Origin of the sequence: Actinomycetospora sp. NBRC 106375 (assembly GCF_030269665.1) — a bacterium.
GTDB lineage: Bacteria > Actinomycetota > Actinomycetes > Mycobacteriales > Pseudonocardiaceae > Actinomycetospora.
The window spans coordinates 1-113,591 of the sequence record NZ_BSTS01000014.1 but is presented as its reverse complement, the minus strand read 5'-3'; the positions used below and the strand labels follow the sequence as shown (position 1 = coordinate 113,591).

General features: G+C 74.3%; 111 protein-coding genes (1 of these 111 running past the window's edge). 53 read left to right on the top strand and 58 right to left on the bottom strand.

The annotated features are described in order from the left end of the window. The 3 genes in view from QSK03_RS22720 to QSK03_RS22710 are tightly spaced (at most 39 nt apart) and all read left to right on the top strand, a layout consistent with a single transcriptional unit that may run on beyond the window. Positions 1-273 carry the 3' end of a chemotaxis protein CheB gene (locus tag QSK03_RS22720; RefSeq protein ID WP_285657041.1) on the top strand. It extends 651 nt beyond the left edge of the window, so only the last 273 of its 924 coding nucleotides appear in the window; its start codon lies beyond the left edge, outside the window; the stop codon is at positions 271-273. Then, a complete protein-coding gene (locus QSK03_RS22715) occupies positions 270-2,168 on the top strand; it encodes a CheR family methyltransferase (protein WP_285657039.1) in 1,899 nt (632 codons plus the stop codon). Before QSK03_RS22720 ends, QSK03_RS22715 begins: the two co-directional genes overlap by 4 nt. A 39-nt stretch (positions 2,169-2,207) precedes the next feature. After that, on the top strand, positions 2,208-2,651 hold the full coding sequence (locus QSK03_RS22710; protein ID WP_285657036.1) for a hypothetical protein: 444 nt from the start codon (positions 2,208-2,210) through the stop codon (positions 2,649-2,651). Here QSK03_RS22710 and QSK03_RS22705 read toward each other — a convergent pair. The 5 genes from QSK03_RS22705 to QSK03_RS22685 form a co-directional block, all read right to left on the bottom strand. Beyond that, complete coding sequence (locus QSK03_RS22705) at positions 2,648-3,376, bottom strand: helix-turn-helix domain-containing protein (protein ID WP_285657034.1); 729 nt, start codon at positions 3,374-3,376, stop codon at positions 2,648-2,650. The two genes, QSK03_RS22710 and QSK03_RS22705, sit on opposite strands and share 4 nt — an antisense overlap. Positions 3,377-3,466: 90 nt before the next feature. Beyond that, on the bottom strand, positions 3,467-4,756 hold the full coding sequence (locus QSK03_RS22700) for a metal-dependent hydrolase family protein (RefSeq protein WP_285657032.1): 1,290 nt from the start codon (positions 4,754-4,756) through the stop codon (positions 3,467-3,469). A gap of 103 nt (positions 4,757-4,859) precedes the next feature. Beyond that, a complete protein-coding gene (locus QSK03_RS22695; protein WP_285657030.1) occupies positions 4,860-5,495 on the bottom strand; it encodes a GAF domain-containing protein in 636 nt (211 codons plus the stop codon). 155 nt (positions 5,496-5,650) lie between these two features. Further along, a complete protein-coding gene (locus tag QSK03_RS22690; RefSeq protein ID WP_285657027.1) occupies positions 5,651-6,613 on the bottom strand; it encodes an AraC family transcriptional regulator in 963 nt (320 codons plus the stop codon). Between the two features lie 55 nt (positions 6,614-6,668). Further along, complete coding sequence (locus tag QSK03_RS22685; protein ID WP_285657024.1) at positions 6,669-7,061, bottom strand: rhodanese-like domain-containing protein; 393 nt, start codon at positions 7,059-7,061, stop codon at positions 6,669-6,671. Between the two features lie 244 nt (positions 7,062-7,305). Here QSK03_RS22685 and QSK03_RS22680 point away from each other — a divergent pair, with 244 nt between their 5' ends. Genes QSK03_RS22680 through QSK03_RS22670 form a run of 3 tightly spaced genes read left to right on the top strand, consistent with a single transcriptional unit; the run spans position 7,306 to position 9,766 of the window. Further along, on the top strand, positions 7,306-8,472 hold the full coding sequence (locus QSK03_RS22680; protein ID WP_285657022.1) for a hypothetical protein: 1,167 nt from the start codon (positions 7,306-7,308) through the stop codon (positions 8,470-8,472). A 14-nt stretch (positions 8,473-8,486) separates the two neighbouring features. After that, positions 8,487-9,308 carry an LLM class F420-dependent oxidoreductase gene (locus QSK03_RS22675; protein ID WP_285657020.1) on the top strand — a complete coding sequence of 274 codons (822 nt, stop codon included), beginning with the start codon at positions 8,487-8,489 and terminating at the stop codon, positions 9,306-9,308. A gap of 50 nt (positions 9,309-9,358) precedes the next feature. Beyond that, positions 9,359-9,766 (top strand): ester cyclase, encoded by a 408-nt coding sequence (locus tag QSK03_RS22670; protein WP_285657017.1) that lies wholly within the window; start codon positions 9,359-9,361, stop codon positions 9,764-9,766. Position 9,767: 1 nt separating this feature from the next. On the opposite strand, the gene QSK03_RS22665 is transcribed toward QSK03_RS22670, so the two are convergent. Genes QSK03_RS22665 through QSK03_RS22655 form a run of 3 tightly spaced genes read right to left on the bottom strand, consistent with a single transcriptional unit; the run spans position 9,768 to position 11,305 of the window. Further along, entirely contained in the window at positions 9,768-10,181 is a 414-nt protein-coding gene (locus QSK03_RS22665; protein ID WP_285657011.1) for a VOC family protein, read from the bottom strand. Continuing rightward, positions 10,178-10,744, bottom strand: coding sequence for a dihydrofolate reductase family protein (locus QSK03_RS22660; protein WP_285657009.1), 567 nt, complete (start codon positions 10,742-10,744; stop codon positions 10,178-10,180). Before QSK03_RS22660 ends, QSK03_RS22665 begins: the two co-directional genes overlap by 4 nt. Before the next feature lie 57 nt (positions 10,745-10,801). Beyond that, positions 10,802-11,305 (bottom strand): MarR family winged helix-turn-helix transcriptional regulator, encoded by a 504-nt coding sequence (locus tag QSK03_RS22655; protein WP_285657007.1) that lies wholly within the window; start codon positions 11,303-11,305, stop codon positions 10,802-10,804. A 101-nt stretch (positions 11,306-11,406) separates the two neighbouring features. On the opposite strand from QSK03_RS22655, the gene QSK03_RS22650 reads away from it, so the two are divergent. Further along, positions 11,407-12,351: an NADP-dependent oxidoreductase gene (locus QSK03_RS22650; RefSeq protein WP_285657004.1), complete on the top strand. Its 945-nt coding sequence runs from the start codon at positions 11,407-11,409 to the stop codon at positions 12,349-12,351. A gap of 6 nt (positions 12,352-12,357) precedes the next feature. Here QSK03_RS22650 and QSK03_RS22645 read toward each other — a convergent pair whose 3' ends face one another. Then, positions 12,358-13,989 carry a class I adenylate-forming enzyme family protein gene (locus QSK03_RS22645; protein ID WP_285657000.1) on the bottom strand — a complete coding sequence of 544 codons (1,632 nt, stop codon included), beginning with the start codon at positions 13,987-13,989 and terminating at the stop codon, positions 12,358-12,360. A gap of 107 nt (positions 13,990-14,096) precedes the next feature. Between QSK03_RS22645 and QSK03_RS22640 the strand changes: the two genes are divergently transcribed. After that, a complete protein-coding gene (locus QSK03_RS22640) occupies positions 14,097-15,134 on the top strand; it encodes a hypothetical protein (protein ID WP_285656994.1) in 1,038 nt (345 codons plus the stop codon). Here QSK03_RS22640 and QSK03_RS22635 read toward each other — a convergent pair. The 11 genes from QSK03_RS22635 to glxA all read right to left on the bottom strand — a co-directional run bounded on the left by QSK03_RS22635 (position 15,082) and on the right by glxA (position 28,581). Beyond that, positions 15,082-15,852 carry an alpha/beta hydrolase family protein gene (locus tag QSK03_RS22635; protein WP_285656991.1) on the bottom strand — a complete coding sequence of 257 codons (771 nt, stop codon included), beginning with the start codon at positions 15,850-15,852 and terminating at the stop codon, positions 15,082-15,084. The two genes, QSK03_RS22640 and QSK03_RS22635, sit on opposite strands and share 53 nt — an antisense overlap. Positions 15,853-15,879: 27 nt before the next feature. After that, on the bottom strand, positions 15,880-17,016 hold the full coding sequence (locus QSK03_RS22630; protein ID WP_285656988.1) for a cobalamin-independent methionine synthase II family protein: 1,137 nt from the start codon (positions 17,014-17,016) through the stop codon (positions 15,880-15,882). A 24-nt stretch (positions 17,017-17,040) separates the two neighbouring features. After that, entirely contained in the window at positions 17,041-17,295 is a 255-nt protein-coding gene (locus QSK03_RS22625) for a hypothetical protein (RefSeq protein ID WP_285656983.1), read from the bottom strand. A 4-nt stretch (positions 17,296-17,299) separates the two neighbouring features. Further along, on the bottom strand, positions 17,300-19,243 hold the full coding sequence (locus QSK03_RS22620; RefSeq protein ID WP_285656979.1) for an acetoacetate--CoA ligase: 1,944 nt from the start codon (positions 19,241-19,243) through the stop codon (positions 17,300-17,302). A 47-nt stretch (positions 19,244-19,290) separates the two neighbouring features. Next, entirely contained in the window at positions 19,291-19,953 is a 663-nt protein-coding gene (locus tag QSK03_RS22615; protein ID WP_285656977.1) for a helix-turn-helix domain-containing protein, read from the bottom strand. 53 nt (positions 19,954-20,006) lie between these two features. Further along, positions 20,007-20,750 carry a PIG-L deacetylase family protein gene (locus QSK03_RS22610; protein ID WP_285656975.1) on the bottom strand — a complete coding sequence of 248 codons (744 nt, stop codon included), beginning with the start codon at positions 20,748-20,750 and terminating at the stop codon, positions 20,007-20,009. Between the two features lie 58 nt (positions 20,751-20,808). Continuing rightward, the gene (locus QSK03_RS22605) at positions 20,809-21,495 is read right to left on the bottom strand and encodes a nuclear transport factor 2-like protein (RefSeq protein WP_285656973.1); all 687 of its coding nucleotides are present in this window, start codon (positions 21,493-21,495) and stop codon (positions 20,809-20,811) included. A gap of 91 nt (positions 21,496-21,586) precedes the next feature. Beyond that, positions 21,587-24,682 (bottom strand): ATP-binding protein, encoded by a 3,096-nt coding sequence (locus QSK03_RS22600; RefSeq protein WP_285656972.1) that lies wholly within the window; start codon positions 24,680-24,682, stop codon positions 21,587-21,589. 29 nt (positions 24,683-24,711) lie between these two features. Continuing rightward, positions 24,712-26,103: a chloride channel protein gene (locus QSK03_RS22595; RefSeq protein ID WP_285656970.1), complete on the bottom strand. Its 1,392-nt coding sequence runs from the start codon at positions 26,101-26,103 to the stop codon at positions 24,712-24,714. After that, positions 26,100-26,579 (bottom strand): MarR family winged helix-turn-helix transcriptional regulator, encoded by a 480-nt coding sequence (locus QSK03_RS22590; RefSeq protein ID WP_285656967.1) that lies wholly within the window; start codon positions 26,577-26,579, stop codon positions 26,100-26,102. The genes QSK03_RS22595 and QSK03_RS22590 overlap by 4 nt, the downstream gene beginning before the upstream one ends. Before the next feature lie 46 nt (positions 26,580-26,625). Further along, positions 26,626-28,581, bottom strand: coding sequence for a radical copper oxidase GlxA (gene glxA, locus QSK03_RS22585; protein ID WP_285656965.1), 1,956 nt, complete (start codon positions 28,579-28,581; stop codon positions 26,626-26,628). A gap of 253 nt (positions 28,582-28,834) precedes the next feature. Here glxA and QSK03_RS22580 point away from each other — a divergent pair, with 253 nt between their 5' ends. The 3 genes from QSK03_RS22580 (at position 28,835) to QSK03_RS22570 (ending at position 30,057) form a co-directional block, all read left to right on the top strand. After that, entirely contained in the window at positions 28,835-29,026 is a 192-nt protein-coding gene (locus tag QSK03_RS22580) for a hypothetical protein (protein ID WP_285656963.1), read from the top strand. After that, positions 29,023-29,463, top strand: a complete 441-nt coding sequence (locus QSK03_RS22575) for an MmpS family transport accessory protein (RefSeq protein ID WP_285656961.1) — start codon at positions 29,023-29,025, stop codon at positions 29,461-29,463. Before QSK03_RS22580 ends, QSK03_RS22575 begins: the two co-directional genes overlap by 4 nt. A gap of 93 nt (positions 29,464-29,556) precedes the next feature. Then, a complete protein-coding gene (locus tag QSK03_RS22570; protein ID WP_285656959.1) occupies positions 29,557-30,057 on the top strand; it encodes a nitroreductase family deazaflavin-dependent oxidoreductase in 501 nt (166 codons plus the stop codon). Between the two features lie 8 nt (positions 30,058-30,065). Here the strand turns inward: QSK03_RS22570 and QSK03_RS22565 are convergent, their stop codons facing one another. The 5 genes from QSK03_RS22565 to QSK03_RS22545 form a co-directional block, all read right to left on the bottom strand. Then, a complete protein-coding gene (locus QSK03_RS22565) occupies positions 30,066-30,422 on the bottom strand; it encodes a hypothetical protein (protein ID WP_285656957.1) in 357 nt (118 codons plus the stop codon). An 85-nt stretch (positions 30,423-30,507) separates the two neighbouring features. Further along, on the bottom strand, positions 30,508-30,669 hold the full coding sequence (locus tag QSK03_RS22560; protein ID WP_285656955.1) for a hypothetical protein: 162 nt from the start codon (positions 30,667-30,669) through the stop codon (positions 30,508-30,510). After that, entirely contained in the window at positions 30,666-32,051 is a 1,386-nt protein-coding gene (locus tag QSK03_RS22555) for a HAMP domain-containing sensor histidine kinase (protein WP_285656954.1), read from the bottom strand. The genes QSK03_RS22560 and QSK03_RS22555 overlap by 4 nt, the downstream gene beginning before the upstream one ends. Further along, positions 32,048-32,749: a response regulator gene (locus QSK03_RS22550; RefSeq protein ID WP_285656953.1), complete on the bottom strand. Its 702-nt coding sequence runs from the start codon at positions 32,747-32,749 to the stop codon at positions 32,048-32,050. The genes QSK03_RS22555 and QSK03_RS22550 overlap by 4 nt, the downstream gene beginning before the upstream one ends. A gap of 95 nt (positions 32,750-32,844) precedes the next feature. Then, positions 32,845-34,074, bottom strand: coding sequence for an FAD-dependent monooxygenase (locus QSK03_RS22545; RefSeq protein ID WP_285656952.1), 1,230 nt, complete (start codon positions 34,072-34,074; stop codon positions 32,845-32,847). Between the two features lie 49 nt (positions 34,075-34,123). Here QSK03_RS22545 and QSK03_RS22540 point away from each other — a divergent pair, with 49 nt between their 5' ends. The 4 genes from QSK03_RS22540 (at position 34,124) to QSK03_RS22525 (ending at position 37,143) form a co-directional block, all read left to right on the top strand. After that, positions 34,124-34,981 carry a helix-turn-helix domain-containing protein gene (locus QSK03_RS22540; RefSeq protein ID WP_285656950.1) on the top strand — a complete coding sequence of 286 codons (858 nt, stop codon included), beginning with the start codon at positions 34,124-34,126 and terminating at the stop codon, positions 34,979-34,981. After that, positions 34,978-35,928 carry an NAD-dependent epimerase/dehydratase family protein gene (locus QSK03_RS22535; protein ID WP_285656948.1) on the top strand — a complete coding sequence of 317 codons (951 nt, stop codon included), beginning with the start codon at positions 34,978-34,980 and terminating at the stop codon, positions 35,926-35,928. The genes QSK03_RS22540 and QSK03_RS22535 overlap by 4 nt, the downstream gene beginning before the upstream one ends. 10 nt (positions 35,929-35,938) lie before the next feature. Then, positions 35,939-36,538, top strand: a complete 600-nt coding sequence (locus tag QSK03_RS22530; RefSeq protein WP_285656946.1) for a dihydrofolate reductase family protein — start codon at positions 35,939-35,941, stop codon at positions 36,536-36,538. 77 nt (positions 36,539-36,615) lie between these two features. Continuing rightward, positions 36,616-37,143 carry a hypothetical protein gene (locus tag QSK03_RS22525; protein WP_285656945.1) on the top strand — a complete coding sequence of 176 codons (528 nt, stop codon included), beginning with the start codon at positions 36,616-36,618 and terminating at the stop codon, positions 37,141-37,143. A 185-nt stretch (positions 37,144-37,328) separates the two neighbouring features. On the opposite strand, the gene QSK03_RS22520 is transcribed toward QSK03_RS22525, so the two are convergent. The 7 genes from QSK03_RS22520 to QSK03_RS22490 form a co-directional block, all read right to left on the bottom strand. Then, positions 37,329-37,802, bottom strand: a complete 474-nt coding sequence (locus tag QSK03_RS22520; protein WP_285656943.1) for a hypothetical protein — start codon at positions 37,800-37,802, stop codon at positions 37,329-37,331. A gap of 24 nt (positions 37,803-37,826) precedes the next feature. After that, positions 37,827-38,591, bottom strand: a complete 765-nt coding sequence (locus QSK03_RS22515; RefSeq protein WP_285656941.1) for a DUF899 family protein — start codon at positions 38,589-38,591, stop codon at positions 37,827-37,829. A gap of 67 nt (positions 38,592-38,658) precedes the next feature. Continuing rightward, positions 38,659-39,018 (bottom strand): ArsR/SmtB family transcription factor, encoded by a 360-nt coding sequence (locus QSK03_RS22510; protein ID WP_285656940.1) that lies wholly within the window; start codon positions 39,016-39,018, stop codon positions 38,659-38,661. A gap of 4 nt (positions 39,019-39,022) precedes the next feature. Then, complete coding sequence (locus QSK03_RS22505) at positions 39,023-39,463, bottom strand: SRPBCC domain-containing protein (protein ID WP_285656938.1); 441 nt, start codon at positions 39,461-39,463, stop codon at positions 39,023-39,025. A 77-nt stretch (positions 39,464-39,540) separates the two neighbouring features. Beyond that, positions 39,541-39,855 (bottom strand): hypothetical protein, encoded by a 315-nt coding sequence (locus tag QSK03_RS22500; protein ID WP_285656936.1) that lies wholly within the window; start codon positions 39,853-39,855, stop codon positions 39,541-39,543. Between the two features lie 40 nt (positions 39,856-39,895). After that, positions 39,896-41,230: a PP2C family protein-serine/threonine phosphatase gene (locus tag QSK03_RS22495; RefSeq protein ID WP_285656935.1), complete on the bottom strand. Its 1,335-nt coding sequence runs from the start codon at positions 41,228-41,230 to the stop codon at positions 39,896-39,898. Further along, positions 41,227-41,388: a hypothetical protein gene (locus QSK03_RS22490; RefSeq protein WP_285656934.1), complete on the bottom strand. Its 162-nt coding sequence runs from the start codon at positions 41,386-41,388 to the stop codon at positions 41,227-41,229. Before QSK03_RS22490 ends, QSK03_RS22495 begins: the two co-directional genes overlap by 4 nt. 296 nt (positions 41,389-41,684) lie before the next feature. Here QSK03_RS22490 and QSK03_RS22485 point away from each other — a divergent pair, with 296 nt between their 5' ends. After that, positions 41,685-42,692 carry an adenosine deaminase gene (locus QSK03_RS22485; RefSeq protein ID WP_285656933.1) on the top strand — a complete coding sequence of 336 codons (1,008 nt, stop codon included), beginning with the start codon at positions 41,685-41,687 and terminating at the stop codon, positions 42,690-42,692. A 6-nt stretch (positions 42,693-42,698) separates the two neighbouring features. Here the strand turns inward: QSK03_RS22485 and QSK03_RS22480 are convergent, their stop codons facing one another. After that, the gene (locus QSK03_RS22480; protein WP_285656931.1) at positions 42,699-43,307 is read right to left on the bottom strand and encodes a TetR/AcrR family transcriptional regulator; all 609 of its coding nucleotides are present in this window, start codon (positions 43,305-43,307) and stop codon (positions 42,699-42,701) included. 56 nt (positions 43,308-43,363) lie between these two features. Here QSK03_RS22480 and QSK03_RS22475 point away from each other — a divergent pair, with 56 nt between their 5' ends. From QSK03_RS22475 to QSK03_RS22460, 4 genes are all read left to right on the top strand, one after another. Next, positions 43,364-44,533: a thiolase family protein gene (locus QSK03_RS22475; protein WP_285656929.1), complete on the top strand. Its 1,170-nt coding sequence runs from the start codon at positions 43,364-43,366 to the stop codon at positions 44,531-44,533. Positions 44,534-44,536: 3 nt separating this feature from the next. Next, entirely contained in the window at positions 44,537-44,905 is a 369-nt protein-coding gene (locus QSK03_RS22470; protein ID WP_285656927.1) for a Zn-ribbon domain-containing OB-fold protein, read from the top strand. Between the two features lie 266 nt (positions 44,906-45,171). Continuing rightward, on the top strand, positions 45,172-45,522 hold the full coding sequence (locus tag QSK03_RS22465) for a hypothetical protein (RefSeq protein ID WP_285656925.1): 351 nt from the start codon (positions 45,172-45,174) through the stop codon (positions 45,520-45,522). Next, entirely contained in the window at positions 45,519-46,673 is a 1,155-nt protein-coding gene (locus QSK03_RS22460; protein ID WP_285656924.1) for a CaiB/BaiF CoA transferase family protein, read from the top strand. Before QSK03_RS22465 ends, QSK03_RS22460 begins: the two co-directional genes overlap by 4 nt. Before the next feature lie 1,148 nt (positions 46,674-47,821). On the opposite strand, the gene wsfD is transcribed toward QSK03_RS22460, so the two are convergent. The 3 genes from wsfD to zwf are packed head-to-tail and all read right to left on the bottom strand — an operon-like array spanning position 47,822 to position 54,076. Then, positions 47,822-49,300 (bottom strand): glycan biosynthesis hexose transferase WsfD, encoded by a 1,479-nt coding sequence (gene wsfD, locus QSK03_RS22455; RefSeq protein ID WP_285656922.1) that lies wholly within the window; start codon positions 49,298-49,300, stop codon positions 47,822-47,824. 48 nt (positions 49,301-49,348) lie between these two features. Next, on the bottom strand, positions 49,349-52,699 hold the full coding sequence (cydD, locus tag QSK03_RS22450) for a thiol reductant ABC exporter subunit CydD (protein WP_285656920.1): 3,351 nt from the start codon (positions 52,697-52,699) through the stop codon (positions 49,349-49,351). 6 nt (positions 52,700-52,705) lie between these two features. Further along, complete coding sequence (gene zwf / locus QSK03_RS22445) at positions 52,706-54,076, bottom strand: glucose-6-phosphate dehydrogenase (RefSeq protein ID WP_285656918.1); 1,371 nt, start codon at positions 54,074-54,076, stop codon at positions 52,706-52,708. Between the two features lie 216 nt (positions 54,077-54,292). Here zwf and QSK03_RS22440 point away from each other — a divergent pair, with 216 nt between their 5' ends. From QSK03_RS22440 to QSK03_RS22425, 4 genes are read left to right on the top strand one after another with little or no spacing between them, the layout of a single operon-like run. Continuing rightward, positions 54,293-56,125 (top strand): glycoside hydrolase family 15 protein, encoded by a 1,833-nt coding sequence (locus QSK03_RS22440; protein ID WP_285656917.1) that lies wholly within the window; start codon positions 54,293-54,295, stop codon positions 56,123-56,125. A gap of 11 nt (positions 56,126-56,136) precedes the next feature. Beyond that, entirely contained in the window at positions 56,137-57,525 is a 1,389-nt protein-coding gene (locus QSK03_RS22435; RefSeq protein ID WP_285656916.1) for a cytochrome ubiquinol oxidase subunit I, read from the top strand. A 9-nt stretch (positions 57,526-57,534) separates the two neighbouring features. Then, positions 57,535-58,581: a cytochrome d ubiquinol oxidase subunit II gene (cydB, locus tag QSK03_RS22430; protein WP_285656914.1), complete on the top strand. Its 1,047-nt coding sequence runs from the start codon at positions 57,535-57,537 to the stop codon at positions 58,579-58,581. Further along, positions 58,578-59,579, top strand: a complete 1,002-nt coding sequence (locus tag QSK03_RS22425) for a DUF389 domain-containing protein (RefSeq protein ID WP_285656911.1) — start codon at positions 58,578-58,580, stop codon at positions 59,577-59,579. Before cydB ends, QSK03_RS22425 begins: the two co-directional genes overlap by 4 nt. Positions 59,580-59,583: 4 nt before the next feature. On the opposite strand, the gene QSK03_RS22420 is transcribed toward QSK03_RS22425, so the two are convergent. The 5 genes from QSK03_RS22420 to QSK03_RS22400 all read right to left on the bottom strand — a co-directional run bounded on the left by QSK03_RS22420 (position 59,584) and on the right by QSK03_RS22400 (position 65,000). Next, entirely contained in the window at positions 59,584-60,909 is a 1,326-nt protein-coding gene (locus tag QSK03_RS22420) for a DUF1254 domain-containing protein (protein WP_285656909.1), read from the bottom strand. Between the two features lie 63 nt (positions 60,910-60,972). Further along, a complete protein-coding gene (locus QSK03_RS22415; RefSeq protein WP_285656907.1) occupies positions 60,973-61,707 on the bottom strand; it encodes a DUF4386 domain-containing protein in 735 nt (244 codons plus the stop codon). Continuing rightward, positions 61,704-61,949, bottom strand: a complete 246-nt coding sequence (locus tag QSK03_RS22410) for a DUF8691 family protein (protein ID WP_285656905.1) — start codon at positions 61,947-61,949, stop codon at positions 61,704-61,706. Before QSK03_RS22410 ends, QSK03_RS22415 begins: the two co-directional genes overlap by 4 nt. Before the next feature lie 60 nt (positions 61,950-62,009). Continuing rightward, positions 62,010-64,703 carry a winged helix-turn-helix domain-containing protein gene (locus QSK03_RS22405; RefSeq protein WP_285656903.1) on the bottom strand — a complete coding sequence of 898 codons (2,694 nt, stop codon included), beginning with the start codon at positions 64,701-64,703 and terminating at the stop codon, positions 62,010-62,012. A 27-nt stretch (positions 64,704-64,730) separates the two neighbouring features. Further along, positions 64,731-65,000: a DUF2277 domain-containing protein gene (locus QSK03_RS22400; protein WP_285656900.1), complete on the bottom strand. Its 270-nt coding sequence runs from the start codon at positions 64,998-65,000 to the stop codon at positions 64,731-64,733. A gap of 86 nt (positions 65,001-65,086) precedes the next feature. Here QSK03_RS22400 and QSK03_RS22395 point away from each other — a divergent pair, with 86 nt between their 5' ends. From QSK03_RS22395 to QSK03_RS22370, 6 genes are all read left to right on the top strand, one after another. Then, on the top strand, positions 65,087-65,914 hold the full coding sequence (locus tag QSK03_RS22395) for an SCO6745 family protein (protein ID WP_285656897.1): 828 nt from the start codon (positions 65,087-65,089) through the stop codon (positions 65,912-65,914). Between the two features lie 159 nt (positions 65,915-66,073). After that, complete coding sequence (locus tag QSK03_RS22390) at positions 66,074-67,630, top strand: acetolactate synthase large subunit (protein WP_285656893.1); 1,557 nt, start codon at positions 66,074-66,076, stop codon at positions 67,628-67,630. An 80-nt stretch (positions 67,631-67,710) separates the two neighbouring features. After that, a complete protein-coding gene (locus QSK03_RS22385; protein WP_285656890.1) occupies positions 67,711-68,100 on the top strand; it encodes a hypothetical protein in 390 nt (129 codons plus the stop codon). Between the two features lie 31 nt (positions 68,101-68,131). Further along, on the top strand, positions 68,132-70,549 hold the full coding sequence (gene hrpB, locus QSK03_RS22380; protein ID WP_285656888.1) for an ATP-dependent helicase HrpB: 2,418 nt from the start codon (positions 68,132-68,134) through the stop codon (positions 70,547-70,549). A gap of 103 nt (positions 70,550-70,652) precedes the next feature. Next, positions 70,653-71,246, top strand: a complete 594-nt coding sequence (locus QSK03_RS22375) for a dihydrofolate reductase family protein (protein ID WP_285656885.1) — start codon at positions 70,653-70,655, stop codon at positions 71,244-71,246. 77 nt (positions 71,247-71,323) lie between these two features. After that, a complete protein-coding gene (locus QSK03_RS22370; RefSeq protein WP_285656882.1) occupies positions 71,324-72,349 on the top strand; it encodes a 6-phosphofructokinase in 1,026 nt (341 codons plus the stop codon). 18 nt (positions 72,350-72,367) lie between these two features. On the opposite strand, the gene QSK03_RS22365 is transcribed toward QSK03_RS22370, so the two are convergent. Both QSK03_RS22365 and QSK03_RS22360 read right to left on the bottom strand, forming a co-directional pair. Continuing rightward, on the bottom strand, positions 72,368-73,558 hold the full coding sequence (locus tag QSK03_RS22365; protein WP_285656880.1) for an acyl-CoA dehydrogenase family protein: 1,191 nt from the start codon (positions 73,556-73,558) through the stop codon (positions 72,368-72,370). Then, positions 73,555-74,535: a VOC family protein gene (locus QSK03_RS22360; protein ID WP_285656879.1), complete on the bottom strand. Its 981-nt coding sequence runs from the start codon at positions 74,533-74,535 to the stop codon at positions 73,555-73,557. Before QSK03_RS22360 ends, QSK03_RS22365 begins: the two co-directional genes overlap by 4 nt. A gap of 147 nt (positions 74,536-74,682) precedes the next feature. Between QSK03_RS22360 and QSK03_RS22355 the strand changes: the two genes are divergently transcribed. The 4 genes from QSK03_RS22355 to fucP all read left to right on the top strand — a co-directional run bounded on the left by QSK03_RS22355 (position 74,683) and on the right by fucP (position 78,681). Next, positions 74,683-75,645, top strand: coding sequence for an AraC-like ligand-binding domain-containing protein (locus QSK03_RS22355; protein WP_285656876.1), 963 nt, complete (start codon positions 74,683-74,685; stop codon positions 75,643-75,645). Beyond that, a complete protein-coding gene (locus QSK03_RS22350) occupies positions 75,642-76,298 on the top strand; it encodes an alpha/beta hydrolase (protein WP_285656873.1) in 657 nt (218 codons plus the stop codon). The genes QSK03_RS22355 and QSK03_RS22350 overlap by 4 nt, the downstream gene beginning before the upstream one ends. 27 nt (positions 76,299-76,325) lie before the next feature. After that, positions 76,326-77,219, top strand: coding sequence for an NAD(P)H-binding protein (locus tag QSK03_RS22345; RefSeq protein ID WP_285656871.1), 894 nt, complete (start codon positions 76,326-76,328; stop codon positions 77,217-77,219). Positions 77,220-77,304: 85 nt separating this feature from the next. Next, positions 77,305-78,681, top strand: a complete 1,377-nt coding sequence (gene fucP / locus QSK03_RS22340; RefSeq protein ID WP_285656870.1) for an L-fucose:H+ symporter permease — start codon at positions 77,305-77,307, stop codon at positions 78,679-78,681. A 6-nt stretch (positions 78,682-78,687) separates the two neighbouring features. Here the strand turns inward: fucP and QSK03_RS22335 are convergent, their stop codons facing one another. Together QSK03_RS22335 and QSK03_RS22330 are read right to left on the bottom strand one after the other, a co-directional pair. Beyond that, positions 78,688-79,221, bottom strand: a complete 534-nt coding sequence (locus tag QSK03_RS22335) for a glutathione peroxidase (RefSeq protein ID WP_285656868.1) — start codon at positions 79,219-79,221, stop codon at positions 78,688-78,690. Between the two features lie 100 nt (positions 79,222-79,321). Continuing rightward, positions 79,322-79,648, bottom strand: coding sequence for a DUF3040 domain-containing protein (locus QSK03_RS22330; protein WP_285656865.1), 327 nt, complete (start codon positions 79,646-79,648; stop codon positions 79,322-79,324). A gap of 204 nt (positions 79,649-79,852) precedes the next feature. Here QSK03_RS22330 and betT point away from each other — a divergent pair, with 204 nt between their 5' ends. From betT to QSK03_RS22285, 9 genes are all read left to right on the top strand, one after another. Next, entirely contained in the window at positions 79,853-81,895 is a 2,043-nt protein-coding gene (gene betT / locus QSK03_RS22325; protein ID WP_285656863.1) for a choline BCCT transporter BetT, read from the top strand. A 248-nt stretch (positions 81,896-82,143) separates the two neighbouring features. After that, positions 82,144-83,442 (top strand): enolase C-terminal domain-like protein, encoded by a 1,299-nt coding sequence (locus QSK03_RS22320; RefSeq protein WP_285656860.1) that lies wholly within the window; start codon positions 82,144-82,146, stop codon positions 83,440-83,442. Next, positions 83,439-84,155 carry a FadR/GntR family transcriptional regulator gene (locus QSK03_RS22315; protein WP_285656857.1) on the top strand — a complete coding sequence of 239 codons (717 nt, stop codon included), beginning with the start codon at positions 83,439-83,441 and terminating at the stop codon, positions 84,153-84,155. The genes QSK03_RS22320 and QSK03_RS22315 overlap by 4 nt, the downstream gene beginning before the upstream one ends. Beyond that, the gene (locus QSK03_RS22310) at positions 84,155-85,471 is read left to right on the top strand and encodes an MFS transporter (RefSeq protein WP_285656854.1); all 1,317 of its coding nucleotides are present in this window, start codon (positions 84,155-84,157) and stop codon (positions 85,469-85,471) included. The genes QSK03_RS22315 and QSK03_RS22310 overlap by 1 nt, the downstream gene beginning before the upstream one ends. Then, the gene (locus QSK03_RS22305; RefSeq protein WP_285656851.1) at positions 85,468-87,174 is read left to right on the top strand and encodes an IlvD/Edd family dehydratase; all 1,707 of its coding nucleotides are present in this window, start codon (positions 85,468-85,470) and stop codon (positions 87,172-87,174) included. Before QSK03_RS22310 ends, QSK03_RS22305 begins: the two co-directional genes overlap by 4 nt. Positions 87,175-87,194: 20 nt before the next feature. After that, positions 87,195-87,956, top strand: a complete 762-nt coding sequence (locus QSK03_RS22300) for a dihydrodipicolinate synthase family protein (protein WP_285656848.1) — start codon at positions 87,195-87,197, stop codon at positions 87,954-87,956. A 9-nt stretch (positions 87,957-87,965) separates the two neighbouring features. Further along, a complete protein-coding gene (locus QSK03_RS22295; RefSeq protein ID WP_285656845.1) occupies positions 87,966-89,429 on the top strand; it encodes an Nramp family divalent metal transporter in 1,464 nt (487 codons plus the stop codon). After that, positions 89,426-89,872, top strand: a complete 447-nt coding sequence (locus QSK03_RS22290; protein WP_285656843.1) for a hypothetical protein — start codon at positions 89,426-89,428, stop codon at positions 89,870-89,872. Before QSK03_RS22295 ends, QSK03_RS22290 begins: the two co-directional genes overlap by 4 nt. Before the next feature lie 76 nt (positions 89,873-89,948). After that, entirely contained in the window at positions 89,949-90,890 is a 942-nt protein-coding gene (locus QSK03_RS22285; protein ID WP_285656840.1) for a cytochrome c oxidase assembly protein, read from the top strand. 12 nt (positions 90,891-90,902) lie between these two features. On the opposite strand, the gene QSK03_RS22280 is transcribed toward QSK03_RS22285, so the two are convergent. Then, positions 90,903-92,327 (bottom strand): DUF1996 domain-containing protein, encoded by a 1,425-nt coding sequence (locus tag QSK03_RS22280; RefSeq protein WP_285656837.1) that lies wholly within the window; start codon positions 92,325-92,327, stop codon positions 90,903-90,905. 728 nt (positions 92,328-93,055) lie between these two features. On the opposite strand from QSK03_RS22280, the gene QSK03_RS22275 reads away from it, so the two are divergent. Both QSK03_RS22275 and QSK03_RS22270 read left to right on the top strand, forming a co-directional pair. Further along, positions 93,056-94,246: an FAD-binding domain gene (locus QSK03_RS22275; protein WP_285656834.1), complete on the top strand. Its 1,191-nt coding sequence runs from the start codon at positions 93,056-93,058 to the stop codon at positions 94,244-94,246. A 3-nt stretch (positions 94,247-94,249) separates the two neighbouring features. Further along, the gene (locus tag QSK03_RS22270) at positions 94,250-94,867 is read left to right on the top strand and encodes a TetR/AcrR family transcriptional regulator (protein WP_285656832.1); all 618 of its coding nucleotides are present in this window, start codon (positions 94,250-94,252) and stop codon (positions 94,865-94,867) included. Here the strand turns inward: QSK03_RS22270 and QSK03_RS22265 are convergent. Continuing rightward, complete coding sequence (locus QSK03_RS22265) at positions 94,821-95,330, bottom strand: methyltransferase family protein (RefSeq protein ID WP_285656829.1); 510 nt, start codon at positions 95,328-95,330, stop codon at positions 94,821-94,823. The genes QSK03_RS22270 and QSK03_RS22265 overlap by 47 nt on opposite strands. Before the next feature lie 442 nt (positions 95,331-95,772). On the opposite strand from QSK03_RS22265, the gene QSK03_RS22260 reads away from it, so the two are divergent. Together QSK03_RS22260 and QSK03_RS22255 are read left to right on the top strand one after the other, a co-directional pair. Next, positions 95,773-97,539: a BCCT family transporter gene (locus tag QSK03_RS22260; protein ID WP_285656826.1), complete on the top strand. Its 1,767-nt coding sequence runs from the start codon at positions 95,773-95,775 to the stop codon at positions 97,537-97,539. A gap of 83 nt (positions 97,540-97,622) precedes the next feature. Continuing rightward, positions 97,623-97,799, top strand: a complete 177-nt coding sequence (locus tag QSK03_RS22255; protein ID WP_285656823.1) for a hypothetical protein — start codon at positions 97,623-97,625, stop codon at positions 97,797-97,799. Between the two features lie 205 nt (positions 97,800-98,004). On the opposite strand, the gene QSK03_RS22250 is transcribed toward QSK03_RS22255, so the two are convergent. The 3 genes from QSK03_RS22250 to QSK03_RS22240 form a co-directional block, all read right to left on the bottom strand. Then, on the bottom strand, positions 98,005-100,314 hold the full coding sequence (locus QSK03_RS22250) for an MMPL family transporter (RefSeq protein WP_285656821.1): 2,310 nt from the start codon (positions 100,312-100,314) through the stop codon (positions 98,005-98,007). 9 nt (positions 100,315-100,323) lie between these two features. Next, entirely contained in the window at positions 100,324-100,449 is a 126-nt protein-coding gene (locus QSK03_RS22245) for a hypothetical protein (protein ID WP_285656818.1), read from the bottom strand. A gap of 61 nt (positions 100,450-100,510) precedes the next feature. Continuing rightward, positions 100,511-101,218, bottom strand: a complete 708-nt coding sequence (locus QSK03_RS22240) for an OBAP family protein (RefSeq protein WP_285656817.1) — start codon at positions 101,216-101,218, stop codon at positions 100,511-100,513. 948 nt (positions 101,219-102,166) lie between these two features. Here QSK03_RS22240 and QSK03_RS22235 point away from each other — a divergent pair. Continuing rightward, positions 102,167-103,441, top strand: coding sequence for an MFS transporter (locus QSK03_RS22235; protein WP_285656814.1), 1,275 nt, complete (start codon positions 102,167-102,169; stop codon positions 103,439-103,441). Positions 103,442-103,449: 8 nt separating this feature from the next. Here the strand turns inward: QSK03_RS22235 and QSK03_RS22230 are convergent, their stop codons facing one another. Both QSK03_RS22230 and QSK03_RS22225 read right to left on the bottom strand, forming a co-directional pair. Further along, positions 103,450-104,292, bottom strand: a complete 843-nt coding sequence (locus QSK03_RS22230) for a YhjD/YihY/BrkB family envelope integrity protein (protein WP_285656812.1) — start codon at positions 104,290-104,292, stop codon at positions 103,450-103,452. Between the two features lie 27 nt (positions 104,293-104,319). Further along, positions 104,320-106,419, bottom strand: coding sequence for a transglycosylase domain-containing protein (locus tag QSK03_RS22225; RefSeq protein WP_285656811.1), 2,100 nt, complete (start codon positions 106,417-106,419; stop codon positions 104,320-104,322). A 155-nt stretch (positions 106,420-106,574) separates the two neighbouring features. On the opposite strand from QSK03_RS22225, the gene QSK03_RS22220 reads away from it, so the two are divergent. The 3 genes from QSK03_RS22220 (at position 106,575) to QSK03_RS22210 (ending at position 107,914) form a co-directional block, all read left to right on the top strand. Further along, positions 106,575-107,237 (top strand): MmpS family transport accessory protein, encoded by a 663-nt coding sequence (locus QSK03_RS22220; RefSeq protein ID WP_285656808.1) that lies wholly within the window; start codon positions 106,575-106,577, stop codon positions 107,235-107,237. Positions 107,238-107,400: 163 nt separating this feature from the next. After that, on the top strand, positions 107,401-107,619 hold the full coding sequence (locus tag QSK03_RS22215; RefSeq protein ID WP_285656805.1) for a hypothetical protein: 219 nt from the start codon (positions 107,401-107,403) through the stop codon (positions 107,617-107,619). 64 nt (positions 107,620-107,683) lie between these two features. Continuing rightward, positions 107,684-107,914 carry a putative type II toxin-antitoxin system PemK/MazF family toxin gene (locus QSK03_RS22210; protein WP_285656803.1) on the top strand — a complete coding sequence of 77 codons (231 nt, stop codon included), beginning with the start codon at positions 107,684-107,686 and terminating at the stop codon, positions 107,912-107,914. Positions 107,915-107,924: 10 nt separating this feature from the next. Here QSK03_RS22210 and QSK03_RS22205 read toward each other — a convergent pair whose 3' ends face one another. From QSK03_RS22205 to QSK03_RS22185, 5 genes are all read right to left on the bottom strand, one after another. Beyond that, positions 107,925-108,221 carry a putative quinol monooxygenase gene (locus QSK03_RS22205; RefSeq protein WP_285656801.1) on the bottom strand — a complete coding sequence of 99 codons (297 nt, stop codon included), beginning with the start codon at positions 108,219-108,221 and terminating at the stop codon, positions 107,925-107,927. Positions 108,222-108,307: 86 nt separating this feature from the next. Then, positions 108,308-108,871 (bottom strand): DUF305 domain-containing protein, encoded by a 564-nt coding sequence (locus QSK03_RS22200; protein WP_285656798.1) that lies wholly within the window; start codon positions 108,869-108,871, stop codon positions 108,308-108,310. Positions 108,872-108,975: 104 nt separating this feature from the next. Then, a complete protein-coding gene (locus QSK03_RS22195; RefSeq protein WP_285656795.1) occupies positions 108,976-109,416 on the bottom strand; it encodes a DUF6153 family protein in 441 nt (146 codons plus the stop codon). A gap of 52 nt (positions 109,417-109,468) precedes the next feature. Next, positions 109,469-110,428: a cyclase family protein gene (locus tag QSK03_RS22190; protein WP_285656792.1), complete on the bottom strand. Its 960-nt coding sequence runs from the start codon at positions 110,426-110,428 to the stop codon at positions 109,469-109,471. A gap of 36 nt (positions 110,429-110,464) precedes the next feature. After that, entirely contained in the window at positions 110,465-111,085 is a 621-nt protein-coding gene (locus tag QSK03_RS22185; protein ID WP_285656789.1) for a TetR/AcrR family transcriptional regulator, read from the bottom strand. A 102-nt stretch (positions 111,086-111,187) separates the two neighbouring features. Here QSK03_RS22185 and QSK03_RS22180 point away from each other — a divergent pair, with 102 nt between their 5' ends. Beyond that, entirely contained in the window at positions 111,188-111,802 is a 615-nt protein-coding gene (locus tag QSK03_RS22180) for a hypothetical protein (RefSeq protein WP_285656786.1), read from the top strand. 52 nt (positions 111,803-111,854) lie between these two features. Next, entirely contained in the window at positions 111,855-112,367 is a 513-nt protein-coding gene (locus QSK03_RS22175; RefSeq protein WP_285656783.1) for a DinB family protein, read from the top strand. Positions 112,368-112,439: 72 nt separating this feature from the next. Here the strand turns inward: QSK03_RS22175 and QSK03_RS22170 are convergent, their stop codons facing one another. Further along, complete coding sequence (locus QSK03_RS22170) at positions 112,440-113,321, bottom strand: EthD domain-containing protein (protein WP_285656780.1); 882 nt, start codon at positions 113,319-113,321, stop codon at positions 112,440-112,442. Between the last annotated feature and the right edge of the window lie 270 nt (positions 113,322-113,591).

Here is a 113,591-nt window from a genome sequence, read left to right as displayed (position 1 = left end):
GACGGTCCCGGGTCCGCGGCGGAGCAGGACGGCGCGGTCGAGGGGGCCCTCGCGGTGGCGCTGCGCGCGCTGGAGGACAAGATGGCGCTGGCGCGCCGCGTCGCCGCGTCCGCCGAGGCCGTCGGTGCCGCGACGGTGGCGGCGAGGTCGCGACGGTCGGCGGACGAGGCCCTCCGGTCGGCGAGGGTGCTGCGGCACCTCCTGACCGGCCGCGAGGAGGCCGCCGACGACGCGGCGGGTGGGACCGGGACCGACGACGGGAGCGTGCGGTGAGCGAGGGAGTCGACCCCGACTTCGAGAGCCTGCTGGAGTTCATCAAGGAGAGCCGCGGCTTCGACTTCACCGGCTACAAGCGTTCCAGCGTGCAGCGACGGGTCGAGCGGCGGATGCAACAGATCGACGTCACGAGCTTCGCCGAGTACCTCGATCGGCTCCAGGTCGACCAGGACGAGTTCACGCAGCTGTTCAACACCATCCTCATCAACGTCACCGCCTTCTTCCGTGACCCCGAGGCGTGGCGGGAGCTGCAGCAGGAGGTGGTGCCCGGGCTCCTGGCGCCCAAGACACGCGGGGAGAGCATCCGGATCTGGTCGGCCGGCTGCGCCAGCGGCGAGGAGGCGTACGCCCTGGCGATCCTGCTGGCCGAGCAGGTCGGGCCCGAGGAGTTCCGCCGGCGGGTGAAGGTCTACGCCACCGACGTCGACGAGGACGCGTTGAGCGCGGCGCGCCATGCGACCTACGGGGAGAAGGATCTCCAGGCCCTGCCCGAGGACCTGCGCGCGAAGTACTTCGAGCGCAACGGCACCCGCTTCAGCTTCCGCGGCGACCTCCGGCACAGCGTGATCTTCGGGCGGAACGATCTCGTGCAGGACGCCCCGATCGGCCGTCTGGACCTGCTCGTCTGCCGCAACACCCTCATGTACCTCAACGCCGAGACCCAGGCGCAGGTCCTGCGCCGGTTCCACTTCGCCCTCAATCCCACCGGCGTGCTGTTCCTCGGCAAGGCCGAGATGCTGCTCAGCCACTCGCGGCTGTTCCTGCCGATCGACCTCAAGCGGCGGTTCTTCCGCAAGGCCGAACAGGTCGATCCGGGCCAGCGGTTCGCCGTGGCGCACGGCCGCCCCGAGGACGGCCCTCCCGGGCACGAGGTGCGGCTCGAGGACGAGACGCTGCTCCACAGCCCCCTGGCGACGATCGTCGTCAACGCCGACGAGGTCGTCGCCACGACCAACCAGCGCGCCGAGGCCCAGCTCGGTGTCACCAAACGGGAGATCGGCCGAATCTTCACCGACCTCGATCTCTGCCAGCGCGTCGGCGGTCTCCGCAGCGCCTACGACGACGTCCGCCGCAACCGCAGCCCGATGTGGCTGCACGAGGTGCAGTTCTCCCGCTCGGCCACCGAGACGCTCTTCTTCGACATCCAGCTCGTGCCGCTGGACGGCGAGGGGAGCGGCCGCCCGTCGGTGGCGGTGTTCTTCTCCGACGTCACCCGCTACCAGCGCCTCAACGGCGAGCTGCAGACCGCGCAGCGCCAGGTGGAGACGGCCTACGAGGAGCTGCAGTCCACGGTGGAGGAGCTGGAGACCACCAACGAGGAGCTGCAGTCCACGGTGGAGGAGCTGGAGACCACCAACGAGGAGCTGCAGTCCACGGTGGAGGAGCTGGAGACCACCAACGAGGAGCTCCAGTCCACCAACGACGAGCTGCAGTCCATGAACGACGAGCTGCGGGAACGCACCGTCCAGCTCGACGAGGCCAACGACTTCCTCGAGTCGGTCCTGGGCAGCCTGCGCACGGCGGTCGTGGTCGTGGACACGGAGCTGATCGTGCGGGCGTGGAACGGGCAGGCGGATGACCTGTGGGGCCTGCGTTCCGACGAGACCATCGGCCAGCACCTGCTCAACCTCGACATCGGGCTGCCCACCGAACGCCTCCGCCCGCTCGTGCGCGGGGCGCTGAACGGCGACGGCGACGGCGCCCTGCGGATCGAGGCGATCAACCGCCGCGGCCGGACCGTCCGCCTCGCGGTGTCGGCGTCGCCGTTGCGGCTGCGCCACAGCGGGCCGACGGGCGCGATCGTCCTGATGGACCAGGCGGGTGAGACGACCGAGGCGGAGGCGGATCCCCCGGATCCGAGCGACCCCGCGGGCCCCGCACCGACGCCTTGAGCAGTGACACCACACGGTCCGTGTCCGTAGAGTCCAGGCATGCGTGACACCACTCCGGCGGTGCCCGGACGTGGTGAGGACGACCCGCTCCGGCGGCGCCAGCAGCTCATGGACGAGCAGGAGGCGCGCGCCGATGCCCGCGACCAGGCGGCGGACCGCCGCGAGCTCCTGGCCGACCGGCGCGAGACCGACGCGGACCTCCGGGAGCACGCGGCCGACGACCGCGACGCGCGGGCCGACGAGCGGGAGGCCCGGCTGAACGCCACGGCCAGGGCGATCGGGCTGAACGTCTCCGGGCTTGTCGAGCAGGCCGAGCAGGTGCTCGAGCGGGATCAGCAGGCCATCGGTCGCGCCCACGACCGCATCGCCCGGTCACGGGAGATGCTGCGCCGCTTCCGGGACCTGGGCGACCGGGAACAGCGTGAGATCGATCAGCAGGCCGGCGCCAGTGCCCTGGCGAGTGAGGACGAGGCCGAGCTCTAATCCGGCACGGGGGCAGTGTCCTCCGCGGCCGCGCCCGATGCTCCGAGCATCAGGTACAGGCGGGCCTCGGTGGACGGCGAGAGGGCGACGCTCCGGGCTCCGTTCCGGGCGAGGAGGGCCTGAGTCGTCGCCTCGGACGCCAGGTCGGTGAGCAGCTCGGCGCGGCGTCGCGCCTCGTCGACGCGGGCGAGGACGGCGGAACGGTCGTCCGGTGCCGCCTCGTGACCCCGGAGGGCCTCGCCGGGAGAGGTCCCGTGAATCTGCCGGTACTCGACCGCGAACCTCCCGGGGCTCTTGAACCCCCAGCGCACGGCGATGGCGCCCACGGTGTCCCTACGGGCGGGGTCGCCCGTCACGAGATCGCGGTGCGCGCCCTCCATCCGGACCTGGCGCAGGTAGCTCATCGGTGTCTGGTGACGGTGCCGGCGGAAGGCGTGCTGCAGCCCGCGGACCCCGATCTGGGCGGCCCCGGCGATGTCGGCGATCCCGATCGGGCGGTGGGCGTTGGCATGGATGAACGCCACGGCGCGGGCCACCACGGACGGTTCCGCGCCGGCGGTCCCCTCGGGGGCGTCACTCAGCAACCCCCCCGCGAACTCGGCGACGTCGCGCCCGCTGTTCTCGGCCAGCTTCCGCAGCATCGTCGAGGCCGCGTCCAGGTCCTGGTGGTAGCGCTCCATGAGCACGCCGGTCGCCACGTCCACGGGATCCGGAGGTGCCGTCATGTCACCCTCCTCACGTCCGACGACCTGGATCGACCCTGACACACCACGCCCCCCGCTGTCAGGCCCCGCAGCGATCGGCGTGGCTGCGATTCAGGGACACAGCGGGGGCAGCGCCCCGCCGAGGACACCGCCGCGGTCGATGGCCACACGGCCGTCCCTGACGACAGTGAGGACGTGCGCGGGATCCGCCAGCGCGGCGATGTCGGTCAGCGGGTCGACATCGGTCACGACGAGGTCCGCGGCCTTCCCGGCCTCCAGCGTCCCGGTGACGTCGCCGACCCCGCACAGCTCGGCGGCGTTCCGCGTGCCCGCGGAGATCGCCTGCAGCGGTGTCAACCCGCCGAGCCGCACGAGCAGGTCCAGCTCCCCGAGGTTGGTCCCGTGGTCGGGGGTGATCCCCGCGTCCGTGCCGAGCACGATGCGCACGCCGGCCTCGACCGAGCGCGCCGCCGACTCGTGGGCCACGCGGTGCCAGCGCACCGCCTTCTCGTAGGTGCCCGGCGCGCTGCGGGCGGGGTCGGGCTCGGTCATCGTCTCGAGCAGCGTGGGCGCGAGGAACTGCCCACGCTCGACCATCTCGGCACGCAGCTCGTCGTCGAGGGCGTAACCGTGCTCGATGCTCGACACCCCGGCGCGCACGGCCGCCTCGATGCCCGGTCGCCCCATCGCGTGCACGGCCACCGGCAGCCCGCCGTAGGCCTGCGCCTCCTCGACGGCCGCGCGGATCATCTCCGGCCGCAGCCCCAGCCACTCGGGCTGGTCGTGGGGCGAGGTGACGCCCCCGCTGGAGGCGAGCTTGATGCAGTCCGCGCCGCTCGCGACGAGCTCGCGCACCCGCAGGCGCATCGCGTCGACCGAGTCGACGAGGTTCGAGGGGCTCCCGGGGAACGCGACGGCGGCGGCCAGCCCGTCGATGCCCGACGGGGTGGTGAAGTCGCCGTGGCCGCCCCGCTGGCTGAGCATCGCGATCGAGACGAGCAGGCGGGGGCCGGGGATGCGGCGCTCCGCGACCGCGCGCCGGAACCCGGCGTCGAGGCCCAGGAGGTCCCGGGCCGTCGTCACGCCGTTCTCCAGCGTCGTGCGCAGCCGCTCCAGCACCTTCAGCACCCGGTAGCTCGGCGGCTCCTGCAGCCCCTCCAGCGGGCTGCCGTGCCGGCCCGGCAGGGCGAAGTGCACGTGGGCGTCGATGAAGCCCGGACACACGGTGCGGCCGGCGAGGTCCAGGCGACGGACGCCCTCGTGGTCGGCCGGGAGCTCGGTGGCGGGGCCCACCCACGACACCCGGGTCCCGTCGACGAGCAGGGCGGCGTCCTCGACGGGGTCGCCGCCCCTCCCGTCGATCAGCCGTGCGTGGTCGAGCACGACCTGTCCCTCGGGCACGTGGAACTCCTCGCTCGTCGACCGCGGCTTCCGGCTCGACCTTGGCCGACGTCGGCGGCCGGCGACAGGGGACGAAGGTCACCGGCGGGCCGGAGGCCCGGCGCTAGCGTGTGGTGGGGGCGTCGGTGACGCCGCACTGCTCGTCGACCCAGCGCGCCGTCCCGGCGAGCGGGTTCTCGATCCGGGGTGGGGCCTCGACGCGCCGGCTCGGCGGAGCGGTCTGCTCGGCGGCCAGGAGCAGCATCCCGGCCGTCACGGCGAACAGGCCGCCCGCCCGGCGGGCCTGCGCGCCGAACATGCGAGGCTCCCGGCCGTACAGGTTCAGCGCGGCGCGGGGCACGCCGCCGACCTCGAGCAGGATCGACAGCATCGAGCGGTACCCGGCGTCGAGCGCGTGCGCCGAGAACGCCGGCCACCGGCGCCGGTCGTCGCCGGCGAAGTCGTCGACCACGACGAGGCCGTCCAACGGCGCCCGCGCCAGCACGGTCATGGCCGGGCCGTCGCCCAGTTCGGCCTGGAGGGTGTCCAGCGGGCCGACGACGGCGGGGGACGCGGGGTCCCCGGCGGCGCCATACCGGCCGTCGGCCAGGCTCAGCCCCGCGGACGCCGCCGCCGGGACGGCCGTGAGGGCGGCGGACACGATGCGCGTCAGGGCGCTCTCGTGATGGCGGACCAGCGTGGCGTCGTTCAGGGCGGTGCCGCTGCGACGCAGGTGGGCGACGAGAGTGTCCACGGTCATGGCGACCCTCTCCGACCGCGGGGAGCGGTGATCGGGACGTGCTCGTCCATGGTGGTCAGGACGGATGCCGACGGAACTGTCCGAACTGCGACCACGCACTGTCCTCTGTCGGCGACGCTCCGGTCAAGGAGCCGAGCTCCCCGCCCCCGTCCCGGTCACCGGCGCAGGGTGTCGCTCGGGGAGCGCCCGTGGACGCGGCGGTAGTCGACCGCGAACCGGCCGGGATTGGCGAAGCCCCACTTCGCGACGATGGCCCCGACGGTGTCGCCGCGGGTCGGGTCGGCATCCTGCAGGTCACGGTGGGCGGCGTCCATCCGCACCATCCGCAGGTACTCCAGCGGGGACTGCCCGCGGTGGCGGCGGAACGCGTGCTGGAGTCCGCGCGGACCGATGCGGGCGGCCGCGGCGATCTGCGTGATGTCGATCTCGCGATGGGCGTTGGCGTCCATGAACTCGATCGCCCGGCGGACCGTGGCCGGGTCCCCGTTCCCCGGCGGCGGCCCGAGAGGGTCGTGGAGGGCGTCGAGAGCGCTGTTCGGGAACGCCGCCAGCGCGGCCGTGGCGAGCTGGCGGAACGCCTCGGCGCGCACCAGCGGCGAAGCGACCACCTGCTCGTCGACGAGGACGTGGTACCGGACGTGGTCGACGGTCCGTGCCCAGTACGACCGGAGCGCGCCGTCGAGGGGCTCGCACAGCCCGAACCGGACACGATCGGCCGGCAGCCCGCTCAGCTCCGCGCCCACCACCTGCACACCTCGCAGGTCGAGGGCGACCGACTCGAGATCGATGGGATCCCATGCGGACGTGCCGGCACGACACGGATCCATCAGGCTGATGTCCCCGGCCCGGCAGGTCGTCGAGCGCGATCCCATGGCCGTCCGGGAGCAGCCGGACCGCACCCGGTGGACGACGAGGCTCTGGTAGGGCGCGGTATCGGTCTCGCCGCGCATGGTGTGCACCAGGTCGTCGATCCGGAACCGGTCGGTCACCAGGGAGGTCACACGCATCCGGAAGTCCGCAAGGTCGCCCGAGAGCCGCGGTGCGACCTCGGTGTAGGCGTCGGCGATCCACTGGCGGGCCATGTCGGGGTCGGTGGTGTCGAGCTCTGTGCGCCTCACGGACGCGACGTCCAGCACGGCTACCTCCCTTCCGGTGTCGGCGCTCTCCTCGGAACTAGCCGTCCACCGTCGGGCGACCCATCCGTTCGGCGGGGTCCTCGACGTCGATCCGGCCGCGGTTGAGGGGCCGCCCGGCCCGGCTCCACGCGACGACCTCGCCGGTCACGCCGACGGCCTCGACACCGATCTCGGCGAGAAGCGCCCGCGCGGCGGCGAGCCGGCCCTCGTCGCCGGCGACCAGGGCGACGAGGGCCGCGGAGGTCCGCAGCCGGACCTGGAGCGGGTCGTCGACGTCGCGGAGACGCAGGGGCAGGACGGCCAGGGCGACGGGCCACGAACCGGGGATGTGCCCCGCGGCGACGTCCTCGACCGGTCGGACGTCGAGCAGGACGACGGAGCGGGCCTCGAGGCCGGCCGCCAGGTCGGCCACGGGCAGGTCCTGGATCACCTTCCACCTCGACTCGGGTCGATGCGCTCCCCACGATCGTCGTGAACGTCGGCGTTCAGCACAGGTAGATGCCCGGCGCCCGGACCTCGGACACGCGGAGAGCCAGCACTGGTCGTCATCCGACTGGTCCTGTCGTGCGACGCACATCACCCGAGGGCGGCAGTGCCGCGGCAGTCTCATCCGCGCCGGGTGATGCGAGCGCCGCCCGACCCGTCTTCTCTCGACGCCGACGGGAGGAGTCGCCATGTCCGCGGTGGAGGATCTGAGCGAGCTGGTCGAACGTGCGAGTGCCGCGGAGCGCGCGGCGCTCGCCTCGAAGTGGAAGGAACGCGACGACGTCGACGCGCTGCGCCGTCACGTCCAGCGCCTCATCGACGACCAGCGGGAGATGGACCGCCTCGCCCCCGCGACCGTGGGGCCCCCGGACCCGTCCGCGGAGGGGTTCGCCGCGGCGGCGCACGCCGAGGCCGAGGCCGCCGCCGCGGTCACCGTGGCGCGCCGCGCTCTGCTCGACGCGCACCTCGCGGTCCTCGACGCCCGCCTCGCGCTCATCGACGCCGGCGAGACCGATCCCGAGGCATCCGCGGCGAACGGCCTCACCCCGCTGGCCGGGCGCAACGCGGTGAGTAGGCACGGGCCTGCGCTGGCCCACGGGCTCAGCGGCGAGGTCCGGTACATGCTCTCGCGCAAGCCGCGCTCGATCGTCAAGAGCCTGGCGGTCAGCCTGGCCCTGGGGCTGCTCTACCTCGGCGTCATCCGGGTCTTCCAGTGGGACCGGATGCAGCACTGGCTGCCCTACCTCGGGCTGTGGGCGATCTCGGTCGTCATGGGCGGCGCGGTCGTGCTCAACGCGATGAGCTTCGATGCCATGCGGGTCCGGGCCGCTCTCGACAGCGGCGCCCGCCTGTGGCACCTGCTGGTGACCAAGAACCTCGCGATCGCGTGCATCGTCGCCCCGATCGGCTTTCTGCTCAGCGGCCTGCTGGCGTGGCGGGCCGGCAACCTCGACGCCTTCTTCAAGGCCTGCGCTTTGATGATCTCCTTCATCCTGCTGTGGCTGGGCGTCGGCAACGTGCTGTCCATCCTGTTCCCGATCCGCGACGAGCCGATCTGGCACCGGCGCAAGGACGGCACGCTCAAGCAGTTCGCCGTGGTCTTCGCCGTGTCCTACGTGATCGGCTATCTCGTCAACATCATGCTGGTCTGGCGGGTGTTCGCGGCCCAGGAGTGGGCCGAGCGCCTGGGCAGCTCGGTGCTCCCGGCGATCTTCGTGATCATCAGCAGCATCGGGATGTGGATCCTCCTGACCGTCCTCGCGGTCGCGCTGTCCCAGCAGCCCAAGGTCCGCCTGGCCCTGATGCGGGAGCTCGCCGATCACCGCCCGGACGAGGCGCGCGCCGTCGCCGTGTGAGCGATCATCACGGTGTGAAGTACGGCGTCGTGCTCTTCGTCACCGACGAGACCATCGCTCCGGCGGTGCTCGGACCCGCGCTCGAGGAGCGGGGGTTCGACGCGCTGTTCGTGCCCGAGCACTCGCACATCCCCGCGAGCCGCGAGAGCCCCGCACCCGGGGGCGGTGATCTGCCGCGGCACTTCTACCGCACCGTCGACGTGTTCGTGACGCTCGCGGTGGTCGCCGTGACCACCGCGCGGCTCGCCCTCGGCACCGGGGTCGCCCTGCCGGCCGAGCGCGACGTGTTCCACACCGCCAAGCAGGTCGCCAGCCTCGACCTGGTGTCGGGAGGGCGCGCGCTGTTCGGCGTGGGCGTCGGGTGGAACCGGGAGGAGGCCCGCGACCACGGCATCGACCCCCGGCGGCGCGGCCGGGTGCTCGACGAGAAGCTCGCCGCGATGGCGCGCCTGTGGAGCGAGGAGCGCGCCGAGTTCCACGGCGAGCACGTCGACTTCGACCCGGTGTACTCGTGGCCCAAGCCCGTGCAGTCGCCGCACCCGCCGATCTACGTCGGCGGCGGCAGCGACGCCGCGCTGGCGCGCCTGCGCGACCACGGCGACGCGTGGCTGCCCGACACCGTCGACGTCGAGGACTACCGCCGGGTGCGATCGTGGCTGGCCGACCAGGGCCGTCCCGACGTGCCGTTCACGGTGTTCGGTGCCGACCCCGACACCCTCGACGTCGCCGGGTTCGACGAGGTCGGGGTCGAGCGGATCGCGTTCTGGGTGGACCCCGGCGGTGAGCGCGACGTGCTGACGCGCCTCGACGCGATCGCCGACCGCTGGATGCGCTGAACCGCCGGGGCGCACTGGTCACGCGTCGTCGGTTCCACGACATTGACGGGATGAGCGAGCGCAGCGCGAAGGACGTCGTCGCGGAGATGTTCCGGCGGCAGCAGGAGGGGGACGAGACCGTTCTCGACGACCTCGTCGCGGAGGACATGCTCAACCACGCCGCCGGTCCTCAGGGCCGCGAGGGGCTCCGACGCATCCTGGGCATCATCGACGAGGACCTCGGGCCGGTCACCGCCGAGCAGCACCACCTCATCGGGGACGGCGACCTGGTCGCCCAGCACCTCACGCTCCACGGCACCCACCGGGCGTCGACGATGCCGCTGCTCGCCGGCGAGGGCGTCTCCGGTCGACCGGCCGCCTGGACGTTCATCCACCTCTGGCGGGTCGCCGACGGCGTGATCGTCGAGCACTGGGCGTGCCGCGACGACATGGGTCTGCTCGAGCAGCTGCGCGAGTGACTCAGCGTGGGAAGTCGGCGGCGCCCATCCCGACGGCGTGGCCGGCGGGCCACTGGACCAGCTCGATGCGGTGGCCGTCCGGGTCGGCGATCCAGGTCGTGCGGAAGTCGGCGGACCCGTCCGGCGAGGTGGGCGGCTCGGCCTCGATGCCGCGGGCGGCCAGCGCGGCCAGGACGGCGTCCATGGACTCGACGTGGATGACGAAGTGGCTCGGGCCGCTGCTGGGAGCCGGCGGAGCGTCGGGATCGTGGACGAGCTCGATGGTGACGAACTCGTCGCCGGGGAGGCCCAGCATCGTCAGGTCTCCGAGCCCGGTGCCGGGAACGGCACCCACGACCTCGTAGCCGACGGCGGTGTAGAAGGCGAGCGAGCGGTCGATGTCGGCGACCCGCAGCCCGAAGTGCAGCGTCCTCACCGGACCACGTCCAGGACGCGGGGCACGTACTCGAGCATCTGCAGCCGCCCGTCGAAGGTGCGGTGATCGACCAGGTCGAGGGCGACGTCGGGGTAGCCGTCGAAGAAGCGGTCTCGCCCGGTGACGCCGGTGATCACCGGGAAGACGACGACGCGCAGGCGGTCGACCAGCCCCGCGGTGAGCAGCGACCGGCCGAGGCTCAGGCTGCCGATGGTGCGCAGCGGCCGGTGGTCGCGCTGCTTCATGTCCCGCACGGCCGCGACGGCGTCGCCGGCGACCAGCTCGGTGTTGGCCCACGACAGCGGCCCCTCGACGGTGGAGGAGAACACGACCTTGGGCATGGCGGTGAGGGCGGCGAAGCCGGGGTCGTCGCCCATCGCGGCCGCGAACCCGGACATCAGCCGGTAGGTCGTCGCCCCCAGGAGTGCGACGTGCTGCGTCTCCGACGTCTCGCCGATCCACGCGAGGTACTCGGGCCCCTCCATCCCCCAGTACCCGGGCCAGCCCTCGGCGGCCCCGTACCCGTCCAGGGACATGATCAGGTCCACCATCAGGCTCGACATCGCTCGACCTCCTCAACTCATCGGTTGAGTAATTCGTAGCGTTCTAGGACTGACTAGTCAAGAACGAGGACTTCGCCGTCGGGGTGCCGCGGAGCGCGGGGGTGCCGCGCGCATGTGGTCGCGCACCGGGGTCAGGAGGCCGGCGAGGGTCCGGGCGTCGTCCCGCGAGAGCGGCTCGAAGAGCAGGTCGCTCACGACCTCCTCGTGGCCGGGGAGGACCCGCGCGATCAGCGCGCGGCCGGCGTCGGTGATGGTGACGGCGACGCCGCGCTCGTCGTCGGGGGAGGGCGCGCGGGTGACGAGGCCGGCCTTCTCCAGCAGGCCCACCTGGTAGGTCAGGCCGCTGCGGCTGTAGACGATGGCGTCGGCCAGGTCGGTCATGCGGTGGCTGCCGGTCGCGGTCTGGTCGAGCCGCATGAGGACCTGGAAGCGGACGAACGTGAGGTCGCCGTCCTCGCGGAGCTGTTGCTCGATCCCGTGCTGGAGCAGGGCGGACACCTCGACGAGCGCGAAGTACGCACCCAGCTGGACGGGGTCGACGGCGTGCGAGGGGTCCGGCATCGGCCGAGTCTACTTGCTTCGAATTCGAAGCACGGTTAGCGTCGTTCCCAAGGTGCTTCGAGTTCGAAGCACACGGGTGCGGACGAAGCGAGGCTCCTCCGATGAAGGCAGTGCGGTTCCACGCCTACGGCGGTCCCGAGGTCCTGCGGTACGAGGACGTGGAGCAGCCGGTCCCCGGCGCCGGGCAGGTGCGGCTCCGTGTCGCCGCGTCGGCGTTCAACCTGGTGGACGACGGCATCCGCGGGGGCTACCTGCAGGAACCGTTCCCGGTGGCCCTGCCGCACGTCCCGGGGATCGAGGTCAGCGGGACCGTGGACGCCGTCGGTGAGGGTGTCGACGGCCTCCGGGTCGGTGACGACGTGATCGGCTTTCTACCGATGGTGGCCGACGGCGCGGCCGCGGAGTACGTCGTCGCGCCGGCCGAGGTCCTGGTCGCGGCGCCGCGCACCGTCCCGCTGACCGACGCCGCCGCGCTGCCGATGGTGGGGCTCACCGCGTGGCAGGCGCTGGTCGACGACGCGAAGGTGGTGGCCGGCCAGCGCGTCCTGATCAACGGCGCGAGCGGTGCGGTCGGCGGCTACGCCGTGCAGCTCGCGAAGAACGCCGGGGCGCACGTCATCGCCACCGGCGGCCCGCGCAGCAGCGAGCGCCTCCGGGCGCAGGGCGCCGACGAGGTCGTCGACCACATCACCACCGACGTCGTGGCCGCGGTCGAGGAGCCGGTCGACGTCCTGCTCAACCTCGCCCCGGTCACGCCCGAGCAGCTCGCCGCGCTCGTGACCCGGGTCCGCGACGGCGGCGTCGTCGTGAACACCGTGCCGCGGACGCCCGCGCCCGCCGACGAGGCGCGCGGCGTGCGCGCCGTCGACGTCTTCGTCCGCAACGACGCCGAGCTGCTGGCGCGGCTGGTGGGCATGGTCGACCGCGGGGAGCTGCGCGTCGACGTCGACCGGCGGGTGGCGCTGGCCGACCTGGCGTCGATCCACGCCGAGGCGACGGCCGGCACGCTGCGGGGCAAGGTCGTCGTGCTCGCTCCGACGGGCTGAGCCCGGTCACCGTGGCGCGAGATCGTCCTCCAGCATCGCCCGCAGGCGGAACTTCTGGATCTTCGTCGCCGACATCGGCCAGCTGGTGACGAAGCGGACCTCGCGCGGCACCTTGTACGAGGCGAGGCTGCCGCGGCAGAAGGCGATGAGCTCGTCCGCCGTGCAGTCCGCGCCGCCGGACAGCTCGACGAAGGCCACCGGCTCCTCGCCGTACCGCTCCGACGGGCGACCGACGACCTGGGCCATCCGCACCGCCGGGTGCGTGCTCAGGTAGGCCTCCACCTCGAGCGGCGAGACGTTCTCGCCGCCGACCTTGAGGACGTCCTTCGTGCGCCCGAGGAACAGCAGGGAGCCGTTGGCGTTCACGCTCCCCGAGTCGCCGGTGCGGACCCAGCCGCCGGGCAGGATCGTCTCGGCCGTCGCCTCGGGGTCCCGGTAGTAGGCGCGGAAGGCGTTCACGCCCCGGAACTGGATCTCGCCGGGTGTGTCCACGGGGACGACCGTCGCGGGCTCCCCGGGGTCCGTGATCCGCACCTCGATGCCGGGGATCGGGCGCCCGTTGCGCCCCAGGCGATCGCGCTCGGGCTCGTCGAGGGTCGTCGTCGTGATCATCCCGGCGCCCTCGGTCATGCCGAAGTCGGTGAGCAGGACCGCGGTCTCGGGCAACAGCTGCTGGATCATCTCCTGGGTCTCGCGGGGCGCCACGTTGAGCACGGTCCGCACGGCGCGCAGCCGGTCCCGGTCGTAGCCCGGGGTGCGCAGCAGACCGAGCGTCAACGGCGGGAACGCCGGGAAGAGGTGCTCGGCGTGCCGGCGCTCGAGGTGGTCGAGGGCGACCTCGGGATCGAAGTGGCCCATCGACATCACCTCGGCGCCTCGCACGAGCGCTGACACGGTCGGGCCGATCCCGCCGACGTGGAAGAAGGGGCACGGGGTCCACATTGCCTCGCCGCCCCGCAGGCCAACGACGTCGGCGAAGGCCGACCAGCTGCCGATCAGGGCCCGGTGCGTGAGCTCGCAGCCCTTCGGGTCGGCGGTCGTCCCGGAGGTGTAGAGCAGCACGGCGGGGTCCTCGGCCGTCCGGCCGGCGGACGCCGCGACCACGGCGTCGTCGGGCACGTCCCGCCCCGCCGCGACCAGGGCGGTCAGGGGCGCCGCGAACGGGACGTCCTTGTCGCCGTCGAGGTGGATCCGCCGCAGGCGCGGTGCGCCCGGCGCCACGACCGCACCGGCTGCGCCCTCCGTGTGCTCCGCGAGACGCAGGCCCGGGAGCGACGCCGCCACGAGCGCGGTGAAGTCGGTGTGCTCGTCGACCGCGTCGGTGGTCACCAGGATCTCGGCGTCGCAGCGCCCCAGGACGTAGCTCAGCTCGCGGCGCTTGAACCGCGCGTTGAGCGGGACGACGACTCCGCCGGCGAGCTGCACCCCGAACACGAGCTCGACGTAGGTCGGGGAGTTCGTCATGAGGACCGCGACGTGCCCGCCGGGCCGCAGCCCGACCGCGATCAGCCCCTTCGCCAGCGCGACCGCGCGCCGGTGGAACTCCGCGTAGCTCAGGTCGAGGTCCGGGAAGGACACGAACGTGCGGTCGGGGTGCTCGCCGGCCCGGAGTCCCAGCTCGCCCGCCAGCGTGCCCATCGCGACCTCCGAGGCCCGACCGCCAAACAAACGGCAGTTTGACAACGCTGGGGGCCGGTGTCAACGTCGTCCCCACCTGCTGGGGAGCCCGGAAGGACCGGCCGCTGATGCGCTACCACGTCTACCTCGAGGGCGAACCGACGCTGGAGTCCTACCGGCTGAGCCACTGTCCGCGGGAGGACTACGCGCCGGTGTTCATCTGCCCTTTCGTGGTCCTCACCGACGCGGCCGGCGGGATCTACAACGCCATGCGGGGCATCCAGGGACAGAACAAGAACGAGACCCTGAACATGGGCGTCTACCGGCTCGACGGGCGGCTCGACGCCCAGTGCCCCGTCCTGTTCCCCTACGCCGACAACCCGATCGCCGAGCGGTACCGGGTCACCGAGAGCGCCGACGCGGTCAGCTACGTCGGCGACACCTGGCGGTACGACTTCGGCGTCAGCGACTACCGATGGGTCGACGGCTCGGGACGGCTCGACCTGACCGCGCGGCGGCTCGGCCAGGTCTGCACGTTCTGGGTTCCCTCGCAGGAGGGGTACGAGCACCCGCAGATGCTGCGCTCACACCTCGGGAAGGCCACCGGCACCCTCGACGGCGAGCCCGTCGAAGGGCTGTTCATGCTCGACTTCATCTACAGCCGCCCGGACGCGATGTGGTCCGAGATGGGCATGCTCACGAAGCTGCACAACCTCTGGCTGAACTGGCTCGTCGAGTACGAGGACGGCACCTACGAGGGCGGCTACGCCTGGCGCGGCCGGCCCGGGACGGGCTTCGCGGCGGCGCACCACGTCGCGGACGGGGTCAGCACCGCCCGCAGTGACGCGTCGGTCGCCACCCACTTCACGGAGCGCGGCACGGTGCACAAGGTCGACCTCGCCCTCGGCGCCGACACCTCGCTGGTGCTCGAGCAGTACGGGTCCACCGACTGGCCGCTGCACACGTGCGGCACCGTCAGCTCCACGAACCGGGGCAAGAAGATCGCCCGGAGCTGGAACTACACGGAGTTCTTCCCGCTGAACTGGAGCGCCGTCGCCGACTACCAGGTCGCCCACCACGCCCTCTACGGCCGCCGCCCGTCGTTCGCGCGGCTCATGCGGGGCGCGCGGGTCGTCGACCAGCGTCTGGTGTTCGACCAGGGCTGACCGCCGTCGCCGCGACCCACGCGACCGCTCGGTCGACCGTGGCGCGTGCGTCGGCGTCGAAGGGATGGACCTCGAAGCCGTGCACGGCGTGCTCGATGGTGAGGACCTCGAGCGCGGCGCCGGCGTCGTGCGCCGCGGCGACGAAGGCGTCCTGGGTCCCGGCGATGCCTGCGATCTCGTGCCCGACCCGGACGAGGAGCTTCGGCAGCGCGGGGTGCTCGCCGACGGCGTCGACGGCGTCGAACCGACGGACGTCGCCCGGCCAGTCGGGCGGCGGCGCGAGCACCGGGTAGGTCCAGGCGATCCCGCGCAGCCACTCCGGCGGGTCGCGCAGCCACGCGGCCGCCAGGACGCCGCCCCCGCTGAAGAACCACGGGACGACGCGGTCCGGGTCGACCTGGTCGAGCGCGCGGGTCCGTTCCACCACGGCGTCGAGGGTCGCGGCCGACTGCGGGTAGTGCTGGTCGGTGTACAGGGGATGGTCGAAGGTGATCCCGACCAGCCCGGCGTGGGCGGCGAGCGCCCCGTAGCCGCGGAAGACGGCCGAGTCCCGGGGGCGCGGGGTGTGGCCCTCCGGGACGGGACCACCGTGGATGAAGATCACCGCGGGGCGGCGCCCGGCGTGATCGGAGCGCACGTGGACGTCGAGCACGTCCTCCCGGAACCGCGTCACGGGGTCGACGTCGTGGAAGAACGGCGGTCCCTCGGGCGCGGCCATGTCGACCATCGCAGCAGAACCGGGGGGTCAGAACCAGCGGTCGCTCGCGAGGCGGGCGCCTTCGGCGAGGGCGGCGAACTTGGCCCAGACGACCTGGGGGTCGACGGCGGCCTGGCCGACCCAGGTGCCGTAGCCGCAGTCGGTGCCGGCGACGACGTTCTCGGCGCCGACGCGCTCGGCGTAGCGGGCGATGCGCTGCGCGACGAGCTCGGGGTGCTCGATGACGTTGGTCTTGGACTCGAGCACGCCCGGGACGAGGACCGTGCCGTCGGGCAGGGCGACGTCGTCGAACACCGTGAACTCGTGGGCGTGGCGGGGGTTCGCCGCCTCGAACGCGATCGCGGCGGGGCGGGCGCGCAGGACGTCGCGGACGATCGTGGCGAACGGGATGTCGCGATGGTGGGGGCCGTCGTAGTTGCCCCAGCACACGTGCAGGCGCAGCAGCTCGGGATCGATGCCGGCGGTGGCGTGGTCGATGGCCTCGAGGTTCTGGCGCAGCCGGGCGAGGAACTGCTCGTCGGAGAGGTCGGCGTAGCGGACGTGGCGCCCCATCGCGAGATCCGGGCAGTCGAGCTGCACGGTGATGCCGGCGGCGGCGATGGCCTCGTACTCCGGGCGCATCGCGTCGGCGATGGCGAGCAGGTAGTCCTCGTAGGACCCGTAGTGCTGGTCGTCGAAGAACAGCGCGACCAGCCCGGGCGACGCGGCGGTGAGGAACCGGCCGGTCGGGTCGCCGTCCGCGGCGAGCAGGTTCGCGACGTCGTGCTGCACGGCGTCGTCGCCCGTGGGCGCCACCGGGCCGGTGCAGGCCGGCGTCTTCCGCCGCGAGCGCCCCGGGTCGGACATGACCCGCTGCGCCATCGACGGGAAGTCGTCGAGGTCGCGGTAGGAGAAGGTCACCGACTCGCCGTCGAACCCGGTGAGCCGGTACTTCGGGTAGGAGGCGTAGCTCGGCTTGCTCATCTCCCCGTCGTTCACGAGGTCGATGCCGGCGTCGAGCTGGTGTCCGACCACCTCCGCCACCGCGGCGCGGACCCGCTCCGCCAGCGCGGCGCGGTCGACGGGCACGCCCTCCTCCTGGGCGAACATGGTGCGGACAAGGTCGTCGGGCCGGGGCAGGCTCCCGACGTGGGTGGTCAGGAACCTCTCGGTGCTGCGCTGCACGCGATCAGCCTGTCACCACAGCGGTCACCACCGCAGGACGCGCCGGCGGCCCGGGTGCCACAGCCACGACCGACGGGGACGCGACGCGTGGCGGTCGGGGTGGCCCCGCTCACGAACGCAGGCCACCTCCGTGGGGTAGTGGGCGACCCCGCCGAAGGTGTTCCAACGGCGCCAGAACCAGGCGCGGTCCCCGCAGCGCCGGTCCTCGGGCGCCACCGCGACCGGCTCCGCGGTCCACTCCTCGACCGCGGCGGCGGGCTCGGGTCGGCGTCGGGGCACGGCGCTACCGCAGGGAACGGTGGGCGTCGCGGAAGGCGGGCACCGCGTCGGCCCCGCTGACGGCGTCGGCGCTGATCACCTCGTCGACCGCCCGCCCGCGCAGCACCTGCTTGATCGGGCGTTCGAGCTTCTTGCCGGTGAGCGTGCGCGGCACCGCCGGGACCGCGGCGATGAGGTCGGGCACGTGCCGCGGGGACAGGTTGCGACGCAGGCCGTCGGCGATCCGCTTCCGCAGGTCGTCGTCCAGGTCGGCGTCGGACGCGAGGGCGACGAACAGGAGCAGCTCGCCCGAGCCGCCCTCGTCGTCCTCGAGGTGCACGACCAGCGAGTCGGCCACCTCCGGCATGTCCTCGACGACGTCGTAGAACTCGGCGGTGCCCAACCGCACCCCGCCCCGGTTCAGCGTCGCGTCGGAGCGCCCGGTGATCACGCAGCTGCCGCGCTCCGTGAACCGCACCCAGTCGCCGTGGCGCCACACGCCCGGGAAGGCGTCGAAGTAGGCCTCGCGGTAGCGCTCGCCGTCGGGGTCGTTCCAGAACCCGACCGGCATCGAGGGCATCGGGGCGCGCACGACGAGCTCCCCGAGCTGCCCGACCACGGTGTCGCCGTCCTCGTCGAAGGCGGCGACGTCGTGCCCGAGCCCGGGCCCGGCCATCTCGCCGCGGTACACCGGCAGCCACGGCCCGCCGCCCACGAAGCCGCTGCAGACGTCCGTCCCTCCGCTGAACGGGTTGAGGACGACGTCCGGCCCGAGGTGGGCGTAGACGTAGTCGAACGCCTCCGGCGGCAGCGGCGCACCGGTCGTGCCCAGCTGGCGCAGCTCCGGCCACCGCGGCGGCACGACGCCCTCCTTGCGGCACGCCGTCAGGTAGCCCGGGCTGGCCCCGAGCAGCGCGACGCCGGTCTCGGCCGCGAGCTGCCACTGCGCCTCGAGGTCGGGCCACAGCGGGTTCCCGTCCAGCAGCACGAGGACGCCGCGGTGCAGCAGCACCGAGATCGTGATGTTCCACATCGCCCAGCCGGTGGTGGTGAACCACAGGGTCCGGTCGCCGGGGCGGATGTCGAAGTGCAGGGCGAACAGCCGCAGGTGCTCGAGCAGGATGCCGCCGTGGCCGTGCACGATCGCCTTCGGCAGGCCGGTGGTGCCCGAGGAGAACAACACGTAGAGCGGGTGGTCGAACGGGAGGTCGGCGAACTCCAGCGGTCCGGTCTCGGCCAGCAGCTCGTCCCACGTCAGCGCGTCCGGCACCGGGTGCGGGCCGTAGTCCAGCCCGACGACGTGCTCGACGGTCGGGAGGCCCGCGCGGATCCGTGCGAGCTCGTCGCGCTGGTCGATCTCCTTGGCCCCGTACCGGTAGGAGGCGACGGCCAGCAGCACCGTCGGCTCAAGCTGGCCGAGCCGGTCGACGACGCTGCGGGCACCGAACTCGGGTGCGCACGACGCCCAGATCGCGCCCAGGCTCGCCGCGGCCAGGAACACCACGAGCGTCTCCGGCACGTGGGGCAGGTAGCCGACGACGCGGTCGCCCTCGGTCACCCCCAGGCGCGCCAGCCCGGCGCGGGCCCGGGCGACCTGGTCACGCAGCTCGCCGTACGTGAGCTCGCGGGACTCGCGCGTCTGCGAGCGGGCGATGAGCGCGGTGCGGTCGGTGTCGTCGTCGGTGCCCATCATGTGGGCGGCGTAGTTCACGCGGGCGCCGGGGAACCACCGCGCCCCCGGCATCGCCGACGACCCGAGCACCCGCTCGTAGGACCCCGGCACGCCGAAGTGGTCCCAGATCGACCCCCAGAACGCCTCGGGCTCGGCCACCGACCACCCGAACAGGCCCCAGTAGTCGTCGAACGTCAGTCCGCGGGTCGACGACAGGTGGGCGAGGTAGGCCTCGAGGCCGGTGCCCTCGATCGGACCCGCCGGGCGCATCAGGGCCGGTGCCTCGGGAGCGTCCATGACCCCGATCGTGCCGTGACCGGCGTCTCACCGCGAGACCGGACCGATCAGCCGGAGTCGGGGTGCGCGACCACCGAGAGGAAGCGGATCGGGAGCTCGACCAGCTCCGTCGGGCCGTGGACGCCCTCGCCGTCGAGCTGGAGCGCGTCGCCGGGCCGCATGTCGTAGCTGGCGCCGCCGTGGCCGTAGACCATGTGCCCCTCGAGCATGTAGAGCAGCTCCGTGCCGGGGTGCTGGAAGAGAGGGAACACTTCGCTGCGCTCGGTGAGCGTCACGAGGTGCGCCTCCATGCGGTTGTGCTGGCCGCGCAGCCCCCCGAGCAGGGTGTAGTCGTGCCCGACGCGGGTGCCGCGGGCGACGATGCGGGCCCCGGCCCCGGACGCGGTGTGGACCGCCTCGCGCTCGACGTCGGCGCCCCGGAAGAAGGCGGTCACCGGGATGTCGAGGGCGTCCGCGAGCCGCGCCAGCGTCGTGAGGCTGCACGAGATCTGCGCGTGCTCGATCTTCGAGAGCATCGGCTTGGAGATCCCGGTGCGCACCGCCATCTCGGCCAGCGTGGCGCCCGAGGCCCGGCGGCGCCGGTGGACCTCCGCGCCGATCGCCCGCTCGAGCCTGCCCTCCTGCGAGGCCGGGCGCTCGACCTCCCGTGCCGCGGGACCCCGGTCGGATACGTCGGCGACGTCGGTGCCCGGTGGGTCCTCCTTGCTCATCGGGACTCCTCGCGTCGACACCGTGCCCGTCAGGAGTATGCCGTCACCGCTCCTCAGGAGGTGTCGACGACCTGGAAGGCCTCGACGTACTGCGCCCCGGCCGGGATGACGTCCGCGAACCGCGCGGCGTTGCGGGCGAGCAGGCCGCTGACCAGGGATTCGAGGTCGTCGCGGTGGGCGGTCTGCGAGCGGTGCGCGCGCAGGGCGGCGAGCTTCGCGGCCAGCGTCGGGCCGACGTCGACGGCGTGGTTCACCCGCTCGGGCGGGCAGCCGGCCACCCACGTCTCGGGCACGGTCCAGGCCTCGAGGCCCTCGTCGGCGAGCAGCTCCGGGTGCGCGAACGGGTTGCGGGCGTCCGGGTAGACCGCGGCGAGGGCGGCCTCGCCCGTGGCCCGGTGGTCGGGGTGGGAGACGCCGAGGCGCTCCCAGAAGTACTCCGGCGACTGCGTGAGCACCCGCTGCGGGCGGACCCGCCGCACGACGCGGCTGATGTCGCGACGCAGAGCCAGGCTCGGGGTCACCTCGCCGTCGGCGTAGCGCAGGAAGGTCAGGTCCGTGACGCCGAGCTCCGCGGCCGCGGCGCGCTGCTCCTCCTCGCGCAGACCGGCCATCTGGTCGCGGGGCGTGTCGTCGAACCCGCCGGCGTCGCCGGAGGTCACCAGGCAATACGACACCGCGATGCCCGCGGCGGTCCAGGAGGCGACGGTGCCGGCGGCCCCGAAGTCGACGTCGTCGGGGTGCGCGACCACGACCAGGGCGCGGGTGACGTCGGAGCGGACGGCGGCGGGCTCGGGCACGGAGCCGGAGCCTAGATCAGCCCCGGCCGTCCGTGCCCTCCGGTGATCCCGTCCCGGATCACGCCTCGACGGCCGCGAGCTGCTCGGCCTGCGTGGCCGCGTCCCAGTCGCCGCTGCAGTAGATCGTCAGGGCGCGGACGCGGCCCGCGGTGAGCTCGAGCAACACGAGGTTCCGCGAGTAGGTGCTCTCCGGCCGGTCGGGACCGGTGACGGTGCGCGCCGCGAACTCGAGGACGACACCGGTCTCGGTGGGGACGGCCCGGTCGGCGACCACGTCGCCACCGTACGGGAAGGCGTCGCGCAGCAGCCGGGCGAGCTCGTCGGTGCCGTGGCTGCGGACCAGGCCGAACGGCACGTTGAGCTCCACCGCGACGTCGTCGGTGTACCAGGAGCGGTCGAGCCGGCCGGTCCGGACCGCCGCGAGGAAGCCCTGCGCGACGTCGCCGCGGTGGTCGAGCGGCACGTCGAGCAGGTCCAGGTCGGTGAACCCGACACCTCCGGTCGCGAGGGCCGCGATCTCGGCGGCGACCGCGTCGGTCTCGGGGAGCGCCGAGTTCGCCATGGCGCTGTCGTGGTCGTCGAACTCGCAGATCGCGAGGTAGCGGTTCGGCGTGTGGTGGTCGGCGTAGACCGCCTCCCGGCGCAGGGTGTTCCGTCCCCGCGTCGCGGCGAGCCAGCGTGCGTCGGCGGCCCGCAGGGCCTCCGGGTCGTCGGTGGTGACGTCGATGATCTGGACGAAGGTCATGGCTGCTCTCCCTCGGGACGGTCGAGGCCCTCGTGGCCTCGCTCCACCCCTGGAGGCGTGAGGGAGCTCCGCACGATGTGCGGCGGCGGCCTCACAGCAGCCAGCGACGGGGCTGCTCGGGGGCGTAGACGCAGTAGGTGCCGGTGCGGACCGAGGCGCGCAGGTGCTTGCCGAGCCCCGGGGCGACCGCCTCGATCCGCGTGATCGCGTCGCGGATCCGCCAGGTCACCGCGGTGCGCGCCCGCTCGGCCGAGCTGCCGGCGGGTCGCGCGCGTCCCCCGAGTCCGTAGGCGCGCGAGAGCTCGGCCACGAGGTGGTCGCGCTCGCGTTCGGCGGCGGGGTCGCCGTCCTCGATCCGCTCGTCCAGGTCGGCGAGGCGGCGTCGGTAGGCCTGCCGTGCGGCCTCGTCGAGGGTGTCGCCGGTGCCGGGGAGCTCGGCCGCGGGCGGTCGGTCGCCCCCGACGAGGTCGAGCGCGTGGAACTCGCGGTCCGGCGCGGCCACCAGCCGCGCCAGGTCCGCCAGGCCCTTCACGTGGCGCAGCGTCACCCGCTCGCCGGCCTCGCCCACGGTCCACGTCTCGCCGTCGCGACGCAGGACGCCCTCGGCGCCGGCGGCCGGCCCGGCCTCGCCGATCGCCGCGCAGCGGGCCGCGAGGAGCGGGAGGTCCAGGCGCACGTAGAGCTCCCGCGCCGTCGCGGCGGACGCCGCCGCGCCCGGCAGGCCCGCGCGGGCGCGCACCTCGGCCAGGACCCGGTGGGTGTGCGCCACCGGGAGGGCGGCCCCGGCGCGGGTGTTGCGCTCGAGGGCCACCGCCAGGTGGGCCTCGGCGTCGGCGGCCTGACCGAGCACGGCCGCCACCATGCCGAGGTGCCGCCGGACCGAGCCCAACCAGGCGGCGTTGATCCCCTCCACGCCGCACCGGTCGCGGTACGGCGCGAGGAGCTCGTGGACGCGCGCCGCGACGTCCGGGTCCGGCGCGTCGTGGAGCACCTCGGCGGCCGTGCACAGCAGGGGGAGCCACTCGGAGTCCCGCGGCACGGTCGCGAGCGCGCGCGGCAGGTCGGCCAGCGCCGCCGGGCCCGCGCCCGCCGGATCGACGCGAGCGAGGTACACCTTCGTCACCGGGCTCCCGTCGCCCCACCCCGCCTCCGGGAGGTCCGCGAGCATCGCGCGGTAGCGGGCCGCCAGGTCGTCGAGCCGCCCGGCGTCGGTCAGGGCGTTGAGCCGCAGGACCTCCGCGAGCATGCGCGCGTTGCGGCTCCCGACACGCTCGCCGTCCGCGGCGGCCGCGTCGGCCTGGTCGAGGGCGTCGGCGAGGCGTCCCTCGCGCAGCGCCCGCGATCCCGCCCAGAGGGCCGGGTACCAGGTGTAGATCGGCTGGCGCGTGGGTTCGGCGAGCCGGGAGTACGCGGCGACCTCGGCGTCGAGCGAGGCGGTGTCCCCGAGCTCCGCGACCGCGACCACCCGCAGCCGGCGCCCCAGCAGCTCGCCGGCGACGTCGCCGGACGCGGCCGCGAGGTCGACGATCTCCGACGCCACGGCGAGCCGCGACTCCGTGTGGTCCGGGCCGGCGTGGGCGTCGGCCCACGCCACCAGCCCCTGCACGACGGCCGCGCTGTCCCCGAGTCGCCGGGCCATCGCCAGCGACTCCTCGGCCAGAGCGGCCTGCCGGTCCGGCGCGGCCGTGTAGGTGACCGCCACGGAGAGGCGGGCGAGCAGCGCCACCCGCAGGGTCGAGTCCCCCGCCGGCAGCGCGGCGAGTGCCTCCTCGAGGAGGTCGAGCTGTGCGGGGTCGAGCAGACGGACCTCGAAGCCGCCGAGGCCGGCGGCGTCGCCGAGGGCCGCCCGGGCGAGGAGGTCGCCGCGGCGCAGGCCGCGGGCGCCCTCGGCGGCGGCGGAGAACGCGGTGCGGGCGTCGTCGGCGCCCCGCAGTGCCGAGCGCGCCGCACCGAGCGCGAGCAGGGTCTCGACGTGTTCCGCCGACCCTGCCGACCGCAGACCGGCAGCGCGCTCGAACGCGGCCGCCGCGTCCTCGAACGCCAGGGCCGACGCGGCGCGGCGCCCGGCCGCCTCGACCGCGGCGGCCGCGACTCCGGGCTCGACCACCGGCACGGCCAGGGCCAGGTGGTCGGCGACGACGGCGACGTCGGCGTCGGGCCCGAGGGCCTCGGCGACCGCCCGGTGCGTCTCGGCCCGCGCCGGGCTCGAGAGCCCGGCGTCGAGCGTGTCGCGGACCAGGGCGTGCACGAAGGCCCACGTCGACGGCGGCCCGACCGGCGCGGCGAGCCCGGCCGCCGCCGCTTCCTCGAGCAGGGTGCCCGCCGTCGCCCACGTCGTCCCGCCGGCGGCGGCGACCACACCGAGGTCGAAGTCGACGCCCACGACGGCGGCGACGCCCAGCAGCTCGCGGCACGCGACGCTGAGCCGGCTCAGCCGGCGGGTGAGCACGGCCCGGATGCCGCCGGGGACCGTGACACTCGGTCGAGCCGCCGGGTCGGACGACAGGGCGGCGAGCTCGCGGACGAAGAGCGGGTTCCCCCCGGTCCGCCGCGTGACGGTGCGGGCGGTCTGCTCGTCGGGGGTCGTGCCGGTCGTCGACGCCATCAGCGCGGCGACCTCGCCGGAGCCCAGGCCGCGCAGCGCGATGAGCTCGCCGCGGTCGAGGAGGGGCACGGCCTCGGGGTCCAGCTCGGCGTCGCGGTAGGCGGCCAGCAGCAGCACGGGATCGGCGGCCACGTGTGCCGCCACGAAGGCCAGGGCGCGGACCGAGCCCAGGTCGGCCCAGTGCAGGTCGTCGACGGCGATCACGAGCGGTTGGCAGCGCGCCTCGGCCGAGATCGCCGCCGCGAGGGCGTCGAACAACGCGAACCGCGCGTGGTCGGACCCGGGGACGGCAGCGCCGCGCAGGTCGGCGAGCTCGCGGCCGCAGGCGCGCAGGACCTGGGTCCAGGGCCAGAACGCCGGGACGCCGTCGCCGCTCCAGCAGGTGGCGTGGACCACGGCCATCCCCCGGTCCCGGCAGCGGGCGGCCACCTCGCGGAGCAGGCGTGTCTTGCCCATCCCGGGCTCGCCGGTGACCAGCAGCAGTCGCGACGTCCCCGCGCCCGCGTCGCGGGCGGCGGCGAGGACGACGCCGAGCACGTCGTCCCGACCGATCATCGTCGACCCCGAGGGCGCGTCGATCATGACGCCTCCCGTGCTCGCCGGTCCCGGCGTCAAGCGTGGTGCGCCGTCGGGGTCCTGTCGACCTCGGCGTCGCGGTCGATGTCGATGCCGCGGCGCAGGAGCTTCAGCGTGTAGATGGTGCGGGGCGAGACGAGGTGGCTCAGGCCGGTCGCGAGCACGACGGCGATCATGAGCGGCAGGATCACCGAGTAGTTGCCGGTCAGCTCGAACACGATGAGCACGGCGGTGATCGGCGCGTGCGCCGCGCCGGCGAACACCGCGGCCATGCCGACCAGGCCGAACGCGCCGGGAGCGAGGTGCAGGCCCGGGAACATCGCCGCGGCGAGCGAGCCGAACGCGGTGCCGGCGAGCCCACCGATGAACAGCGACGGCGCGAACACCCCGCCGGAGCCGCCGATGCCGATGGTCAGGCTGGTCGCGAGCATCTTGCCGACGACGAGCAGCAGCAGGAGCCCGACCGCGTACTGCCCGGCCAGGCCGTCCTCGAGGACGGGGTAACCGACGCCGTAGAGCTGGGGCAGCGCCAGCAGCACTCCGCCGAGCAGGACGCCGCCGACCGCCGGACGCAGCCACTCGGGCCCGCGCCAGACCGCGTCGCAGGCGTCCTCGATCGCGTAGAGCACGCGGGCGAAGCCCCAGCCCAGCAGCCCGGCGAGCAGGCCGAGCAGCGCGTACAGCGGGAGCTCCGCGCTGGAGCCCAGGGCGTAGTGGGGGAGGTGCAGGATCGTGTCGTCACCCACCAGCAGCCGGGCGACGACGTTCGCGGTGACCGACGAGATCACCAGCACGCCGAAGGTCTGCGCGGCGAAGGCCCGCAGGATGATCTCCAGACCGAACACGACGCCGGCCATCGGGGCGTTGAAGGTCGCGGAGATCCCGCCGGCCGCGCCGCACGCGACCATGAGCGTGAGCCGGCCCGCGGGGACGCGCAGCGCCTGGCCGATCGACGAGCCGAGCGCGGACCCGATCTGGACGATCGGTCCCTCGCGCCCCACCGATCCGCCGGTGCCGATGCAGATCCCCGAGGCGAGCGCCTTCACGCCGGCCACCTTGGCGGGGATGCGGCCGCCGCGTTCGGCGACGGCGAGCATCACCTCGGGCACGCCGTGCCCGCGGGCCTCGGGGGCGAACCGCGTCACCAGCGGCCCGTAGACCAGACCGCCGACGACGGGGGCGAGCAGGAGGAACCAGGGCCCGAGCGCGGAGAGGTGGGTGCTCGCGACGCGGCCGGCGTCGGAGAAGTCCTCGCGACCGGTGACGAGCCAGGTGATGCCGATGATCAGATAGCGGAACACCACGGCGCCGAGGCCGGCGCCCAGCCCGATGATCAGGGCCAGCCCGACGAGGCCGGGCCGGCTGTCGGTCAGCCACCGGTGCAGGCGGCGCCCGGCGGGCGCCACCCGGCGCCACGGGCGGATCACGGGGTCACCCGGCCGAGGGCCCACTCCGGTTCGGGCACCTCGCCCGCGGCGTCGGCGAGGGAGCGCAGGCCCTCGACCACCGCGGCCCGGCGCGCGGGCGGCACGTCCGCGAGCAGGGTCCGCAGCTCGTCGCGGCGCCGGCGGCTGACGTCCTCGACGAGGTCGCGGCCCGCCTCCGAGAGCGACACGTCGACGGCGCGGCGGTCGTCGGCCGGGCGCTCGCGGACGACCAGTCCCTTGGTCTCGAGCCGCCCGCACATCCGCGTGCACGTCGGTGGCGTGACCGCCAGCGCGGTGGCGAGCTCGGCCGGGCGCATCCGGCCCCGTTGGGCCAGCACCACCAGCGCCCGGTACTGCGGCAGCGTCACGTCCTCGTCGACGGCCGCCAGCGAGCGGACGACCACGGCGAGCAGGGCCCGGCTCGCGGTCATCACCGCGTCGACGAGCTCGTCGGCGGGCTCCTCGGAGGATTGCACACGGCAATGATTGCCTTGGGCAATGTTCCGCGCAACGGGGTCTTCGTCACTCCGTGCGGGTCGGCTCTCCGCCGTCGACGCGCAGGATCCGGCCCGTGGAGGGCACGCCGCGGTCGTCGACGAGGAAGAGCATGTAGAAGCCGGTCGGCACCGTCCGGACGGCGTCGGGGACGTCGACGCGGACCCCGGTCGCCGTGCGCGTCACGCCGAGGGCCACGGACCGCTGGTCGACGCTCGTGACGTGGGTGGAGCTCGCCAGCCGCACGAGCCGCGCGCGCTGGACGCGGGCGGCGTCCGGGGTGGCGATCGCCAGCTGCTCGCCGCGCTCGGCCGTGTCCGGTGCCGTCTCGATCTGCGGCCGACGTCCCTGGAACAGGTAGGGCGGCGAGTAGATCTCCAGCCGTTGCTCGAACGTCCCGGGCACCGTGTCGTGCTCGTCGTCGAACAGCGGGTCGGAGCCCGCGGTGAGGACACGGCCGTCGGGCAGCAGGAGGCCTTCGGTGTGGTAGTTCCGCCCCACCACGGGGTCAGCGGCCGCGGTCAGGGTCCCGCCGCCGGGGCCCGGGTGGTAGAGCCGGGCCTGGAGGAGGTCGGACGCGCCCTTGCCGCGGTAGTCGCGGGAGCCGTTGCTGATCAGCATCGTGTCGTCGGGCAGCGTGACGAGGTTCGGGTAGCGCGTCGGCGCCGGGAGCTCGGGGCCGGGCGTGAAGTGAGGTGCCGGGTCGTCGAGGTCGACGAGGTCGATCCGCGCGGTCGACCGCGGGCTCTCGCCGATGCCGCCGCCGCCGACGACGGCCATGCGCTGGTCCTGGACGGGGCCGACCCAGGCGGACCCGGACGTCTCGAGCAGGTCGGGATCGCGCAGCCCGGGCAGCGGGGTGAAGGCGTTGTCGTCCAGGTCCCACAGGCCGGGGACGCGGCCCTGCTCGGCGGGCCCGTAGCCGGCGGTGGTGCCGGTGTAGAGCAGCTCGTCCGGCCGGGCGGTGGTGAACAGCCCGGGGTAGGTCGGGAAGTAGTGGGTCAGGTCCTTGCGCTCGGTCCACGTGTTCGTGACCGGGTCGAACTCCTCGGTCTGGCCGTTGAGGACCTCGCCGACGCCGTCGAGGCCGGCCGTCGCGAGGACGCGTCCGTCGACCATGGGGGTCAGCGTCGGGTACCACCGCGCGAACACCATGTCCCCGACCGGCGACCACGTCTCGGTCACGGGATCGAACGTGAACGCCTTGTCCGTCCCCTGGTAGTCCTGCTTGTCCAGGGTCATGGGGTCACCCAGCCCGTAGAGGTCGCGGCTCTGGTCCGGCGGCAGCCCGGCGACGGCGTACTGAGCCCGGTCCGGGGCCACCGCGCCCGGTCCGGGCGTCACGGCCTCGACGAACACCGTCACCTCGCTCGCGGTGACGGTGGCGCCGGTGCGCGTCGCGGTCTTGGCTGCCGGCGGCACGACCGCGTCGCGGGCGCTGCGGTAGCGCTGACCGGACGGCGCGACGAACTCGGTCCCCGCCGGCAGGGGCCGGGCGACGTCCGGGTCCTCGTTCTTCACGCGCATCGCGCCGGCGGCGTGGGTCACGGCGCCCGCGAGCTTCTCGTAGCGCGCGGTGCCGCCGGCGACGAGCAGCCGGCCGTCGGGGAGCAGGGTCTGGCCGCCGCAGAACATGTCGTCGGGCACCGGGATCATGCGCGTCGAGCCGTCCCGGGGGTCGTAGAGGAGGCTCTTGAGCGCCTTCGTGGCGAACAGGTCCTCCTTGTTGCCCGAGCCCGCGATGAGCAGGACCTTCCCGGTCGGCAGCAGGGCGGCGTGGATCGCGTTGACGCGGTCGGCCGGTGGCACGTCGACGACGTCCCACCGGCCGTGCTCCTGCAGGTAGGGCTGGCTGTTGATCAGCTGCTCGTGGCGCCACCGGCTCACGTAGGCCAGTGCGGGCGGCAGGTTGACCGCGAGCAGCACCGCCGCGGCGAGCGTGCCCAGCAGCATCGTGGATCGGCGGCGCGAAGGGCGCGGCACGTGGGGATCGCTCCTCGGGGTGGGGCCGGTTCAGGGGGCGCCGCGTGGACCGCCCCCTCGCCGACCGCGCGTCGCCCCTCGGGATGAACGACACGCGGCGTCCCGATGTGAGCCGGCGACGCCTTGCGATCGGCTGACGGCGGCCGGATCGGGGCGATCGTCAGGCAGTCGTCAGGCGGGGATCGGCATCTCCCCGGCGCGCCGGCGGGTTGGTCCCCGTGAAGCCGTGCTCGACGATCGGAGGACGTTCACCATGCAGGACCACGACGGGCCGTCGGGGAGCGAGACCGAGGCGGACCCCGCCGTCGAGCCGCCGGTGCCGTTCGGCACCGCGAGCGGGGTGCCGGCGGGCTACCGCCCCGGCTCGGTGGCGTTCGGGTCCGACGAGCCGGCGGGTCGGGCGCGAGGCCGACGTCGAGGTCCCCGCCGCGGGTGCGGGCGGTGACGGAACACCGCCGTGCGCGGGGGGACCGGCGCCGGTGGCCGTGGGCGGTCGGGGCCGTCGTGGTCGGCTTCGCGATCGGCGGCGGCCTCGCGCTCGCCGGGTCCGGCGCGCCGGCCGCGACCCCCGTGTCGCGGTCCGGGCCCGCATCTCCCACCGCGGGAGTCGTCTACGAGCTCAGCGGGGACGCGGCCCGGGTGCTGGTCACCTCCGGGCCGATCGGCGGCGTCGCGCGCGAGAACGGGGTGGGCCTGCCGTGGCGCCGGACGGCGTCCCCGGCCCGCGCGCCGGCGACCTACACGCTCACGGCGCAGTCGTCGTCCGCGGGCGCCGGACAGATCACGTGCCGGATCACCGTGGACGGACGCGTGGTCGCCGAGCAGACGTCGACCCTGCCGTACACGGTGGCCTCCTGCGTCGGCCGCGTGTCGGGACAGTGAGCTTGCGATCGGCTGACGTCTCCGGCGACCCGTGGCGTCGCCCGGGGTCGGGCGAGTGCACTGGGCTCTCCTCTCGACCGTGAGGAGGGCCCGATGCGCACCGCGTCACCGGCTCGGCGGAGGCTCTCCCGCGCCGTGGTCCGCGCGCCGATCCTGGTCTACCGCTGCGGCCTGGGCGGGCTGTTCGGGCGCCGCCTGGTGCTGCTGACCCATGTCGGGCGCCGGACGGGACGTCCGCGCCAGGTCGTGCTCGAGGTCGTCGGCCCGGGCGCCGACCCCGGGTCCTGGGTCGTGGCGTCGGGCTACGGCCCCCGTGCCGCGTGGTTCCGCAACGTCCTGGCTCACCCGGAGGTCAGCTATCAGGTCGGATGGCGGCGCCGGGACGGCTGGGCCCGCCCGCTGCCCGCCGCCGAGTCGGGACGCCTGCTCGCCGGGTACGCGGCGCGGCGTCCCCGCACGGCCGCGGCCCTCATGCGGCTGCTCGACCACGACGTCGACGGTTCCCCGGAGGCGTACGAGCGGATCGGTGCCGACGGGGAGCACGGCGTGCCGCTGGTCCTGCTCACGACCCGTCCCGACCCCGCACCGGCCTGACCCGCGGCCTACCCGGGACCCGGACGGGCCTCGTCGTCCAGCCCGACGAGGGTGAGCGCCGCGCAGAGCGCGAACGAGTCCGAGCGCATCGTCGCCTCGTGGACGAGACGCGCCTGACGGGCCGGGTCGAACCCGCTGTCCGTGCTGCCGCCGTCCCCGAGCTCCAGCGCGAGCACGCCGGTGAGGACGCGCACGTCCTCGATCATCGCGAGCCGCCGGGCGGTGGTCTCCGCCGTCTCCGTGGTGCTCGCCTCCGCCCCGAGGTGGTCCCGGGCGATGATCGCGCTGACGGCGGCCTCGCGCGCCGTGACGCCCGTGTCCGGGCAGACCACACCGGAGAGATCGACGAAATCGGGTTCGTCCACCGCGGCGTTCTCCTCCCGTCGGTCGCGGTCACCGCCCCCAGACAACGCCCGATCGGCGCCCGTCGGAAGACGTCGCGGCTTGCGGTCACCTGACGGTCGGCGGCGGTGCCGGCTCCTGGGTCACCGAGGGCGTCAGGACCACCGGCGTGGTCGGTGGCAACGGCTCCGGATCGCTCTCGGCGTCGACGCCACAGCCCGCCACGGCGAGGAGCAGCACCGCCAGCACGCCGACACCGGCCCGCCTCACGGGGTCACCTCGCGCAGCGCGACGACGAACCGGGCGCCGCCGCCCGGCCTGTCCTCGACCCAGACGCGCCCGCCGAGGCCGTGGATGTGCTGCGCCACGAGGGCGAGTCCCAGGCCGGTGCCGCCGGTGTCCGCCCCGTCCCGTCCCGTCCTGGGGCCGCGGGTGAAGCGCTCGAAGACCCGGTCGCGCAGCTCCTCCGGGACCCCGGGCCCTTCGTCGTCGACCTCGATCGCAGCCCACCCGTCACGGCGCCGAACCCCGAGGCGCACGACCCCGCCGCCGTGGTGTCCGGCGTTCTCGCACAGGTTGGCCAGGACCCGGTCCAGTCGCCGTCGGTCGGCCGACACCAGCGGCGCGGGGCGCTCGATCTCGAGGACGCCGCCCGGCGTGAGCGCGGCAGGTACGTTCTCGGCGACGACCGCGAGGTCCACGGGCTCCAGATCGTGCCGGTCCGGGGCCTGGATACCACGGGAGATCTCCAGGAGGTCCTCCACCATGCGATGGAACCGGCGGACATCGGCGACGAGCAGGTCCACCGCACGCCGCGCGGCCTCGGGCAGCTCGTCGCGCCGGCGCCGGAGCACCTCGCCCGCATTGATCATGGTGGTCAGCGGCGTCCGGAGCTCGTGGCTCACGTCGCCGGCGAACCGGGCGTCGCGCTGCACGCGCTCGGCGAGGGCGTCCGCGGTGTCGTTGAACCGCGTGGCGAGCGGGGCGAGATCCGCCTCGTGGCGCGTCGGGAGCCGGGCGCGCAGATCGCCCTCGGCCATACGGGCCGCCGCATCGGTGAGATCGGTGAGGGGGCGGAGCGCCCGCCGCGCCGTCCACCAGCCCAGCAGCACCCCGAGCAGCCCGGCGAGCGCGGTGCCGGCGACGAGCACGGCGGAGACGTAGCGCAGGGTCCGGTCCAGCTCGGTGAGCGGCGCGAGCCGCACGAAGAGGTCGCCGGTCGGTGTCACCGCGACGGCCACGGCCAGGACCGGGGCGCCGCTGATGCGCAGGCGCTGGCGGGACGGCGTCCCGGCTGCCGCGGAGGCGAGCAGCACGGTGGGCACCTGCTCGACCTCCACCGGCTGCCCGGCCATGGTCCACGCGCCGCCGCGTTCGAGGAGCACCGTCGTCCCCGGCTCGCCGGTCAGCCCGACGAGCAGCGTGGGGAGGTCGTCGGACCCCCGCCGCAGGCTGTCCGCCACGAGCCGGGCGTCGACCACCGCCTGGCTGGTCGCCCCGCGTTCCCGCTGCTCGAGCATGTAGCTCGACGCGAGCTGCCAGGTCGCGACGGACAGGAGGCCCGCCAGCGCGGTGGTGACGAGCCCGAACGCGAGCGCCACCCGCCAGCGCAGCGACACCGCGCGCCAGCGGCGGAGCAGCGCCGTCCTCACCGCGCCGCGCGGTAGCCCGACCCGCGGACGGTCAGGACCAGCGTCGGTGCGTCGGGGTCGGGCTCGATCTTGCGTCGGAGCCGGCGCACGTGGACGTCGAGCAGCCGGGTGTCGCCGAAGTAGTCGTAGCCCCACACGCGCTGGAGGAGCTGCTCGCGGGTCACGACGTCCCCGCCGGCGGACACGAGCTCGGAGAGCAGGCGGAACTCGGTGTGGGTCAGGTGTACCGGGACGCCGTGGCGCTCCACCGCCTGCCGGCCCGGATGGATCGTCAGCTCGCCGAGGCGTACCTCCGGGGGGCCGGGGGCTCCGTCGTCGGCGTCGGGCGATGCGGCCGGCCGGCGTCGTCGCAGCAGCGCCCGGATGCGCGCGGAGAGCTCACCGGCCACCAGCGGCTTGGTCACGTAGTCGTCGGCGCCCGCCTCGAGCCCGGCGATGACGTCGGCGGTGTCGGTGCGGGCGGTCGCGATGATGATCGGTAGGTCGCCCCGCGAGCGCAGCGTCGAGCAGACCTCGATGCCGTCGATGCCGGGCAGCATGAGGTCGAGGAGCACGACGTCGAGGTCGGGGTCGACCACGTCGAGCGCCTCCTCGCCGGTGGCCGTCTCGACGACGTCGTAGCCCTCGTCGGCCAGCGCGAGGCCGAGCGCCTGACGGATGCGCTCGTCGTCCTCGACGAGCAGCACGCGCGTCGCCATCGCAGGTCCTCCCGCCGGTCGCGGCCGACGCTACCCGGCGCGGGTGTCCTCGGCGCCGCCCATCACGGTGCGCCCCGGGGGTCGTCAGGGGATCGTCAGGTCGCCGTCGCGCGCAGGGCGGGGTAGTCGCGCAGCGCGACCGACTCGTGCAGCCCGAGGTCGCCGCTGCCCATGCTGACGAGTCGGCGACCCAGGGCCGTGGGGAGCCGGGCGACGGTCGCGGCGCCCGTGGCCAGCGCCCACCCACCGAGGCGCGAGCCCGGGACGAGCCGGGTCGCCATCTTCTGCGCGAAGGCGCGGCTGCGGACCACGTAGTCGCGCATCGCGTCCTCGTAGGCGGGGAAGGCGACGGACGTGTCGCCCGCGGCCTGTGCGATCTCGCCGGCGAGGGTGTGGGCGCCGACCACGGCGAGGCTGGTGCTGCCACCCACGGCGGGCCCGGGACAGTAGGCGGCGTCGCCGACCAGCGCCACCCGCCCCCGGGTCCAGCGGTCCAGGACCAGCTGCGTGATCGCGTCGAAGTAGAAGGTCGCGCTGCGGTCGACCTCGTCGAGCAGCCCGGGGACCTCGCCGCCGACGTCGGAGAACGCGTCGCGCAGCAGCTGCTTCTGCCGCGGGACGTCGCGGTGGTCGTAGCGCAGCTCGGTATCGGGACGGAACAGGAAGAACGCGCGGGCGTCGTCGGTGTGCCGCGCGCCGTAGACCCCGACCATCCGCCGGACCCCGAGCACCGTCGTCATGTGGCCCGGGATCTGGCGGTCGGCCGGGATCACCGCGACGGCGATGTGACCGCCGAGCCATCGCGTGGTCCCGGAGTCGGGGCCGAAGACGATCCGGCGGACCCCGGAGTGCAGGCCGTCGGCGCCGACGACGACGTCGAAGCGTCGCGGGGCGGAGCGTTCGAAGGTGACCCCGCCGTCGTCGGCGACGGCGGTGATGCTGTCGTCGAAGATCCATTCGATATCGTCGCAGGCCGCGCACAGGATGCGGCTGAGGTCGTCGCGCATGATCTCGACGTGCCGGCGGGCGACCGCACTCATCAGGCGGCGCATGTCGACGGTGACCTCCCGGCGCGCCGACTCCCGCCGGATCGTCATCCGCTCGGTCCCGGTGGCGTGGTCGCGGATCGCGTCGAGCACGCCCATCCGCTCGACCACGTCGATGGCGGGACTGAAGAGGTCGACCGCGTGGCCGCCGCTGGTCCGGGACCGGGGCGAGCGTTCCACGACCGTGACCCGGTGCCCGGCGCGGCGCAGCCAGTACGCCGTGACCGGCCCGGCCACGCTCGCCCCGGAGACCAGGATGTCGAGCGCGGGCGGCGCCATGACGGGGACTCTAGCCCCGTCCCCGCGGTGAACCGGGGAAGATGCCGGGGTGATCGCGGGATCGTCGTACCGGGATCGGCCGCCGGCGCCGGTGCTCGCCGCGCTCGCGTCGTCGGTGTGGGTCCAGCAGGTCGGCGCCGCGCCGGTCGCGCAGCGCCACGTGCCCCACGGCGGGGCGGAGATTCGCTGTGTCCTCGGGGAGGAGCCCCGACTGCTCGGGACGCTGACCGCGGCGACCCACCGCGACATCCCGGCGGGCGCCACGGTGGTCGGTGTCCGGCTCCGTCCCGGCGTGCTCGGCGGCCTCGCCGGGATGCCGGCCGACGAACTGGCCGACGAGGACCTGCCCGGCTCCGCGCTGTGGCGTGGTCTCCCGCGCCTGACCGACGTGCTCGGCGACGCGCCGACCCCGCAGCGCGCGCTCGACCACCTGCAGGCGTTCGTCGGGCGCTCGGTCGGCACTCCCGATCCGCTCGTGGACGAGGCCGTGCGGAACCTGATGCCGTGGCGCGGCGGGACGGCCGCACTCCCGGACCTGCTGCCGGTGTCCGAGCGCCAGCTGCGCCGACGCTGCCGTGCCGCGGTCGGGGTGGGACCGAAGGAGTTGCAGCGCGTCCTGCGCTTCCACGGCTTCACCGCGCGCGTGCATGCGGCGGTGGACCGGGGCGCGCCCGCCGATCTCGCGGGCTGGGCGGTCGATGTCGGCTACCACGACCAGGCGCACCTGACGCGGGAGTGCCGGCGGCTCGCGGGCGCGACGCCGTCGGAGTTCGTCGCGCAGTACCGCGCGGCGTGCGGGGGCGCCGACGACCACGACCACGCCGCGGCGTACCTGCCGATGCTGCGGGCACATGGCCGTTCCGTACAAGAACGGGCGGACGACCCGGCCTACCGTCCGCGAGCATGATCCTCGTGACCGGCGGCCTGGGCTCGATCGGGTCGCACACCGCACGGGCGCTGCTCGACCTCGGTGAGCCGGTCGTGCTCACCGCGCACCGCTCGACACGGCTGCCCTCCTTCCTCGCCGACGAGCCCGGCGACCGCGTCGTCGTCGAGCACCTGGACACCACCGAGGGCGCGGCCTTCCTCGACCTCGGGACGCGACACCCGATCACCGGCATCGTCCACCTCGCGGCGGCCCCGCACGACGCGCCCGACCCCGTCGCCTACCTGCGGGCCGAGTGCACGGCGCTGCTCAACGCGCTCGACGCCGCGCGCGCGTGGGGCGTGCGGCGGTTCGCCGTCGCGAGCACGATCGCGGCCTACCTGGGCGTGGACGATCCGCCGTGGCGCGAGGACGCCCCGCTGCCGGGCGTGGCCGCCCACCAGATCCCGGTGTTCAAGAAGTCGGCCGAGCTGTTCAGCGGCCTGGTCGCCGCCCACGCCGGGTTCGAGGTGGTGAACCTGCGCATCGGCACGGTCTGGGGGCCCCTGGGGCTGCCCGACTCGCCGTTCTTCGCGCTGCCGCGGCTGCTCAGCGCCGCGGTGCGCGGCGAGGACCCCGACCTCGCGCCACCCCGCCCGCCGGCGCACGCGGAGGACGCCACCGACCTCTGCTACGTCAAGGACTGCGGTCGCGCCATCGCGCTGCTCATGCTCGCCGACCGGCTGGAGCACAGCGTCTACAACGTCTCGAGCGGGCGTCTCGTGCCGTACGCGGAGGTGGTGGCCGCGATCAACGCCGCCGTCCCGGGCGCGGCGCTCACCCTGCCGCCGGGCCACAGCACGGGCCGTCCCCCGGAGGGCCACCTCGACACCACCCGCCTGCAGCGCGACACCGGCTTCGTCCCGGAGTACGACGTCGACCGGGCCGTGCCGGACTACGTCGCCTGGCTGCAGGACCACGAGGCGTGAGGAGCACCCGATGGCGCGCGTCGTGATCCAGGCCGTCGTGTCGGTCGACGGGTTCATCGCCCGCCCCGACGACAGCGTCGGCCCGCTGTTCGACTGGTACTTCAACGGCGAGAACGAGTTGATCGCCCGGCCGAGCGGCTGGACGTTACGGGTCTCGCGCCCCTCGTACGACCATCTGCAGCCCTTCTGGGACGACGTCGCGGTCACCCTCATCGGCCGTCACCTCTTCGACACGACGAACGGCTGGGACGGCAAGCCCGCGGCGGGCGACCAGCTGGTGGTCGTGACCCACCGGCCCCTGCCCGACGAGTGGCTCGCCGCGCACCCCGACGCCCCGTTCCACGTCGCCGACTCGGTCGAGGCCGGCGTGGCGCTGGCGAAGGAGCTCGCCGGGGACGGGCTCGTCTGCGTCACCGCGGGCGACCTGGGCGGTCAGGCGTTCGCCGCGGGCCTGGTCGACGAGGTCGCCATGGACGTCGTCCCGGTGGTCCTCGGCGAGGGCGTGCGCTTCTTCGGCGCCCACGCCGGGACCGTGCTGCTGGACGACGCCGACCGGGTCGTGCAGGGCGACCGCGTCCTGCACCTGCACTACACCGTTCGCCGGTCGTGAAACTCGGATGCCCTCCCGGACCGGCTCGCGCCATGGTGTCGAGGCATCGCGTCGAGCCGGGACGGGAGGGGATCACGATGCTGCGGCTGCGGACGCGTCGGCACAGCCGGCTCCCGACGCTCACCGACCACGTGCGCGCCCTGCGGTCCCGCCTGCACACCACGCCGGGGGACCGCCTGGCGAGCTTCGAGCTCGAACGGCTGCTCGACGCGCTCGACCGTCAGATGACGGCCGGCGACCGAGCGGACCCGCGGGTCGCCGAGGTCCTCGCCCGGGTGCTCACCGGCGCCGGTGCCCCGACCGCCGAGCTGGTGCTCGACCACGTCGGCCGGTTCGGCGAGGTCCTGCCCACGGTGCTGCTGGCCGAGGCCGCCCGCTGGTACGTCGCCGCGGTGACCGGGCCGCTGGCGGGCTCCCGGGCTGTCGCCGACCGGGTCGGGGTGGCGCTGGCGGAGGAGTTCCGCCGGGGCGACGCGACGATGCGCGCGGTCATCGCGACGGGCTTCCTGGACGCGCTCCCGCGGCCCGGGGAGCTGGGCCACGAGGTCGTGACCCGGCTGCCCCGGCGCCTCGGGCGCGAGCTGGCCGTCATGCAGCACGCGTGACGGCGCGGCTCACCGGCGGAAGCTGCCCGCGACGTGGGTCTCGGGGAGTCGGCCCGCGGGAGGGGGCATCGACGTACGGGAGGCGGTCGGCTCTCCAGAATGATCTCCCGAGGATGTCAGCAGGCACGCCTCGGGCGACGTCCCTGGTGACACTTTCGGGAGATCGGCCCGGAGAGCTGCCGCGGTCACCGCCCCAGCGCGAGGAGCTGCTGCGTGTGTCCGGGGAGCTCGACGGTGGTGAGGCCGTCGAGGATGTCGGCGAGGGTCAGCGTCCGGTCCACCAGCAGCTCGCCGTGGGACAGCAACCGCGTCGGGACCCCGGTGGCGAGCTCCGCGTCGGTCAGCGTGTCCGCGCCGAGGAGGCACAGCGCGTCCCCCTGGCGCCGGATGCGCTCCCGCAGCCCCCGGCCTCCGCCGCAGAGGGCGGCGAGGTTTCCGATGGTCCACGGGTCGAGAGCGAGCCGGTTGTCGTAGGTGGTGTGCGCGCCCGCCGTCACCGCGGCGACGGCGTGGAGCGTCGCGCCGGTGACGAGGGCGACGTGGGCGAGGATCTCGTCGGCGTCCCACTCCCCGTCGGGCGGGGACGCGGCCGCGCCGTCCACGGTGGCGGCGGCGTCGAGCAGGGCGTCGTAGGCGTGCCGGAGCGCGTCGTCGAACATCGGGTCGTCCTCTCGGGTCGGGCGTCAGGAGGCGGTGAGGTCGTCGGAGCGCCCGGCCGCGAGGCGGGGCCAGTGGGGGATGGGGCGTCCCTCGGGCCACACGGGGACCGGCGGCCAGTCCGGTGCGCCGGCGTCGGTGCGGGTGTGCGTGCACCGCTCGGGCCAGCCCGGCGGCGAGTCCTCCCACGGCTCCTGGCGGCCGTAGACCGTGAGGTCCATCAGGGCAAGGCTCGTGTCCGCCGCCTCGACACCGCGGAAGGTCGTCCACCAGGTCTCGAACACGCGCTCGCCCGCCCGCAGGTAGCACACGAGGTGCATCAGCCCGGGCTGCTTCGGTGGGCGCAGGAGGCTCGCGAGCGACTCCTGGGCCGAGTACCAGGGCATGTCCCAGCCCATGAAGTCGCGGTAGCGGGCGCTCTCGGCGTAGGGCCCCTGGCAGAACGTCGCGTAGGTGATGTCGCGGGAGTGCAGGTAGGACGGCTCGGCGAACTGCGTCGTGACCCAGGTGCAGCCCTCGCACTGCTGCCGCGCCGGGGCGCCGTCGTGCCACATGAAGTAGTAGGCGATGAGTTGCCGACGTCCTTCGAAGGCGTCGAGCAGGGTGAGGCCGCCCCGGGGTCCGGTCAGGGGCGTGGCGGCGTCGACCTCGATCATCGGCAGCCGCCGGCGGGCCGCGGCGATCGCGTCGCCCTCGCGGGTGTGCGCCTTCTCGCGGACCCGCAGCCGGGCGATCTCGTCGTCGTAGGTGGCCCGGTCCGTGGTGGAGGGAAGGGGTGCGTCGTCGAGCACGGTGGTCTCCTGGTGGCGTGACGTGGGCAGGGGGCATCGCCGCGAGAGCTCGCGGGATGGAGGGGATCTACGGAGTGTCGGTCCCGGAGATCTCGGAGGCCTCGGCGAAGCGCCGGATCCGGGCCAAACGCCGGTCCCAGTCGGCGGCGAGGGCGGTCATCCAGCGCGCGGTGGCGTCGAGGGAGTCGGGCCGCACGGTGTAGCGGACCTCGCGCCCGACCTTCGTGGCCTCGACGAGCCCGGCGTCGTCGAGGACGACGAGGTGCTTGACCACGGCCTGGCGGGAGACGGGCACGTGCTGGGCGAGGGTGCTGGCGGTGGCCTGCCCGTGGCCGGAGAGCAGGTCGAGCAACCGGCGCCGGGTCGGGTCGGCGAGCGCGGCCAGGACGCCGTCGACCACCGCGGCGTCGGCCTCCGGCAGGCTCATCGGCTCAGGCCGCGTCGGCGCGACGAGCGAGCGTGGCGACGCACTGCTCCCAGCCGCCGGTGTGGTCGGAGATGACGTTCTCGCGGTTGTCCTCGGAGGTCGCGAGCGAGGCGAAGCCGCTCTCCACGACCCGCAGCCGGGTGCCCGAGCCCTCCGGGGACAGGAAGAACTCCACGAGGGTCGAGTTCTCGTCCCGCAGGTCCTCGCCGGGGAACGCGCTCACCCAACGGTAGGCCAGGTAGGTCGGCGGGTCGATCTTCTCGACCCGCATCGGGAACTCGCCGTGCTCGGAGTGGCGGGCGACCAGCGGACCGGTCTCGGTGACCTGGGTGCCGCGCACGCCCTCGTCGTCGGTCGCCCAGAACCCGGGCTCGGCCACGAGCGGCCACACCCGCTCCGGCGGTGCGGCGATGACGATCTCCCGCTCGATCCGATCGATGCTCACGCTGGCTCCTCGGCTTGGTTGCAACTTCATAGTTGCACATCGAGCCGAGTCGTTGCAACCCTGGAGTTGCGGGTTGTTCAGCGCTCCCGCTCCAGGTGCGCCTGGACCGCGTCACCGGCCTCGTTGAGCCACCCCCGCTCCCGGGCCTTCGTGAGCATGCCGTCGAAGTCGGCATCCCATCCCTCGGACACCCGCCCGGCGGCGAGCCGGCGCAGGGCAGCGACCGGGATCATCACGTGCTGCCGATCATCGGAGAGCTCGCCCGCGTCGTTCTCGGCCAGGACCCGGGTGATGGTGTCCGGCCCGAGGCGCTCCCAGTAGGACGCGTAGAGGTCGGTCACGACCTCGGGCTGCTTCAGATCGACGCCGTCACTGGCGATCTCGAGGTACACGGTGCTCCTCCGGAGGGTGGGGTGATCGACCGGGATCGTGTCAGGGCGAGGGCGCCCGGAACCCTTCGGCTGCGGGTCCGGGTACGTGCTCGGGGCTCCGCGTGGGTGGGCCGTCGAGGGTGTCACGGGCGACCGAGGGGAGCAGCCGCTCGTGGCCGGTGGTCGACCAGTCCACCATCACCAGGGTGGCGTCGTCCTGGAGCAGCCCGCCCTGGTGGGCGAGGACCGCGGCGGCGAGCCGCCGGAGCGTCTCCGGGGCCGAGACCTCGTCGAGCTCGGCTCGCTCACTGAGATCGGCGAGGCGCCGCTCCCCGAAGAAGGCACCGTCGGCGTCGCGTGCCTCGACGATCCCGTCGGAGTAGAACACCACCCGGTCGCCGGGCTCGAGCCACTCGACCGCGACGGTCTCGGCGTCGGTCCGGTGCCCGCCGTCCTGGCGAGCCACGCCCAGAGGGTATCCGGGAGTAGCGCCGAAGGCCTCGACGATGTGCCCGCGCCGCAGCAGGAGCGGGGGCGGGTGGCCGGCGACGAGGTAGCGCAGCTCGCCGGTCACGAGATCCAGCCGCGCCAGAACGGCGGTGACGAATCGCGGTCCGACGCCGGCGTCCTGCATCTGAGCGTCGGCCTCGGTGGCGAGCCCGACGAGATCGTCCACGCCACGACGGCGGGCGTTGCGCATCGCGCTGACGGCCAGGGCGGTCGCGCTGCCGGCCGCCAGGTCGTGCCCGACGCCGTCGAACACCGCGACGTAGGCGGTCTCCGCGTCGACGACGTAGTCGTAGGCGTCGCCCGCCACCCGGTCGTAGGGCTCGAGCAGCGCGGTGACGACGACGTTGTCGGTGGCGAAGGTCCGGGGCGGGACCAGGTGCCAGAGCAGCTCGGCGGCGACCGAGAGCGGTCGAGGTGCCCGGATGCGCCGGACACGGTCGCTGTAGGGCAACTTGCCGATCGCGATGTGGCCCATACACCCGGACAGCGTCCAGCACCGGCGACGGAACTCCAGGTCGTCGACCACGTCCGGCCCGAGCTCGAGGCGCACCACCCCCGCCCGCTCGGTGCCGTCGAGCATCGGCACCCACAGCACACGGGCTCCGTCGTCGCCGAGCCCGGCGACGAACTCGCCGTGCTGGAACGCCCGTCCGGCGAGCGTGCCCTCCACCGCGATCGGGGTCGGTGGGTCCGCGCGCACCGAGGTCAGCACCTCCTGGCCCAGGTCCACGAGCAGGACCTCCGCCCGCAGCCCCAGCGGCGCGACGGCTTCGTCGACCATCGCCGACAGGCCCTCCCCGACGATGAGGTGCGACCGGTCGGTCAGAGCCGTGAGGACGTCGCCCCACCCGCGCGCCTCGGTCACCACGAGGGAATCCTCCCTCACGGGACCTCGTCCCTGGAGCACGGAGCGACGGCCACGACGACGTCGGCGAGGTCGGCGGCGTCCAGGTCGCGGCGGCGGCGGTGGGCCTCGGCGCGGGCACGCGCGGCGTCGGCGTAGGGCCCGTAGCAGTCGGTCTCGCCGGTCTGCGGGTCGCCCACCAGGACGACATAACCGTCCGGGGCAGTGCTCGCGGCCGACCGGACGAGCTTCGGCCTCGATGGCCGTTGCGGTGCGTTCCTCGAGCTGGTCATGGGGGACAGCGCTCCCTGGAGCCCTCCCGAGCGTGCGGCTCCACTCCTCGGGTGCTCCACCCGCACCCACTGGGTCCCCGACCCGTCGTGAGCGTGACTCCGCGATGCCGGGAGGTCACGCTGACATCACGGTCATACCCCCGGTCCCCGCCGAGCACACCGGTGTTCCGGGGGCGGACAGCCCGGACGCCTAGGCTGCCGCGGTGATCACCGATCCGGGACGGACACCGCCGTCCGTCGAGCTGCACGTCCACGTCGAGGGCACGCTCGAGCCGGAGCTGATCATGGAGCTGGCCGGGCGGAACCACGTGGAGCTGCCCTTCCGCGATCTCGACGACCTGCGCGCGCGGTACGCCTTCGACGATCTCCCGCACTTCCTCGCGCTCTACTACGCGAACATGGCCGTGCTGCGCACCGCGGACGACTTCGCGGCCATGACCCGGGCCTACCTGGAGCGCGCGGCCGTCGGCGGGGTCCGCCACGTCGAGCTGTTCGTCGACCCCCAGGCCCACGTCGCCCGCGGCGTCGCGCTCGAGGCCGTCGTCGACGGCGTGGCGGGGGCGCTGGGCGACACCGCGCCGGGGCTCGGCATCACCACCGGGCTGATCGCCTGCTTCCTGCGCGACCGCCCCGCCGACGAGGCCCTCGACGTGCTGCGGGCCCTGCTCGCCGCGGGGGCGCCGCTGCTCGGGGTGGGGCTCGACAGCGCCGAGGTCGGCCACCCGCCCGGCGCCTTCGGCGAGGTGTTCGCGCTCGCGGCCGAGGCCGGACTGCGGCGCGTCGCGCACGCCGGGGAGGAGGGGCCGCCGGCGTACGTGTGGGAGGCGCTGGACGTCCTCGGGGCCGAGCGGATCGACCACGGCATCCGCAGCCTCGAGGACCCGGCGCTCGTCGAGCGGCTCGTCAGGGACGCCGTGCCGCTGACGGTGTGCCCGCTGTCCAACGTGCGGCTGCGCTGCGTCGACGACCTCGGGGCGCACCCGCTCCCCGAGATGCTGCGCCGGGGCCTGCGGGTCAGCATCCACTCCGACGACCCCGCCTACTTCGGCGGCTACCTCGACGACAACTACCGCGCGGTCACGGCGGCGCTCGGGCTCTCCCGTGACGAGCTGGCGCGCCTCGCCCGTCACGGCGTCGACGCGGCGTTCGTGTCCCCGGCGCGCGCCGCCGAGCTCCACGCCGGGATCGACGCGTGGCGGGGGGCGGGCTGAGCGGGGCTACCGGGCCCGGATGCCCGCGAGGACCGTGTCGACGATCGTGACGACGTAGTCGTGCACGTGCTCCGCCGACCGCTCGAGCAGGTGCTCGGGCGTCGCCGCGACGTGGTTGCGGACGGCGCCGGCGACGAGGTCGGCCACCAGCGCGACCGACGTCGCCGGCGGGAGCTCGCCCCGCGCGATCCCGCGGCGGATCATCGCGCGCGTCGCCCGGACGTGGTCCGGGTAGGCGTCGTCCGCGAGCGCGGCGCGGATCTCGGGCACCCGGTGCGCGTCGGCGATCATCCGCTCGGTGAGCCGGCCCTCCGCGGTGGTCGCGAAGCGCATCCAGCTCTCGCCGAAGGTGATCAGGTCGGAGCGCAGGTCGCCCGTGTCGATGTCGGCGACGAAGCGGGCGCGATCACGGACGGCGGCGACGAGCAGCGCGGCCTTCGTCGGCCAGCGCAGGTAGAGCGAGCCCTTCCCGATCGACGAGCGCCGCGCGACCTCCTGCAGGGAGAGCCCCGACCAGCCCCGCTCGGCGTAGACGTCGCGGGCCGCGGCGAGCGCCCGGCGGTCGACGTGCGGGTCGCGGGGCCGCCCCGATCGGCGTGCTGCGGCCCGGGTCACCCGCCCATCCTGCCAGCGGGATTACGGACGGCAACAGTCCGGAATAGGGTGGTGGCATGACGCGGCTCGACGTGGCCATCGCCGGCCTGGGCATGACCGAGACGGGGAAGGTCTACGGGCGCAGCGCCGCCGACTTCGCGGCCGAGGCCGTCACCGCCGCCGTCGCCGATGCGGGCCTGGGGCTCGCCGACGTCGACGGGCTGCTGGTCAACCCGGGGATCGGTGGTGGCCTCGATCTGCGGCTGGCCAAGGCCCTCGGGCTGGGCGACCTCGCGCTCGCCGCGCAGGTCCAGTCCTTCGGGGCGAGCGCGGCGGTGATGGTGCAGACCGCGGCGCTGGCGATCGCCGCCGGCGCGGCCGACGTCGTCGCCTGCGTGTTCGCCGACGCGCCGCTGCGCGAGGACCGCGGCGCCGGCGCCGCGTACGCCGACCCGACCATACGGCGGCGACCGGGCCTCGAGGGCATCCCGGCCGCCGCGGGGCTCGTCGGCCCGACACCGCACTACGCGCTCGCGGCCCGCCGGCACATGGACCACTACGGGACGACGTCCGAGCAGTTCGGCGCCGTCGCCGTGAGCACCCGAGCGTGGGCCGCGCGCAACCCCCGCGCCCAGATGCGCGAGGCGATCACCGTCGCCGACCACCAGGCCTCGCGCTGGATCGTCGAGCCCCTGCACCTGCTGGACTGCTGCCTGGTGTCCAACGGGGCGATCGCCGTCGTGGTGACCGGCGGCGAGCGGGCGCGCGGCGGACCCCGGCCCGCCGTGCACGTCCACGGGTTCGGCCAGTGCCACCCCGGCTACACCGAGCGCGCCGGCTCGGCGTTCGGGCTGGTCACCGGGGCGGCGGCCTCGGGGCGGCGCGCGTTCGCGATGGCCGGGGTCGGACCGTCCGACATCGACGTGCGGGAGATCTACGACTGCTACACGTACACGACGCTGGTCTCCCTCGAGGACTACGGCTTCTGCGCCAAGGGAGAGGGCGGCGCGCTCGCCGAGTCCGGCGCGCTGGGCCCGGGCGGCGACCTGCCGACCAACACCGGCGGGGGCCAGCTGTCGGGCTACTACCTGTGGGGCATGACGCCCCTGTCCGAGGCCGTGCTGCAGGCCCGGGGCGAGGCCGGCGAGCGCCAGGTCGACCGGCACGACCTCCTCCTCGTCTCCGGCAACGGCGGCGTCCTCGACCACCACGCCACGCTCGTGCTGAGCCCGCACCCGAGGAGCTGACCGATGAGCTTCCCGTTCGCCCTGTCCCGCGACGACCGCTCCGCGGCCTTCTTCGACGCGCTCGCCGACGGCCGCCTGCTGCTGCGCCGGGACCCGGCGTCGGGAACCCTCCACGGGCCTGCCGCGAGCGACCCCGCCTTCACGTGGGCCGAGGCGGACGGCGAGGGGACGGTCGCGTCGTGGGCGGTCGTGCACGCCCGCGACGCCGACCCGGTGCTCGTCGGCATCGTCGAGCTCGACGAGGGCCCGTGGCTGCGCACGCAGCTCGTCGGCGTCGACGCCGACGACGTCCGAGCGGGCCTGCGCGTCCGCGTCACCCCCGTCGTCCCCGGTGCGGGCTCGGAGCCGATCCCGGCGTTCACGCCGGTCTGAGGACGCCTCCCACTTCCGGACGCTTGCCGTCAGGAATACGCTCGCATGCGTCGGGAGACCTCCACCACCAGGGGCGTGCTGTGATCCAGACCAAGCTGACCGACCCGCTCGGCGTCGAGCACCCGAGGGCCGCGGGGACGAGGTCGTCGCCGGCATGAGCCGCGCCGGAGCAGAGGCCCAGCTCGACGTCGTGTTCTCCCACCGTCCGACGCTGGTCGCGAACGCCCTCGGCGCCCCGCCGCCGCACCTGGTGGAGCGCGCGCAGGGTGCCGGGATGGCGGTGGCGTCCCTGGTCGGGGAGCGCCGGCATCGGCAAGCCCGCCCGGCAGCTGCGCACCGCGTGGCACGACGCCTGGGAGGTCGACGGTGCGCCCGCTCCGCTGCCGATGCCGCTGCAGCCGCTGCTGACCCAGCGGGCGTTCACGAGCATCGACGCCGCCGCCGAACGGGGCCACGAGGGCGCCGGGGCGCTGCAGTCGTTCTTCGTCGGGCAGGTCGTCGGCGCGCTCGCCGAGCTGCGGGGCGCCGGCGAGATCACCCGGGACATGGCGCGCGGCTGCGAGGAGTGGATCGCGGCCCTCGCGACCCTCGTGCGGGCCGGGGCGCCGTCGTCGTGACCGCGCAGGGCCCGCTGGCGGACGTGCTGGTCGTCGAGCTCGGCCAGGCGATCTCCGCGCCGCTGGCGGCGCGCCACCTCGCCGATCTCGGGGCGCGCGTGGTCAAGGTCGAGAACCCGGCGATCGGCGACACCTCCCGGCACTACGACGAGGCGGTGCACGGGCTGGCCGCGCACTTCGTGTGGCTCAACCACGGCAAGGAGTCCGCCGCGCTCGACCTGACCGACCCGGCCGACCGCGCCGTGTTCGACGCGCTGCTCGAGCGCGCCGACGTGCTGGTCAGCAACCTCGCCCCGGGCGCCCTCGGGCGCCTCGGGCTGGAGCCGGACGCCCTGGCCGACCGGCTGCCGCGCCTGGTGGTCGTGGACATCTCGGGCTACGGGGTCGGCGGCCCGATCGACCACAAGCGCGCCTACGACCTGCTCGTCCAGGCCGAGGGAGGGTCGTGCGCCCTGACCGGGCGCCCCGGGGCGCCGGCGAAGTCCGGCATCCCCGTCGCGGACATCGCCACGGCGCTCTACGCCTACTCGGCGGTCCTCGCTGCCCTCTACGACCGCCGGCGGACCGGGCGGGGGACCGTCGTGCCCATCGCGATGCTCGACGTCGTCGCCGAGACCATGGGGTTCGCCCTGAACCAGGTCCTCTACGGCGGTGCGGAGCCCGAGCCCGTCGGCATGGGGTCGCCGATGGTCGCCCCGTACGACGCCTACGCCACCGCCGACGGCCACACCGTGGTGCTCGGCACCTCGAGCGACCGCGAGTGGCAGCGTCTCGCGCACGACATGCTCGGGCGTCCCGACCTCGCCGCCGACCCTCGCTTCGCCCGCAACGCCGACCGGGTCGCGCGACGCGCCGAGCTCGACGCCGTCCTGTCCGCGTGGTGCGAACGCCTCGACCTGGCGGAGATCCAGCGGCTGGCGGACGCCGCGGGGATCGGCAACGCCCGCCTCAACGGCGTCCGGCACCTCGCCGCGCACCGGCAGCTGAGCGAGCGCGGGCGGTGGCGGGAGGTCGGGTCACCGGTCGGACCCGTGCACGCGCTGGTCCCGCCGGCGCTGGGCCGGGGATGGCCCGTCGCCGGCGGGCCCGTCCCGGCGCTCGGCGAGCACACTGGGGCCGTCCGCGCCGAGTTCGGCCGCGACGACGGGTGAGCCGCGGCGCGGGCCCGGGGACACCGCCGGCGGCGCCGAGGCCACCGCCCACACCGCGAACGGCACGGCCGCTGCGCCCAGGGTCAGGTCCAGGTCGGTCGCGGGCCCCTCGACGACACGGCGGACGAGCGAGAGCACCGTCGGCGCGAAGAGCACCGCGGCGCAGGCCCACCCGACCTCCGCGACGGAGGAGGGCCGGACGAGGTGCAGGGCGACGAGCAGCAGCGCCGTCACGCCCAGCGCGATCACGACGAAGCCGAGCGTCATCGCCCGGTCGCCGGTCACCTTCGCGACGGTGTGCAGCGGCGAGAAGCGGGCGACACCGCCCAGCAGGAACGGCGCGACCAGGGCGACCCACACCAGCAGCGCGCACCCGCCCGCGACCGCCGCCCGCCGCGCCCCCGCCGACACCCCGACGGCCGCGACCACGATCACCACCACGAGGATCATGTGCGGCCGTGTGCACGTCGCCACCCCTAGCAGGAGCGCGGCGGCGACGAGCGGCCACGGGGATCGGCGCCGCGCGGCCCCGAGGGTGATCGCGGCCGCCGCCACCGCCGGGACCGCGCTGGAGACCAGGTCGTCGCCGATCACGAACTCTCGGATCACCTCGAGCCCGCCGAGAACGGTCAGCGCCCACAGCACCGTCGGTGCGGCACGCAGCCGCCGGCCTCCGGACAGGACCACGAGCAGCACCACCAGCCACGCGAGGTTCTGCCATCCCGCGTCGCCCGTGACCCACCAGAACGGGGCGGCGAGCAGCAGGGCGCCGGGCAGCGGCGTGATCGGGTTCCCGAGGTAGGTCGTCGCCGTGTACGGGTAGCGGCCGTCCGCCAGCTGCCCGATCGCGACGTCGAGCGCGTCCGCGCGGTCGCTGCCGGCGCCCAGCGCGCCGCCGAGCGGGCCGGGGACGCCGAGCAGGTACACCGCGAGGAGGACCACGACGCACCCGGCGGCCAGCAGCGGCAGGACCGGCGGGGGCGCGCGGTGCAGCGCCTCGGCCACCCGGGGCGCGAGCCCGAGCAGCATCGCGGCGACGGCGACCGCGTAGCCCACGGCCACCGACACCCCGCCGAGGTTCCACGCGGTGTGCCACGACACCGCCGCGAGCAGCGCGGCCAGCGCGGCGGCCGGGAGCCACGAGGTCCTCACCGGGCGGCCCGGGCCTGCCCGACGAGGCGTCCGACCCCGGCGCCGAGCGCCGCGACGAGGCAGAGCGCGGTGACGACCAGCAGGTAGGCCGCGAGCCAGACGTGCTTGAAGACCTCGAAGTAGCCGTCGCCGAGCACGGCCGCCAGCACGAGGCCGACCGCGGTGACGGCCGCGAGGCCCGCGGCCGCGCACCACCGGGCGGCGGCAGGTGCGCGGCGCCGCCACGCGACCGTGCTCGCCGCCGCGGCGAGGACGAGCAGCGTGAGCGCGGACGGGAACCACGCCGGTCCCGGGGTGCTGTCGAGGACGGCGCGCAGGTCCGGCTGCCGGGCCCCCGACCAGCCGGGGTCGCCGCCGGGCGGCGAGGGCCGCGCCGTGTCGGCCGGCCCGGACGCCAGGTAGGGCAGGTCGGCGCCCGCGGTGGCCTGCAGCCCGACACCCACGGCCCGCAGCAGCGCCTCCGGGTGGCGCACCAGCGCGCCGTAGGCGGCGAGGCGGGTGGCGTCGGGCTCGTCGCGGACGGCGCGGAACCACCAGTCCGCGGTCGGGTGCGGGGGTCCGTTGAAGAAGCCATTGCCGGTGACGGCCGCGGCCTCGGGCGGCAGGCCGAGCTCGGTGGTCGCCGTCGGGCCGAGCTCGGTCAGCGCCAGGGTGGCGACGATGTCGTGGACGTTCGCGCCCTCGTAGACCGCGTTCTGGAACTCGACCGCGTAGCCGATCGGCACGGCCACGACGAGCGCCGTCGCGACCGCGACGAGGGGCCCGGCCAGACGCCGTGGCCGGCGCCGTCCCACGGTCACCACCGCGCACACCGCGACCGCCGCGACGAGCGCCGGCAGGTACGCGACCTTGGCGGTGGCGGCCACCGCACCCCCGACGGCGACGAGGCCCAGTGCCACGTGGCGGGCGCGTCGCTCGTCCGGCGCGGTGACCATCAGCGCGGCGACCCCGCAGGCCAGGGCGAGGGCGCCCAGCAGCCCGGCCGGCTCGGCGTAGGTGGAGACGAAGAACCGCGTGAACGGCGCGAGGGCGAGCGGGGCGACCGGGACCAGCAGCACCGCCGCGCGCCACGACCCGCCCGCCGCGGCCGCCCAGGCGGCGACGGCGACGACCACGCCGACGAGCACCGCGTACCACCAGCCGAGGGTCGTCAGCGTGAACGCGCCCTCGTGCCCCGCGGCGGCCGCCTGGAGCAGCAGCCAGCCCGACGACGGTGTCGACGCGCCGCAGAGCGGGGCGCCCACCGCGAAGTCGGTGACGACGCCGCCCTTCCAGGCCGCGAGACGGTCGACGGTCCGCGGGATCAGCCCGACGCCGCAGTACAGCCGGAAGCCGTCGCCGTTGTCCTCCACCCCGAACGCGCGGCCCGAGGCGAGCCCGAGCACGAGGACGACGACCGAGGCCGCCACGACGCCGGACGCCAGGGCCACGGTGCGGCGGACCCGGCGCTCCCGCGTCCCCGCACCCGTCGCCACCGGGCACATCGTGCCGGGGTGGCGTCGCGGCGGCGCACCCGACCCGGCTCACCGCCCGGGCAGGCGCACCACCGGCAGCGCGGGGAACTCGTCGGGCCGGTGGGTCACGACGATCGCGGTGCGGCCCCGGCTGAGGTCGTCGATCTCCCGGGCGAGCGCGCCGGACGTGGCCGCGTCGAGGTGCGCGGTCGGCTCGTCGAGCGCGAGCACCGGGCGGTCGGCGATCAGCACCCGCGCGACAGCCAGCCGCTGGCGTTCGCCGCCGGACACGGGCCCGCCGTGCTCGCCCAGCGCGGTGTCGAGCCCGTCGGGCAGCCCGGCGAACCACGCGCCGAGACGGGCCCGGCGCAGCGCGTCGACGAGGTCGTCGTCCGTGGCCTCCGGCCGCGCGAGCCGCAGGTTCTCCCGCAGGGTGCTGTCGAACAGGTGCGCGCCCGGCCCGGACCACCCGAAACGCTCGCGGACGTCGTCACCGGCCATCCCCGCGATGTCCTCGCCGTCGAGGCGGACGGCGCCGTGGGTGGGAGCCAGGGTGCGGAGCACGGCGGCGAGCACCGTGCTCTTGCCCGCGCCCGAGGGCCCCGCGAGCACCATCCGGTCCGCGCTGCCGAGGGTGAAGGACACCGCGTCGACGGCATCGTGGTCGGCGCCCGGCCAGCGCACCCCGAGGTCCGCGACGGCGAGGCCCGGGTCGGCCGGCGCGGGGATCGGCACCGGCGGGTCGGTCACGGGCGCGGGGCGGCGCTCGAGCTCGGCGAGGCGGCGCGCGGCCGGGCGCGCCTCGGCCCACCGGACGGCGGCGTCGGGCAGGCCCGCGACGAGCTCGGCGGCGGCGAGCGGGGTCAGGGCGAGCACCGCGAGCGAGGTCGGCGCGACGGCGCCCGCACCGAGCGCCACGACGCCGAGCGCCGCGCACGTCGCCGCGGTGAGCCCGATCCCCAGCACGGTGACCGCAGCACCCAGGCCCGCGGCACCGGCCTGGCGGCTCGCGAGCCCGGCGAGCTCGGTGTCGAGGCGCCGCAACCGGGCGCGCCGGTCGGTGGCCGCGCCGAGCACGAGCAGGTCCGCGGCGGCCTCGAGCAGCTCGAGCGTGCCCGCCGCGACCGCCGCCCGGGCGCCGGCGGTCGCCCGGGCGGCGCGGCGGCCCGCCAGCATCGAGAGCGCGGGCGCCAGGACGCCGGCCACCAGCAGGCCGACGGCGAGCGCGACCGCCGCCGCGGGCAGGATCGCGGCGAAGAGCGCGACCAGCCCGAGCCCCACCAGCAGCGCGCTCGCGGCCGGCACCACGGCCCGGACCACCACGTCCTGCTGGGCCTCCACGTCGGCGGTGAGCCGCGCGAGGAGATCCCCGCGGCGCTGCCGGGCGCTCGCGGCGGGCCCCTGGCGCACCAGCGCGGTCCACACCCGCACCCGCAGATCGGCGGCGAGGCGCAGCGCGACGTCGTGGGAGGCGAGGCGTTCGAGGTAGCGCAGCACGCCCTTGCCCAGCCCGAAGGCGCGGACGCCGGCGATCGCGACCATGAGCGTGAGCACCGGGGGGCGCAGCGCGGCGGCGGAGATCAGCCAGGCGGAGGCGGCGGTCAGCGCGACCGCGCAGGCGAGGGCCCCGGCACCGAGGGCGACGGCGAGCGCGAGGCGGGGCAGGCGGGGGCGGACGGCGGGGGCGAGCCGGGACCGTCCCGAGCCCCGCGTCCCCACGGCCTGCCCGCCCCGTTCCGAGCGAGGGGCACCGTCGCTCGGGTGGACGGGCGCAGGGCGCCCCCGACCGGAACCGCCCGGGGTCGGCGTGAGCTCCACGACCCGGTCGCACACCGCGAGCACGGCCGGGCGGTGGCTGACGACGATCGCGCTGCGCCCGCGCAGCGCGGCGGGCAGGGCGCGCAGCACGGCGGCCTCGGTGGCGGCGTCGACCCCTTCGGTCGGTTCGTCGAGCACGAGCAGCGGGCGGTCGAGCAGCAGGGCGCGCGCCAGCGCCACCCGGCGCTGCTGCCCCGTCGACAGCCCCGCGCCGCCCTCGCCGACCGCGGTGTCGAGCGCGACGTCGACCCGGGCGGCCCGGGCCGCGCGGCGCACCGCGGCGTCGCCGGCCGCGGGGGACCCGAGGCGGATGTTCTCGGCGACGGTGCCCGCGAGCAGCACCGGGCGCTGGGGCACCCACGCCACCCGTGCCCGCCACGCGTCGGGGTCGACGCCGGCGAGGTCCACCCCGCCGACCGTGACGCGCCCGCGGTCGGGGTGTCGCAGCCCGAGCACCAGGTCGAGCACCGTGGACTTGCCGACGCCGCTGGGTCCGGTGAGGCCGAGTGTCTCCCCGGGGCGGACGACGAGGTGGCGCTGCCGCAGCACCGGCCCGCCGCGGCCTGCCACGTCGACGCCCTCGAGCCGCACCGGGAGCCGGGCGGGGTTCGGCGCCGGGTCCCGTCCGTCCCCGGGCGCGCCGGCCGGGGCCGTCCCGAGCACCCCGAACACCTCGTCGGCCGCGGCCAGGCCCTCGACGGCCTCGTGGAAGCGGGCGCCGACCGCGCGCAGCGGGAGGTACACCTCGGGCGCCAGGATGATGACGAGCAGGCCGGTCGCGAGGTCCAGCCGCCCCTCCACCAGGCGCAGGCCCACCGCGACCGCGACCAGGGCGACCGAGAGGGACGCCAGCACCTCCAGCACGAGCGCGGAGAGGAACGCGACCCGCAGCGTGCGCATCGTCGTGCGGCGGTACTCGTCGGCGACGCGGCGCAGACGGCCGGTCTGGGCGCCCGCCCGCCCGAAGGCGACGAGGACGTCGAGGCCCGCGACCAGGTCGAGGAAGTGGTGGCCCAGCACGGCGAGGGCCCGCCAGCGCCGCCGGGTGTCGGCGCGCGTGCGCAGGCCGACGAGCACCATGAACAGGGGGATCAGCGGCACCGTCACCGCGATGATCGCGGCCGCGATCCAGTCCGCGACGAGGACGCGCACGCCGACCAGCAGCGGCACTGTGGTCGCGAGCAGCAGGGTGGGCAGGTAGCGCCGCAGGTAGCCGTCGAGGGCGTCGACCCCGCGGGTGGCGAGCGTCCCGAGCTCCCCGGTGGACCGCAGCCGCGGGTCGCGCGGGCCGAGGCGCAGGACGTGGTCGACGAGGTCGGCCCGCAGCTGGGTGGTCACCCGGGCGCTCGCCCGCACCCCGGCCGCCTCGACGGCCCAGGCCAGCAGGGCCCGGCCGGCCACGACGACCACGAGGCCGGCGACCAGCGGCGCGAGCACGGCGAGCCCGGCGCCGCCGAGGAACGCGCCGGCGATCACGCGGGAGATCAGGTCGGCCTGGGCGACGAGGAGCCCGGCCGCGGCCACGCCCGCCGCGGCGGTGAGCACCACGAAGGTGCGGGCGGGGCGGACCCGGCGCAGCAGTCGGGGGTCCAGCGGCCGCATGCCCGGTCAGCCCTGCGGGTCGTGCCAGGTGTCGCCGGCGGGCAGCAGCGCGTCGGCCTCCTTCGGGCCCCAGGTGCCCCGGGCGTAGGGGTGCACGGGCACGGCCTCGTCGAGCACGGGGTCGACGATGCGCCACGCCGCCTCGACGGTGTCCTGGCGGGCGAAGAGCACGCGGTTGCCGTCGAGCGCGTTGCCGATGAGCCGGTCGTAGGGCCGCATGTCCGAGGTCGTCCCCTGCGAGAACACCAGCTCCTGGGTCTGCGGCTCCGCGCCCACCCCCGGCTTCTTCCCGGCCAGCGCGAGCCGCATCTGGGCGTCGGGCCAGATCCGGAAGCGCAGGGCGTTCGTGGCGCGCGCGCCGCGGCCGAACACGTCCAGCGGCACCGACCGGAAGCGGATGCTGACCTCGGTGGCGGTGACCGGCAGCGTCTTGCCGGCCCGGATGACGACCGGGACCCCGGCCCAGCGCCAGGAGTCGATGCCGAGGCGGACGGCCACGTAGGTCTCGGCCTGCGACCCGGCGGCGACGCCGTCGACGTCGAGGTAGCCCTCGTACTGGCCGCGCACGACGTCGTCGGCGGTCAGCGGCCGGATGGAGGAGATCACGCGGGCCTTCGCGTCGAGCCACGAGTCCAGGCCCGAGCCGTCCGGCGGATCGGCGGTGACGCTCGCGAGGACCTGCAGCATGTGGTTCTGCAGGACGTCGCGGATCGCGCCGGTGCGGTCGTAGAAGCGGCCGCGGTCGGCGACGTCGAACGCCTCCGCCATCGTGATCTGGATGCTCTCGACGTGGTCGCGGTTCAGCAGCGGCTCGATGATCGAGTTCGCGAACCGGGCCACGAGGACCTCGTTGAGGGGGTCGAGGCCCAGCCAGTGGTCGACGCGGTAGATCGCGTCCTCGGGGAAGTACCGGCACAGGGTCGCGTGCAGCGCCCGGGCGCTCCCGCCATCGGTCCCGAACGGCTTCTCCACCATGACCCGCGCGCCGTCGGCGCGCCCGGCGCCCGAGATGCCGGCGGCGATCCGGCCGAACAGCGGCGGGGGGACCTCGAGGTAGTACAGGGCCGTGGCCGCGTCGCCCATCGCCGTCGACATCGCCGCGTAGGTCGCGTCGTCGTCGAGGTCGCCGTCGACGTAGCGCAGCAGGCCGAGCAGCGTGCGGGCCGCGGGCGCGTCGGGGTCGAGGCCGTTCGCGCGCAGGGACGCCGCCGCGTACTCCCGGAACTGCTCCAGGCCCCAGCCGCTCTTGGCGACGCCGACCACGGGGACGTCGAGCACCCCGCGCTCGACGAGCCCGACGAGGGCCGGGAAGGTCTCCAGCTTCGCCAGGTCACCCGTCGCGCCGAAGATCACCAGCGCGTCCACCCGATCGCTCATCCCGGCAGCGTGGGCGCGGACCGGCGCGCGCGCGTCACCCGCGCGTGGTGAGGCACGCGTCTGCCCGGCCCGCGGGACCCGCCCGGTGCGGGGGAGACGGGCGCACGGCGAGTCCGGCGGCGCGGACCCATGTCGTCCTCTGCGGGTGAGGCCGGGCGCCCCGCCGCGGCGCAGGGTGCCGCCAGGAGTCCCGGAGCCCGCACCCGAGGAGACGCCATGACCGAGACCGCCATCGCCGAGCACGGCCTGATCGGGGATCTCCAGACCGCGGCGCTGGTGAGCACGGACGGGTCGGTCGACTGGTTCTGCTGCCCCCGCTTCGACTCGCCCAGCGTCTTCGGCGCGCTGCTCGACGACGCGCGCGGCGGGCACTTCCGCGTCCGCCCCGCCGGCGTGGACTACGGGACCCGGCAGATGTACCACCCGGACACGGCGGTCCTCATCACGCGGTTCATCACCGCGGACGGCGTCGGCGAGGTCGTCGACTTCATGCCGCCGGCCGGCACGCAGGCCACCGCGAGCCACCGGCTCGTACGAATGCTGCGCTGCGTGCGCGGCCGGATCACCCTCGAGGTCGACATCGCGCCGCGGTTCGACTACGGCCGCAGCCCGCACCGCACCGAGGTCACCGAGCACGGCGCGGTGTTCACCACCGACGCGCTCACGCTGACCCTGCACGCGGTCCGCGAGCCCGACGACCCCCGCGTGGCCCGCATCGCCGTCGAGGACGGGGACGTGCGGGCGCGGGTCGAGCTCGCGGCCGGCGACGTGCGCGGCGTGGTCCTGGAGGCGGGCGCGGCGGGGTCGCCCCGCGAGTACCGGGTGGCCGAGTTCGAGGGGCTGTTCGACGAGACCGTGTCGTTCTGGCGGTCGTGGCTCGCGCGGTGCACCTACCGGGGGCGCTGGACCGAGATCGTCCAGCGTTCGGCGATCACGTTGAAGCTGATGACCTACGCGCCCAGCGGCGGCCTGGTCGCCGCCCCCACCTCGGCCCTGCCCGAGCAGGTCGGCGGCGAGCGGAACTGGGACTATCGCTACACGTGGGTGCGCGACGCTTCGTTCTCCGTCCAGGCGCTGCTGCGGCTCGGCTTCCGGACGGAGGCGGCGGCGTTCGGCCGCTGGATGCTCGACCGGCTGGTCGAGCGTGCCGGCGGCGACGACGACCCCGTCAACATCATGTACCGCGTCGACGGGAGCTCCGACCTCAAGGAGGAGTCGCTGGAGCACTGGTCGGGCTACCGCGGCTCGCAGCCGGTCCGCATCGGCAACGGCGCCGCCGAGCAGCTCCAGCTCGACATCTACGGGGAGGCGCTCGACGCCGTCTACGTCGGCGACCGGTGCGGGCTCGGGATCGCCCACCGCGGCTGGACCGCGATCGTCGGGGTGCTCGACTGGCTCGCCGAGCACTGGGACCAGCCCGAGGAGGGCATCTGGGAGACCCGCGGCGGGCGGCAGGACTTCACCTACGGCCGCCTCATGACGTGGGTCGCGTTCGACCGCGGCCTGCGCCTGGCCGCCGACCTCGGCCGTCCCGCGTCGGTGGAGACCTGGACGCGCGCCCGCGACGCCGTCTACCGACAGATCATGGCGAAGGGCTGGAGCGAGCGGCGGCAGGCGTTCGTCCAGCACTACGGCGAGGACGTCCTGGACGCGTCGCTGCTGCGGATGGCCAAGGTCGGCTTCGTGAGCCCCACCGATCCGCTGTGGATCGCGACGCTCGACGCGATGGACCGCGAGCTCGTCACCGACAGCCTCGTGTACCGCTACGACCCCGGGGCCTCGCCGGACGGGCTGCGCGGCGGGGAGGGCACGTTCTCGCTCTGCTCGTTCCTCTACGTCGACGCGATGGCGGGCGCGCACCGGGTCGAGGAGGCGCGGCTCGCCTTCGAGAAGATGCTCACCTACGCCAACCACGTCGGGCTGTTCTCCGAGGAGATCGCCCTGACCGGCGAGCAGATCGGCAACTTCCCGCAGGCGTTCACCCACCTGTCCCTCATCGACGCGGCGATCTCGCTGGACGAGGCGCTCGACTGCGCCGCCGGCCGCTGAGCGGGGACGCGGTGTCCTCCGTCGAGCTCGCCCGCCTCCAGTTCGCGAGCACGTCGATCTACCACTTCCTGTTCGTGCCGCTGACGATCGGCCTGGCGCTGATCACGGCGATCTTCCAGACGCGCTGGCACCGCGGCGACCGCGACGACGACCTCCGGCTCACGAAGTTCTTCGGCACCCTGCTCGTCATCAACATCGCCGTCGGCGTCGTGACCGGGCTCGTCCAGGAGTTCCAGTTCGGGATGACGTGGTCGGGCTACGCGCGGTTCGTCGGCGACGTGTTCGGCGCCCCGCTCGCGATGGAGGGCCTGGCCGCCTTCTTCCTCGAGTCCACGTTCCTCGGCCTGTGGTGGTTCGGCTGGGACCGGCTCTCGCGGCGGGTGCACCTCGCGACGATCTGGGCCGTCGCGGTGGGGAGCACGCTCTCGGCCGCGTTCATCATGGCCGCCAACTCCTGGATGCAGTACCCGGTCGGCTACGTGATCGACGCCGGGACCGGGCGGGCGCGGCTCACCGACATCGGCGCCGTGCTGACCTCGCCCGTGTTCCTGCGCAGCTTCCTGCACGTCCTGCTGGCCGCCCTGGTGACCGCCGCCGTGGTCGTGCTCGCCGTGTCGGCGTGGCACCTGCGCCGCGCGTCGAGCCCGGAGGTCTTCGCCCGGTCGGCCCGGGTCGCGCTGCTCGTCCTCGCCCCCGCGGTGGTGCTCAACCTGCTCGTCGGCAGCGAGCTCGGGGTGACCGAGGGCGAGTTCCAGCCGGTGAAGATCGCCGCGGCCGAGGCCCAGTGGACCACCTGTCAGCCGTGCTCGTTCTCGCTGTTCCAGGTCGGGGGCGGCACCGCCGACAAGGACCCCACCAAGCTCATCCAGGTGCCGCACCTGCTCTCGGTGCTCGCCACCAACTCCTGGGACGGGAAGGTGGTCGGGCTCAACGATCTCCAGGCGCAGTACCAGGCGCAGTACGGCCCCGGCGACTACATCCCGAACGTCTTCGTCCAGTACTGGTCGATGCGGGTCATGGCCTACCTCGCCGGTCTCGTCGCCCTGCTCGCCGTGTGGGGGCTGTGGCGGCGCCGGCGCCTCGCGAGCTCGCCGTGGTTCCTGCGCGCCGCGATCTGGGCGCTGCCGCTGCCGTTCGTCATCAACACGGCCGGCTGGATGCTCACCGAGAACGGGCGCCAGCCCTGGATCGTCCAGGGCCTGCAGCTCACCCGGGACGCCGCGTCGCCCTCGGTCGGTGCCGGGGCCGTGATCACCAGTCTAGCGGTCTTCGTCCTGCTCTACGGCCTGCTGGCGGTGGTCGCCTGGACCCTGATGTTCCGCCACGCGCGCCGCCCCCCGCCGGCGGTCGACGTTCCCGACGACGCCGCGGACGCCCCGGTGCCCGCGCCGAGCTACTGAGAGGCCGACGTGATCCTCGCCGACGTCTGGTTCGTCGCCCTCGCGGTCGTGTGGGTGGGCTTCCTGCTGCTCGAGGGGTTCGACTTCGGCGTCGGGATGCTCCACGGGATCGTGGGGCGCGACGAGGAGGGGCGGGAGGAGGCGATCGGGACTATCGCGCCGGTGTGGGACGGCAACGAGGTGTGGCTGGTCCTCGCCGTCGGCGGGACGTTCGCCGCCTTCCCGTCCTGGTACGCGACGATGTTCTCCGGCTTCTACCCGCTGGTCCTGCTGGCCCTGGTCGGGCTGATCGTGCGCGGGGTGTCGTTCGAGTTCCGGGCCCACGCCGAGAGCGACCGCAGCCGCCGGGTCTGGAGCGCGACGCTGACCGTCGGCAGCCTCGTCACGCCGCTGGTGCTCGGGATCGCGCTGGCCGACCTCCTGCACGGCGTCCCCATCGACACCGCGCAGGAGTTCGTCGGCGGACCGGGCGACCTCGTGGCCCCGTACCCCGTCGTCACCGGCCTGACGATCACCCTGCTCTGCCTCGTGCACGGCGCGGTCTTCCTGGCCCTGAAGTCCGGGGGCGACGTCCGCAGGCGCGCGACCCGGATCGCGGCGCTCCTCGCGCCGTTCGGCGCCCTCGCGGTGGTCGTCTTCGCCGCGTGGACCCGCTTCGGCTACGGGCACGGCGCGCCGGCCGCGGCGGTCGAGCTCGCCGCGGTGCTCGCCGCGCTCGCCGCGGCCGGGCTGGCGTGGGCGGGCCGGTGGGCCGGGGCGTTCGCCGCCACGACGCTCACGATCGCCGCCGTCGCCGGCTCGCTGTTCGCCGAGCTCGCGCCGCGGGTGATGGTCTCGAGCCTGGGTCCCGCGGGGGACCTGACGATCGCGAACAGCTCCTCGTCGCCGTACGCGCTGACGGTGATGACCGTGGTGCTCGCCGTCCTGCTCCCGGTGGTCCTGCTCTACCAGGGCTGGACCTACGTCGTGTTCCGGCGCCGTCTCGGGCGCTCGGGCCCGGCCGCTCACCCGCCGCGGGCGATGCCGCCCGGCGACGAGGGCCCGGTCGCCCCGTGACCGCCCGCTCGCTGCTCTCGACGTCGGTCACGGAGGATGACGTCGACCGCATGACCGGCAAGCTCCTCCTCACCGACCGGAGGGGGCAGTCCGCGTTCTGGGTGCTGCTGACGCTCGCGGCGATCATCGCGAGCACCGGGGTGGTGGCCGACTCCACCGCCACCGTCATCGGCGCGATGATCGTGGCGCCGCTGATGACCCCGATCCTCGGCACGGCCCTCGCGCTGGTGCTCGCCGACCGGCGGGCGCTGCTCTCCAGCGTCGCGTACGTCGTCGGCGGCGCGCTCCTGGTGATCGTCATCGGTTACCTCTCGGGCCTGCTCAGCCCCGTCCCGGAGGTCGCGGCGACCAACTCCCAGGTGGCCTCGCGCGTCGCGCCGGAGCTCGTCGACCTGGTCTCGGCGCTGGCCACCGGCGCGGTGGGCGCGTTCGCCCTCGTGCGCTCGGACGTCTCCGACACCCTCCCGGGCGTCGCCATCGCGATCTCGCTGGTCCCGCCGCTGGCCGTGGTGGGGCTGACCCTCGAGGCCGGGGCGCCCGACCAGGCCCGCGGGGCGCTGCTGCTGTTCGGCACCAACGTCACCGCGATCATCGCGACGGGCACGGTGGTGCTGCTGGCCTACCGCGTGCGGGCGGCCGCGGTCTCCGCCGGGCGGGAGGTCGGCCACCTGCGGCCGCGCACGATCGTCGTCGTGGGGGCGCTCCTCGTCGCGGTCGCCGTCCCGCTCGGTGTCGCGAGCTACCAGACCTTCTACGGGCAGCGGGTGCTGACCGCCGCCCAGCCGGCGGTGGCGCAGTGGGCGCAGGCGCAGGCGTGGCAGGTCGTCGACGTCACCTGGGGGCAAGGGGTGCTGCAGGTCGTCGCGGCCGGTCCGCCGCCGTCCGCCGACCCCGCCGCCCTGCGCCGCGCCCTCGACGCGGCCGGGCTCGCCGGCGTCCCCGCGCGGCTCTCCGAGGTCCTCGGGGGCACGCAGGAACTACCGGCGAGCGCGCCGTGACGGGTCAGACCGCGGTCAGGGCCGGCGGTGCCCAGGTGCCGTCGAGCACGGCCGGCCCGGGGGCGTAGAGCCGCAGCATGATGCGCAGGGGACCCGAGGGCGCCGGGAGCCAGTTGGCCGTCCGCTCGCCCCCGGGGTCGGTCGGGCCGTAGTACAGGTCGATCGACCCGTCCGGGTTCCGGTGCAGCGGGTCCCGGTCGCCGAGCGCGTAGCGGTCGAGCCGGTTGGGCGCCTGGAAGCTGTCCGCGTCGTACATCGTCACCGACCAGAACGCCTTCACCGGCGGGAGCCGGTCGGGCGCGAAGTGCTGGACGTAGTCCTTCTCGCCCACGACCGGCTCGCCCGCGGCGTCGGAGACCGCGAGCGGGTAGATCGCGTCCTCGGCGGGGTTCGCGCCCAGACCGACCATCGCGACGATCGCCCGCTTGAGGTAGTCGTTGCCGTAGACCCCCATGTTCTCGGCGTTCACGGTCCAGCCGTTCTCCATCCGGCCGGTCCTCGCCACGGCCGCGTGCTGGAGCTCGAGCGCCGCCTTCGCGCCGTCGTTCAGCGCTGCGACCCGGTCGGCGTCGAGGGTCGCGGCGTCGAGCTCCGCGCCGGGGACGATGCCGAGCGCCGCCATGCGGGCGAGCACCGAGAAGTCCGTCGCGTGCGGGGGGTGCTGGGCGAGGAGGCGGGCCGCGTAGCCGAAGAACGTGACCCCGTCGAGGCCGTTGACGACGGCCAGCGGCTCGCGGTGCAGGTCGAGGCCGACCGGCGCCACGGACGGACGCAACGACGGGGACGGCGCGGTGCCGTCGAGACGGGTCAGGGCGAGCCCGTCCTGGAAGGCGTTGACCGCCGCGTAGTCGGACGGCCCGTTGGTCTGGGTCCGCCCGATCATCCAGAGCACCGAGGTCGTGGCCCGGAGCACCTGCGCGCCGGCGGGCGCCTCGCCGGTCCACCCCGGCGGGGCGATGACGAAGCGCGAGGCCCCGGTCCCCGTGGTGCGCCACCCCGGCGCGGCGAACACGTCGGTCCACATGTCCAGCATCGGCAGCAGGTAGTAGCGCCCGCCGCTGTCAGGCACCTCGAGCAGCAGCGGTCCGTCCGCCAGGTCGATCCAGGCGCTGGAGTAGAGCGTGTCGAAGTTCGGCGCCACCACCGCCCGGAACGCCGCGTCCGGGAACTCCCGCAGGTGCGCGAGCGTGTTCGGGGCCGCGTGACCGATCGCGCCGACCGACGTGTCGGTGAGCTGCGACCGCGTGACGTCCATGGTCACCAGGGGGTAGAGGTACGAGTAGGCCTCCGCGGCCACGTTCCGTGCCTCGTCCGACGACAGCGTGATCATCCGCTCAACTCCTCCACCGGGACGGTTCCGGGGCGAGGGTTCCGGCGCGCCGGTCCGGTGGGCTCACCCGACCGAGGTGATCGCCGTCGGGCGGAAGCCCTTGACCGTCAGCCACACCCCGAGCGAGAGCTCCCAGAGGGCGATCGGCAGGGCACACAGGCTGCCGGCGAGCGACACCTGCTCCCAGCCGCCGAGCATGGTCACGGTCGCCGACAGGAGGATCAGCGGAGCGCCGACGAGCCCGACGGTCGGGATGATGCGGGGGACGAGGCGTGACCGGTACATCACGTAGCCGAGGAACAGCGCGTTGATGCCGGGGATGAGGCCGGGGCCCACGAGGAACGACCACTGCCGGACCTCGACCAGGGCCTGGCTGACGACGCCGAGGGCGTCCGCCTGGGCGCCGACGGCGCCCGCGAGGTCGCTGCGCAGCGCGACGACGCTGAGCACGCACAGGACCCCGACGAGGATCATCGCGGCTTCGACGACCCGCGAGGTGACGAACCCGAGGGCGGCGATCCTGCTGACCCGCCGTGTCACCGGATACAGCGCGAGGGCCGTGCCGACCCCGGAGAGCGCGGTGATCACCTCCAACCACGAGCCCCACAGCACGGCCGTGTTGCTCCCGGGGGTCAGGACGAAGCCCGCGGGATCGGCGACCAGGTCGGCGAACAGCGCCAGCTGCGGGATCGAGGCGGCGAACGTGACGAGGTAGAGCAGGCCGGCGGCGAGGGCGATCCGTCGCGCCGTGTCGCGGCGGGGCGTGGTCGTCGGGGCGGTGCGGACGTCGGTGGTCATGGCGTTCTCCTCCAGGGGTGGGTGGGCTCGTCGGTCGCGGTGAGCGAGACGAGGGGCAGGCCGAGGTCGCTGATCGTGCGGAGCAGGCCGTGGAGCGCCGGCTGGTCGGCGACGGGACCGTCGATGACCGTGGTGCCGTCGTCCTGCGGGACGAGGGCCATGCCGTCGAACCACGAGGCCCAGCGCGGGGCGAGGCGTCCCCGCACCCGGATCACGTAGCGCTGGTGCTCGCTGCTGCTCATGGCCGGGAACGATGGCCGCGGACGTGGTGAGCGGTCCTCACCACGTGTGGTGAGTGACGGTCAGCGACGGAGCGGCAGCACGCCGAGATCGTGGGCGCGGCGCACGGCGGTGCGGCGGCTGGTGACGCCGAGCTTCGCGTAGATGCTCTTGGTGTGGGTCCGCAGGGTGTTCAGCGAGACCGACAGCTCGCGGGCGATGTCCGGTCCGTCGAGGTCCGAGGCGAGCAGGCGCAGGACGTCGAGCTCCCGCTCGCTCAGCGGGTCGACCAGGGCGGACGGGGCGGGCACGTCACCGGTGCCCGCGGCGAGCAGGCGGCGCGCGGACGGGTACGCGGGGTCCTGCTTCGTGAGCGCCCGCAGCAGGGTCGCGATCGGCGTCCCCTCGTCGGTGACGACACGCACGAGGCCCTCGGGCTCGGCGAGGCCGAGAGCGCGGCGCAGGGCGTCGAGCGCGGCGGGCACGTCCCCGCGGGCCTGCGCGGCGAGCGCCTGCAGCACGAGGATCTCGAGGACGGTGCCCCGGCGCGCCCCCTGCTCGGCCGCGGCCCGCAGCCGCGCGAGCAGCGCGGTCGCGGTGTCGTCGCGGCGCGCGAGGAGCAGGCGGGCGAGGGTGAGGTGCTCGTACTCGCGGAGGTAGGACGGCTCGTCGTCGGGCGAGAGCCCCCGCTCGCGCGCCCAGGTCTCGGCCTCGCGCAGCTCGCCGCGCCGGATCCGCAGGCGGGCGCGGACCGCGGGCACGGGCTCTACCTCGGGGGAGTAGTCGCTGTCGTAGGCCTGCTCGGCCTCGTCGAGCACGGCGAGCGCCGTGTCGCGGTCGCCGCGGGCCGCGCACAGCCGCGCCGCCGCCACCCGCGCGCGGTACGGGTTCTGCGGCAGCCCGCGGTGCTCGCCGAGCTGCCGGGCCGCGTCCAGGTGCTCGCCGGCGGCGGTGAGCTCGTCCCGCGCGATCAGCACGCCGGCCAGGGCGACGTGCATGTCCGCCGTGCCGCGCACCGGGGCGGCCGGGTCGGTCAGGGCGAGCGCCCACCGGTACAGGCGTTCCTCGTCGCGGTGCCGGCCGAGCGTGCGGCGGATGTCGCCGAGGGCGATGCAGCAACCGAGCACGTCGGCGACGAAGCCCGCCCGCTGCAGGCCGGCGACCGCCGCGACGTAGGCGCTCTCCGCCCCGACGAGGTCGCCCCGCGCCCACGAGGCGAGCCCACCGAGGGCGCCGGCCGCGGCCCGCGTGAGGTCGTCGGATTCCGGGACCAGCGCGAGGGCGTCGCGCGCGTGCGCGGCGGCGGCGTCGAGGTCCGTGCGGCGCAGGGCGAGCGCCGCCCGGTAGACCTCGAGGCCCGCGGGCACCGACCGGTAGCCGTCCTCGTCGACGACGACGAGGCCGGGCGGGGCGTGCGCGGGCCAGGGGCCGCCGTCGGGCCGCACGGCGTGCTCGACGTCGGCGAGGCGCCGGTCGACGGTGTCGAACACCGAGGCCTGGGCGAGTGCGCCCACGAAGGCCAGGCCGAGGACCGGTCGCACCCGCACGACCTCGTCGGGCACCGAGCGCACCCAGCGCAGGAGCTCGGCCTCCCGCCGTTCCCGGCGCATCACCGGCATCGCGCGTTCCATCAGCTCCGCGGCGAGGTCGACGTGGCCGCCGGCGAGGGCGTGGTCGACGGCGGCGGGCACGTCGTCGACCCCGGCGAACCAGCGGCTCGCGCGGGAGTGCAGCTCCGGGACGACCTCGGGGCGCTCGTCGGCGAGGTGCGTGCGCAGGACGTCGGCGAACAGGTGGTGGTAGCGGTACCACTGCCGGCGGTCGTCGAGCGGCACCAGGAACAGGTTGGCGCGCTCGAGCGCGGCGAGCGTCGCGCGGCTCCCGTCGCGCCCGGTCACGGCGTCGCACAGCGGGCCGCTCAGCCGCTCCAGGACCGAGGTCTCGAGCAGGAAGTCGCGGACGTCGTCCGGGAGGCGGCCGAGGACCTCCTCGGCCAGGTAGTCGACGACGTGGCGGTCGTCGCCGGCGAACCCGGCGATGAACGCGCCGACGTCGTCGCGCCCGCGCATCGACAGCGCCGCGAGCTGCAGCGCGGCGATCCAGCCCTCGGTGCGCGTGTCCAGGGCGGCGACGTCGTCGCCGGAGAGCGCCAGGTCCATCGGACCGTTGAGGTAGGCCGCGGACTCCGGCGCGGTGAACCGGAGGTCGGCGGCCCGGAGCTCGACGAGCTCACCCGTCGCGCGCCGGCGGGCCAGGGGGAGCGGCGGGTCGACCCGGGTGGCGAGCACCAGGTGGAGCTGCGGCGGGCGGTGCTCGAGGAGGAACGCGAGCCCCTCGTGCACCTCCGGCGCGGTCACGAGGTGCAGATCGTCCAGGGCGAGCACCAGGTCCCGGTCCGTCCCGCCGACGTCGTTGAGCGCGGCGACGAGCGCGCTCTCGGTGGACGACGGCGTCGACGGGGATGACGCCAGCAGCTCCAGCGCCTCCTCACCGACCCCCGTGGCGTCACGGATCGCGGTGAGGACGTAGGTCCAGAAGCGGGCGGGGTCGTCGTCGCGCTCGTCCAGCGAGACCCACGCGACCGCGGCCGCGTCGGTGGGGAGCGTGTCGAGCCACGCGGCGAGCAGCGTCGACTTGCCGAACCCTGCCGGTGCGGACACGACCGTCACCGCGGCGTGCCGGGCGCCGTCGAGGGCCGCGGTCAGCCGCGGACGATCGACCGTCCCGGGCCGGCGGCGGGGACGGCGGTACTTGCTCGCCAGCAGCGGACCCACCATGCCGGTCCTCCCTGCTCGGCGCGGCCGTCAGCGGGCGTAGCGCTCGCGGGCCCGCTCGCGGGCCTTGTGCGCCTCGACCTCGCGGTCCTTCGGCGCGGCGGTGGTCACCAGCTCGTCGAGGAGCGTCCGGGTGCTCGCCGTGATCTCGGCGACCGCCCGGGCGAAGGCGTCCTCGTTGGCCTTCGAGGGGCGCGCCGCGCCACTGATCTTGCGCACGTACTGCAGGGCGGCCTCGTGCACCTCGGTGTCGGTGGCGGGGGGCTCGAAGTTGTGCAGGACCCGGATGTTGCGGCACATGCTGCGATCGTGCCCCACGATGTCGAATCGGCGGGAGGCTCGTTCGTCGTCTCGGTGACGGCCCACCACCGAGGGAGAGGCACCCCATGAAGCACACGGCCCGCCGCATGTTCGAGCTCCTCGAGCCGATCTGCCTGGTCACCTTCTTCGCCGACGAGTGCAACGAGGAGCTCGCCGCGCTCGGCCACCCCACCTACTGGGACGGCTACTTCGCGAGCCGCGCCGCGTCGCTGGGGCGGGTGCCGGCGGAGGTCGTCGACGCGGCGTTCTACAGCTTCGCTCCCGGCGAGGCCGCGCGGCACATCCCGAGCGCGTGGGCGACGATCCCGCCGGAGGCGTCGTTCACCGCGCGCGAGCGGGGGAGCGCGGCCTCGGTGCGGCGGATCCTCGGCGCGGAGCTGGCGGGCTCACCGGGCCTGGTCCGCGCCGCCGACCTGGCCACGGAGGCCGCCCAGGGCGCCCCGGTGAACGGCCGGGTGATGTTCGCCGGGATGCGCAGCATGCCGGTGCCGGGCGATCCGGTCGCCCGGTTGTGGCACTCCGCGACGATGCTGCGCGAGCACCGCGGCGACGGGCACATCGCGGCCCTCCTCGGCGAGCGGATCGGCAGCACCGAGTCCCACGTGCTCTCCGCGCTCGACATGGGCATCCATCCGGCGGAGGCGTTCGGACGCATCCACCACCTGCCCGCGAAGCGCCTGGCCGCCGTCATGGACGGGCTGCGCGAGCGCGGGCTCGTCGACGCCGACGGCCGCTTCACCGACGCCGGCCGCGCGTCCAAGCAGCGCATCGAGGACCGGACCGACGAGCTCGCCGCCCCGCCCTACGACGCCCTCGCCCCGGCCGAGCTCGACGAGCTCGTCACCGCCCTCGAGCCCCTCTCCGCGACCCTGGCGGCCGCGGGCTCGCAGTGACCCGGGGTGGTCAGCGAAGTGCCGTCACGGACGCTGAGCGTCCGTATCGGTACTTCGATCACCGGCCCCCGGCCTCGCGCCCGGGAGGGCCACCGTGTGGAGTGCTCCCATGACGACCACCGTGCGCCCCCCGTCCGGTCCGCTCGCCGGGTGCACCCCGTGAGGGGTGCCGACGCGCTGGTCGGCTCCCTGGTCGGGGCGGGCGTCGACGTGTGCTTCATGAACCCCGGCACGTCCGAGATGCACTTCGTGCAGGCCCTGGACGCCGTCCCGGAGATGCGCGGGGTGCTGGCCCTCTTCGAGGGCGTCGCGACCGGTGCCGCGGACGCCTACGCCCGCCTCGCCGGCCGGCCCGCCGCGGTGCTGCTGCACCTCGGGCCGGGGCTGGGCAACGGCCTGGCGAACCTGCACAACGCCCGCCGCGCCGGCACGCCGCTGGTGTGCGTCGTGGGGGCGCACGCCACCGACCACGTGCGCCACGACGCGCCGCTCGAGTCCGACATCACCGCGCTCGCGCAGACGGTGTCGGGCTGGGTGCACGTCTGCGGCGACGTCCGCGACGTGGCCGACGACGCCGTGCGGGCGGTGGCCGCGGCGCGGGAGCACGGCGGCCAGGTGGCGACGCTCGTCCTGCCGGCGGACGTGTCGTGGTCCGAGGGCGGCGCACCGGCCCCCGCCCTGCCCGCGGCACCGCCGTTCCCGCCGGCGCCGTCACGGGTGGCCGCCGCCGCGGACGCGGTGCGCGAGCCCGGCGCGGTGATGCTGCTCGGCGGCCCGGCCCTCACCGCGGCGGCGATGGACGCCGCGGGGCGCGTCGCCGCCGCGACCGGGACCCGCCTGCTGGTCGAGACGTTCCCGCGCCTCTGGGACACCGGCGCCGGACGCCCCCGGGTGGACAAGCTGGCCTACTTCGCCGAGCAGGCCCTCGCGCAGCTCGACGGGGCGTCGTCCGTGGTGCTGGCCGGCGCCCGCTCGCCGGTGTCGTTCTTCGGCTACCCGGGCGTCCCCGGCGACCTCGTGCCGCCGGGCTGCCCCGTGGTCGGTCTCGCCGACGCGGCGTCCGACGCGGCCGGGGCGCTGGAGGCGTTGGCGGCCGAGGTGGCGCCCGACGTGGTCGCCGAGGCGGCACCGCGCGACGCCCCGCAGCCCGCGCCCGGACCGCTGGACGTGCCCGCGCTGTGCGCCGCGGTCGCCGCGACCCTGCCCGAGGACGCGATCGTCGTCGACGAGTCGCTGACGGCCGCGGCCGCTCTCGCCCCGGCCCTGCAGACCGCCGCCCCGCACACCCAGCTCGCCCTGACCGGCGGGGCGATCGGGCAGGGTCCGCCCGCCGCGGTCGGGGCGGCCGTCGCGGCCCCCGACCGACCGGTCGTCGCGGTGCAGGCCGACGGCAGCGGGCTCTACACCCTGCAGGCGCTGTGGACCCAGGCCCGGGAGCGGCTCGACGTCACCACCGTGCTGATCAACAACTCGGCGTACGCGATCCTGCGGGTGGAGCTGGCCCGCACCGGCGCGGGGGAGGCGGCCCACTCGGGGCGCGCCGGGCGGATGCTGACCCTGGGCGACCCGACCCCGGACTTCGTGTCCCTGGCGACCGGGTACGGCGTGCCGGCGCGGCGGGTCGAGACCACCGAGGACCTGCTCGACGCGCTGCGGTGGGCGTACGACGAGCCCGGGCCGCACCTCATCGAGGCGATCGTGCCGGCGCTGGGGTAGCGAGGCCGGCCCGTCGAGGGTGGTGTGGCGGCATGACACGTGATCGACGACAGCGCACCGGGCGGGCACTCGTGGGGCTGGTGAGCGCCACGACGGCGGTCGGCGCGCTCGCCGCGGACCTCCTGGTGCCGGCGACGGCCCGGCAGCACATGCGCAACCCCCGGTGGCCGGGCCACGCCAAGTTCCACGACGCCCAGTACATCGTCATGAGCGCCCTGCTCGGCGGGCTCGGGCTGCGGATGGTGACGACGCGGCGGGGCGACCCGGACCGCAACCTGCTCGCCGCGGCGGCCGTGGTGTCGACGCCGTGGCTCGGGATGTACGGCGCGGCGCTGTTCCCGGGGACGACCCTGATCGACGAGGAGTTCCGGGCCGGGGCGCCGGCGGTCGAGGGCAACATCGCGGCGGGGACGGTCTGCCTCGCCCTGCTGGCCGCGGGCGTCGGTCTCGCCCGGCCGTCGGTGGGTTGATCCGGCACGGCCGCCTGGTAGACCGGCAGGTGTGATCGACGAGGTCGACCTCGACCTGCCGGTGCGCGCCGCGCTGCCGGAGCTCGAGGAGGCGCTGGGCGGGCGCGGGGCGGCCGTCCTCGTCGCCCCGCCCGGCACCGGCAAGACCACGCTGGTGCCGCTCGCGCTCGCCGGGTCGGTCGGGGGACGGGTCCTCGTCGCCGAGCCCCGGCGCGTCGCCGTCCGCGCCGCGGCCGCGCGGATGGCGTGGCTGCTCGGCGAGCCGGTGGGCGGGCGGATCGGCTACGCGATCCGCGGCGAGCGCCGCGCCGGCCCGGACACGCGCGTCGAGGTCGTCACGACGGGCCTGCTCGTGGCCCGGCTGCAGCAGGATCCGGAGCTCGCGGGGGTCGACGCCGTCGTCCTCGACGAGTGCCACGAGCGCCACCTCGACACCGACCTCGCGCTGGCCTTCGCCGTCGACGCGCGGGCAGCGCTGCGTCCGGACCTGCGCCTGCTCGCGACCTCGGCGACGGCGGCCGCCGACGACCTGGCGGCCGCGCTCGACGGCCCCGTCGTCACCGCCCCCGACCCGATGCACGCCGTCGACGTCGTCTGGAGCCCGCCGCCCCGCCCCGTCCCGCCGCCGCGCGGGATGCGGGTGGAACCGGCCCTGCTCGACCACGTGGCCGCGGTGGTGCGCCGCGCTCTCGACGACGCCGTCGGCGACGTGCTCGTGTTCCTGCCCGGACGCCGCGAGATCGACGACGTCGCCCGCCGCCTCGGCGTCGTCGGGGCCGAGGTGCTCACCCTGCACGGCGGGCAGGACGCGACGCGTCAGGACGCGGTGCTGCGGGGGTCGGACGGCGGGCGCCGCGTCGTGCTCGCGACGTCGATCGCCGAGACGAGCCTGACGGTGCCCGGGGTCCGCGTCGTCGTCGACGCCGGGCTCTCCCGCCGGCCGTGGACCGACCACGCGCGCGGCCTCGACGCGCTGGTGACCGTGCTCGCGTCGCAGTCGTCGGCGACCCAGCGCGCCGGTCGGGCCGGTCGCGAGGCGCCGGGAACGGTGTACCGCTGCTGGTCCGAGGCCGAGCACGCCCACCGCGACCGGGACGACGCCCCCGAGGTGGCGCACGCCGACCTGGCCGGTTTCGCCCTGCAGCTCGCGCGGTGGGGCACCCCGGACGGTACGGGGCTCGCTCTGCTCGACCTCCCGCCGGCGACCGCGTTCGCCGCGGCGGGCGAGGTGCTGCGGGGGTTGGGTGCCGTCGACCAGGGCGGCGACATCACCGCGCGCGGCCGCGCGGTCGCGACGGCCGGCATCCATCCCCGGCTGGGCCGCGCCCTGCTCGACGGCGCCGCCGCCGTCGGGGCAGACACGGCGACCGAGGTGGTGGCGCTGCTCGCGGCCGACGTGCCCGGCGACACGGACGACCTCGAGGAGCGCCTGCGCGCGGCCCGCGCCGCGAATGACCCGCGGTGGCGGGCCGAGGTGCGCCGGTTGCGTCGGGTCCCCGGACTGCCGTCCCGGACGGGCGGGCAGCGCGGCGCCGCCACGGTCGTCGCCCTCGCCTACCCCGACCGGCTCGCGCGCGCCCGCGGCGAGGACGCGCGCGAGTACCTGACGACCGGCGGCACCGGGGTCGAGCTCGCCGTCGGGTCGCGGCTGCGGGGCAGCCCGTGGATCGCCGTCGCGGACGCCGTGCGCGGCCCCGGCGACCGGGTGGCCCGGGTGCGGCTGGCCGTCCCGATCGACGAGGACCTCGCCCGGGAGGCCGCGGCGGGCTGGTGGCGCGACGACGCCGTGGTGGCCTGGGAGGGCGGCGACGTCGTCGCCGAGCGCCGCGAGCGTCTCGGCGCGATCGTCCTGGCTCGCCGACCCCTGACTCGCCCCGACCCGGCGGCGGTCGTGGCCGCGGTGCGCGAGGGCCTGGCCGCCGAGGGGCTCGGGCTGCTCCGCTGGGACGACGCGGCGACGGCGCTGCGGGCCCGGCTGGCGTTCCTGCACGCGGCCCGTGGCGACCCGTGGCCCGCGGTCGACGACGAGACCCTGGTGGCCCGCCTCGACGCGTGGCTCGACCTCACGCGGGTGCGCCGCCGGGCTGACCTCGCGCGGGTGCCGGTCGCGTCCGCGCTGCGCGCCCTCCTGCCGTGGTCGGAGGCCGGCCGGCTCGACGAGCTCGCGCCCACCCACGTCACGACACCCGACGGGCGCCGCGTCCGCGTCGACTACACCGACCCGGGGGCACCGGTCGTGGCGCTGAAGGTCCAGCACGCGTTCGGGTGGGAGCGGGCGCCCGTCCTGGCCGGCGTGCCCGTCGTGGTCCACCTGCTCTCACCCGCGGGACGCCCAGCGGCGGTCACCGCCGACCTGGCGTCGTTCTGGGACTCCGGCTACCCGCAGGTGCGCGCGGAGCTGCGGGGCCGCTACCCCAAGCACGCGTGGCCGGAGGATCCGCGGCGCTGAGCGGATTCCGCCGCGGGGGATGTCGAATCCGGGCGGGGTCCTTTCGTCGACGAGGTGAGGGGCCGGCACTCCCGCCGGCGCCCCCGAACCGACGGAGGACACCATGACCGCCACCTACACCTTCGACATCTTCTCCAGCCTCGACGGCTATGGCTCCTACGGCGGCGACGGCGACTGGGGCGGCTACTGGGGCAAGCAGGGCCCCGAGCTGCTCGACCACCGCCTCGCCTCGTACGGGCCCGACCAGCGGATGGTCTTCGGCGCCAACACCTTCCGGCAGTTCGTCGAGATGCTGGCCGCGAGCTCCGAAGGCGACGACGTCCGCGACCCGTGGGTCACGGAGATGCGGAACAAGCGCATGACCGTCGTGTCGTCGACGCTGGAGGCGCCCTTCGACTGGCCGGACGCCACCGTCGTGGGCGGGGACGGCGTCGAGACCGTGGCCCGGCTCAAGGAGGAGTCCGACGTGCCGCTGCGCTCGCACGGCAGCCTGACCCTGAACTGGGCGCTCATGGCCGCGGGCCTGGTCGACCGCGTCCAGGTGACGGTCTTCCCCGTGATCACCGGGAGGTCCGGCACCGAGCCGGTCTTCGGCGGAGCGCCGGACCTCGACCTCGAGCTGCTGGAGCACCGGACGCTCGACGGCGACATCCAGGAGCTGGTCTACAAGCCGACCCTGCACGTCTACGGCGCCTGACCTCGCTCGGCCCGGGCGCCGGCCGGCCGTAAGGTTCCCGCTGAGCACGGCGACATCGACGTCAGGGGGCAGCCAGCATGCGCGTGGGCATCCTGACCGGCGGCGGCGACTGCCCCGGTCTCAACGCGGTGATCCGGGCGATCGTCCGGCGCGGCGTTCCCGAGTACGGCTACCAGTTCCTCGGGTTCCGGGACGGGTGGCGCGGTCCGCTCGAGGCCGTCACCCGGCCGCTCGACATCCCGGCCGTCCGCGGGCTCCTGCCGCGCGGCGGCACGATCCTCGGCTCGTCGCGGACCAACCCGTTCGCGATCGACGACGGGGTCGCGCGCATCAAGAAGAACCTCCAGGACCTCGGGGTCGACGCGCTCATCGCGATCGGCGGCGAGGACACCCTCGGGGTCGCGAGCGAGCTGCACGAGAAGGGCGTCAAGGTCGTCGGCGTTCCGAAGACGATCGACAACGACCTCTCGGGCACCGACTACACGTTCGGGTTCGACACCGCGGTCAACATCGCGACCGAGGCGATCGACCGGCTGCACACGACCGCCGAGTCGCACCACCGCACGCTGATCGTCGAGGTGATGGGGCGGCACGCGGGCTGGATCGCCCTGCACTCCGGGATGGCCGGCGGCGCCAACGCCATCCTCATCCCCGAGGTCCGCTTCGACATCGAGCAGGTCTGCGCCTGGGTGCAGGACCGCTTCCGGCTGGACTACGCGCCGATCATCGTCGTCTCCGAGGGCGCCATGCCCCAGGGCGGCGAGGAGGTCCTGCTCACCGGGGAGACGGACGCCTTCGGCCACGCCCGGCTCGGCGGCGTCGGGGAGTGGCTGGGCCGCGAGATCGAGGCGCGCACGGGCAAGGAGGCCCGCACCACCGTCCTCGGCCACGTCCAGCGCGGCGGGACCCCCACCGCCCGCGACCGCTGGCTCGCCACCCGCTTCGGGCTGCACGCGATCGACGCCGTCGCGCAGGAGCGCTGGGGCCAGATGACCGCTCTGCACGGCACCGACGTCGTCACCGTCCCGCTCCAGGACGCGACGAAGGAGCTCAAGCTCGTCGACCCGGACCTCTACGCCGAGGCTGCGGTCTTCTTCGGCTGAGGCGGGGGCGGCGATCGCTCAGTCGACGAGGCTCAGGAACACCCACGACGCCTCGGGGGCGAGGCCGGCGAGCCGCCGGCCGCATCCCTGGCGGACCGCCGGCCCCGAGGTGACGTGCTGGGTGCCGCCGTGCAGGTCGCGGAAGGCGCGGTTGAGGTCGCCCGCGCGCAGCGCGGCGGTCCCGGCCCAGCGGTAGACGGTCCGGCCGACCTCCTCGGCCGCCGACGTCGCGTGGGCGAGCGCCTGGCGCACGAGGGTCTCCTGGTCCACCGAGAGGGTCGCGCCGCTCTCGAGGGTGGCCTCGACGTCCGCCCAGACCTCCATGTTCCACGCCCGCGCCGCCCGCAGGGTCGCCTCCGCCGCGCCGTAGGCGGCGTGGAACTCGGGGTTGTCGACGGTCGCGCCCGGGGTGCCGGTCTTGCGCGCCGCGAGCGCCTGCATCTCGTCGAGCAGCCGCCGTCCGACCCCGAGCCCCCAGCCCACGTGCTGCAGGCTCGCGAAGTTCGCGAGCCCCAGCCGGAAGACCGCCCCGCCGAGCAGCGGCTCGGTGGTGGTCGCGACGTAGGTGTGCTCGGTGGGGACGAACACCTCCTCGCAGTGGTAGTCGACGCTGCCGGTGGCCCGCAGACCCATGACGTCCCAGTCGTCGACGATCGTGGCGCGCTCCTTGGGGAGCGTGAACACGCGGGCCTCGCCCGTCTCCTCGACCAGCGCCGCGGTGTGGACGTGGGTGGCGTGGTGGAGCCCGGAGGCGAACTGCCACGACCCCGAGAGCAGGAACCCGCCGTCGACCGTCACCGCCCGGCCGGGGCGGGTGCCCTGCCCGGCGGCGAGGGTGCGGTCGCCGTGCTCGGCCGTGATCTCCTCCCAGGGCCCCCGTCCGAGGTAGGCCGCGGTCGTGCCCGCCGCCATCTGCAGGGTCATCGCCACCCAGCCCGTGGAGGCGTCGGCGCGGGAGAGCGCCTCGACCGCGGCGATGACCTGGCGCGGCGTGAACTCGAGGCCACCGAGCTCGCGGGGCATGCTCATGAGGTAGACGCCGCTGTCGTGCAGGGCCTCGGCCACCCGCGGGGTCAGCCGGCCGCCGGCCTCGTTCGCCTCGGCCTCGGCGCGCAGCACCGGGTCGAGGTCGGCGATGCGCCCCATCACCTCGTCGAAGCGGCCACTGACGTGCAGATCCGCCGTGGGGCGGACGAGCTGGTCGGTCACGATTCCTCCTCGTCGGGGTCGGTCGGCGCCGTGATCGACTCGAGCTTCGAGAAGATCTCCTCGCGGCGGTCCTCGAACTGCTCGGGGAGCTGGAACCGCTGCCCCAGCTCGTGGGGGGACTCGTCGCAGGTCCAGCCGCCCTCGGCGTGGGTGACGGCCAGCTCGAACAGCGCCCCGCCCGGCGTGCGGACGTAGACCGACTTGAAGTACTTGCGGTCCTTGAGCTCGGAGATGTCGGTGTAGCCGTTGCCCTCGATCTCGAACTTGAGGTCGTCCTGGTTCTCGAGGGTCTCGAGGTTCCAGGCCACGTGGTGGAACGTGCCCGCGCCGTAGCGCCAGGTGCCCTGGTCGTCGGCGGTGTCCGCGACGAGCTCGACGTGGTTGCCCACCGACTCCTGGCCGACCTGGTAGGCGGCGCGGTCCCCGTCCTCGACGACCTTGCCCTGGGAGTGGAAGACCTCCTCGGAGAACTCGACCATCCGGTCGGGGGTGGCGACGTGGATGCCGACGCCGTGGATGCCGTGGACGGCGTACTCGGGCGGGACGCCCTCCCCCGGGTGACCGACGCGGGGGTCGGCCTCCGCGGGCACCATCGCGTACTCGATGCCCGAGGGGTGGCGGAACTCCAGGCGCCGGCGGTCGAACACCTCGGTGCTCGTGACCTCCACACGGTGCGCGGCGAGACGGTCCGCCCAGAAGTCCAGCGAGTCCGCCGGCACCGACAGCAGGACCTCGCGCGCCTGGTTGGTGCCCCGCCGCCCGACGAGACCGGCCTGGGCCCAGGGGAACGTGGTCAGCACGGCCGACGGGTCGCCGGCCGCGTTCGAGTAGTACAGGTGGTAGATCGGCAGGGAGCCGTCGAACAGCACGGTGCGCTTGATGAAGCGCATCCCGAGCGCGCCGACGTGGAAGTCGACGTCCTCCTGGGCGCCGGCGACCGACAGCGTCACGTGGTGCGAGCCGGCGATGTGCGACATCTCGGACCTCCTGCTCCGGGGTGGTGCCCCGACGCTAGATGTGGTCCACGTCTCGGCCCTCTCGTTACAGTGCAGGGACATCTCGCTGGGCTGCACGACCGGCCGGTGGGGGTGGGACGGGTCCGGCGGCGCTCGAGGATGTTCCAGATGCGCGACGACGCGACGGGCGGTGTCGCCGAGGTCCGCGACGTCGCCAGCTGGCGCGGGGCGGTCTCCGGGGCCCTGTTGCGATTCGACGTCGAGTGCCCGCGTCCGGAGCGCTTCCACGGCCGTGTCCACCGCATCGACCTCGGCGAGGCATCGCTCGTCGCGATGACGTCGCGCCCCCACCGCGCGATCCGCGAGAGCGCGCTCATCGACGACGACGAGCGCGCCGACCACCTGCTCTCGCTCCAGCTCGCGGGCCACGCCGAGTTCCGCCAGGACGGGCGGCGCGCGACCGTTCACCCGGGCGACATGGTCTTCTACGACTCGACGAGGCCCGTCGAGATCACCAGCGGCGAGGACTACCGCAGCCTCTGCTTCCGGTTCCCGGTCGCCGGGCGCGCGGCCGGCGACCTGACGGCGACCCGCCTCGAGGCCGCCCACGGCCTGACGTCGACGATGGCCGGCCTGCTCACCGGGCTGCACGACGGCCTCGACCGCGCCGGGCCGGCCGTCGCGGACCCTTCGGCGCTGCGCACGACCGTGCGCCACGCCACCGAGATCGCCCGCGCCCTGTTCGACGACGGGCTCCGCCGCCGCGGCCTGGACGTGCCGGCCGACCCGCACGAGGCCCTGCGCGAGCAGGTCGACCGCTACATCGACGAGCACCTCGCCGAGCCCGACCTCTCGCCGCGGGCGATCGCGGCGGCGCTGTTCGTCTCCCCGCGCCACCTGCACGCGCTGCTCGCCGAGGACGGCCGCACGGTCGCGGCCGAGGTCCGCCGGCGCCGCCTCGAGCGCTGCCTGCGCGACCTCGCCGATCCCCGGGACGCGGCGACGCCCGTGTCGGCGGTCGCGCTGCGGTGGGGCTTCGGGAACGCCACGCGGTTCGGGCAGCTGGTCAAGGCCGCGACGGGGCGCACTCCGGTCGCCTACCGCCGCGCCGTGCTGGACGGCCGAGCGTGAGCGCGGGTCTCGCCGGCGCCGACGTCCGGGGGGCGCCGCCCGGGTCCGGGGACCTCGCGGTGATCGTGCTGCACGGGCGGGACCAGGACCCGGCGTGGATGTACGACCACGTCGTCGACGGCCTCGCGGCGCGCCTGTCGGGACCGGCCGTCACGTGGGTGGCGCCGGCCGCCCCGGGCCGGGCCTGGTACGCGGGCCGGGTGCACGACCCGCTGCCCGACACCCGCGCCGAGCGCGACGCCGCCGCCGACGTCGTCGACGGGCTTGCCGCCGACCTCGCGGCGGCCGGGCACGCGGCCGACAGCGTCGTCCTCGCCGGCTTCTCCCAGGGCGCCTGCCTGGTCGCCGACCACCTGCTGCGCCGCCCCCGGCGCTGGGCGGGGGCGCTGATCTGGACCGGCGCCGCGTTCGGGCCGGCCGGCACGCCGTGGCCGGCCGTGGGGGAGCGCCCGCTGACGGGGGTGCCGGTGCTCGCGACCAACGGCGACGACGACCCCTGGGTCCCGCTCTCCGCCACCGACGAGCTCGTCGCGACCCTGCGGGCGCACGGTGCCGACGTCACGACCCGCGTCGAGCCCGGCCGCGCCCACGAGGTCGCGGACGGCGAGATCGACCGGGCCGCGGAGCTGCTGCGCCGAGCCGCTCCGGGGTGATCGGGGCCGTCCGTACGGTGGAGACCCGTGGATCACGACGAGGACGGGCGGGCGAGGTCGACCGTGGCCGTCACCGGGACGACCGGGGCCCTGGGGAGCCGGATCGCGCGCCGCCTGGCGGGACACGGCGTGCCGCAGCTCCTGCTGGGGCGTGACGTGGCGGGCATCCCCGAGCTGGTCGGCGCGCAGCGCCGCGGACCGGCGCCCTACGACGACGAGGCCGCCCTGCGTCCGGCGCTCGACGGGGCGTCCACGCTGGTCCTGGTCTCGGGGCGCCCGCTCGGACGACGGCTGGAGGAGCACGCCGCGGTGATCACGGCGGCGCGGGCGGTCGGTGTCGAGCGGGTCGTCTACGTGTCGCTGCTCGGCGCGGGCCCCGACGCGACCTACCGCAACGCCCGCGACCACTGGCTCACCGAGCGCTTCCTCGCCGACTCCGGGGTGCGCCACACCGTCGTCCGGGCGGGCATCTACGCCTCGACCCCGGCCTCGCTCGCGGACGACGACCTCGTCGTGCGCGGACCCGCCGGTGCGGGACGGGCCGCGTTCGTCGCCCACGAGGACATCGCCGCGGTGATCGCCGCGGTGGTCCGGGACGACGGCGCCCCGTCCGTGCATGACGGGCGGACCCTGGAGGTGACCGGCCCCGAGGCGATGACGCTCGCCGAGGCGGTCGGGCAGATCGCGGTGGCCACGGGGCGGCCCTACCGCCACGAGCCGGAGACCCCGGAGCAGGCGTTCACCCGGCGCCTCCGCCTCGGTCTGTCCGGCGAGCAGATCGAGGCCTGGATCTCGTGGTATCTCGCGATCGCCGGCGGCGGGCTCTCGACGGTCACCGATGTCGTGCCCCGCCTGACGGGGTCGCCGGCGACCCCGGTCGCCGCCATCGACTGGTGGCCGCCGCCCGGCCGGGCGAGCTGATCGGCGAAAAGCGGAATCCTTGCCGCATCGAGCATTCCCGAGTTACGTTGCGTAGCTAACTGGCGACGGCGCGTGGAGTGGGTCAATGCTGATCAAGAATCCCGCGAAACAACTGGACTCCGGTTATCTCGACCGGACACCGTTGTTCCAATTCGTCCTGCTGTCGTTGCTGTTCCCGATGTGGGGTGCCGCCGCCGGGCTCAACGACATCCTGATCACGCAGTTCAAGCACGTCTTCGTGCTGTCCGACGCGGCGACGGCGTTCGTGCAGTCGGCGTTCTACGGCGGCTACTTCCTGATCGCGATTCCGGCGTCGCGCATCGTGCGGCGAACGTCGTACAAGGTCGGCGTCCTGATCGGCCTGTCCGTCTACATCATCGGCTGCGGGTTGTTCTTCCCGGCCAGCGGGCTCGCCACGTACGGGATGTTCCTGTTCTGCATCTTCGCCATCGCGATCGGGCTGAGCTTCCTCGAGACGAGCGCGAACACGTACTCGTCGATGCTCGGGCCGCGCCGGACCGCGACTCTGCGGCTGAACATCTCGCAGACCTTCACCCCGATCGGCAACCTGCTGGGCGTGATCCTCGGCAAGTACCTGATCTTCAGCACCGGGGACTCGATCCAGGCGCAGCTGGATGCGGCACCGACGCCCGAGGCGAAGCTCGCGCTGGGCCACGACCTGCTGCAGAACACCCTGCTGCCCTACAAGTACATCCTCGTCGTGCTCGTCGTCCTGCTCGTGCTGTTCCTCGTCACCGACTTCCCGCGCAGCAAACCGCGGGGCGAGGAGGCGGAAAAGCCGGCGGGCCTGGCCGAGACGTTGCGGGTGCTCGGGCGCACCGCGCAGTACCGCAAGGGCATCGTCGCGCAGTTCCTCTACGTCGGTCTGCAGACGGCGGTCTGGTCATTCACGATCCGCGTGGCGCTCGAGCTCTATCCCGGCATGAACGAGCGCGAGGCGACCAACTTCATGATCGCCGGGTTCACGTGCTTCCTCGTCGGGAAGTTCGTCGCGAACACCCTCATCGCGCGGTTCTCGGCCGCACGGGTGCTGGTGATCTACTGCGGCATCGGCGCCGGGTTGCTGGTCGTGGCCGCCTTCGGCCCGGCTGCGTCGGCGATCTGGTTCGTGATCGCGTCCAACCTCGTGATGGGCCCGTGCTGGCCGACGATCTTCGGGCAGACCCTCGACACGATCGGTGACAAGCGCTACCAGGAGACCGGCGGCGCGATCCTGGTCATGGCCATCGTCGGCGGGGCGGTCGTGCCGGTGGTGCAGGGCGGGGTGTCCGACGTCCTCGGGTCGCTGCAGATGTCGTTCGTGGTGTCCGCGCTCTGTTTCCTCGGGATCCTCTTCTACTTCCGCAGCAACCTGCGCCACGACGTCACCGACGACGAGCCCACGCCGGCGATGGCGGCGTCGGGCGAGGGCGACGGGGTACGCGGCGACGACCGCGGATGAGTCGCGCTACAGCAGCGCCTCGAGGTCGGCGGCGATGTCCTCGGGGGCCACCGGCGGCTCGTAGCGCCGGACGACGCGACCGTCCCGGTCGACGAGGAACTTCGTGAAGTTCCACTTCACCTCGTCGGCCCCGGCCTCGGGCCGCAGCTGATGGATCGCGTCGTAGAACCCGCCGTAGGCCGGGCCGAAGTCGCCGGGTGCCTCGGCGCGCAGGAACCCGAACAGCGGTGCGGCGTCGGGACCGTTCACGTCCACCTTGGCGAGCACGGGGAACGTGACGTCGTAGGTGGTGCGGCAGAACTCCTGGATCTCCGCGTCGGTGCCCGGCTCCTGGTCCATGAACTGGTTGCTGGGGAAGCCCAGGACGGTCAGCCCCCGGTCCCGGTCCCGGCGCTGGAGGGCCTCGAGACCCTCGTACTGCGGCGTGAGCCCGCACTTGCTCGCCACGTTCACCACCAGCAGGACACGCCCGGCGTACCGCCCGAGCGGGGCGGCCGTGCCGTCGGCGTCGGACACGGTGAATTCGTGGACGGTGGTCATCGCTCTCCCGGTCATCGAGGCCGCCCCACGTTCTACCCCCTCGGTGACGGCCGGGCCGCCGCGGTCTGGCCGTCGCCGGACCGAGGTCGATCACCAGGTCTCAGAGCACCCCGCGGCGCATCGCCCACAGCGCCGCGCCGACCGGGCCGATCATCACCACGGCCACGAGCAGGCCGCCCACCCATGCACTCGGCATCAGGACCACGGCCAGCACGGCGACGACCGCGACCTGGATCGCGAGGTTCCGGATGCGTGCGGCGGTCCGACGCGATGAGGGCCTGAACGTCGACTCCCCGGCGAGCAGGGCGGACCATTCCGGATCCTCCTGGCGCGTGCTTGCCTCGATCTCGGCGAGTGCATCCCGCTCCCGCGCATCGAGGGGCCGCGCCGGCTCGGGTGGCGTCGGTCCTGCTGCCTCGTCAGCCATGGATCGTCGTCCCCCGGTCGCGCGCCACTGGAACCGCCGACCAGACTTCCCGGCTCACCGATGTCCAGTCTGCCCGATTCAGTCGCCGAGCGCGACGGATGGTCGCCGGCCGACTCGCTGTTCCTTCTCGGCGGCTTCCGCCCCGTGAGAGGCTTGTCCGGTTTCGCTCGGGACGGCGCGACGCCGTGATGACGGGAGACGCGGATGACTGACGTGCAGACGGAGGCGGCGACGACGCAGCCCGAGCCCGGATCCGGTGCCCGGATCAAGCCCGCCGTCTTCTACGGGTCCGCCGCGGTCACGCTCGCCATCGCGCTCTGGGCGATCATCGCGCCGACCTCGGCATCGGACACCATCGGCGCCGTGGTGGGCTGGACCTCGGAATGGTTCGGCTGGTTCTACATCCTGCTGACGACGCTGGTCCTCGTCTTCGTCATCGTCGTCGGCGCGTCCAGACTCGGACGGACCCGACTCGGCCCCGAGCACTCACGGCCCGAGTTCAGCACGTTCGCCTGGGCATCGATGCTCTTCGCCGCCGGCATCGGCACCGACCTCATGTTCTTCGCGGTCGTGGAGCCGGTGACGCAGTACCTCACCCCGCCCCGCGGCGAGGGTGGAACGCTGCAGGCGGCCGAGGACGCCACGGTGTGGACGCTGTTCCACTACGGCATCAGCGGGTGGGGGCTCTACGCGCTGATGGGCATGGCGCTGGCCTACTTCGCCTACCGCCGCAACCTCCCGCTGGCCATCCGTTCCGCGCTGTACCCGATCTTCGGCAAGCGGATCCACGGAGGGGTCGGCACCGCGGTCGACCTCGCCGCCGTACTCGGCACCATCTTCGGCGTCGCCGCCTCGCTCGGCATCGGCGTGGTACTGCTGAACTACGGGCTGTTCTTCCTCTTCGGCATCCCGGAGGGCACCGCGGCCCAGGTCGGCCTGGTCGTCGTGGCCGTCGGGATCGCGACGATCTCCGCCGTGACCGGCGTGGACCGCGGGATCAAGCTGCTGAGCCAGCTCAACGTCCTGCTCGCCATCGGGCTCGCGCTCTTCCTCCTGGTCGCCGGCGACACGGTCTTCCTGCTCAACGGGCTCGTGCAGAACGTCGGCGACTTCCTCAGCTCGTTCCCGGCCCTCACGCTCGAAACGTTCGCCTTCGACCGTCCCGTCGACTGGCTCAATGCCTGGACGCTGTTCTTCTGGGCCTGGTGGATCGCGTGGGCGTCGTTCGTCGGACTGTTCCTGGCCCGCATCTCACGGGGCCGCACCATCCGCCAGTTCGTCGCCGGCACGCTGATCATCCCGTTCACCTACATCGTCATGTGGATCTCGATCTTCGGGAACAGCGCGATCGACGTGATCCGCGACGGCAACGCGGCGTTCGGCGCGAGCACGATGGAGAACAACGCGCAAGGCTTCTACGAGTTGCTCGCGCAGTACCCGGCCGTGCCGTTCGTCGCCGGTCTGGCGACGTTCGTGGGCCTGCTGTTCTACGTGACCTCGGCGGACTCGGCGGCGCTGGTGATGGCCAACCTGACCTCGCACCTGGAGACGCCGCAGTCGGACGGGCGACCGGCCGTGCGCATCTTCTGGGCGGTGGCCACGGGTCTGCTCACCATCGGCATGCTGCTGGTGGGCGGGGTCACCGCGCTGCAGAACGCCACCATCATCATGGGGCTGCCGTTCGCCTTCGTGCTGGCCCTGGTCGCCTACGGCCTGTGGAAGGCGCTGCGCGTCGAGGCCCTGCACGCCGAGAGCCAGCGCTACGCGCTGCGCTCCTCGATCTCCGGTCGCAGCCCCGGCGACGGGCACCGCAGCGGTGTCCCGGGATGGCGCCAGCGACTGGACCGGGCGCTCTCGTTCCCCGACGCGGAGCGCGCGCAGGAGTTCCTCGGCGAGGTCGCGCTCCCGGCGGTCGAGGAAGTGGCCTCACACCTGCGCGAGCGCGGTGTGGAGGCCGAGGCGCGGGACCGCGACGAGAGCGGTGCGAGGGCCGTCGAGCTCGTTGCCGACCTGGGGGAGGAGCGGCAGTTCCTCTACCGCATCGAGCCCCGGGAGGTTCACATCCCGGTCTACGGGCGGGCCGTCCCGAGCGGCACCGACACCTACTGCCGCCTCGAGGTGCACCTGCGTGAGGGCGGCCAGGGCTACGACGTCATGGGCTACACCTACGGGCAGCTGACCGACGACATCCTCGACCAGTACGAGAGAGATCTGGAGTTCGTCCGCATCCAGGAGGTCCAGGGGTGACGTCCACGGCAGGAGCGGGTCGGGTGTCGTCCCCCGTAGGCATCCTCGTTCCGCCTCCGAAGGCGGGTTCGACCGGGCCGCCGGCCCCTCGAGGGCCTCGCCGTCGCGGGGTGAGCTCGCCTCCGGGACGGAGGACCAGAGAGGCCGACCTCTAGACATCTGATGTCTCGCGGTGGCAGCGTGGGGGAGGACGCCGTCGGAGCGGTCCTCGTTCGCACGTCGGCCGTGTAGAGGTCAGAGGAGCGGGCATGGACGGGGTCATCGTCGACGTCGAGACCGTCGATCTCCGCTTCCCGACGTCGTGGGCCCTCGACGGGTCCGACGCCGTCAACGAGGCGCCGGACTACTCGGCCGCCTACGTCGTCCTGCGCACCGACGTCGGCCTCGAGGGCCACGGCTTCACCTTCACGATCGGGCGGGGCAACGAGCTCGCGGTCGCGGCCGCGGAGGCGATCGGCCGCCGGGCGCGGGGGTGGTCGATCGCCGAGCTCGTCGCCGACCCGGGCGGCTTCTCGCGCCACCTCCAGGCCGACAGCCAGCTGCGCTGGCTCGGCCCGGCCAAAGGAACCATCCAGCTCGGGCTCGCCGCCGTCGTCAACGCGGCGTGGGACCTCATCGGCAAGGCCACGGGCAGGCCGGTGTGGAAGGTGCTCGCGGACATGAGCCCGCAGCAGCTGGTCGATCTCGTCGACTGGCGCTACCTGCGCGACACGCTCACCCCCGAGGCCGCGCTGGAGATGCTGGAGAAGCAGGTCCCGGGACGGGCCGAGCGCGAGGCGGTCCTGCGCGAGGAGGGCTATCCCGCCTACACCACGAGCGCGGGCTGGCTGGGCTACGACGACGACAAGCTCGTGCGGCTCTGCCGCGAGGCGGTGGCCGCGGGCTGGGAGTCGATCAAGCTCAAGGTCGGCGGGAACCTCGAGGACGACGTCCGTCGCTGCGCGCTCGCCCGGGACGTCCTCGGCCCCCACGGCCGCCTGATGATCGACGCCAACCAGGCGCTCGGCGCCGGCGACGCCGTGCGCTGGATGGAGGCGCTGGCGCCGTCGGACGTCTGGTGGTTCGAGGAGCCGACCAGCCCGGACGACGTCCTCGCGCACGCCGCGATCGCTCGGGCGATCGCACCGACTCGCGTGGCGACCGGCGAGCACGCGCACAACGCGGTCATGTTCAAGCAGTTCCTGGCCGCGGGCGCCATGGGCGTCTGCCAGCTCGACGCGGCCCGGCCGGGCGGCGTCGACGAGGCCGTGGCGGTGCTGCTGCTCGCCGCCGCCCACGACGTGCCGGTCTGCCCGCACGCCGGCGGGGTCGGGCTGTGCGAGCTGGTCCAGCACCTGTCGATGTTCGACTACGTCGCCGTCAGCGGCTCCCGCGAGGAACGGATGATCGAGTACGTCGATCACCTGCACGAGCACTTCGTCGACCCGGTCCGGATGCAGGGGCCGTCCTACCTGCCGCCGACCCGGCCGGGGTACAGCGCCGAGATCCTGGCGGAGACCCGAGCCGCGTACGCCTTCCCCCACGGCGCGGTCTGGGCGGGACCATGACGCCGGCGACGGAGCGCGCGGCCGACAGCGTCGTCGACCGCGTCATCGGCGCGGTGGTCGCCCGGGTCGAGAGCGGGGAGTTCTCGGCGGGGGAGCGCCTGCCCCCGGAGGCCGACCTGGCCGCCCAGCTCGACGTCTCGCGCCTGTCGCTGCGCGAGGCGGTGCGCGCCCTGGTCGGCGCCGGGGTGCTGGAGGTGCGTCGCGGGTCGGGCACGTTCGTGACCGATCTGCGCCCCGATCGCCTCGTGCGAGCCTCCGGCACGTTCCTCGACCTGGTCGGGGAGCAGGGGGTCGCCGAGCTGTTCGAGTGCCGGCGGGTGCTCGAACCGGGGGTGACGGCCCTCGCCGCGACGCGCGTCGACGAGACCGCCCTGCGGGACCTCCAGGACCGGCTCGACCGCATGCGCGGCCTCCACGAGCCCGAGCGTCTCGTCGCCGAGGACCTCGACTTCCACGCCGCGATCGCCACCGCCGCCGGCAACGCCACCTTGGCGGCGCTGACCGGCGCCGTCGCCGGGCGCACCGCCCGCGTGCGGATCTGGCGCGCCGTCGTCGAGCACGACGTCCTGTCCTGGACCCACGACCAGCACACCGCGATCCTGCGCGCCCTGCGCCACCGCGACTCGCTCGCGGCCTGGACCGCCGCCACCACGCACGTCACCGAGGTCGAGGAGTGGGTCCGCGCCCACCTCGACCGGAGAGGTGGGCAATGATGACCACCGCAGACGCCGGCACCGCGACGCCGATCGGGCGCACGCGATGGCTCCGGCTCATCCCCGTGGCCGTGATCGTCTACGTCATCTCGTTCATGGACCGGACCAACATCAGCTTCGCGTTCTCCGGCCTGGGCCAGGAGCTGGGGATCGACAAGGCCCAGCAGGGTCTCGCCGGGGGCATCTTCTTCATCGGCTACCTCGTGCTCCAGATCCCCGGCGGACACCTGGCCGAGCGGTGGAGCGCCAAGAAGTTCGTCGCGATCATGATCGTCGCGTGGGGCATCTTCGCGGTGCTCTCGGGTGTCGTGCAGGACTTCGGTCAGCTGCTGGTGGTGCGCTTCCTGCTGGGCGTGGCCGAGGGCGGCATCTGGCCGGCGATCCTCGTGCTGATCAGCCACTGGTTCCCGACCGAGGAGCGCGCCCGGGCCTTCGGCATCTGGATGATGAACATCCCGCTGTCCTCGATCATCACCGCGCCGCTGTCGGGCTGGATCCTCTCGTTCTCCGACTGGCGCGGGCTGTTCTTCATCCAGGGCGCCCTGCCGTTCGTCATCGCCCTGCCGCTGTGGTTGTGGCTGGTCGCGGACCGCCCGTCCCGGGCGAAATGGGTCGGGCCGGCCGAGCGGGAGTGGATCGAGCGCTCGCTCGCCGAGGACGAGAAGGACGCCCCGGCGTTCGCGGGCTACGGGCAGGTGTTCCGCTCCGGCGTCGTGTGGCGCCTGGTCGTCGTGTACTTCCTCATCCAGGTCGGCTTCTACGGCCTGACGCTGTGGCTGCCGACGCTGCTCAAGGCCACGACCGGCGGCAACAGCGTGCTCGTCGGCTGGCTCACCGCCATCCCCTACGTCGTGGCCGCCGTCGCGATGTACCTCAACGCGCGCGCGGCCGACCGCAACCGTCGCTACGGCTTCCACGTGCTGGTCTCGCTGGTCGTCGGTGCCGTGGCTCTCGTCGCCTCCGTCGCGCTGGGCAGCATCCCGGTGCTGTCCATCGCCCTGGTCTGCGTGGCGACCGCCGGTGTGCTCGCCTACGACGGACCGTTCTGGGCCAGCGCGTCGCTCGCGGTGCCGGTCGCCCTGGCCGGCGGCGCGATGGGGCTGGTCAACGCGCTGGGCAACCTCGGCGGGTTCGTCGGGCCCTACCTCGGCGGCTACCTGCAGGACCTCTCGGGCGGCAGCTTCCTGTCCACCTCGATCGTGCTGGCCGTGGCGCTGCTGCTCGGTGGCCTGATCATGATCACGCTGCGGGGCCGGGCGAACCCGGGACCGGCCGCGGTGAAGCCGGAGACCACGAGTGCGGGCGGCGCGCGGTGAGCGGGCGCAGCACGGCGTGGTTCGGCGCCGAGGGCCGGTCGGGGATGATCCACCGCTCCTGGATGCGCAACCAGGGCGTCACCGACGAGGTCTTCGACGGGCGCCCGGTGATCGGCATCGCCACGACGTGGTCGGAGCTGGTGCCCTGCAACGCCCACCTGCACCGCGTCGCCGAGGCGGTGAAGCGGGGGGTGTGGCAGTCCGGCGGGTTCCCGCGGGAGTTCCCGTGCACGGGGCTCGGCGAGACGCTGCTGCGTCCCACCGCGATGCTCTACCGCAACCTCCTGGCGATGGAGGCCGAGGAGCTGATGCGCGCCAACCCGCTCGACGGGCTGGTCCTGCTCTCCGGCTGCGACAAGACGACACCGGGCCTGCTCATGGCCGCGTCCAGCGTGGACATCCCGTCGATCATGGTGACCGGCGGGCCGATGCTCAGCGGGAAGTACCAGGGCCGGGAGCTCGGCTCGGGCACCCAGGTGTGGCGCTTCGAGGAGGAGCTCGCCGCGGGGACGATCACCCCGGCCGAGTGCGCGGTCGCCGAGGGCGCGATGGCCCGCTCACCCGGGCACTGCATGACGATGGGCACCGCCTCGACGATGGCCTGCCTGGCCGAGGCGCTGGGCATGCAGCTGCCCTACTCGGCGACATGGCCCGCCGTCGACGCCCGCCGCGACCAGACCGCCCAGCGGGCGGGGCAGCGCATCGTCGAGCTCGTCACCGGCGACGTCCGGCCCTCGACGATCATGACGCGGGAGGCGTTCGAGGACGCGGTCCGCGTCAACGCCGCGATCGGCGGGTCGACCAACGCCGTCATCCACCTCCAGGCGATCGCGGGCCGGCTCGGCGTGCCGTTCTCCCTCGACGACGTCGACCGGTTCGGCCGCGACGTCCCGACGCTGGTCGACCTCGAGCCGTCGGGCCGTTTCCTCATGGAGGACCTCTGCTATGCGGGCGGCCTGCCCGCGGTGATGGCCGAGATCGCCGACCTGCTCCACCTCGGGCGCCCGACCGTCGCGGGCGGCACCGTCAAGGAGGCGATCGCCGACGCCGCGTGCTGGAACCGCGAGGTCATCCGCCCGTTCGACGAGCCGATGGCGCCGGCGGGCAGCGGCACCGCCGTCCTGCGGGGCAACCTCGCGCCCGACGGTGCCGTGATCAAGCAGTCGGCGGCGTCGCCGGAGCTGCAGCGGCACCGCGGCCGCGCGCTGGTGTTCGAGTCGCCCGAGGAGTACCGGGCGGTCAGCGACGAGCTCGAGGTGGATCCGTCCACGGTGCTGGTCCTGCGCAACAACGGGCCCCGCGGCTATCCGGGGATGCCCGAGGTCGCGAACGTCGGGCTCCCGCGCAAGCTGCTCGAGCGCGGGGTGCGCGACATGGTGCGCGTGAGCGACGGGCGGATGTCGGGCACCGCGTACGGCACGGTCGTGCTGCACGTCGCCCCGGAGGCCGCGGTCGGGGGTCCGCTCGCGCTGGTGGAGTCTGGCGACGAGATCGAGCTCGACGTGCCGGGCCGCGCCCTGACCCTGCACGTCGACGACGACGAGCTCGCCCGCCGCCGGGAGCGGTGGCGGGCGCCGGGCGCGGCGGAGACCCGCGGCTGGACCCGCCTCTACACCGAGCACGTGCTGCAGGCCGACCGCGGCGCGGACCTCGACTTCCTGGTCGGCCGCAGCGGGGCCGAGGTCCCGCGCGAGTCCCACTGACACCTCGGAGGAGGAACGAGATGGAACCCGTCTTCACCGGCGTCGGGGTCGCCCTGGTGACGCTCTTCGACGACCAGCGGGCGCTCGACGCCGACGCCACGGCCGGCCTGGCCGCGCGGCTGGTCGAGCTGGGCGCCGACGCGATCGTGGTCGCCGGCACGACCGGCGAGGCCGACGCCCTCGACGACGACGAACGGCTGCGGCTGTTCACGGCGGTGCGCGCCGCGGTCGGGGACACCCCCGTCGTGGGCGGCACCGGCGCCGCGTCGACCCACCAGGCCGCCCGTCTGACGGCGCGGGCCGGCGACACGGGCGTGGACGCGGTCATCGCGCGGACCCCGCGCGGGCTCGACGACCCCACCGGCTACTACCGGGAGATCGCCGCGGCCGCGGGGTCGACGCCCGTGCTCGCGTACCACTTCCCGGCGGTCTCCCCGCCCGGCATCCCCGTGGGGATGCTGCCCTCGCTGCCCGTCACGGGCGTCAAGGACTCCTCGGGTGACCCGACCCGCCTCCTGGCCACCGTCGACTCCTACGCCGGCCCGGTCTGGACCGGGAACCCGGCGCTGATCCACATGGCCGGGGCGCTCGGCTGCGCGGGCGGCATCCTCGCGCTCGCCAACGTCGCCCCCGAGCTCTGCGTCGCGGCGTACGCCGGCGACGCGGACGCCCTGCGCAAGATCACCCCGACTCACCTCGCGTGCGAGACCGACTTCCCCCGCGGGGTCAAGCAGCTCGTCGCGGAGCGGTTCGGCACGTCGGACGTCGTCCGGATGGGATGAGGGATCTCCATGGCCACCTCCGAGACCGGCCGGGCCACGGGCCCGCTGCTCCGGCTGCCCGCGGCGCCGGCAGCGTTGCGGGAGCGACGGGTGGGGGTGGCGACCGCTCTGCGGTACTTCGGACCCGGAGCGATCATCGCGTCGCTCACGATCGGCAGTGGGGAGTCCATCCTCGCCTCCCGTGAGGGCGCCGTCTTCGGCTACGCCGTGCTGTGGGCCGTGGTGGTGGGGTGCCTCGCCAAGGGCGGGCTCGTGTACGCCTCGAACCGCTACATCACCCTCACCGGCGAGCACCCGATGCGGCGCTTCGCCCGGGTGATGCCGGGGCCGCGCGGGTGGTTCCCGATCGTCCTCGCGGTGATCTGCTTCGCCTCCTTCCCCGGCTGGGCCAGCGGCGTCGCGACCGCACTGGGGGACTACCTCGACGCCCTCGGGTTCGGCGACGCCACGCTGTGGGCCCTCGGCGTCCTGCTCCTCGCCGCGGGCCTGTCGTTCATCGGCGGCTACGCGGTGCTGGAGAAGGTCCAGGTCGCGATCGCCGGGCTCATGGTGCTGCTGGTCCTCATCGCGGTGTTCGTGTCGAACCCGGACTGGCTCGGTGCTCTCCGCGGTCTGCTGCCCGTCATCCCCGACTACGCGCCGTTCGTGGCCGAGCGCTACCCCGACGTCGCGGAGACCTCCGTGTGGGTCGAGCTGGCGGTGTTCATGGGCGGCCTCGGCGGCGGGATGTACGACTACATCGGCTACACCGGCATGCTGCGCGAGAAGAAATGGGGGTTGCTCGGCCACCGCGACGCCGACCGGATCGAGGCCGACCTCGCGGCGCAGGACGACCGCGCGCCGATCCCGCTGTCGACCGAGCCCGAGGACGTGGCCAACGCCCGCGCCTGGAGCCGGGCCCCGCTGTTCGACATGCTCGCGGCGTTCGTGGCCCTCGCGGTGATCGCGACCGCGTTCATGATGAACGGGGCCACCATTCTCGGGGCCCAGCAGCAGGTGCCCGAGGAGAACGACGTCCTGACCTACCAGTCACAGTTCTTCGGTGTGGTCGCGCCGGTGTTCGAGTACTTCTACATCGTCGCGATCGTCATGGTCCTCTTCGGCACGGTGTACGCGCTCTGGGAGGCGTATTCCTGGACCGCCTACGAGAGCCTCGCGGCGGTGTCGGCGACGGTGCGGGCGCGCGGGCAGCGCGGTATCCGGCCGTTCGTCTACGGCTGGACCGGCGCGATCGCGGTGGTCGCCATCCTGTCCGACCTGAGCTTCACCGACCTGGTCACGCCGGCATCGATTCTGGGCGGCGTGTTCGCGTGCGGCATCTACGGCGCCGGGCTGCTCTACATCGACCGGGTCAACCTCCCGGCGCCCTACCGGATGGGTCGGACCCTGCGGGTGCTCGTCGCGCTCGGGTCGCTCTTCCTCACCGCCTGCGGCCTCGTCGCGATCCTCGAGCTGGTGGGGGTGATCGCGTGAGCACCAGGGTGACGTGGCGCTACCTCGTGCTCGCGGTGGGGTTCCTGGCCCTGGCCGGGGTCCGAGCCGCGCAGGGGGCGACGGTGTGGGCGGTGGTGTTCGCGGTCGCCGCGGCGGCCGACCTGTGGCTCGCGCTGCGGGACGGCCAGGGGCAGGCAGCGCCGGGTGCGCCCGCCGACGCCGATCCCCGCGAGGTCGCGGGCGAGCGGGCACACTGTCTGGCAGCGCTGCGCCGGTGGCAGGTCCTCGCCCTGGTGGGGGCGCTGCTCGCCGCCGGGCTGCTGCTGGTGGAGCCGCCCCTCGCGGTGCTCGCCGCAGCGGCGGTGCTGTTCGCCGTGCTCCGGGCCCGCCGCGTGCGGCGCTACGCCGCGATGCTCCCGGCGCCGCCGCCGCCCGCCGTCCCGCGGGCCGTCACCTCGCCCGAGGTCGCCGGGTCGCGGTGACGGGCGCGCCGCGGCCCTGTTCCGCGGCGGGCGTCCGGGGTAACCCGGCGGCTGACGCGGGATCGGGGAGGTGCTGATGGGCTGGCCGGGCTGGGGAGCCCTGCTGACGACGTGGCAACCGTCGTGGTGGGTCGACGCGCTGGTGGCCGTCGCCGCGATCGCCTACGGGGTCGGGGTGCGCCGCGCCGCGCGGACGGAGGTCCGGTGGCCGCCCGCCCGGACGGCCGCGTTCGCCGCGGCGCTCGTCGGCCTCCTCGTCACCTTCGACTCGGGTATCGCCGTGTACAGCCACCCCTCCTTCGGGGTCCACATGGTCATGCACCTGATGCTGATCATGGTGGTGCCTGCGCTGTGGGTGGCGGGCGGCCCGGCCGAGCTCGTCCGCTTCGTCGGGCCCCCTCGCGTGCGCGCCGCCCTCGAGTCGTTCAACGCGTCTCGCGTCGGACGGGGCCTGTTCCACCCGGCCACGGTGCTCGTGGTCTACGGGCTGGTCGTCGTGCTGACCCACCTCACGGGCTTCATGCAGGCCATGGCGGACAACATGGCACTGCACCACCTCGAGCAGGCGCTCTACCTCGGCGCCGGGCTGTTGTTCTTCGCCACCGCCCTGGGTGCCGACGCCACACCGTCGCGGCCCTCGTTCCTCGGCCGGTTCGCGCTGATGATGCTCGCGATGGGCGTCGACACCCTCGTCGGTCTCGTGCTGCTCCTGTCACCCCGCTCGCCGTTCCCGGCGTACGAGCTCACCGACGTGCGGATCGGTGGCGCCCTGATGTGGGCCGGGGGAGACGCGCTGATGATGCTCGTGATCGTCGTGCTCGCCCGCTGGTGGGTGCGCTCGTCCGGCCGTGGGCCGGAACTCGGTCCCTGGCTGGAGTCGGTGCGCCGCGAAGCGCTGGGCCTCGGGACCGGGCCGGGCCCCGGTCGTGGAGAGCCGGAGGACGGTGTCGACGACGACGAGGAGTCGCTCGCCGCGTACAACCGCATGCTCGCCCGTCTCCACGACCGGGAGCGGTGACCCGCTCGGCGATCAGCAGGTCTGCCCGTCGTTGATGCACCGCACGGCACGGTCCATCAGGTCGTCCGGCATGAGGTTGATCGAGCTCGCGTGGTCGGTCTCCGGGGCGTGCTGCTGGTCGGGGAACGAGTCCAGCGCGAACGCGCGGCCGTCGGGCCGGTCATAGGTCAGCGTCATCCGCAGCGCGGGGACCGGCTCGGTGCCGTCGGCGCACGACCCGTCGTCCTCGGGGAACGCGATGTGCGCGCGGTGGTCGTCGGAGTCGGTGTTCTCACCGTCCCAGCAGCTGGGGAAGTCGAGAATGCGCACGAGCTTGCTGCCCTGCGGGCAGAGCGGGTAGCGCGTCGTGGTCCGGTCCTCGAAGCCCGTGCAGGTCCACCGCGCGTTCGCGTTGGCGTCGCCGTTCGTGACCGCCTTGGCGTCCCCGGTGGCCAGGCGCAGTCCTTGAGGTGCGGCGACGACGTCCTCGGTCGGGTTGCCGTGGAACGTCAGGTCGACCGAGCTCGCGGGCAGGATCGACCCGAAGTTCCCGTCGAGCCCGCCACCGTCGTCGAAGGCGTCCGGCCCGGTGCCGTTCAGGTCGCGGATCACCGGCCAGTAGTAGGTCGACCGGTCACCGTCGGTGCAGGTCGTGGACGCGTCGCGTAGCTCGTCGTCCGAGGACGCGAACGTCGTGGCGGTCGTACCGACGTAGTCGTGGACGTGCTGAGCGGCGTTGCGCTTGCCCGGACCGAGCACGAGGTTGTCGCTGTTGCGGTGGGCGCCGTCGGCGTTGGTGCCGCAGTCGACGCGGAAGGTGCCGGCCGCCGAGAACTGGCCACCGCGTCCGCCACCGGACCCGGGCTCGACCTCCCGGATGTCGACGAAGTCGGAGGCGTCGGGCGGCGAGGCCTTGTCGCGGCCCTTGAACTGCTCCTCGTCTCCGCCGTTGTCCTGGCCGTTGTCCTCGCCGTTGTCCTGGGCCTGGGCGTCACCACCGTCGCCGCCCCGGACCTGGTCGGCGTCCTGGTCCTGGTCGGCGTCCTGGTCCCGGTCGTCGCCGGACCGGCCGTCGCCGGACTGCTCGTCGCCGGACTGCTCGTCGCCGGACTGCTCGTCGCCGGACTGCTCGTCGCCGGACTGCTCGTCGCCGGACTGGCCGTCGCCGGACTGGCCGTCGCCGGACTGGCCGTCGCCGGACTGCTCGTCGCCGGACTGGCCGTCGGCGTCGTCGGAGCTCTGGTCGGTGCTGTCGTCGGAGCCCTGCTCGTCGTGGCCGTCCGCGCCGAGCGATTCGGTGAGGCTGCTGACGAGTCCGGAACCGTCGGACGAGTCCGATCCGGTGTGGGCCGATGCCGAGCCGGCCGCGACGACGATGCCGCCGGTCACGAGCACGGCGGCGGCCGCCGCGATGATGCGGACGGGTCCGGTGGTGCGGTGTCTTCCGCGTCGGGGCACGGGAACCTCCTGGCCGTCTCGACGCGGGCACGGCTGGACGTCCAGAGGGAGCCCGTCCCCGCGCTCGAGGTTGCGGTTGTCCTGTCAGGTCGTCGGGGGCGAGCGGCGAGGCTCGGTGGTCCGACGGCGATCGACGGTAGGAACGTCGCGGGCGGGTCGGGTCGGTCCTGAGAGAAAAAGGCATCCCGCCGCGTTCGCGGGTCATGCGAGCGGGATGAACGGCATCGTCGTGCTGCGAACAGCGGTATCCACCAGAAATTGTTACCGCGGATCTCTCAGGCGAACGTTCGGCGTTCGTCAGAAAACTGCAAGGTTCGCGCCGACGACGTTCTGACCGATGAATCGTCAGGAGATCGCAAGGTTCGCGGAAGGCGGTGGACGTGTTCGGTCCGCGCCATCACGTCTCGGATCGCGATGGTTCCTGAGATGAGTCCGGCGGAGGCGTCGGCGCAACACGGGTGGGCGCCGCGGGCCCGCACTCCGTGTCGCGCCACCGTGTCTCGGGCGGAGGGCACCGGTCGCCGCCGTCGGGCAGGTCGCCCAGGAGATCGCGCAGGTTGCCCAGCAGGCTCATCGGTGGGCCCTCCCTTCGTCGGCGGCGCGTCTCACGGGACCACCGGCGGCGTGAGTTCCGCTGACGGGGCGCCTTGCCACGGTCTGACGATCGATGTCGTCGGTGTTAGACTGACGGTCGAACCGGCGGTCTTCGACCTTCGGGAGGAGTGGTCATGAAGGTGCTCGTGGTAGGGCTCGGGATTGCGGGCCCGACGCTGGCCTTCTGGTTGCGCCGGGCCGGGCACGAGGTCGTGCTCGTCGAACAGGCGCCCGCGCCCCGCCGCGGCGGGCACCTCGTCGACTTCTGGGGTGCCGGCTTCGACGTGGCCGGGAGAATGGGCATCGTTCCCGAGCTGCGACGGCGCGGGCACCGCTTCACCGAGGCGCGCGGGGTCACCTCGCGCGGACGTCGGTTCGCGTCCTTCACGCCCTCGGCGCTGTTGAGATCGGACGACCGGTACGTCAGCATCGCCCGCTCCGAGCTGGCCGCGACGATCTACGAGGCTCTCGAGGGACGCGTCGAGACCGTTTTCGGTGACACCGTCGCGGCGTTGGCCGACGACGGCGACCGGGTGCACGTGACCTTCGCGAGCGGGCGCCGGGACGAGGTCGATCTCGTGGTCGGGGCCGACGGTCTCCACTCGGCGGTACGCCGCCTGGCGTTCGGGCCCCAGCAACGGTTCGAGGACCACCTCGGGATCGTGGTGTCCGCCTTCGAGGTGAGGGGGTACCGCCCCCGGAACGATCTCGTCGCCATGATGTACGCGGAAGTCGGCTTCCAGTTGGTCCGCCTCTCACTGCCGGACGACGTCACGATGTTCCTGATCACGCTGCGGCACGAGGGCGAGCTCCCGGGGGGCGACGTGCACGCCCAGCAGGGGCTGCTGCGCGACCGACTCGCCGGTCGGGGCTGGGAGACCGCGGCCGCGCTCGAGGCGATGTCCTCGGCGGACTCGTTCTACATCGACCGGGTGAGCCAGATCCGGATGCCGGCGTGGAGCCACGGACGGATCGGACTTGTGGGTGATGCGGCCGCCTGCCCGTCGTTGCTCGCCGGCCAGGGCTCCGCATTGGCGATGGTCGAGGCGTACACGCTCGCGACCGAACTGGCTCGGTGCGACGGCGACCACGGCGCGGCGTTCGAGCGTTACGAGACCCGGCTGGCTCCGTTCGTGCGCGCGAAGCAGGACGCCGCGCGCGGTCTGGGCCTGGCCTTCGCGCCGAGGAACAGGACGCAGCTGGTGGTGCGGAACGCGACGATGAGCTTGATGGGGTTGCCCGGCGTCGCCGATCGCGTCATGCGCCGCAGCTTCCACGACACCGTCGAGCTGCCCGAATCGGCGACGTCCGGGTCGGCGCTCTGAGGCATGGTCCGACCGCGCTTCCGCAAGCTCCCCGCGGCGCAGCAACAGACGATCGTGCGTGCCGCCGTCGAGGAGTTCGCCGCGCACGGCTTCCACGACGGGTCGCTGAACCGGGTCATCGACGCCGCCGGGGTGTCGAAGGGGTCGATGTACTACTACTTCGACGGCAAGGAGGACCTCTACGCCTACGTGACCCGACTCGAGTTCGAACGGCTCTTCGACGAGGTCGGACCCCTAGGGCTGTCGACCCTCGGAGATCGTGACGCGTTCTGGGAGGCGGTGGAGCGCTACTACGGCGACCTGATGGCGGCGTTCACCGCCTCCCCGCAGCTGGCGGCGCTGACGCGGGGCTGGCTGGCCGCCGCGGCGAACCCGGCCCTCCGCACGGCGCAGCAGGAGCTCGAAGTGCTGACGCTGCCCTGGATCGAGCGAACCCTCGCCGCGGGACAGGACGTCGGCGCGGTCCGCGCCGATCTGCCGTCGGGCCTGATGATCGGCGTGGTGGTGGGGATGGGTCAGGCGATGGACACCTACCTCATCGCCGAGGACCCCGGAGACGACCGCCGCCGGGAACTCATCCACGCCTTCGTCGGGATGATGCGCGGCGCACTGCAGCCCTGAGTCGCGGGCCCGCCCCGCGGTCCGAGCGCGGGGCGGGCAGCCCGAGCCACCGCGGGGTCCGAAGGAGGTAGCGCTGGTAGGTGCCGCCGAAGAGGGCGGCGAGATGGCGTTCCTCGACCGGGACCCACCAGGCGAGAGCCCCGGCGGCACCGGTGGCCGATGCGGCCGCCGGTATCGAGCGGCGTGCGCACGCCAGCCCGCTCAACAGCGCCACGTATCCGAGGTACTGGGGATGCCGGCTCCAGGCGTAGACACCGCCGCGGACGACCCGATCGTCGCCCATCCCCGAGACATGGGTGGTGCCGGTGAAGCGGCGCATGCCGGCCACGCTCGTCGCCGCACCGACCGCAGCGAGCCCGTAACCCGTCACCGTGATCGTGCTGCTCCGGGCCGGACGCCGCCCCGTCGGAGCGACGAGGAAACCCACCAGGGCGGCGGCGTGGGCCATGTAGGTGGCGTACATCCAGGCGACGGTCGGAGCCGACAGCCGATCCGCGGACAGCAGCTCCCGGCGCATGCGGGGGAGGAGGGCGGTGACGGAGACGGCCGCGCCAGCCGACCCCGCCGCCGGTACCGCGAGGCCCTCCCACCGGTTCGGGACGGCGGGGGGCCGCTTGGTAGGTAGTGATGTAGACATATGCGCATGTTGCAATGAGTCGGAGCTCCCGCACCTTGCGATCGCCTGACGGAGATCACCGTCATCCGACATCTGTCGTGGGGGGCACGGCGCGGGCGATCCGGACCGCAGAGGGCAACGGGTGGTTGTGAGGGCGCCGCGCCGACGACTTGCGATCCCCTGACGAGGGGGCGTCGCCGCTGGCGAACCTGCCGCGCCGGCTGTCCACTCGGTCGGGACATCCCACGCGGTCGGGACAGAACGGCCCGACAAGCCGGAGGAGGAATCCTTGGTCCGCTATCTCCGGGAGCACACCAGCCCCCCGGTGTTCATCTCATCAGCGATCATCGCGCTCGCGCTCGTGCTCTGGGGCGTCATCGCGCCCGCCACGCTGTCCACGGCGGCGAGCGCGGTGAACTCGGTGATCGTCACGAACTTCGGGTGGCTCTACATCTTCAGTGCCACCGGCTTCCTGATCTTCGTCGTGGTGCTGATGGCCTCGCGCTACGGCCGCATCCGGCTCGGACCGGCCGACTCGAAGCCCGAGTACGGTACGACGTCGTGGTTCGCGATGCTGTTCACCGCGGGCATGGGGATCGGGCTCGTGTACTACGCGGTCAGCGAACCGATCAGCTACTTCCAGGAACCACCCGTCGGCGCCGGGGGGACGCCCGAGGCCGCCTCGAACGCCATGTTCCTGACCTTCTTCCACTGGGGCCTGCACCCGTGGGCGATCTACATCGTGCTGGGTCTCGCGCTCGGCTACTTCGCGTTCCGCAAGGGCCTGCCGCTGCGTCCGGCGTCGGCGCTCTACCCGCTGCTCGGTGACCGCATCAACCGCTGGCCCGGCTTCGTCGTCGATGTGCTCGCAGTGTTCGGCACGCTGTTCGGGCTGGCCACCTCGCTGGGCCTCGGCGCCCAGCAGGTCGGGGCCGGGCTCGAGACGCTGTTCGGGATCTCCAACACCACACCGCTGCAGATCGTGCTGATCCTCGCGATCACCGCCATCGCGGTGACCTCGGTGATGCTCGGGATCGACAAGGGCATCCGGAACCTGTCGCTGATCAATCTGTGGCTGGCGTTCGCGCTGATGGTGTTCGTGTTCGTCTTCGGGCCGACCCGCGATCTGCTCAACACCACCGTCGCCAACTTCGGGAACTACCTGCAGAACCTCCCGACCCAGAGCTTCCAGACCTACCCCGGCAACCCGGCCGCTCAGGACTGGCAGGCCAGCTGGACGCTCTTCTACTGGGGCTGGTGGATCTCCTGGTCGCCGTTCGTCGGGATGTTCCTCGCGCGCATCTCCTACGGACGCACCATCCGCTCGTTCATCGGCGGCGCCCTGTTCGCGCCGGTCGGCGCGTCGATGGTGTGGCTGACCATCTTCGGTGAGTCCGCGTTGCGTGCCCTCCAGCAGGACCCGGCCAACCCGCTGGGCCAGGCCTCCACGGACACCGGGATGTTCGTGCTGCTCCAGCAGCTGCCCGTCGGGGCCATCGCCGCGGTCCTCGCCTCCGCCGTCGCGGTCATCGTCGTGGTGCTCTTCTTCGCCACGTCGTCGGACTCCGGCTCGCTGGTCGTCGACATCCTCACCAACGGTGGCGACCCGAACCCGCGCTGGCAGCAGCGCCTGTTCTGGGCGGTGATGGAGGGCGTGATCGCCGCGGTGCTCCTCGGGGCGGGCGCCGCCAGCGGCGCCGACGCGCTGAGCGCGCTGCAGACCGCCTCGATCCTCGCCGGCCTCCCGTTCTGCCTCGTGCTCATCGCCATGTGCGTCGGGCTGATGAAGGCGATGTCGACCGAGCGGTTCGTGGTCCGGGCACCGTCGGAGGCCTCCCCGATGCCGGGACTGCGGGCCGCCTCCATGCCGACCGGCGCGGCGGTCGCCTCGAACGGCAACGGCAACGGCAACGGCAGGCACGCGCAGGAGGACACCTCGGAGCACGGCGAACCGGCCGACGGCTCCGGGCTCGGCGAGGACGAGGAGCTCGACCCGACGCTGGGGGAGACCGCGGTCGCGGAGTTCTCCCAGGCCCAGGGGGCGAGCTCGACGTAGACGCCGTTACCCGCGACGTGCGACCCGGACCCGTGGAGCCCCACGGGTCCGGTCCCGTCGCCCGAGTCGTTCGAGGAGGAACGATGCCGGAGAACCAGCGCGCCGCCCAGCGCGCCCACGAGAACGTCGGGCTTCCCGACGAGTACTACGACGGCGAGGGCCGGCCTGCCGCGGCCCGAGCGCGCGACGCCGACGCCGACGCACAGGAGGCCCGCGACCGCGAGCCCGAGCAGCGCGACGCCGCGGAACGGGACACCTGACCCGCGGCGCCGTGGGGTGGACCCGCTCTCCGGCGGCCACCACCCACGCCCGAGCCGCAACTCACGGCCGAGCCGCGGCCTTCGGCCGTACCGCGACCCCGGCCGTACCGCGACCCCGGCCGTCTGACGACCATCGGGTGCGCAGGCCCGGCGACGTCTGACTCGGCGCCGCCCGCCGGCGCCGGCCACGGCATGTCGACAGGCGTCACGAGGGCGCCCGCAGGCGCCGGCTCGGCCACGCGCTGACCGGCCCCACCCACCAGATCAACGCGGGCACCAGGAACGCGCGCACGAGGAAGGTGTCCAGCAGCACGCCGACCGTCATGGCGAAGGCGAGCTCCTGGAACGGCGCCAGCGGCACCAGCGCCACGAGACCGAAGCTGGCGGCGAGCGTGACGCCCGCCGCGCCGATGGCGCGCGTCGAGCGGGGGATCGCGACGGCGAGGGCGTCGCCGAGCGGTCGGCTGCGCGCCGCCTGCCAGACGTCGCCGACCCCGAAGATGTTGTAGTCCGACCCCAGCGAGGCGAGCAGGGCGCCCACGGCGAAGGGCACGAAGAAGATCAGGCCCTCCTGGCCGAGCGACCCGAAGACCAGCGACGTCAGCCCCAGCGCGGAGCCGACCACGAGCACGCTGCAGGCGAGCAGGTAGAGCGGGGCGACGAGGCTGCGGAGGAACAGCACGAGGAGCAGCAGCTCGACGGCGGCGACGACCACGGCCACCCGCACCAGGTCGGCGTGGGCGCTCTCCACCAGACCGAGACCGAGGGCCGTGTCGCCGGCGTAGGCGGTGCTCACTCCGCCCAGCCCAGCCGTGGACAGCAGCCCGGGCATGTCCCGCTGCAGCGACCGCAGGGTCTCCACCGCCGTGGCGCCCAGAGGATCGGCGTCGAGCACGACGAGGAAGCGCGCGGCGTCTCCACGCGGCCCGAGGAACAGCGCGTACCGGTCGGGAACGGGGTCCGGGAGCCGGCCCTGGACGGGACCCAGCACCCCGGCCACGCCGGGACGACCCGCGAGCTCCCGCTGCAGCTGCGCCAGGGCGTCCCGCCGGGTGGCGACGTCGGGACCGGTCAGGAGGAGCTCGGTGGGAGAGAGCACCCCGGGGGCGAACCCCTCGGCGGCCCCTTCCCAGGCGACCCGCACCGGGTTGCCCGCCGGCAGCGAGTCCATCGGCGACACCGCCTCGCGCAGGGAGGCGAGCGGCAACGCGCACACCGCGAGCACGGCGAGCGCGCTCACCGCCGCCGCCGGGGCCACCCACCGCCGCCCGGTGACGAGGCGGACGAACCGGCTGCGGCCGCGGTCGGGCTCGACGGCGGGCTGCGGGGTGCCGGTCCCCCCGTGCCGACCGGCCCGACCGGGCCACAGCACCGCCCGTCCGCACAGCGTCATCAACGGCGGGACGACGAGGACCGAGACGACCAGGGACGCCAGCACGGTCAGGGCGAGTCCCGGTCCGAAGGCCCGGAACAGCTCCGTGCGCGCGACGCTGAGCGCGGCCACGCCGGCCGCCACGGTCAGCCCGGCCACGACCACGATCGCCAGGTAGTCCTCGACGGCGCCCCGGGTCGCGGCGCGGCCGTCCTCTCCCCGGCGCAGCCGGCGGGCCATCCCGGAGAGGAAGAGGACGGCGTAGTCCGTGCTGACCCCCAGGGCCAGGGCGACCAGGACCGGTTCGAGCTGACCGGGTGCGCTGATCCCGAAGGCCTGGGCGACCGTCCCCGTGAGGTGGTCGGCGACGACGTACGACGTCCCGGCCGCGACCAGCGTGACGACCGGAGCCAGGACAGATCGGAAGGCGAGGGCGACGACGAGGCCGACCGCCACCACGGAGCCGACCTCCACCTCGGTCAGGTGGTCTGCCACCAGCCGGCCCTGCTCGGACTGCAGGGGGACCGTCCCGCTCACGCCGAGCAGGTGGTCGCCGGGCTGGTCGATGCGGGCGGCGTAGTCCGCCGCCACCTGCTCCTGCACCCCGGTCGGGGCGCGGGGGTCGGTGAACAGGTAGGTGACGATCGTGGTGGTCGGGCCGGTCGGGATGAGCTGCCCGGGGGTGGGGAGCCCGAGTGTCGGCACGCCGGGCGCCGATCCCGGCAGGAGGCCCGGGGGCAGCCCGCGAGGGACGCCGTCGACGACCGGCAACGCGAACAGCAGCGGCGGCGTCGGACGGCCCCGGTAGGCCGGTTCGTCGACCTCCGCCGCGCGCAGCGTCGCCCGGGTCTGGGCGTCGGGGTCGAGACCGGCCGGGTCGTGCTGCACCACGGCGGTGCGGGTCAGCAGGGGCAGGCCGAACGTCTGCAGGGCACGGATCTGTGTCTGCACGGCCGGGGTGTCCGCACCGACGACGTCCGACAGGCCCCCGCCGACGGTGGCCAGGGTCGGGAGCGAGGTCACCGTGGCCCACACGCCAGCGGCGGCGAGCACGAGCAGGACCCACCAGCCGCGCGTGAGGACCACGGCGGCGGCGCGCACGGGCAGGGCCCGAGGAGGAGGAACGGGCTCCCGCGGGGTCACGGTTGCTGGTCAGAGTCCCAGGGCGGCGGCCCGGGCCACGCCCTGGTCCTGCTCGCCGGAAACCGCCGCTGACCCGAACGCGGCCGCGATCACGCGGAGGGCGTCCTCCAGGCCGACGGTGTCGATCGTCCTCATCGGGCATCTCCTCGCGTGTGCCGTCACACCCCGGCGGTCGCCTGACGGGCCGTCTCCCGCGTCACGGGCGCCGGAAGAGCATCTCGTCGAGACGCGTCTGCACCGTCCGCCCGCTCTCCCAGGGGTTCGCCCCCGGCACGACGTCGGGCGTCGGGATGTCCGCGCGGTGCTGCCGCTTGCGTGGGGTGGAGACCCCGATCCGGCGGTCCCGCTCGTCGATCAGGGACTGGTCGGCCTGCCCGTCCTCGGTCAGGGCCATCATCAGCTGCGGGATTCCGTACGGGAAGTCGTCGCGGTCGTACTGCCAGGTGTGGAAGGTCTTCCCGTAGGTGTGCACGAGGTCGGAGAAGTAGGCGTGCTCGGCGATGTCGGGGACACCCGGCGCGGCCAGGACGCCGGACTTCACCTCGTAGTGGTGGCTGTGCCACAGGCGCTTCTCGTCGTCGGGCAGCCGCCGGAAGCGCTCCTCGCTGACGATGTACTCGATCCCGATCAGCCGGGCATCGGGCGCGTTCCGGTCGAAGATCACACACTGGTGCAGGTCGTGCTGCAGATGGACGCAGAAGTGCGACGCCTCCACCTGTCGCCCCAGGTCGTCCGCGTACATGTGGAAGCCGTTGAGGTAGGTGCTGATCGCGTCGATCGGGTACTTCGACTGCGTCACGCCGGACGCGACGTCGAGAGCGCGATGCTTGAGCGGATGGCCCCGGCCGACCTTCGCCGTCATCGCGACCTTCCGGCCGGCCGCCAGCGCGGCCGCGCTGACCACGCCTGCAGCGAACCCGATACCGACCGCCCGAGCTGCGCCCGGACCGTGGTGGCGGGTGCAGCTGTTGTCGTGTGTGGGTGCCATGGGAGGGCCTTCCCGACGCGTGCGGTGCCGGAAACGCCGGTGCATCCGGGGTGCCTCCGGCCACACCGACCGCAAGCGCCGCGCAAGATTGTCGACGCCGGATCGGCGGCAACTCCCTCCGTGAACAGTTGAGAGTGCCAACCGCGAGCGGGTGTCGAGGACGGATGCGGCGTCGCTGGACATCAACCACGCCGACCGGTCCCCGGCCTCCCCCGACCGCGACTCCGGCGAGCCGCGGAGGCCCCGCCGGAGTCCCGGCGGTCCCGCAGCGACGGGCGCCATCGGCGTGCGAGCCACCCGGCCATGTCCCGGCTACGTCGCCACGACGACCACGGTGGCGACGACGCCGACGGCCAGTATCAGGACGCCGCCCACGAGCCACGACGTGATGAGGGCCCACCTCGGGAGGCGCCCGCGACGCCGCGGGCGATGGGCCGCCGACCGTGCGGGACCCGACCCCTCCTCGCCGTTAGGGGCCGGACGCCGCACGGTCGGCGGACCGAACAGGGGCGCGTGTGGCGGTGCGTGCTGCCCGGGGCCCGGTCGGCGACGACCGGCCAATCGGACCGACATCTGCTGCAGCTTCGCGTGGTCCGGTGCGGTGTCTCCCAGCGGTGTCATCGCGGCTCCTGACCCTCGGCAGCTGGCGGATGCTGATCGAACGACTGCGGCTCCGGCGGAGCGCGGGGCACGGTGCGGCGGCCGCCCCCGCCGGCCGTGCACCGTGCCCCCCGGGGGACATCGATGCGGCCGGTGGTCTCCGTTAGTGGGGGCCGCCTTGCGATCAGCTGACGGCGAGGGCATGCGTCGGCGAGAGGACTGCCGGCGGTTCGCGAGCCGGCCGGATCGGGAAACGGGTGCCGGATGGCTGCCTCGCGACAGGAATCCGCGCGGCACGAGGACGTGTCGCCGGCGGCCGACAGCCGGTCCTTCCTCCTCATGCTCGGCGCGCCCGCGTTCGGCACCTCGTTCGCGCTGACGGTGCTGACCACGTACCTCCCGTCGCTGCTGCACCGCGAGTCCGGACCCGTCGTGACCGGTCTGGTGATCGGTGGCGAGGGCGCGGCCGGGATCGTCCTGCCGCTGCTGGTCGGTGTCGTGGGTGATCGCTGCTCGCGCGTCGTCGGCGACCGTCTGCGGTTCGTGCTGCTGGCGGCGCCGATCTGCATCGCCGCCCTCCTGCTGATGGCCACCGACCTCGGGTCCGCCGTGCTCGTCGTCGGAGCCGCGGCCTACTTCGTCGGGCACTTCGCGTACCTGACGCCGTACGAGGCCCTCTATCCCGATCTCGTGCCGGACGTCGTGAGCGGGCGGTCGCGCACCGCGGCCTCGGCGTGGCGCTTCGCGGGGCTCGGTGCGGCGCTCGTCGGGGGTGGATTCCTTCTCGACCTGTGGCCGCCCGCGCTGTTCCTGCTGGCTGCCGGCACGGTCGTCGCCGGCACGGCGGTGCTGACGCGCGCGCTGTGGTCGCGCCGATCGTGCCCGCTGCCGGGGTCGGGAGCGGCCGTCGGCCTGCGGGCGGTGATCTCGCTGCTCCGCCACCCCGGCGTCGCCGTCGTGCTGGCCGCGACGCTCCTGTGGAACGTCGCGCTGCAGGGGCTCAAGGCCTTCGTGGTGCTCTTCTTCACCGTCGGCCTCGGCCGGAGCGCGAGCTTCGTGTCGGCCGTGATCTTCCCGCTGGTCGCCGTGGGCCTCGTCGCGGTCGTTCCCTGGGCCGGGCGCCTCGCCGACCGCCTGGGCCACCGGCGCGTCCTCGCCGCCTCCTCGCTCGTGTACGGCGCCGGCCTGCTGACCGCGGGACTGTCGCACAGCGTCTGGGTGATCGGACTGATCCCGGTCGCGGCGGCGGGTGCCGGCGTCGTCATGACGGTGAACTACTCGGCGCTCATGCGCGTGCTCCCGGCCGAGCACCACGGGGCGGCGTCCGGGCTGTTCCTGGTGAGCCGCGGCGGCGGGTCGCTCGTCGGCCCGTTGCTCGTCGGCGTAGCCGTGCAGGTGGCGGCGCCGCTGTTCCCCGCCACCGGCGGCTACGGCGCGATGTGGTTCGTGATCGGTCCGGCCGTCCTCGCCGCGGTCCCCCTGCTGCTGTGGCGGCACGGCACCCGGGCACCGCATCACGGCGTCGACGAGGGCGTGTGACCCGGGCGTCACTGCGGGGGGCGTCGCGCCTCGGCCTCGTTCCCGCGTCCGTGCAGCTCGCCGGCGATCTCCGCGGCGAGGTACAGCGCGAGCATCAACAGGTAGAGCCAGACCAGCAGGATCAGACCGCCCCCGAGGGCGCCGAAGCTGCCGGCGACCCGTGCGCTCACCGAGACGTAGAGCGGGAAGACGGCGCTGGCCCCGAGCCACCCCCCGACCGCGACTCCGGCGCCGGACAGGACCGGACGCCACGACCGGGTCCGCGTCCCGAGGCGCAGCAGCAGCACCGCCCAGGCGAACAGGGCGACGATCACGGCAGGCCAGCGCAGGAGGCGCCACAACAGGCTCCCGCCGGGGACCGCGAGCACGAGCAGGGGGTCCTGGACGGCCGCGGCCGTCACCGTGGCCCCACCCACCAGGAGGACGACCGCGAGGACGGCCGCCGTGCGCCAGGTGCGCACCGGCCGTCCCGACACGGTCGCCAGCGCGTGGAGCACCGAGCGCAGGGCGCGGACCAGCAGCACCAGCGCCGCCACGGTGCCTCCGGTGAGCAGTCCCGTCGTACTCGTGGCGAGCAGCGACGCGGCGGCGTCGGCCGCGGCGCTGCCCCGGGTGGTGAGCACCACGCGCAGCAGCCGCGTCATCCCGTCGGCGGCGGCGACGTCGGCGCCCGCGCCGAGGCCCGGGCCGACGGTGCGCAGGATCGCGACGACGGTGAGCAGCGCGGGGAAGACGGCCAGCGCGGTGAAGAACGCCGACTCCGCGGCGAGCGCGGGGACCCGGTGCGCGGAGGCCGAGCGCAGGATCCGGGTCGCGGCGTCACGCGGTGGCCATCGGCGGAACAGCGCCACGTCGGTGCTCCTGGCCGGGTCGGTGGATCAGTCCTCGTCGGGGGTGTCGGCGCCTGGTGCCGTCCCGCCGTCGCCCGCCCCGCCCGACGGGCCGCCGCGGTGCAACGGCGCCATCATGGCGAACCAGGTCGGGGCCGGGAGAGAGGCACCCGTGAGGTCGCCGTCGGAGCAGGTCCGGACCGGGTCGGTGCACACCGGCCGGGGCGCGTCGGGAGCGAAGGTCATGACGGCCCCGGCGTAGCGGTCGGTCGCGCCGACGAAGGCCGCCGAGGCCGAACGTTGTGTGGTGCCGGTCTTGCCGATCATCGGGCGGTCCCAGCCGGCGTCGTCGGCGGCACCGGACGCGGTGCCGTCCACGGCGTCCTCCGACAGCGCCTTCCGCAGATCGCCGGCCACCTCCGGGGAGACCGCGCGCTCGCAGGGTGGTGACGGCGGTGTCACGTCGCGTCCCGAACGGTCGGTGACCCGCGCGACGACGGTGGTCGGGCACCAGGTGCCGCCCGCGGTGATCGTGGCGGCGACGTTCGCGAGGTCGAGCGGGCTCGTCGGGTCCGGCCCCAGGGTGAACGACCCCTGCTCGGCGTCGCGCACCCGCCGGCCCAGCGGCGTCCCGTCGGGTCCGGGCGCGGCGAGGGTCGCCCGCAGCCCCAGACGCCGTGCGATGTCGACGATCGGCTCCACCGAGCCGAGCCGGTCGGCGAGGGCCACGAACGGCGTGTTGGGTGAGACGGCGAGGGCTCGACGCAGGGTGAGCTCGTCGGGGTACGAGCCCAGGTTCTCGACGGTGTAGTCGCCGCCGGCGTCGGAGAAGGCGCTCGAGGTGTAGCGCTCGGGGACGTCGAGCTCGCTGTCGGGGTCGACGAGGCCCTGCTCGAGGGCCGCCGCCGCAGTGAAGATCTTGTAGATTGAGCCGGCCCCGCGCAGGGGAGCCGTCGTGAGGGGGAGCGAGGTCTCGCCGGCGTCACCGTCGGTGCCGTAGGTCCGGTTGGCGGCGAGGGCGAGGACCGGTCGACGGTTCGGCTCCGGCCTCACTACGGCGGCCACGTCGGCCACGTCCCGGTCCGGGTCGACGGCGTCGCGTGTCGCGTCCCTCGCCTCGGCTGTGACCCGCGGATCCAGCGTCGCCCGGACCGTGTAGCCACCGGTGGACAGGTCGAGACCGGCCGCGGTCAGCCGCCGGACGACCTCGGCGCAGAAGACGCCCGTGCCCGGCCGCGCCGCGGCACATCCCGATGCGGGCACCGCGGGCCGGGCCACGGTCCCGAGCGGGGCCGCGTCGGCGGATGCGGCCCGGGTGGGCGTGAGCGACCCGACCTCGACCATCGCGGCCAGCACCTGACCGCGCCGCGCGCGGGCGGCGGCCGGGTGGTCGATCGGGTCGAAGCTCGCGGGCGCGCGCACCATCCCGGCCAGCAGCGCGGCCTGCGGCGTCGTGAGCGCGTCCGCGCCGGTGCCGAACCAGGTGCGTGCTGCGGCCTCGACCCCGTAGGCGCCGCGGCCGAAGTACGCGAGGTCGAGGTAGCGGGCCAGGATCTCGTCCTTGCTCAGCCGGTCCTCGACACGGTGGGCCAGCCGGGCCTCGGTGAGCTTGCGACCCACCGTGTCGGCGGTCGCCGCGCGGCGCTCGTCCGGCGTGTCGGCCAGGACGTCGAGCCGCTGGTTCTTGACGTACTGCATCGTGATCGTCGAGGCGCCCTGCCCCTCGAGCGGTGTGCCGCGCACCGCGTTGCTCACCAGCGCGCGACCGAGCCCGCGGGCGTCGACACCGTGGTGGCTGTAGAAGCGCCGGTCCTCGACGGCGACGATCGCCGCCTTCATCGTGCCCGCGATCTGCCCGGGACCGACGGGGAGGCGGAAGCGCCGGTAGAGGGTCGCCATCGGTGCGCCGGTGGCGTCGGTGATCACGGTGGCCGCGTCGGGGACACGGTCGAGGACACCCGCGGACGTCACCCCGATGCCCGTCGACGCACGGGCGGCCAGCGTGCCGGCCGCGACGGCTGCGGGAGCGAGCAGTGCGGCGACCAGCAGACCCGCCACCGCGACGGCCGTCGCGCCGCGCAACGTCAGCAGGACGCGGTCCTCGTTGCCGTCGGGGTCCTCGGCGCCCTCGTCGCGGTGTCTGCTCACGACTCCACGTGAGCACGCCCTCCCGTCCCGGGAAGGCCGCACGCGCTGACGATCGCCTGACGTTGCCCGCACGGGCCCGTCCCCAAAGCCGAACGTCAGCGACCCGCAAGGTCCGCGGCCGGACGTCGGGCGGTCGGCGTTGAGAAGGTCGGTGTGTGGACGATCGGCCCGGTGTGCGCCCCGCCCGCCGGATGAACCCGGCCGTGCCCGGAGCGCCGCCCCCTGAGGTGCCCGGGGACCGCGGGCGCCGTGCTGCGCCGGAGACGGTCGGGGAACGGGCGGGCACGGTGCCCGGCGTGCCCCCGGTCCCGCGGGACATCCCCCTCGTGACGCGGGCGGAGTCCCCGCTCCAGGAGCCACCGGCCGTCGGCTCGCGCCGCCGCGTGCCGCTGTTCGTCGTGGGCGCCGTCGCCGCCGTGGCGCTCGGCCTGCTGCTCGGTGCGGTCGTCGCGCGTGCTCCGTGGGCGACGGGGACGGAAGGGACGGCGCCTCCCCCGGTCGCGCCGGCCGTCGCTCCCGCCGGGGTGCGCTACGAGGTGACCGGCGGGGCGGCCCGGGCGTTGGTGACCTACGGCCACGACGGTGACGTCACCCGGGGGAACGGCGCGCAGCTGCCGTGGAGCGAGGTCGCCCCGCTCGACGGGGACGGGACGGGCACCTACGCGCTCACCGTCCAGGCGGTCTCCGACGCCGGTGAGCGCATCACCTGCCGCATCACGGTGGATGGCCTCGTCGTCGCCGAGCGGACGTCCTCCGGCCGGTCGTCGGCGGTCGCGTGCTTCGGCGAGGCCGGGCGGTCGGACGGTCCTCGACGGTGACGTGACGACGCGGACGACGGCGAGCCAGCAGGTCGTCGGGAGGCCGTCCCGGCCGCGACCCCGGCGAGAACGCTTCGGTTCTCGAAGCATCTCGAGCACCGTCGCCGCTCTCCTCCAGGCAGGGAGCGGCTCTTCGCGCACCGAGGTGCGTACGATGGTGTGCATGGCCGAGCGCATCACGGTGAGCTTCGACGAATCGGTGGCGCGACGGGTGCGGCAGTGCGGGGAGAGGACACGCGGAGGGGCTTCCGGCTACCTCGAACGCCTCGTCCGGCAGGACGAGCTGCGTGAGGCCTTGAGGGCCCACGGTCGATGGTTCGCCGCGCATCCCGGCTACGAGGGCGACGCACAGGACGAGGCCGCTGCCGCGTCGCATGCGTAGGGGCGAGGTCTGGCATTACAGCGGACTCCTCGGCCGGCGGGGTCAGTCGGACAGGCGGCTCGTCGTGTCCGCCGACCTGCTCAACGAGAGCGACGACGTGGCCACCTGCTACGCGCTCCACGTGGTGGATTCCGATCCCGGCTCGCTCCTGGCCGTGGAGACGGCCTGGGGGTGGGCGTCGGTGCTCCTGCTCGACCGCCCCCCGCGGTCCATGCTCACCGAACGGCTCGGGGAGGTCACCGCCGAGCAGATGGACGCCGTGGACAACGCCCTCCGGGCCGTTCTCGAGCTGTAGAGCGGTCGCCCTAACTCGCCGGCGTGGCCTCCCAGAACGCCCATTCCGGGTCGGCGGTCACCGCTCCGGCGCCCACGAGTCGCAGCACCTCGGCGACCTCGGGCTGCGCGTTCTGGCGGTCGAGCGCGTCGCGGTCCTCGAACACCTCGACGACCACGAAGGCGTTCGGGTCCGTGAGGCTGCGCGCGATGTCGAAGTGCACGACGCCGGGGAGCGCCCGGCTCGGTGCCTCCACGGCCGCCATCGCCCTCGCGACCTCGTCGACCCACTCCGGGTGGCAGTGGATCCGGAACCGGGCAACGATCATGACGTTCTCCTCGTCTCCCCGTGCCGGCCGGGCTCGCGGCGACCGACGCTGTGGCGAGCAGTGTGCTCCGGATCACCTGGACACGGTCAGACCCGGGCGAGCAGGTTCTGCATCTCGGCGATCTCACGCTGCTGGGCCAGCACGATCGCTCCGGCGAGCTCCACGGCCCGGCGGTCGAGCCCCTGGGCCTGCTCGGTCTGTGCCATCTGCACCGCGCCGGTGTGGTGCTCGATCATCATCTGCAGGAACATCCGGTCGAACGCCGGGCCGGACTGCGCGCCGAGCAGCTGCAGCTGCTCGGCGCTCATCATGCCGTGCATCGGCATGGGACCCATCGAACCGGCCGGCGGCGGTGGGGCGCCCCAGGCCGCGAGCATCTGGTTCATCTGCTCGATCTCAGGACCCTGCTCCCGGCCGATCTGGGTCGCGAGGTCCCGGACCTCGGGCACTGCCGCCCGCTGCGCGGCCGGCGCCGCCATGACGAGGGCCTGCTGGTGGTGGGGGACCATCCCCTGGGCGAACGCGACGTCGGCCGCGTTGTGCTCGGTCGGCGTCGGTGCTGTGGTCGGGGACGTCGGAACGGCGCAGCCTGCGGCGAGCAGGGCGACCGTGATGACGGCGAGGACGCCGCCGACGTGACGGATACGCATGGCGAGGTACTCCTTCGGCAGGACACCGGATGATCGGTGCCGGGGCAGGACGCGACGCCGCGGCGCGATCACGCCACGAGGGCGGACGCGCGCGGAGGGGCGACCTACAGGCGGAGAACCTGGAGCTCGGCGAGGCGTGTCGGAACGGGGGGTGGGCGCGGCACGGCTGCGATGCGGGTGGTTCCCGCGCCGAGGCGTCGGGGGCCGGGCCGCCACCACGCCGCCACGAGGACCAGGACGAGCAGGAGCACGACCGCCGCGGCCAGTGCGGCGAGGCAGAGGTGGAACATCGACGCGGGGTGCTCGTGACCGCCGCCGGGGTGCTGGTGCAGCGCGGCGGTCGACGGTGCGCCGTGGTCACCCGGGTGCGCGACGTCGACGACGGTGCCGGTCGGCGGCGTATCAGGTGCGGCGTGCTGGTGGGCGCCGACCACGTGGTGCATGAGGACGATTCCGAGCGCGACCACGAGCAGCGCGAGACGCCGTGGCCACACGGCGCCCGGGCCTCCCGGCGCACGCCGTGAGCTGCCGAGTCGCCGGACCACGCGGCGACGGTACCCTAGGAATACCCCGGAGGGGTATCGACGGACCCTCGGGTCAGAACGTGGCGATCGGGTTGACGGGGCTGCCGGAGGTCCCGGCGAGGCGGACGGGCGCGACGGCGAGGTGGAAGTCCCACTGCCCGAGCTCGGCGGCCGTCGCCGCGCACGCCTCGAGGTCGGCGTTGTCGAGCAGCCACAGGCCCATCGCCACGAGGCCCACGGCGTGCACCGGCATCAGCACGTCGTCGTACCCGGACGGCTGGACGTCCTGCGGGGTGTCCGCGCCGATCACCGCGACCTCCCGCTCCCGCAACCACGGCAGGCAGGACGCGTGCCAGCCGGCCTGGGTGACGCCGGTGACCGCGACGCCCTCGTGGCGGGCCCGACCCTGGCCGGTCCGCAGGAGCACCGCGTCCCCCGGGCGCACCCGGACCCCGTGGCGACGCTCGGCCTCCTCGAGGTCGTCGGGGAACACGCCCTGTCCCGGTGCGAGCCACGGCACCCCGCGGGCCCTCGCCACGTCGAGCAGGACGCCCCGGGTGACGATCCCGTCCGCGGCCGCCGTGACGGCCGCCCACCCCGATCCCGTCGCGGCGTCGACCTGCGTGTGCGACCGCCCGTTGTACGTCGCGCCGTCCCAGAAGAGATGACACGGTGAGTCCAGGTGGGTGATCGAGTTGCCGTGGAAGGTGACACCGAGCCGCTCGGTGGTGAAGCCCCAGCGACGGTCGCGGTGGAACGCCGCGGGCATGTTCTCCGCGCCCGGGATGTCGGCGGCGCACGGGCACGCCGTCGTCGACCGCTCCATGTCCTCGGGCGCGGTGACCTCCCACGCGCACGACACGCTCCGGCCGTGGCGCACGGACCGTGCCGCCGCCCGGCGGACCTCGTCGGTGACGTGGTTCAGCGTGCCGCGCTCGTCGTCGTCGCCCCACCGGCCCCAGTTCGACAGCGTGGCGAAGTAGGCGAGCACGTCGTTCTGGGTGGGTGTCGATCGGTCGGGGCTCTCCGGCATCGCGCCCTCTCCAGCCGTGTGCGTCGGGTCGGGTGGTCAGTGCAGGAGCGTGAGGAGGCCGTCGACGCCGCGGTGGAACGCGTCACCGACGTGGGCGGCGCCGTCGAGGTGGGCTCCCGACATGGCTCCGTCGCGCATCATGAGGAAGTGCTGCGCGGCGTGCTCGGGCCGCCCGCGGCGCGGTGAGGTCCCGAAGACCTCGGCGAAGAGCTCGGTGAGCGTCGCGAGGTACCAGGCCCGGTGGTCGACGACGACGCGGTGCACGGGGTCGTCGGGTTCGGGGAACTCGGCGGCCGCCTTGAGGAACGCGCACCCCCGGAACCCGGGGCGGGCGAGGTCGTCGACGAGGACGCTCGCGATCGCCCGCACGGCGTCGGCCGGTGAAGGCGCTGACTCGACAGCGGCCCGGATGCCGGCGCGGGTCTGTGTGTCGACGCCCTGCAGGTAGGCGACGACGAGCGCCTCCTTCGACGGGAAGTGCCGGTAGAACGTGGCCCGTGTCGTGGGGGTCTCGGCGATGATCCGCTCGACCCCGACCGCCCGGATCCCGTCGCGGTAGAACAGCTCGCTGGCCTTCGCGAGCAACCGTTCCCGTGCCTCGGACCGCGGCCGGTCCGTGGCGGTGGTGGCGGCCGGGGACGGCGACGCGGAGGGCACCGGTCCACGGTAGCGGAAAGAACGGTCGGTCTTGCATCGGCCGCCACGGCGTGTCAGCCTCTCGAAGCAAGGTAGAACGGTCTTTCTCCCTCTGGAGGCACCATGTCGAGCTCCCCCACCGCCCATCGCCGCCGGATCGGGCCGGCCGCCGACGCCGCGGAGGCGGACGCCGCCGTGCCCGGTGCCGTCGCGGTGCTGCGGCGGCTCTTCCTCGCCCGCTCCGGGTTCGCCCTGGTCTGGGCGGTCCTGCTGTTCCTGACGGCCGGGAGCATCACGCCGCTCGCGGCGGTGCTGCTCGTCCTCTACCCGCTGGTCGACGTGGCCGCCGCCGTCATCGACCGCCGCGTCCAGGGGACCGGCGGTGCGCCGGCCACGAGCCGCGTCGGCCTCCTCGTCACCGTCGCCGTCAGCGCGCTCGCCGCGGTCGGGCTCGCCGTGGCCGTGACGGCCGGCGTCCCGGCGGTGCTGCGGGTCTGGGGTGCCTGGGCGATCGTCGCCGGGGTCGTGCAGCTCGTCGTCGCCGTCAGCCGACGCGGGCTCGGTGGTCAGTGGCCGATGATCGCCAGCGGTGCCCTCTCGACGGTGGCGGGCACGGCGTTCCTGCTGCAGTCGTTCGCCGCCGGTGCCGCGTTGGCCGGCGTGGCGGGGTACGCCCTGCTCGGGGGCGCCTTCTTCCTGGTCTCGGCGTGGCGACTCGGCCGGGCCTCCGGGCGGTGAGGGAGCGGACGGTCACCGCGGCACCCCCGCCGCCTCGGGGGAGGATCACGGCGTGAGCTCGGGTGCCCGGTCCGTCCCGTCCCTCAACGCCGACGAACGCGCCACGCTCGAGGAGTGGCTCGACTTCCAGCGCGCGACGCTGGCCATGAAGTGCGCCGGCCTGGACGACGCGCAGGCCGCCACGGCGTCGGCGCCGCCGTCGATCTTCACGCTCACCGGCCTGGTCCAGCACATGGCCGAGGTGGAGCGCAACTGGTTCCGGCGCGTCTTCGCCGGCGAGTCGGCTCCGCCGATCCACGACCCGGACGCCGACCCCGACGGCCCCGACGGCGGCTTCGACGTGGCCGAGGGCGCGACCCTCGAGGCCGCGCTGGCGACGTGGTCCGCCGAGGTCGCCACCGCCCGTGAGCGCTGTGCCGACCGCCGGCTCACCGACACGGGGCGGTTCATGGACCAGGACGTCAGCCTGCGCTGGATCTACGTCCACATGATCGAGGAGTACGCCCGGCACAACGGTCACGCGGACCTGCTCCGGGAGCGGATCGACGGCGTCACCGGCGTGTGAGGGCCCGGGGCAGGGCGCCCGCTCGGCGCGGATCGCCGCGCCGAGACGGCGCGGGGCGGACGTCGGAGGCGCTCAACTGCGGGCCAGGTCGGCGGGCGGCAGGAACTCCCGGAGGACGTCGTCGTGGGTCTGACTCGTGGCGCCGGCCTTGCGGATGATGTCGGCGACGGCGATCCCGCGGACCCCGGCGAGGGTGATCCGCCCGTCGTGCTTCGTGGTGATGCAGCGCGCCACGCGGGTCGGGTGCACGGCCGAGCAGAGTGCGGACAGCTGCGTCGCGGCGGCACCGTAGGCCTCCGACGCGACGAAGCGCGCGAACGCGTCCTCGTCGTCGACCACCACCTCGATCATCGCCTGGTACTGGCGCTCGAGCGGCTTGGTCATCGTGACGCCGGGGTGGTCGAGGGTGATGTCGAGCTCCTCGAAGAGGTGGCGGCGCAGCTTGCGGATCTCCGGTGCGTCCGCGAGCGCGGGGACCAGACCGTCGTCGAGCCGCGACCGGAACTCCTCCACCGTCATGTCGGGCCGCTTGCGCAGGAACACGAGGTGGCGGACGTGGTCGTCGGTGCCGTCGGGAGCCGGGTCCGTCGTGTCGCGCACGGTCGTGCTGTTCGCCCCGAGCGCCGCGTAGCCGATCTCCTGGGACAGGAAGTTGATCCCGTCCTCCATCTGCACCCGGGATGCCTTGATGAACTCCTGGAGGTCGTCCATCGTCGGGAACGTCGCCTCCGGCACGCCGTCGAACGTGTCCTCCGGGTCGGGCGTCATCGACACCCCGTCCACCGCGGGCCACAGCGAGGCCGCGCCGGGCGTCGTGTGCAGCCAGACCGAGCTGATCCCCGGGAAGCGCGGCGGCAGGGTGACGTGCGCGTTGAGCCAGTAGTCGTAGAAGTCCTGCGGCGTCATCCCCTTCTTCGCCTTGAGCGGAATGACGAGCGTCATCGCGTCGGTCACGGCCGGTCTCCCTTCGGCGGCGGGGTGCGGCGAGAGTCGCGCCGTCGCGTTCGAGGGGTCAAAGTCCGGTCTCGGTGAGCGGGATCGGCTCCCGGGAAGACGCCGACGGCGCCTGATCGCGAACCCGGTGACGATCGACGTCTGATGGAGCCTGTTGCCAAATCGCGCGCCTTCGCCTGTCGATCTCGGGATCGGGGGAGGATCTTGGGGTGGCGAAGAGGTATCGGCCGGTGGATCGGGATCAGCGGTTCCTGCTGGCCCCGGACATGC

Coding starts and splice junctions, on each gene's coding strand:
- QSK03_RS22710 (WP_285657036.1), top strand. CDS start 2,208: ATGCGTGACACCACTCCGGCGGTGCCCGGACGTGGTGAGGACGACCCG.
- QSK03_RS22705 (WP_285657034.1), bottom strand. CDS start 3,376: ATGACGGCACCTCCGGATCCCGTGGACGTGGCGACCGGCGTGCTCATG.
- QSK03_RS22695 (WP_285657030.1), bottom strand. CDS start 5,495: ATGACCGTGGACACTCTCGTCGCCCACCTGCGTCGCAGCGGCACCGCC.
- QSK03_RS22680 (WP_285657022.1), top strand. CDS start 7,306: ATGTCCGCGGTGGAGGATCTGAGCGAGCTGGTCGAACGTGCGAGTGCC.
- QSK03_RS22670 (WP_285657017.1), top strand. CDS start 9,359: ATGAGCGAGCGCAGCGCGAAGGACGTCGTCGCGGAGATGTTCCGGCGG.
- QSK03_RS22660 (WP_285657009.1), bottom strand. CDS start 10,744: ATGTCGAGCCTGATGGTGGACCTGATCATGTCCCTGGACGGGTACGGG.
- QSK03_RS22655 (WP_285657007.1), bottom strand. CDS start 11,305: ATGCCGGACCCCTCGCACGCCGTCGACCCCGTCCAGCTGGGTGCGTAC.
- QSK03_RS22650 (WP_285657004.1), top strand. CDS start 11,407: ATGAAGGCAGTGCGGTTCCACGCCTACGGCGGTCCCGAGGTCCTGCGG.
- QSK03_RS22645 (WP_285657000.1), bottom strand. CDS start 13,989: ATGGGCACGCTGGCGGGCGAGCTGGGACTCCGGGCCGGCGAGCACCCC.
- QSK03_RS22640 (WP_285656994.1), top strand. CDS start 14,097: ATGCGCTACCACGTCTACCTCGAGGGCGAACCGACGCTGGAGTCCTAC.
- QSK03_RS22635 (WP_285656991.1), bottom strand. CDS start 15,852: ATGGCCGCGCCCGAGGGACCGCCGTTCTTCCACGACGTCGACCCCGTG.
- QSK03_RS22620 (WP_285656979.1), bottom strand. CDS start 19,243: ATGGACGCTCCCGAGGCACCGGCCCTGATGCGCCCGGCGGGTCCGATC.
- QSK03_RS22615 (WP_285656977.1), bottom strand. CDS start 19,953: ATGAGCAAGGAGGACCCACCGGGCACCGACGTCGCCGACGTATCCGAC.
- QSK03_RS22605 (WP_285656973.1), bottom strand. CDS start 21,495: ATGACCTTCGTCCAGATCATCGACGTCACCACCGACGACCCGGAGGCC.
- QSK03_RS22600 (WP_285656972.1), bottom strand. CDS start 24,682: ATGATCGACGCGCCCTCGGGGTCGACGATGATCGGTCGGGACGACGTG.
- QSK03_RS22580 (WP_285656963.1), top strand. CDS start 28,835: ATGCAGGACCACGACGGGCCGTCGGGGAGCGAGACCGAGGCGGACCCC.
- QSK03_RS22570 (WP_285656959.1), top strand. CDS start 29,557: ATGCGCACCGCGTCACCGGCTCGGCGGAGGCTCTCCCGCGCCGTGGTC.
- QSK03_RS22550 (WP_285656953.1), bottom strand. CDS start 32,749: ATGGCGACGCGCGTGCTGCTCGTCGAGGACGACGAGCGCATCCGTCAG.
- QSK03_RS22545 (WP_285656952.1), bottom strand. CDS start 34,074: ATGGCGCCGCCCGCGCTCGACATCCTGGTCTCCGGGGCGAGCGTGGCC.
- QSK03_RS22535 (WP_285656948.1), top strand. CDS start 34,978: ATGATCCTCGTGACCGGCGGCCTGGGCTCGATCGGGTCGCACACCGCA.
- QSK03_RS22530 (WP_285656946.1), top strand. CDS start 35,939: ATGGCGCGCGTCGTGATCCAGGCCGTCGTGTCGGTCGACGGGTTCATC.
- QSK03_RS22525 (WP_285656945.1), top strand. CDS start 36,616: ATGCTGCGGCTGCGGACGCGTCGGCACAGCCGGCTCCCGACGCTCACC.
- QSK03_RS22520 (WP_285656943.1), bottom strand. CDS start 37,802: ATGTTCGACGACGCGCTCCGGCACGCCTACGACGCCCTGCTCGACGCC.
- QSK03_RS22510 (WP_285656940.1), bottom strand. CDS start 39,018: ATGAGCCTGCCGGAGGCCGACGCCGCGGTGGTCGACGGCGTCCTGGCC.
- QSK03_RS22475 (WP_285656929.1), top strand. CDS start 43,364: ATGACGCGGCTCGACGTGGCCATCGCCGGCCTGGGCATGACCGAGACG.
- QSK03_RS22470 (WP_285656927.1), top strand. CDS start 44,537: ATGAGCTTCCCGTTCGCCCTGTCCCGCGACGACCGCTCCGCGGCCTTC.
- cydD (WP_285656920.1), bottom strand. CDS start 52,699: ATGCGGCCGCTGGACCCCCGACTGCTGCGCCGGGTCCGCCCCGCCCGC.
- zwf (WP_285656918.1), bottom strand. CDS start 54,076: ATGAGCGATCGGGTGGACGCGCTGGTGATCTTCGGCGCGACGGGTGAC.
- QSK03_RS22440 (WP_285656917.1), top strand. CDS start 54,293: ATGACCGAGACCGCCATCGCCGAGCACGGCCTGATCGGGGATCTCCAG.
- QSK03_RS22420 (WP_285656909.1), bottom strand. CDS start 60,909: ATGATCACGCTGTCGTCGGACGAGGCACGGAACGTGGCCGCGGAGGCC.
- QSK03_RS22415 (WP_285656907.1), bottom strand. CDS start 61,707: ATGACCACCGACGTCCGCACCGCCCCGACGACCACGCCCCGCCGCGAC.
- QSK03_RS22410 (WP_285656905.1), bottom strand. CDS start 61,949: ATGAGCAGCAGCGAGCACCAGCGCTACGTGATCCGGGTGCGGGGACGC.
- QSK03_RS22405 (WP_285656903.1), bottom strand. CDS start 64,703: ATGGTGGGTCCGCTGCTGGCGAGCAAGTACCGCCGTCCCCGCCGCCGG.
- QSK03_RS22400 (WP_285656900.1), bottom strand. CDS start 65,000: ATGTGCCGCAACATCCGGGTCCTGCACAACTTCGAGCCCCCCGCCACC.
- QSK03_RS22395 (WP_285656897.1), top strand. CDS start 65,087: ATGAAGCACACGGCCCGCCGCATGTTCGAGCTCCTCGAGCCGATCTGC.
- QSK03_RS22375 (WP_285656885.1), top strand. CDS start 70,653: ATGACCGCCACCTACACCTTCGACATCTTCTCCAGCCTCGACGGCTAT.
- QSK03_RS22370 (WP_285656882.1), top strand. CDS start 71,324: ATGCGCGTGGGCATCCTGACCGGCGGCGGCGACTGCCCCGGTCTCAAC.
- QSK03_RS22360 (WP_285656879.1), bottom strand. CDS start 74,535: ATGTCGCACATCGCCGGCTCGCACCACGTGACGCTGTCGGTCGCCGGC.
- QSK03_RS22355 (WP_285656876.1), top strand. CDS start 74,683: ATGCGCGACGACGCGACGGGCGGTGTCGCCGAGGTCCGCGACGTCGCC.
- fucP (WP_285656870.1), top strand. CDS start 77,305: ATGCTGATCAAGAATCCCGCGAAACAACTGGACTCCGGTTATCTCGAC.
- QSK03_RS22335 (WP_285656868.1), bottom strand. CDS start 79,221: ATGACCACCGTCCACGAATTCACCGTGTCCGACGCCGACGGCACGGCC.
- QSK03_RS22330 (WP_285656865.1), bottom strand. CDS start 79,648: ATGGCTGACGAGGCAGCAGGACCGACGCCACCCGAGCCGGCGCGGCCC.
- betT (WP_285656863.1), top strand. CDS start 79,853: ATGACTGACGTGCAGACGGAGGCGGCGACGACGCAGCCCGAGCCCGGA.
- QSK03_RS22320 (WP_285656860.1), top strand. CDS start 82,144: ATGGACGGGGTCATCGTCGACGTCGAGACCGTCGATCTCCGCTTCCCG.
- QSK03_RS22315 (WP_285656857.1), top strand. CDS start 83,439: ATGACGCCGGCGACGGAGCGCGCGGCCGACAGCGTCGTCGACCGCGTC.
- QSK03_RS22310 (WP_285656854.1), top strand. CDS start 84,155: ATGACCACCGCAGACGCCGGCACCGCGACGCCGATCGGGCGCACGCGA.
- QSK03_RS22300 (WP_285656848.1), top strand. CDS start 87,195: ATGGAACCCGTCTTCACCGGCGTCGGGGTCGCCCTGGTGACGCTCTTC.
- QSK03_RS22295 (WP_285656845.1), top strand. CDS start 87,966: ATGGCCACCTCCGAGACCGGCCGGGCCACGGGCCCGCTGCTCCGGCTG.
- QSK03_RS22285 (WP_285656840.1), top strand. CDS start 89,949: ATGGGCTGGCCGGGCTGGGGAGCCCTGCTGACGACGTGGCAACCGTCG.
- QSK03_RS22275 (WP_285656834.1), top strand. CDS start 93,056: ATGAAGGTGCTCGTGGTAGGGCTCGGGATTGCGGGCCCGACGCTGGCC.
- QSK03_RS22270 (WP_285656832.1), top strand. CDS start 94,250: ATGGTCCGACCGCGCTTCCGCAAGCTCCCCGCGGCGCAGCAACAGACG.
- QSK03_RS22265 (WP_285656829.1), bottom strand. CDS start 95,330: ATGTACGCCACCTACATGGCCCACGCCGCCGCCCTGGTGGGTTTCCTC.
- QSK03_RS22255 (WP_285656823.1), top strand. CDS start 97,623: ATGCCGGAGAACCAGCGCGCCGCCCAGCGCGCCCACGAGAACGTCGGG.
- QSK03_RS22245 (WP_285656818.1), bottom strand. CDS start 100,449: ATGAGGACGATCGACACCGTCGGCCTGGAGGACGCCCTCCGCGTGATC.
- QSK03_RS22235 (WP_285656814.1), top strand. CDS start 102,167: ATGGCTGCCTCGCGACAGGAATCCGCGCGGCACGAGGACGTGTCGCCG.
- QSK03_RS22215 (WP_285656805.1), top strand. CDS start 107,401: ATGGCCGAGCGCATCACGGTGAGCTTCGACGAATCGGTGGCGCGACGG.
- QSK03_RS22205 (WP_285656801.1), bottom strand. CDS start 108,221: ATGATCGTTGCCCGGTTCCGGATCCACTGCCACCCGGAGTGGGTCGAC.
- QSK03_RS22200 (WP_285656798.1), bottom strand. CDS start 108,871: ATGCGTATCCGTCACGTCGGCGGCGTCCTCGCCGTCATCACGGTCGCC.
- QSK03_RS22190 (WP_285656792.1), bottom strand. CDS start 110,428: ATGCCGGAGAGCCCCGACCGATCGACACCCACCCAGAACGACGTGCTC.
- QSK03_RS22180 (WP_285656786.1), top strand. CDS start 111,188: ATGTCGAGCTCCCCCACCGCCCATCGCCGCCGGATCGGGCCGGCCGCC.